Annotated in this window: 106 protein-coding genes, 1 tRNA gene and 1 other RNA gene (2 of these 108 running past the window's edge); 55 read left to right on the forward strand and 53 right to left on the reverse strand. The window is 28.3% G+C overall.

The window, feature by feature from the left end:
* From porK to topA, 3 genes are all read right to left on the reverse strand, one after another.
* Window positions 1-488: the start of a T9SS ring complex lipoprotein PorK/GldK gene (gene porK, locus BM335_RS09555; protein ID WP_090226093.1), read on the reverse strand. Its footprint begins 880 nt before the window's first position; only the first 488 of its 1,368 coding nucleotides appear in the window; it begins with the start codon at window positions 486-488; the stop codon falls past the left edge of the window.
* Window positions 489-605: 117 nt separating this feature from the next.
* A complete protein-coding gene (locus BM335_RS09560; RefSeq protein ID WP_090226095.1) occupies window positions 606-1,766 on the reverse strand; it encodes a formimidoylglutamase in 1,161 nt (386 codons plus the stop codon).
* Between the two features lie 48 nt (window positions 1,767-1,814).
* A complete protein-coding gene (gene topA, locus BM335_RS09565) occupies window positions 1,815-4,298 on the reverse strand; it encodes a type I DNA topoisomerase (RefSeq protein ID WP_090226099.1) in 2,484 nt (827 codons plus the stop codon).
* A 194-nt stretch (window positions 4,299-4,492) separates the two neighbouring features.
* On the opposite strand from topA, the gene miaB reads away from it, so the two are divergent.
* From miaB to groL, 7 genes are all read left to right on the forward strand, one after another.
* Window positions 4,493-5,926 (forward strand): tRNA (N6-isopentenyl adenosine(37)-C2)-methylthiotransferase MiaB, encoded by a 1,434-nt coding sequence (gene miaB, locus BM335_RS09570; RefSeq protein ID WP_090226104.1) that lies wholly within the window; start codon window positions 4,493-4,495, stop codon window positions 5,924-5,926.
* Between the two features lie 4 nt (window positions 5,927-5,930).
* On the forward strand, window positions 5,931-7,166 hold the full coding sequence (locus BM335_RS09575; RefSeq protein WP_090226107.1) for a sigma-54 interaction domain-containing protein: 1,236 nt from the start codon (window positions 5,931-5,933) through the stop codon (window positions 7,164-7,166).
* 45 nt (window positions 7,167-7,211) lie between these two features.
* Window positions 7,212-7,718: an LptE family protein gene (locus BM335_RS09580; protein ID WP_090226111.1), complete on the forward strand. Its 507-nt coding sequence runs from the start codon at window positions 7,212-7,214 to the stop codon at window positions 7,716-7,718.
* Window positions 7,719-7,721: 3 nt separating this feature from the next.
* On the forward strand, window positions 7,722-8,612 hold the full coding sequence (locus BM335_RS09585) for a hypothetical protein (RefSeq protein ID WP_090226115.1): 891 nt from the start codon (window positions 7,722-7,724) through the stop codon (window positions 8,610-8,612).
* Window positions 8,609-8,953, forward strand: a complete 345-nt coding sequence (gene secG, locus BM335_RS09590) for a preprotein translocase subunit SecG (RefSeq protein WP_090226119.1) — start codon at window positions 8,609-8,611, stop codon at window positions 8,951-8,953. The genes BM335_RS09585 and secG overlap by 4 nt, the downstream gene beginning before the upstream one ends.
* A 162-nt stretch (window positions 8,954-9,115) precedes the next feature.
* Window positions 9,116-9,394 (forward strand): co-chaperone GroES, encoded by a 279-nt coding sequence (locus BM335_RS09595; protein ID WP_090226123.1) that lies wholly within the window; start codon window positions 9,116-9,118, stop codon window positions 9,392-9,394.
* Between the two features lie 19 nt (window positions 9,395-9,413).
* The gene (groL, locus tag BM335_RS09600) at window positions 9,414-11,042 is read left to right on the forward strand and encodes a chaperonin GroEL (protein WP_090226127.1); all 1,629 of its coding nucleotides are present in this window, start codon (window positions 9,414-9,416) and stop codon (window positions 11,040-11,042) included.
* A gap of 77 nt (window positions 11,043-11,119) precedes the next feature.
* On the opposite strand, the gene BM335_RS09605 is transcribed toward groL, so the two are convergent.
* From BM335_RS09605 to BM335_RS09615, 3 genes are all read right to left on the reverse strand, one after another.
* Window positions 11,120-13,618: a zinc-dependent metalloprotease gene (locus BM335_RS09605; RefSeq protein WP_090226131.1), complete on the reverse strand. Its 2,499-nt coding sequence runs from the start codon at window positions 13,616-13,618 to the stop codon at window positions 11,120-11,122.
* Between the two features lie 140 nt (window positions 13,619-13,758).
* Entirely contained in the window at window positions 13,759-15,057 is a 1,299-nt protein-coding gene (locus BM335_RS09610) for a carboxypeptidase-like regulatory domain-containing protein (RefSeq protein WP_090226134.1), read from the reverse strand.
* 118 nt (window positions 15,058-15,175) lie between these two features.
* Window positions 15,176-17,335, reverse strand: coding sequence for a M3 family metallopeptidase (locus BM335_RS09615; RefSeq protein WP_090226137.1), 2,160 nt, complete (start codon window positions 17,333-17,335; stop codon window positions 15,176-15,178).
* A gap of 253 nt (window positions 17,336-17,588) precedes the next feature.
* On the opposite strand from BM335_RS09615, the gene BM335_RS09620 reads away from it, so the two are divergent.
* Window positions 17,589-18,893, forward strand: coding sequence for a M18 family aminopeptidase (locus BM335_RS09620; protein WP_090226141.1), 1,305 nt, complete (start codon window positions 17,589-17,591; stop codon window positions 18,891-18,893).
* 93 nt (window positions 18,894-18,986) lie between these two features.
* Here the strand turns inward: BM335_RS09620 and BM335_RS09625 are convergent, their stop codons facing one another.
* The 3 genes from BM335_RS09625 to BM335_RS09635 form a co-directional block, all read right to left on the reverse strand.
* Window positions 18,987-20,366, reverse strand: a complete 1,380-nt coding sequence (locus BM335_RS09625; RefSeq protein WP_090226145.1) for an MFS transporter — start codon at window positions 20,364-20,366, stop codon at window positions 18,987-18,989.
* A gap of 155 nt (window positions 20,367-20,521) precedes the next feature.
* Entirely contained in the window at window positions 20,522-22,222 is a 1,701-nt protein-coding gene (gene lysS / locus BM335_RS09630; protein WP_090226148.1) for a lysine--tRNA ligase, read from the reverse strand.
* A gap of 251 nt (window positions 22,223-22,473) precedes the next feature.
* A complete protein-coding gene (locus BM335_RS09635; protein ID WP_090226151.1) occupies window positions 22,474-22,980 on the reverse strand; it encodes a DUF456 domain-containing protein in 507 nt (168 codons plus the stop codon).
* A 129-nt stretch (window positions 22,981-23,109) separates the two neighbouring features.
* On the opposite strand from BM335_RS09635, the gene BM335_RS09640 reads away from it, so the two are divergent.
* The 4 genes from BM335_RS09640 to BM335_RS09655 are packed head-to-tail and all read left to right on the forward strand — an operon-like array spanning window position 23,110 to window position 27,039.
* A complete protein-coding gene (locus tag BM335_RS09640; protein ID WP_090226158.1) occupies window positions 23,110-23,481 on the forward strand; it encodes a BlaI/MecI/CopY family transcriptional regulator in 372 nt (123 codons plus the stop codon).
* On the forward strand, window positions 23,478-25,256 hold the full coding sequence (locus tag BM335_RS09645; RefSeq protein ID WP_090226161.1) for a M56 family metallopeptidase: 1,779 nt from the start codon (window positions 23,478-23,480) through the stop codon (window positions 25,254-25,256). Before BM335_RS09640 ends, BM335_RS09645 begins: the two co-directional genes overlap by 4 nt.
* A gap of 13 nt (window positions 25,257-25,269) precedes the next feature.
* Window positions 25,270-26,523, forward strand: a complete 1,254-nt coding sequence (locus BM335_RS09650) for a tetratricopeptide repeat protein (protein ID WP_090226167.1) — start codon at window positions 25,270-25,272, stop codon at window positions 26,521-26,523.
* Window positions 26,524-26,562: 39 nt separating this feature from the next.
* On the forward strand, window positions 26,563-27,039 hold the full coding sequence (locus BM335_RS09655; RefSeq protein WP_090226170.1) for a hypothetical protein: 477 nt from the start codon (window positions 26,563-26,565) through the stop codon (window positions 27,037-27,039).
* A gap of 123 nt (window positions 27,040-27,162) precedes the next feature.
* Here the strand turns inward: BM335_RS09655 and BM335_RS09660 are convergent, their stop codons facing one another.
* Window positions 27,163-27,600 (reverse strand): hypothetical protein, encoded by a 438-nt coding sequence (locus tag BM335_RS09660; protein ID WP_090226174.1) that lies wholly within the window; start codon window positions 27,598-27,600, stop codon window positions 27,163-27,165.
* Between the two features lie 423 nt (window positions 27,601-28,023).
* On the opposite strand from BM335_RS09660, the gene BM335_RS09665 reads away from it, so the two are divergent.
* Window positions 28,024-28,689: a dienelactone hydrolase family protein gene (locus tag BM335_RS09665; protein WP_090226177.1), complete on the forward strand. Its 666-nt coding sequence runs from the start codon at window positions 28,024-28,026 to the stop codon at window positions 28,687-28,689.
* Window positions 28,690-29,216: 527 nt separating this feature from the next.
* On the opposite strand, the gene BM335_RS09670 is transcribed toward BM335_RS09665, so the two are convergent.
* The 4 genes from BM335_RS09670 to BM335_RS09685 all read right to left on the reverse strand — a co-directional run bounded on the left by BM335_RS09670 (window position 29,217) and on the right by BM335_RS09685 (window position 32,854).
* Complete coding sequence (locus BM335_RS09670) at window positions 29,217-29,606, reverse strand: hypothetical protein (RefSeq protein WP_090226181.1); 390 nt, start codon at window positions 29,604-29,606, stop codon at window positions 29,217-29,219.
* Window positions 29,607-29,618: 12 nt separating this feature from the next.
* Window positions 29,619-30,461 carry a universal stress protein gene (locus BM335_RS09675; RefSeq protein WP_090226184.1) on the reverse strand — a complete coding sequence of 281 codons (843 nt, stop codon included), beginning with the start codon at window positions 30,459-30,461 and terminating at the stop codon, window positions 29,619-29,621.
* Window positions 30,462-30,554: 93 nt separating this feature from the next.
* Window positions 30,555-31,613, reverse strand: a complete 1,059-nt coding sequence (locus BM335_RS09680; protein WP_090226189.1) for a response regulator — start codon at window positions 31,611-31,613, stop codon at window positions 30,555-30,557.
* A gap of 2 nt (window positions 31,614-31,615) precedes the next feature.
* Window positions 31,616-32,854, reverse strand: a complete 1,239-nt coding sequence (locus BM335_RS09685; protein ID WP_090226192.1) for a PAS domain-containing sensor histidine kinase — start codon at window positions 32,852-32,854, stop codon at window positions 31,616-31,618.
* Between the two features lie 314 nt (window positions 32,855-33,168).
* On the opposite strand from BM335_RS09685, the gene BM335_RS09690 reads away from it, so the two are divergent.
* The 11 genes from BM335_RS09690 to BM335_RS09735 all read left to right on the forward strand — a co-directional run bounded on the left by BM335_RS09690 (window position 33,169) and on the right by BM335_RS09735 (window position 39,979).
* Entirely contained in the window at window positions 33,169-33,372 is a 204-nt protein-coding gene (locus tag BM335_RS09690; RefSeq protein WP_090226196.1) for a hypothetical protein, read from the forward strand.
* 143 nt (window positions 33,373-33,515) lie between these two features.
* Window positions 33,516-34,076, forward strand: coding sequence for a helix-turn-helix domain-containing protein (locus BM335_RS09695; RefSeq protein WP_090226200.1), 561 nt, complete (start codon window positions 33,516-33,518; stop codon window positions 34,074-34,076).
* 306 nt (window positions 34,077-34,382) lie between these two features.
* The gene (locus BM335_RS15580) at window positions 34,383-34,535 is read left to right on the forward strand and encodes a lmo0937 family membrane protein (protein ID WP_143102405.1); all 153 of its coding nucleotides are present in this window, start codon (window positions 34,383-34,385) and stop codon (window positions 34,533-34,535) included.
* Between the two features lie 77 nt (window positions 34,536-34,612).
* Window positions 34,613-35,275 carry a hypothetical protein gene (locus BM335_RS09700; protein WP_090226724.1) on the forward strand — a complete coding sequence of 221 codons (663 nt, stop codon included), beginning with the start codon at window positions 34,613-34,615 and terminating at the stop codon, window positions 35,273-35,275.
* 43 nt (window positions 35,276-35,318) lie between these two features.
* Window positions 35,319-35,798 carry a hypothetical protein gene (locus BM335_RS09705; protein ID WP_090226204.1) on the forward strand — a complete coding sequence of 160 codons (480 nt, stop codon included), beginning with the start codon at window positions 35,319-35,321 and terminating at the stop codon, window positions 35,796-35,798.
* A gap of 167 nt (window positions 35,799-35,965) precedes the next feature.
* On the forward strand, window positions 35,966-36,535 hold the full coding sequence (locus BM335_RS09710) for a porin family protein (RefSeq protein ID WP_090226209.1): 570 nt from the start codon (window positions 35,966-35,968) through the stop codon (window positions 36,533-36,535).
* Between the two features lie 83 nt (window positions 36,536-36,618).
* Window positions 36,619-37,005 (forward strand): DUF302 domain-containing protein, encoded by a 387-nt coding sequence (locus BM335_RS09715; protein WP_090226214.1) that lies wholly within the window; start codon window positions 36,619-36,621, stop codon window positions 37,003-37,005.
* Window positions 37,006-37,195: 190 nt separating this feature from the next.
* Window positions 37,196-38,101, forward strand: coding sequence for a YihY/virulence factor BrkB family protein (locus BM335_RS09720; protein ID WP_090226217.1), 906 nt, complete (start codon window positions 37,196-37,198; stop codon window positions 38,099-38,101).
* Window positions 38,102-38,290: 189 nt separating this feature from the next.
* A complete protein-coding gene (locus BM335_RS09725; RefSeq protein WP_090226221.1) occupies window positions 38,291-38,530 on the forward strand; it encodes a DUF7218 family protein in 240 nt (79 codons plus the stop codon).
* A 21-nt stretch (window positions 38,531-38,551) separates the two neighbouring features.
* On the forward strand, window positions 38,552-39,562 hold the full coding sequence (locus BM335_RS09730) for an AI-2E family transporter (protein ID WP_090226224.1): 1,011 nt from the start codon (window positions 38,552-38,554) through the stop codon (window positions 39,560-39,562).
* Between the two features lie 33 nt (window positions 39,563-39,595).
* On the forward strand, window positions 39,596-39,979 hold the full coding sequence (locus BM335_RS09735) for an arsenate reductase family protein (RefSeq protein ID WP_090226228.1): 384 nt from the start codon (window positions 39,596-39,598) through the stop codon (window positions 39,977-39,979).
* Between the two features lie 64 nt (window positions 39,980-40,043).
* Here the strand turns inward: BM335_RS09735 and BM335_RS09740 are convergent, their stop codons facing one another.
* Together BM335_RS09740 and hpf are read right to left on the reverse strand one after the other, a co-directional pair.
* Complete coding sequence (locus BM335_RS09740; protein WP_090226233.1) at window positions 40,044-40,445, reverse strand: VOC family protein; 402 nt, start codon at window positions 40,443-40,445, stop codon at window positions 40,044-40,046.
* A gap of 19 nt (window positions 40,446-40,464) precedes the next feature.
* The gene (gene hpf / locus BM335_RS09745; RefSeq protein ID WP_090226237.1) at window positions 40,465-40,767 is read right to left on the reverse strand and encodes a ribosome hibernation-promoting factor, HPF/YfiA family; all 303 of its coding nucleotides are present in this window, start codon (window positions 40,765-40,767) and stop codon (window positions 40,465-40,467) included.
* Window positions 40,768-41,095: 328 nt separating this feature from the next.
* Between hpf and BM335_RS09750 the strand changes: the two genes are divergently transcribed.
* From BM335_RS09750 to BM335_RS09800, 12 genes are all read left to right on the forward strand, one after another.
* Entirely contained in the window at window positions 41,096-41,323 is a 228-nt protein-coding gene (locus BM335_RS09750) for a hypothetical protein (RefSeq protein WP_090226241.1), read from the forward strand.
* 55 nt (window positions 41,324-41,378) lie between these two features.
* Window positions 41,379-41,642, forward strand: a complete 264-nt coding sequence (locus BM335_RS09755) for a hypothetical protein (RefSeq protein ID WP_245780655.1) — start codon at window positions 41,379-41,381, stop codon at window positions 41,640-41,642.
* A 199-nt stretch (window positions 41,643-41,841) separates the two neighbouring features.
* On the forward strand, window positions 41,842-42,294 hold the full coding sequence (locus tag BM335_RS09760) for a ferritin-like domain-containing protein (RefSeq protein ID WP_090226727.1): 453 nt from the start codon (window positions 41,842-41,844) through the stop codon (window positions 42,292-42,294).
* 306 nt (window positions 42,295-42,600) lie between these two features.
* Window positions 42,601-42,762: a DUF1328 domain-containing protein gene (locus BM335_RS09765; protein ID WP_090226252.1), complete on the forward strand. Its 162-nt coding sequence runs from the start codon at window positions 42,601-42,603 to the stop codon at window positions 42,760-42,762.
* Between the two features lie 468 nt (window positions 42,763-43,230).
* On the forward strand, window positions 43,231-43,674 hold the full coding sequence (locus BM335_RS09770; protein WP_090226257.1) for a response regulator: 444 nt from the start codon (window positions 43,231-43,233) through the stop codon (window positions 43,672-43,674).
* 5 nt (window positions 43,675-43,679) lie between these two features.
* The gene (locus BM335_RS09775) at window positions 43,680-45,848 is read left to right on the forward strand and encodes an ATP-binding protein (RefSeq protein ID WP_090226261.1); all 2,169 of its coding nucleotides are present in this window, start codon (window positions 43,680-43,682) and stop codon (window positions 45,846-45,848) included.
* Window positions 45,849-46,339: 491 nt separating this feature from the next.
* Entirely contained in the window at window positions 46,340-46,486 is a 147-nt protein-coding gene (locus tag BM335_RS15585) for a lmo0937 family membrane protein (RefSeq protein WP_143102406.1), read from the forward strand.
* 34 nt (window positions 46,487-46,520) lie between these two features.
* Window positions 46,521-47,546 carry an AraC family transcriptional regulator gene (locus BM335_RS09780; RefSeq protein ID WP_090226263.1) on the forward strand — a complete coding sequence of 342 codons (1,026 nt, stop codon included), beginning with the start codon at window positions 46,521-46,523 and terminating at the stop codon, window positions 47,544-47,546.
* A gap of 70 nt (window positions 47,547-47,616) precedes the next feature.
* Complete coding sequence (locus BM335_RS09785) at window positions 47,617-47,787, forward strand: lmo0937 family membrane protein (protein ID WP_143102407.1); 171 nt, start codon at window positions 47,617-47,619, stop codon at window positions 47,785-47,787.
* A 355-nt stretch (window positions 47,788-48,142) separates the two neighbouring features.
* On the forward strand, window positions 48,143-48,745 hold the full coding sequence (locus tag BM335_RS09790; protein ID WP_090226731.1) for a nitroreductase family protein: 603 nt from the start codon (window positions 48,143-48,145) through the stop codon (window positions 48,743-48,745).
* 57 nt (window positions 48,746-48,802) lie between these two features.
* Window positions 48,803-50,623, forward strand: a complete 1,821-nt coding sequence (locus BM335_RS09795) for an SLC13 family permease (RefSeq protein ID WP_090226271.1) — start codon at window positions 48,803-48,805, stop codon at window positions 50,621-50,623.
* 3 nt (window positions 50,624-50,626) lie between these two features.
* Window positions 50,627-51,526: a mechanosensitive ion channel family protein gene (locus BM335_RS09800; protein ID WP_090226275.1), complete on the forward strand. Its 900-nt coding sequence runs from the start codon at window positions 50,627-50,629 to the stop codon at window positions 51,524-51,526.
* 78 nt (window positions 51,527-51,604) lie between these two features.
* Here BM335_RS09800 and BM335_RS09805 read toward each other — a convergent pair whose 3' ends face one another.
* Complete coding sequence (locus BM335_RS09805; protein ID WP_090226278.1) at window positions 51,605-52,090, reverse strand: pyridoxamine 5'-phosphate oxidase family protein; 486 nt, start codon at window positions 52,088-52,090, stop codon at window positions 51,605-51,607.
* A 183-nt stretch (window positions 52,091-52,273) separates the two neighbouring features.
* On the opposite strand from BM335_RS09805, the gene BM335_RS09810 reads away from it, so the two are divergent.
* A complete protein-coding gene (locus BM335_RS09810) occupies window positions 52,274-52,819 on the forward strand; it encodes a ferritin (protein WP_090226282.1) in 546 nt (181 codons plus the stop codon).
* 160 nt (window positions 52,820-52,979) lie between these two features.
* On the opposite strand, the gene BM335_RS09815 is transcribed toward BM335_RS09810, so the two are convergent.
* On the reverse strand, window positions 52,980-53,165 hold the full coding sequence (locus tag BM335_RS09815; RefSeq protein ID WP_090226286.1) for a CsbD family protein: 186 nt from the start codon (window positions 53,163-53,165) through the stop codon (window positions 52,980-52,982).
* A gap of 141 nt (window positions 53,166-53,306) precedes the next feature.
* Complete coding sequence (locus tag BM335_RS09820; RefSeq protein WP_090226290.1) at window positions 53,307-54,866, reverse strand: hypothetical protein; 1,560 nt, start codon at window positions 54,864-54,866, stop codon at window positions 53,307-53,309.
* Between the two features lie 127 nt (window positions 54,867-54,993).
* Here BM335_RS09820 and BM335_RS09825 point away from each other — a divergent pair, with 127 nt between their 5' ends.
* On the forward strand, window positions 54,994-55,530 hold the full coding sequence (locus tag BM335_RS09825; RefSeq protein ID WP_090226294.1) for a hypothetical protein: 537 nt from the start codon (window positions 54,994-54,996) through the stop codon (window positions 55,528-55,530).
* A gap of 6 nt (window positions 55,531-55,536) precedes the next feature.
* Here the strand turns inward: BM335_RS09825 and BM335_RS09830 are convergent, their stop codons facing one another.
* The 16 genes from BM335_RS09830 to BM335_RS09905 form a co-directional block, all read right to left on the reverse strand.
* A complete protein-coding gene (locus tag BM335_RS09830) occupies window positions 55,537-57,069 on the reverse strand; it encodes a GH3 family acyl-acid amido synthetase (RefSeq protein ID WP_090226299.1) in 1,533 nt (510 codons plus the stop codon).
* 70 nt (window positions 57,070-57,139) lie between these two features.
* On the reverse strand, window positions 57,140-57,703 hold the full coding sequence (locus tag BM335_RS09835) for a type 1 glutamine amidotransferase domain-containing protein (protein ID WP_090226304.1): 564 nt from the start codon (window positions 57,701-57,703) through the stop codon (window positions 57,140-57,142).
* A gap of 111 nt (window positions 57,704-57,814) precedes the next feature.
* Window positions 57,815-59,236 (reverse strand): cardiolipin synthase, encoded by a 1,422-nt coding sequence (gene cls, locus BM335_RS09840; protein WP_090226308.1) that lies wholly within the window; start codon window positions 59,234-59,236, stop codon window positions 57,815-57,817.
* Window positions 59,237-59,280: 44 nt separating this feature from the next.
* Entirely contained in the window at window positions 59,281-59,607 is a 327-nt protein-coding gene (locus tag BM335_RS09845; RefSeq protein ID WP_177219187.1) for a hypothetical protein, read from the reverse strand.
* Window positions 59,608-59,727: 120 nt separating this feature from the next.
* Window positions 59,728-60,618, reverse strand: coding sequence for a mechanosensitive ion channel family protein (locus BM335_RS09850; protein ID WP_090226317.1), 891 nt, complete (start codon window positions 60,616-60,618; stop codon window positions 59,728-59,730).
* A 188-nt stretch (window positions 60,619-60,806) separates the two neighbouring features.
* Window positions 60,807-61,010 carry a hypothetical protein gene (locus BM335_RS09855; protein ID WP_090226321.1) on the reverse strand — a complete coding sequence of 68 codons (204 nt, stop codon included), beginning with the start codon at window positions 61,008-61,010 and terminating at the stop codon, window positions 60,807-60,809.
* 12 nt (window positions 61,011-61,022) lie between these two features.
* Entirely contained in the window at window positions 61,023-61,370 is a 348-nt protein-coding gene (locus tag BM335_RS09860) for a hypothetical protein (protein WP_090226324.1), read from the reverse strand.
* Window positions 61,370-61,699: a YtxH domain-containing protein gene (locus tag BM335_RS09865; RefSeq protein WP_090226328.1), complete on the reverse strand. Its 330-nt coding sequence runs from the start codon at window positions 61,697-61,699 to the stop codon at window positions 61,370-61,372. The genes BM335_RS09860 and BM335_RS09865 overlap by 1 nt, the downstream gene beginning before the upstream one ends.
* Before the next feature lie 188 nt (window positions 61,700-61,887).
* Window positions 61,888-62,382 (reverse strand): YciE/YciF ferroxidase family protein, encoded by a 495-nt coding sequence (locus BM335_RS09870; RefSeq protein ID WP_090226332.1) that lies wholly within the window; start codon window positions 62,380-62,382, stop codon window positions 61,888-61,890.
* Between the two features lie 88 nt (window positions 62,383-62,470).
* Complete coding sequence (locus BM335_RS09875) at window positions 62,471-62,962, reverse strand: DUF305 domain-containing protein (protein ID WP_090226734.1); 492 nt, start codon at window positions 62,960-62,962, stop codon at window positions 62,471-62,473.
* A 34-nt stretch (window positions 62,963-62,996) separates the two neighbouring features.
* On the reverse strand, window positions 62,997-63,518 hold the full coding sequence (locus BM335_RS09880) for a hypothetical protein (protein WP_143102408.1): 522 nt from the start codon (window positions 63,516-63,518) through the stop codon (window positions 62,997-62,999).
* Window positions 63,519-63,753: 235 nt separating this feature from the next.
* Window positions 63,754-64,284 (reverse strand): lipid-binding SYLF domain-containing protein, encoded by a 531-nt coding sequence (locus BM335_RS09885; RefSeq protein WP_090226342.1) that lies wholly within the window; start codon window positions 64,282-64,284, stop codon window positions 63,754-63,756.
* Window positions 64,285-64,515: 231 nt separating this feature from the next.
* A complete protein-coding gene (gene tamL / locus BM335_RS09890) occupies window positions 64,516-66,807 on the reverse strand; it encodes a translocation and assembly module lipoprotein TamL (RefSeq protein ID WP_090226737.1) in 2,292 nt (763 codons plus the stop codon).
* Window positions 66,794-71,761, reverse strand: a complete 4,968-nt coding sequence (locus BM335_RS09895) for a translocation/assembly module TamB domain-containing protein (protein WP_090226345.1) — start codon at window positions 71,759-71,761, stop codon at window positions 66,794-66,796. The genes tamL and BM335_RS09895 overlap by 14 nt, the downstream gene beginning before the upstream one ends.
* Window positions 71,762-72,125: 364 nt before the next feature.
* Window positions 72,126-72,200, reverse strand: a tRNA-Pro gene (locus tag BM335_RS09900).
* Window positions 72,201-72,259: 59 nt separating this feature from the next.
* Window positions 72,260-72,598: a thioredoxin family protein gene (locus BM335_RS09905; RefSeq protein WP_090226350.1), complete on the reverse strand. Its 339-nt coding sequence runs from the start codon at window positions 72,596-72,598 to the stop codon at window positions 72,260-72,262.
* Window positions 72,599-72,762: 164 nt separating this feature from the next.
* On the opposite strand from BM335_RS09905, the gene trxB reads away from it, so the two are divergent.
* Together trxB and BM335_RS09915 are read left to right on the forward strand one after the other, a co-directional pair.
* Window positions 72,763-73,710 (forward strand): thioredoxin-disulfide reductase, encoded by a 948-nt coding sequence (trxB, locus tag BM335_RS09910; protein ID WP_090226353.1) that lies wholly within the window; start codon window positions 72,763-72,765, stop codon window positions 73,708-73,710.
* 145 nt (window positions 73,711-73,855) lie between these two features.
* Window positions 73,856-75,439, forward strand: coding sequence for an aspartate:alanine exchanger family transporter (locus BM335_RS09915; protein WP_090226356.1), 1,584 nt, complete (start codon window positions 73,856-73,858; stop codon window positions 75,437-75,439).
* A gap of 8 nt (window positions 75,440-75,447) precedes the next feature.
* On the opposite strand, the gene BM335_RS09920 is transcribed toward BM335_RS09915, so the two are convergent.
* Window positions 75,448-76,299 (reverse strand): GIN domain-containing protein, encoded by an 852-nt coding sequence (locus BM335_RS09920; protein ID WP_090226359.1) that lies wholly within the window; start codon window positions 76,297-76,299, stop codon window positions 75,448-75,450.
* 229 nt (window positions 76,300-76,528) lie between these two features.
* Here BM335_RS09920 and BM335_RS09925 point away from each other — a divergent pair, with 229 nt between their 5' ends.
* The 8 genes from BM335_RS09925 to BM335_RS09960 are packed head-to-tail and all read left to right on the forward strand — an operon-like array spanning window position 76,529 to window position 83,138.
* A complete protein-coding gene (locus BM335_RS09925; RefSeq protein ID WP_090226362.1) occupies window positions 76,529-77,920 on the forward strand; it encodes an anthranilate synthase component I family protein in 1,392 nt (463 codons plus the stop codon).
* Window positions 77,921-77,923: 3 nt separating this feature from the next.
* Complete coding sequence (locus tag BM335_RS09930; protein ID WP_090226365.1) at window positions 77,924-78,499, forward strand: anthranilate synthase component II; 576 nt, start codon at window positions 77,924-77,926, stop codon at window positions 78,497-78,499.
* A 7-nt stretch (window positions 78,500-78,506) separates the two neighbouring features.
* Window positions 78,507-79,493 carry an anthranilate phosphoribosyltransferase gene (trpD, locus tag BM335_RS09935; protein ID WP_090226370.1) on the forward strand — a complete coding sequence of 329 codons (987 nt, stop codon included), beginning with the start codon at window positions 78,507-78,509 and terminating at the stop codon, window positions 79,491-79,493.
* A gap of 3 nt (window positions 79,494-79,496) precedes the next feature.
* Complete coding sequence (gene trpC / locus BM335_RS09940) at window positions 79,497-80,282, forward strand: indole-3-glycerol phosphate synthase TrpC (RefSeq protein WP_090226374.1); 786 nt, start codon at window positions 79,497-79,499, stop codon at window positions 80,280-80,282.
* Window positions 80,283-80,284: 2 nt separating this feature from the next.
* Window positions 80,285-80,926, forward strand: a complete 642-nt coding sequence (locus BM335_RS09945; protein ID WP_090226378.1) for a phosphoribosylanthranilate isomerase — start codon at window positions 80,285-80,287, stop codon at window positions 80,924-80,926.
* Window positions 80,923-82,104, forward strand: a complete 1,182-nt coding sequence (gene trpB, locus BM335_RS09950; protein WP_090226381.1) for a tryptophan synthase subunit beta — start codon at window positions 80,923-80,925, stop codon at window positions 82,102-82,104. Before BM335_RS09945 ends, trpB begins: the two co-directional genes overlap by 4 nt.
* A gap of 4 nt (window positions 82,105-82,108) precedes the next feature.
* Window positions 82,109-82,876 (forward strand): tryptophan synthase subunit alpha, encoded by a 768-nt coding sequence (trpA, locus tag BM335_RS09955; RefSeq protein WP_090226385.1) that lies wholly within the window; start codon window positions 82,109-82,111, stop codon window positions 82,874-82,876.
* 28 nt (window positions 82,877-82,904) lie between these two features.
* Window positions 82,905-83,138 (forward strand): CDGSH iron-sulfur domain-containing protein, encoded by a 234-nt coding sequence (locus BM335_RS09960; RefSeq protein WP_090226389.1) that lies wholly within the window; start codon window positions 82,905-82,907, stop codon window positions 83,136-83,138.
* On the opposite strand, the gene BM335_RS09965 is transcribed toward BM335_RS09960, so the two are convergent.
* Complete coding sequence (locus tag BM335_RS09965; RefSeq protein ID WP_090226397.1) at window positions 83,139-83,795, reverse strand: uracil-DNA glycosylase family protein; 657 nt, start codon at window positions 83,793-83,795, stop codon at window positions 83,139-83,141.
* A 95-nt stretch (window positions 83,796-83,890) separates the two neighbouring features.
* On the opposite strand from BM335_RS09965, the gene BM335_RS09970 reads away from it, so the two are divergent.
* Window positions 83,891-86,125: an FUSC family protein gene (locus tag BM335_RS09970; protein WP_090226401.1), complete on the forward strand. Its 2,235-nt coding sequence runs from the start codon at window positions 83,891-83,893 to the stop codon at window positions 86,123-86,125.
* A gap of 2 nt (window positions 86,126-86,127) precedes the next feature.
* Here the strand turns inward: BM335_RS09970 and BM335_RS09975 are convergent, their stop codons facing one another.
* The 4 genes from BM335_RS09975 to BM335_RS09990 form a co-directional block, all read right to left on the reverse strand.
* Window positions 86,128-87,747 (reverse strand): amidohydrolase, encoded by a 1,620-nt coding sequence (locus tag BM335_RS09975; RefSeq protein ID WP_090226405.1) that lies wholly within the window; start codon window positions 87,745-87,747, stop codon window positions 86,128-86,130.
* Between the two features lie 5 nt (window positions 87,748-87,752).
* Window positions 87,753-89,156, reverse strand: coding sequence for a M28 family peptidase (locus tag BM335_RS09980; protein WP_090226410.1), 1,404 nt, complete (start codon window positions 89,154-89,156; stop codon window positions 87,753-87,755).
* Between the two features lie 67 nt (window positions 89,157-89,223).
* Window positions 89,224-90,951 carry a TonB-dependent receptor gene (locus tag BM335_RS09985; RefSeq protein ID WP_143102409.1) on the reverse strand — a complete coding sequence of 576 codons (1,728 nt, stop codon included), beginning with the start codon at window positions 90,949-90,951 and terminating at the stop codon, window positions 89,224-89,226.
* Between the two features lie 55 nt (window positions 90,952-91,006).
* The gene (locus tag BM335_RS09990; RefSeq protein WP_090226418.1) at window positions 91,007-94,024 is read right to left on the reverse strand and encodes a tetratricopeptide repeat protein; all 3,018 of its coding nucleotides are present in this window, start codon (window positions 94,022-94,024) and stop codon (window positions 91,007-91,009) included.
* 204 nt (window positions 94,025-94,228) lie between these two features.
* Here BM335_RS09990 and BM335_RS09995 point away from each other — a divergent pair, with 204 nt between their 5' ends.
* Both BM335_RS09995 and BM335_RS10000 read left to right on the forward strand, forming a co-directional pair.
* Entirely contained in the window at window positions 94,229-94,912 is a 684-nt protein-coding gene (locus BM335_RS09995; protein WP_090226423.1) for a cell division ATP-binding protein FtsE, read from the forward strand.
* Between the two features lie 9 nt (window positions 94,913-94,921).
* Window positions 94,922-95,824: a glycosyltransferase family 2 protein gene (locus tag BM335_RS10000; RefSeq protein WP_090226426.1), complete on the forward strand. Its 903-nt coding sequence runs from the start codon at window positions 94,922-94,924 to the stop codon at window positions 95,822-95,824.
* Here the strand turns inward: BM335_RS10000 and BM335_RS10005 are convergent.
* The 4 genes from BM335_RS10005 to ssrA form a co-directional block, all read right to left on the reverse strand.
* The gene (locus BM335_RS10005; protein ID WP_177219188.1) at window positions 95,816-96,913 is read right to left on the reverse strand and encodes a glycosyltransferase; all 1,098 of its coding nucleotides are present in this window, start codon (window positions 96,911-96,913) and stop codon (window positions 95,816-95,818) included. The two genes, BM335_RS10000 and BM335_RS10005, sit on opposite strands and share 9 nt — an antisense overlap.
* Window positions 96,914-96,940: 27 nt before the next feature.
* Entirely contained in the window at window positions 96,941-97,174 is a 234-nt protein-coding gene (locus tag BM335_RS10010) for a uroporphyrinogen decarboxylase (protein ID WP_090226433.1), read from the reverse strand.
* 233 nt (window positions 97,175-97,407) lie between these two features.
* Complete coding sequence (locus BM335_RS10015; RefSeq protein ID WP_090226436.1) at window positions 97,408-98,424, reverse strand: dipeptide epimerase; 1,017 nt, start codon at window positions 98,422-98,424, stop codon at window positions 97,408-97,410.
* Between the two features lie 33 nt (window positions 98,425-98,457).
* Window positions 98,458-98,851, reverse strand: a transfer-messenger RNA (tmRNA) gene (gene ssrA / locus BM335_RS10020).
* 119 nt (window positions 98,852-98,970) lie between these two features.
* Here ssrA and BM335_RS10025 point away from each other — a divergent pair.
* Both BM335_RS10025 and BM335_RS10030 read left to right on the forward strand, forming a co-directional pair.
* Window positions 98,971-100,173 carry an NAD(P)-dependent oxidoreductase gene (locus tag BM335_RS10025; RefSeq protein WP_090226440.1) on the forward strand — a complete coding sequence of 401 codons (1,203 nt, stop codon included), beginning with the start codon at window positions 98,971-98,973 and terminating at the stop codon, window positions 100,171-100,173.
* Complete coding sequence (locus BM335_RS10030; protein ID WP_090226445.1) at window positions 100,163-100,381, forward strand: DUF3820 family protein; 219 nt, start codon at window positions 100,163-100,165, stop codon at window positions 100,379-100,381. The genes BM335_RS10025 and BM335_RS10030 overlap by 11 nt, the downstream gene beginning before the upstream one ends.
* A gap of 61 nt (window positions 100,382-100,442) precedes the next feature.
* On the opposite strand, the gene creD is transcribed toward BM335_RS10030, so the two are convergent.
* The 3 genes from creD to BM335_RS10045 are packed head-to-tail and all read right to left on the reverse strand — an operon-like array spanning window position 100,443 to window position 102,776.
* Window positions 100,443-101,804 (reverse strand): cell envelope integrity protein CreD, encoded by a 1,362-nt coding sequence (gene creD, locus BM335_RS10035; protein ID WP_090226449.1) that lies wholly within the window; start codon window positions 101,802-101,804, stop codon window positions 100,443-100,445.
* 51 nt (window positions 101,805-101,855) lie between these two features.
* The gene (locus tag BM335_RS10040) at window positions 101,856-102,152 is read right to left on the reverse strand and encodes a winged helix-turn-helix domain-containing protein (protein WP_090226453.1); all 297 of its coding nucleotides are present in this window, start codon (window positions 102,150-102,152) and stop codon (window positions 101,856-101,858) included.
* A gap of 3 nt (window positions 102,153-102,155) precedes the next feature.
* A complete protein-coding gene (locus tag BM335_RS10045; RefSeq protein ID WP_090226458.1) occupies window positions 102,156-102,776 on the reverse strand; it encodes a hypothetical protein in 621 nt (206 codons plus the stop codon).
* 171 nt (window positions 102,777-102,947) lie between these two features.
* On the opposite strand from BM335_RS10045, the gene BM335_RS10050 reads away from it, so the two are divergent.
* Window positions 102,948-105,497 carry an adenosylcobalamin-dependent ribonucleoside-diphosphate reductase gene (locus BM335_RS10050; RefSeq protein ID WP_218157815.1) on the forward strand — a complete coding sequence of 850 codons (2,550 nt, stop codon included), beginning with the start codon at window positions 102,948-102,950 and terminating at the stop codon, window positions 105,495-105,497.
* Between the two features lie 63 nt (window positions 105,498-105,560).
* Here BM335_RS10050 and BM335_RS10055 read toward each other — a convergent pair whose 3' ends face one another.
* From BM335_RS10055 to BM335_RS10065, 3 genes are all read right to left on the reverse strand, one after another.
* The gene (locus BM335_RS10055; RefSeq protein WP_245780656.1) at window positions 105,561-106,703 is read right to left on the reverse strand and encodes a PepSY-associated TM helix domain-containing protein; all 1,143 of its coding nucleotides are present in this window, start codon (window positions 106,701-106,703) and stop codon (window positions 105,561-105,563) included.
* Between the two features lie 14 nt (window positions 106,704-106,717).
* Entirely contained in the window at window positions 106,718-107,440 is a 723-nt protein-coding gene (locus BM335_RS10060; RefSeq protein WP_090226466.1) for a DUF4198 domain-containing protein, read from the reverse strand.
* Between the two features lie 83 nt (window positions 107,441-107,523).
* Complete coding sequence (locus tag BM335_RS10065; RefSeq protein WP_090226470.1) at window positions 107,524-109,896, reverse strand: TonB-dependent receptor; 2,373 nt, start codon at window positions 109,894-109,896, stop codon at window positions 107,524-107,526.
* Between the two features lie 79 nt (window positions 109,897-109,975).
* Here BM335_RS10065 and BM335_RS10070 point away from each other — a divergent pair, with 79 nt between their 5' ends.
* A complete protein-coding gene (locus tag BM335_RS10070; protein WP_090226475.1) occupies window positions 109,976-110,965 on the forward strand; it encodes a helix-turn-helix transcriptional regulator in 990 nt (329 codons plus the stop codon).
* Here the strand turns inward: BM335_RS10070 and kdsA are convergent.
* On the reverse strand, window positions 110,957-111,775 hold the full coding sequence (gene kdsA / locus BM335_RS10075) for a 3-deoxy-8-phosphooctulonate synthase (protein ID WP_090226480.1): 819 nt from the start codon (window positions 111,773-111,775) through the stop codon (window positions 110,957-110,959). The genes BM335_RS10070 and kdsA overlap by 9 nt on opposite strands.
* 73 nt (window positions 111,776-111,848) lie before the next feature.
* A protein-coding gene (locus tag BM335_RS10080) for an alpha-2-macroglobulin family protein (protein ID WP_090226484.1) crosses the window boundary here: on the reverse strand, window positions 111,849-115,343 show its 3' portion. The gene runs 3,114 nt beyond the window's last position; the window shows 3,495 of its 6,609 coding nt (coding positions 3,115-6,609); its start codon lies off the right edge, out of view — the gene reads right to left on this strand; the stop codon is at window positions 111,849-111,851.

Consider the following 115,343-nt stretch of genomic DNA (forward strand, 5'->3'; position numbering starts at 1 on the left):
GCATCCCAATTTAACATTTTACCTTGGGTGGGTGAGTTTAAATCGCCTAAACTACCGTAAGTATTCATCATGTACTTTTGGTATGGTGTCATTTTGGTTTCATCAATATTTAAAAATTGATAATCTTCTAAACCTGGAACTGGCGTTCCACCTGCTGACATTAACTCTGAATATAATGCAAGTTGAGTTCTAACAATTGAATCTCTTACCCAAAAAACAAATTCTTTATACTCACTGTTTGTAATTTCTGTTTCGTCCATATAAAAAGGGCGAACTGTAACAGTTCTTGTTGGGGTACTTAATGATCCTGCAACATCTTCACTTTGCTTTCCCATTGTAAAAGAACCTCCTGGAATTAATGTCATTCCAAACGGTTTTTCAGAATTCCATTTACTAGCCGAACGTACACCAACTAACTCTCCTTGATCATTTGATCCACAACTCCATATGATTAAAGCTAATAAAATATACAATGATATTTTCTTCATATTTTATACTCTTAATTCTTTTAAGACAAACCTATTACTAATTATTTTAATAAACAATATTTTCTTTATGGTGTTTAAAACTAAAAAAAACAATGTTTATTATATATAAATGATATTTTATATCAATTTTTTTAATGTATTTAACCATCGATCAGGAATTTCCTGATCGGTAGCGCTTATATAATCTTGATATGTACAAGGTATTAACGCATGTCTCTTATATTTATTATTTTCATTTAAACTTATTTCCATCCACCATCTTCCGCTTTTATTGCTTTTAAAGAAATTTAGCACCTCATTTTCTATTGGAACAATAAATTTTTGATAGTTATCTTTTAATCCAAAAGGGTAATCATTTGCTCTGTAATTTACTCCTTCAATAAAATACCAAATCATTTGTGCGATTAACTGGGCAGTTTGGTTTTTGTTGTCATATTTAGAGTTATACTCATAAATGCCAAAAGATGAAACTTTATCACTAATCCCTGCATATCTGGAAATTGCACAAATTTCAGCACCAGTAAATCCATTTGGAGTAGCATTGTTGTTTGCTGGAGCTTCTGAATTTTTTACAGCTGATAAGTCTATACTTACTATATCGGCATCTCTTAAAACTGGCTCAACTATTTGTAAAGAATTTGTTACTTCACCTAATCTATGTGATTCAAAAAATAAACTTTTTAATAAATCAATTTCATTTTGTGAATTAAAATATGTTTGATAGCCAATGTTACAATAATTGAATAAATTGCAAGGTTGGTTCATTACAATTTTACTTAAAAAAGTTTGTGAATTTAAATCATCTTCTATAGAGCCTAAATCAAATTTATTATCAACACAAGCTAAATTTACAGTTTGTTCTAAATCATCATATGCTCGGTAGTTTGCGTATGTTAAATCTTGACTACCTCCAATAATTATAGGAATGATTTTTATTTTTAGTAAACTTGAAATGATGTTTTTTAACGCAAAATAGGTGTCTTCAATTGAATTTCCTTTTTTAATATTTCCTAAATCTACCAAATTTATTGGCCAGTTTCCAGGATATAATGCGTAAAATTCTTTTCTAATGTTATCTAAATTATTTCCAGTGCCATAATTGTCAATTGAACCACGATCTTCTTCAACACCTATAATAGCTATTTTTTTGTTTTCTAAATTTGGAAATTCTCCCTTAGTAGTATAAATTTCAATACATTGACCAATTGGTTTATTGGTTTGTAATTTTGAATGCATTAATAATGCATCATCAATAGGACTTAGGTATTCGAAATTCATTTTCAGGGGTTAAAACTTTCTTTTTCGGTGCCAAGATAAATAAAAAAATTATTTTTTGGTACTTTTACTTCTCGTTGTTTTCTTTTTAGGGGTATTTTTTTCAATTATTTGTTTTACTTCTTCAAGTGTTAAATTAGCGGCATCTACTGTTTTTGCCAATTCAATTTTAGTTTTACCTTTTATGATATTGAATCTTCCCCAACGAGCTTTTTCAACTGTGATTTTTTCATCAGGCCAATTTTGAATAATTTTTTCTATATCTTTTCTTTTTTTATCTTCAATTAACTCTTTAATGTCACTTTTAGATAAATTATCAAAATCGTATTTTTTATTCACATTAATAAATGTGTTGTTCCATTTTATAAAAGGACCAAAGCGACCTACACCTTTTTGTACTGGTAAATTTTCATAAGTAGCAATTGGCGCATCTGCTTCGCGTTTTTCTTCAATTAACTCAATAGCTCTATTAATATCAACTTCCATAGGATTTTCATCTTTTGGAATAGAAACGTACATATCATCAAATTTTACGTATGGTCCAAATCTACCAACGGCAACTTCAACAGGTTTATCTTCATAACCTCCAACTTTTTTAGGAAGTTTAAATAAATCCATAGCTTCTTCAAAAGTTATGGTTGTTAAGTTTTGATCGCCTTGTAGGCTTGCAAATTTTGGTTTTTCTTCATCGGTAGCTTCGCCAATTTGTACCATTGCTCCAAATCTTCCTAAACGTGCATATACATTTTTACCAGATTCAGGATCTATTCCTAATAAGCGTTCTCCTTTTGCTCTATCTGCATTTTCGGCAACATCTTCTACTGTTGGATGGAATTTTTTATAAAAATCTTTAATCATTTTTATCCAATCTTCTTTTCCTTCAGCAATATCATCAAATTCCGATTCAACTTTAGCAGTAAATCCAAAGTCTAAAATATTTGCAAAATTTTCAACTAAAAAATCGTTTACAATATTTCCGATATCTGTTGGTACCAATTTACCTTTATCAGAACCTACTTTTTCAGTTAAAATTTTAGTTGTAATTTCTTTGCCTTTTAATTTTAACTCGGTATAATTTCTGTCTTCACCTTCAATAGTTCCTTTTTGAACGTATTCTCTTTTTTGAATGGTTGAAATTGTTGGTGCGTAGGTTGATGGTCTTCCAATTCCTAATTCTTCTAAACTTTTAACTAAAGATGCTTCGGTAAATCTATAAGGACCTTTAGTGTATCGTTCTGTTGCGGTAATATATTTATTTACCAAGGTTTCGCCAATGGCAAGTTTTGGTAGCATTCCATCTTGTTCTTCATCTTCATTATCATTTCCTTCCAAATAAACGGCTAAGAAACCCTCAAACTTTATCATTTCACCATTTGCAGTAAAAATGCTATCGTTATTATTGTTTTCAATTCTAACATTTGTGCGCTCTACTTGTGCGCTGCTCATTTGAGAAGCAATGGTTCTTTTCCAAATTAAATCGTACAATCTATTTTGATCAAAATCAACATTTATTGTTTGCTGACTCATGCTTGTTGGTCTAATAGCTTCGTGAGCTTCTTGTGCTCCTTTAGATTTTGTGCTGTAGTTTCTTGGTTTGCTATATTGTTTTCCGTACGATGAAATTATTTCTTGTTGTGCATCATTTTTAGCATCTTCAGACAGATTTACACTGTCGGTTCTCATATAGGTAATTAAACCGGCTTCATACAAACGTTGTGCAATCATCATAGTTTTTGCAACAGGAAAACCTAATTTACGTGATGCTTCTTGTTGTAATGTTGAAGTTGTAAAAGGTGCTGCTGGCGATTTTTTTGCAGGTTTTTTCTGTAAATCTTCAACTTTAAATTTAGCACCAATTGATGAGTTTAAAAAAGTTTGAGCTTCTTCTTTGGTTTCAAAGTTTTTAGGAATTGAAGCTTTAAACTTTTTTCCTTCCTCACTTAAAAACTCTGCAACAACTTTATAGGATGCTTGCGGAACAAAATTTATAATATCTCTTTCTCTTTCAACAATTAATCGAACAGCAACTGATTGTACGCGTCCTGCAGATAATCCGCCTTTTACTTTTCTCCATAAAACAGGTGAAAGTTCATAACCTACTAAACGATCTAGAACTCTACGCGCTTGTTGCGCATTTACCAAATTATAGTCAATTTTTCTTGGGTTTTCAACAGCTTTTAATATCGCTTTTTGTGTAATCTCGTGAAATACAATTCGTTTTGTATTATTTTCTTTTAACTTTAATTGCTCATATAAATGCCAAGCAATAGCTTCTCCTTCACGATCCTCATCGGAAGCTAACCAAACTGTTTCAGCATTTTTAGATAAGTCCTTTAATTTTTTTACAAGTGCCTTTTTATCAGAAGGAACTCGGTAATTTGGCATAAAATCTCCATCTACATTTATTCCAATTTCTTTTGAAGGTAAATCGGCAATATGACCAAAGCTGGATTCTACTTGAAAATCTTTTCCTAAAAATTTTTCAATTGTTTTTGCTTTTGCAGGTGACTCTACGATTACTAAATTTTTTGCCATAAATTATTTCTTTTTCTAAAAACACACCATGATATATAATGGCGATTTTGGACTGCAAATGTATACAGATTTTTTTTAATTCAAATTTTTTGTTGCAAAATGCCATTTTTTTAGTCTAAAAATGCTGTTAAAATTCTGCCAAATTGACACGACTTTAGTTTTTTGGTTATATCTTTGCAAACCAAATAAAATATATGAGTGCCGAAAAAGTAATAGAAGAAAAAAAGCAAGGACAAGCGCTTTTAACAGAACAAAAAGAAGGAAATCATAAAAAACTTTTTATTGAAAGTTATGGTTGTCAAATGAATTTGAATGACAGTGAAATTGTTGCTGCAATTCTTTCCGACCAAGGATATAATACCACACATTTATTAGAAGAAGCTGATTTAGTTTTAGTAAATACTTGTTCTATTAGAGAAAAAGCAGAACAAACGGTTAGAAAACGTTTAGAAAAATACAATGCCGTAAAAAAAATAAATCCAACAATGAAAGTTGGAGTTTTAGGTTGTATGGCAGAACGTTTAAAAGCTAAATTTTTAGAAGAAGAAAAAATAGTTGATTTAGTAGTTGGTCCGGATGCTTACCGAGATTTGCCAAACTTATTAGAAGAAGTAAATGCTGGTCGTGATGCAGTAAACGTAATTTTATCAAAAGAAGAAACCTATGGCGATGTATCTCCAGTTCGATTAAATAGTAATGGAGTATCTGCGTTTGTTTCCATAACCAGAGGTTGTGACAATATGTGCACTTTTTGTGTAGTTCCATTTACTAGAGGAAGAGAAAGAAGTCGTGACCCAAAAAGTATTGTTGAAGAAATTAAACAATTGGTTGATAATAATTATAAAGAAATAACATTATTAGGACAAAATGTAGATAGTTACCTTTGGTATGGTGGAGGCTTAAAAAAAGATTTTAAAAATGCTTCAGAAATAGCCCAAGCTACAGCAATGGATTTTTCTCAGTTATTAGATTTGGTAGCTACGGAATTTCCAAAAACACGTTTCCGTTTTTCAACATCAAACCCACAAGATATGAGTTTAGATGTAATTAAAACGATGGCAAATCACCAAAATATTTGTAAATATATTCATTTACCTGTGCAAAGTGGAAGTACCAATGTTTTAAAAAGAATGAATCGCCAGCATACTAGAGAAGAATATATAGAGTTAATAGATAATATTAAAACTTTATTGCCAGATTGTGCTATATCGCAAGATATGATTACTGGTTTTTGTGGCGAAACAGAAGAAGAACACCAAGAAACACTTAGTTTAATGGAATATGTAAAATACGATTTTGGTTTTATGTTTGCCTATTCTGAAAGACCAGGAACTCCTGCAGAAAAGAAAATGGAAGATGATGTTCCAGAAGAAGTTAAGAAAAGACGATTAAATGATATTATTCAATTACAACAGCAACACAGCTTATACAATACACAAAAATTTGTAGGAAAAACGGTTGAAGTTTTAATTGAAGGTTCTTCAAAAAAATCGGACGCACATTGGAAAGGAAGAAACTCGCAAAATGCTGTTGTAGTATTTCCAAAAGGAGATGAACAAATTGGTGATTTTGTAAATATATATGTAGAAGATTGTACTTCTGCAACGCTATTAGGAAAAAGAGTTTAAAATTATGGATTCATTACAAGCAATAAAACAACGTTTTGGCATTATTGGAAACGATATGCATTTAAACCGAGCTTTAGAAAAAGCAGTAAGAGTTGCTCCTACTGATATTTCGGTGTTGGTAACCGGTGAAAGTGGTGTTGGGAAAGAAAATATTCCAAAAATTATTCATGCATTATCACATCGTAAACATGCTAAATATATTGCTGTAAACTGTGGGGCTATTCCAGAAGGAACAATTGATAGCGAATTATTTGGACATGAAAAAGGATCTTTTACAGGTGCAACAGCAACACGTAAAGGTTATTTTGAAGTAGCCGATGGCGGCACTATTTTTTTAGATGAAGTTGGAGAATTACCGTTAACTACACAAGTTAGATTGCTGCGTGTTTTAGAAAATGGTGAATTTATAAAAGTAGGTTCTTCTGAAATTCAAAAAACCAATGTTAGAATTGTTGCTGCAACCAACCTAAACATGCACCAAGCCATTAACAAAGGAAAATTTAGAGAAGATTTATATTACCGTTTAAGTACCATTGAAATTCATTTACCACCATTAAGAGAGCGTTTAAGTGATATTCATTTGTTATTTAGAAAATTTGCATCAGATTTTGCTCAAAAATACAATATGCCTGGGGTTAGATTAACCGATGAAGCTGTAAAAGTTTTAGAAAATTATGGTTTTCCTGGAAACATTCGTCAATTAAAAAATATTGCAGAACAAATTTCTGTTGTAGAAGAAAACAGATTTATTTCTCCGGCTAGCTTACAACAATATTTACCTTCAAAAGGAACTAATTTACCGTCTATTATAGAAAGCAAAAAAAATAATAGCGATTTTAGTTCGGAACGTGAAATTATGTACAAAGTGCTTTTTGATATGCGTAATGACATAAATGATCTTAAAAAACTTACGCTAGAGTTAATGCAAAGCGGTGATGCGCAAAAAGTACAAGAAGAAAATAAAAATTTAATTAAAAAAATATATAACGATGTTCCTTCAGATGAACAAGAAGAAAATCGTGTGGAAGTAGTTCGTTTAAATGAAAAATATACAGAAGCGGCAGATTATGAATTTGCCGAAACTATAGATGCTGATGAAAGTTTGTCTATTCAAGAAAAAGAAATAGAGTTGATTAAAAAATCGTTAGAAAGAAACAACGGAAAAAGAAAATTAGCCGCTAAAGAATTGGGTATTTCTGAAAGAACTTTATATCGAAAAATAAAACAGTACGATTTATAGTTTAAATACCTAAATTTGAAAATATTTTAAAAAGTGACCTTACAAATGAAAAAAATCTATTTAGTAGTTGTATTATTTTTAACAATTGCAGTTGAAAGTTGCGGTATCTATTCTTTTACAGGAACTAATATTCAGCCCGATGTAAAAACCATTCAAATAGATTATTTTCCGAACAATGCCGTTTTGGTAGAACCAAGCTTAAGTCAAACTTTTACTATGGAGTTACAAGATTTGTTTTTAAGGCAAACTAATTTAGATTTAGTAAAATCAGGCGGCGATTTACAGTTTGAAGGAGAAATTACGGGTTATAAAATAAACCCTATGACAGCAACAGCAGAGCAAACTGCTGCACAGCAAAGACTTACTATAACAGTAAATGTTCGCTTTTTTAATAATAAATTTGAAGAGGATAATTTTGAGCAAACATTTTCACATTATTATGATTATGATGCAAATGCCATATTATCTGGAAGTTTAATGGATGATGCTTTTAAAGAAATTATAGAGCGCATTACACAAGATATTTTTAATGCTTCCGTAGCAAAATGGTAAACAATGAATAGTATTGAATTTAATAATTTATTAACTAACCCTGAAAAAGCGAATACTACATCGCCAGAAGTATTAGAGAGTATTATTCATGAATTTCCTTATTTTCAAGCTGTAAAAGCGCTTCAGCTTAAAAATTTTAAAAATAACAATAGTTTTAAATATAATGAAGCTTTAAAAAAAACAGCAGCATATACCATAGATAGAAAAGTACTTTTTGAATATATTACTTCATTAAATTTTGATAAAAAAACAGTAAATGAAATTGAAATATTAGAAGAAATTGAAGTGATAGAACCTGAAACCGTAAAAGTGCTTCATAGTAAAATTACAAGTTTATTTAAGTCAAAAAAACAAAAAGAAGAACCAATTTTACCTGAAGAAAAAGTGGATACAAATCCACCTGCTATTTCAGAGACAAATAATAGAGAAGAAATAGAAATAGTTTTAACTAATTCTGAAGAAACTAAAGAAGCAAATGAAGTGTTAGAATTAGGAAAACCTTTGCAATTTAGTAGTGCAGAACCACATTCTTTTAACGAATGGATGCAATTAATTTCGCAAAAACCTATTGAAAGAGAAGAAAAAGCTTCTAAAACTGACAAAATTTCTTCAAAAATTGAAGATAAATTTAGCCTAATTGATAAATTTATTGAAACCAATCCAAAAATTAAACCAGTAGATAAACAAGCTGTAAATGTTGATATTTCTGCAGAAAGTAATTATCAAAGCGAAAGTTTAATGACAGAAACTTTAGCCAAAGTTTACTTAGAACAAAAAAAATATGATAATGCATTGCAAGCTTACCGCATTTTAAGTTTGAAATATCCAGAAAAAAGTAGTTTCTTTGCAAACCGAATTAAAGCAATAAAAATTTTACAAAAAAATAAGTCATGACATATACATTATTTTTAGTTCTAATTATGATAGTAGCATTTTTGCTAATATTAATTATTATGGTTCAAAATCCTAAAGGTGGAGGGTTGTCTTCTTCATTTGGTGGAGGTGGATCACAATCATTAGGTGGCGTTCAAAACACTACAAACTTTTTAGATAAAAGTACTTGGACACTTTCAATAGTATTATTAGCCCTAATTTTATTATCTAATTTTGCTGCTCCAAAGCCAAATGCTGTTGATACAAGTTCAGAAATAGAAAACACACTTCAAAATAGAGAAGTACAAAGTGCACCAATTGAAACTACAACTCCTGCTACAACGCAAGATACCGTTCAATAGCTGTATAAAAAATATAAGTTAAAAAATGCCAACGTAAATGACACGTTGGCATTTTTTTATTAAAAAAAGTTACTTTAAAAGTACATTTGGCAGATTTACTAACTTGGCATACTTTTAGACTATTTAATTCACAGAATTAATAATTTTTTAAACTAATTAAAAATGAATAAAATTAATATTAAACCATTATCAGATAGAGTTTTAGTAGAACCTCTTCCAGCTGAAAAAACAACAGCATCAGGATTAATTATTCCAGATTCAGCAAAAGAAAAACAGCAAAAAGGAACTGTAATTGCAGTTGGTAACGGATTGAAAGACGAACCAATGACAGTGAAAGTTGGTGATACAGTTTTATATGGTAAATATGCAGGAACCGAACTAGTTGTGGATGGTACCGACTATTTAATCATGAGAGAAAGCGATATTTTAGCAATTGTTTAATTATTAAAAATAAGATAAAATGGCAAAAGATATAATTTTTGATATTGAAGCTCGTGATGGGCTTAAAAGAGGTGTAGATGCTTTGGCAAATGCAGTTAAAGTAACATTAGGACCAAAAGGAAGGAATGTTGTTATTGGTAAATCATTTGGTGGCCCAATAATTACAAAAGATGGTGTTACTGTCGCTAAAGAAATTGAGTTAGAAAATCCTTTAGAAAATATGGGAGCTCAAATGGTTAAAGAAGTTGCATCTAAAACTAATGATTTAGCCGGTGATGGAACAACAACTGCAACTGTATTAGCACAAGCTATTGTAAAAGAAGGATTAAAAAACGTTGCTGCTGGTGCAAATCCATTAGATTTAAAAAGAGGAATTGACAAAGCCGTTGAAGCAATTGTTGCAAATTTAAGAGCACAATCTCAAGAAGTTGGAAACAAATCAGAGAAAATAAAACAAGTAGCATCGATCTCAGCAAATAATGATGAAACTATTGGAGATTTAATTGCACAAGCTTTCGAAAAAGTTGGAAAAGAAGGTGTAATTACTGTAGAAGAAGCAAAAGGAACCGCTACATATGTTGATATTGTTGAAGGTATGCAGTTTGATAGAGGATATTTATCTCCTTACTTTGTAACAAATGCCGATAAAATGTTAACGGATTTAGAAAATCCTTATATTTTGCTGTTCGAAAAGAAAATTACCAATTTAAAAGATTTATTACCAATATTAGAGCCTGTTGCTCAAAGCGGAAAACCATTGTTAATTATTGCTGAAGATGTTGAAGGTGAAGCTTTAGCTACATTAGTAATGAACAAATTACGTGGTGCTTTAAAAATTGCTGCTGTAAAAGCTCCAGGATTTGGAGACAGAAGAAAAGCAATGTTAGAAGATATTGCAATTTTAACTGGTGGTACTGTTATTGCTGAAGAAAGAGGTTTAACTCTTGAAAACACGACAATTGATATGTTGGGTACTGCTGAAAGAATAACTATTGATAAAGATAACACCACAGTTGTAAACGGGTCAGGTAACCCTGAAGATATTAAAGCTAGAGTAAATCAAATTAAGGCTCAAATTGAAACTACAACATCAGACTACGACAAAGAAAAACTACAAGAGCGTTTAGCTAAATTAGCTGGTGGTGTTGCTGTTTTATATGTTGGTGCTGCAAGTGAAGTTGAAATGAAAGAGAAAAAAGACAGAGTTGATGATGCTTTACACGCAACACGTGCTGCTGTTGAAGAAGGAATTGTTGCTGGTGGTGGAGTTGCTTTAGTTAGAACAATTGATGTTTTAAAAACAATTACTACTGATAATTTAGACGAATTAACAGGTGTTAAAATTTTAGCAAGAGCCATTGAAGAACCATTACGTCAAATTGTTGAAAACGCTGGTGGAGAAGGTTCTGTTGTTGTGGCAAAAGTGATGGAAGGAAAAGGTGATTTTGGATACAATGCTAAAACAGATGAGTATACAAAAATGCTAAAAGCTGGTATTATTGATCCAACTAAAGTTACAAGAATTGCTTTAGAAAATGCGGCTTCTGTAGCTGGAATGATTTTAACAACTGCATGTACGCTTGTTGACATTAAAGAAGACACTCCTGCAATGCCTCCAATGGGTGGTGGAATGCCAGGAATGATGTAATAAAAAAATATGTATACATAAAAAAGGCTCTCAAAATTTTGAGAGCCTTTTTTATATTTTATGATTTACTATTTTATTTAACCTTTTGGATTTAAAATAGCATCAATTCTTTCTGAAATATCTTGTAAATGATATTTTTTAACTGTATTTGTTGTTGCTAAAGATGCTCTGTAAGCGTTTTTTTTAATTCTGTTTAATTCTCCTCTAACAATAGGAATAATATCAGATTCTTTAACCGTTACTGCAGTAGTTTTTACATAACTTGATTTACGACTACTTACTTTAACATCTTTAGAATTTAACAATTCCGCAAGTCTTTCAACATGGGCGCGTTGTAAATTTCTTCTATAAGTATCAATGTCTTTACTAGAATTTAATTCAGACCAAATACCATTTCTTAAATCGGTCATCATACTTATTAACGTATATGCTTTGTTTCCGTTTAAAGTTTCGTTTTCAATCATTCGCATCATAGTGCCTAAATCTAGAATATTATTAAGTGTTTTAACTTGAATACTTCTAATTCTTTCTGTAATTCCAGAATATTCTGTTCTACCAATAATTTCTTTATCTATCAACCAATTTGGAGTTGAAAACAACTGATCATTAATAAAATTTAAACAGTTTTTTTGATGCGTTTTATCAACATGTGTATAAACTAAACCTTCTTGATCGTATGTTTTATAGTTTTCGTAAACACCTCCTAAGTTAGAAGAAACGTGCCCCATATATCTGTTAAATTGAGCAATTACATGACCGTACATAGTTTCTAAATCGTCATAATTTTTACCTTTTTCAGCTGTCCATTTAATTAAATTAGGAACAATTCTTTTTAGGTTGGCAATTCCATAAGCACTAGCTTTTATAGCATCATCACCTAAGTCTTCGGTTTGAGAACTTGGATCTACAACACTTCCTGCTTGTTGATGTCCAAATCTGTATAAAGGATCACCAGCGTGTTTTAAAATCCAACTATCTAAAATAGGTTTTTCATCTTCAGCAGTTTTGGCTTCTAAAATTGGGCGATATCCCCAACTCATGGCATATTTATCATACACTCCAATATTTGGCATTAATGCAACATCTTTATCTCCAGGCTGTGCAACATAATTAAATCGGGCATAATCCATTATTGATGGCGCTGTACTATGTTTTTTAGTAAAGGTTGCAGATCTTAGTGAATCTACTGGATATGCAGCACTACTTCCCATATTGTGCGGTAAACCTAAAGTATGACCTACTTCATGTGATGAGACAAATCGGATTAATCTTCCCATTACATCATCTTCAAATGCTACACCTTGCGCATCTGGATTAATAGCTGCAGTTTGTACAAAAAACCAACCTTGTAACAAACTCATAACATTATGATACCAGTTTATATCAGATTCTAAAATTTCACCAGAGCGTGGGTCACTAACATGAGGTCCATTTGCATTTGGAATTGGAGATGCTAAATATCTAACTACAGAATAACGAACATCTTCAGGAGTCCATTCCGGATCTTCTTCTTTTGTTGGAGGATCTTTTGCAATGATGGCATTTTTAAATCCTGCTGCTTCAAAAGCAACTTGCCAATCTTCAATACCAGCTTTAATATATGGTACCCATTTTTTTGGCGTAGCTCTATCAATATAATAGACAATTTGTTTTTTAGGCTCTACTAATTCGCCATTTTTAAATTTTTCAATGTCTTCATCTTTTACTTCTAAACGCCATCTGTCTAAAAATGTAATTTCTTTGCTTTTTTGCACATCTAAACCATAATCAGTTTGACTTGTAGTAAACCAACCAACTCTTTCGTCAAAAATTCTACGTTTCATTGGTACTTTTGGAAGTAAAATCATAGAGTTGCTCATTTCAACAGAAACCGTTCCTGTACTTGAATTAGAAGGTGGCTCACTTGCTACATAGGTTTTTACGTGACGAGATTCAATGTTTAATGGATAACTTTTTATACTTTCTATAAATGATGTTTTAGTTTCAAGACGTGATATTTTATAATCTTTTCTAACATTTTCCGGTAAACCAAGTGGTTTTACATCTGTAGAAAACAGTTCAGTTACATCAATAACTACAGATTTTTTATCATCAGTATATGCTTTAATTGGAAATGAGTATAAAACTGGTTCAAAATTGGAATTTACAACAGCTTCATGAATTGGTAATTCTTCATCGGCAACAATGTTGTGTGAAACAACTCTTAAAATTATATTTTTATCCTTTTTTTGCCAACGTAAAACTTGTGTATTTGTTTTTTGTCCACCAAAACTTGAATTATTTGATGTGTTTTTAGCAATACGAGTCACCATCAACATTTCTCTTTCAAGAAGTGAGTCTGGAATTTCATACAAATATTTATCATCTAAAAAGTGTACTTTAAATAAACCTTCATCAGTTTTTGCATCGCTAGTAATTACTTTAGAATATGGTTCAATTTCACCTTTTTTAGGTTTTGGAGGTGTAGGTGTTTCTTTAACCTCGTCTTTTTTCTTTTTTCTTTGAGCTTCGGCATTATTTGAAACTCCCACAATTAACAACATTGTTAAAAGTGATGTGAAAATTCTTTTTGTCATAAATAAGTTGTTTGTTTGAAAAATTAATAAGCGCTGAAATTATTAAATGAAACATCAAAAAATCTTAAATATTTGTTAAAGAAAAAGCCATTTTAATTTTAAAATGGCTTTTTTGTTAAGAAAGATAAAAATTAGTTTAATTAATTAGACTTTTTCAGTTGTTTTTGAATTTTTTTAATGGCGGATTCTATTGGTTTTTCTGGTTCAATAACATTAAATTCACCCCAAAATTCTGGGTCACTAAAGCCAGAAGCTTCATCACTTAAAATTGCGTTGGATTTAAATCTGTCTTTAAATTTAAGAGATAAATTTTCTTCATTTTTTTCCCAATCTGTAATTGCCATTTCCATAGTTAAATAATAAACGGAATTAAACAATCTTTTGTCATAATCTATTTTAAAGCCTAGTTCAATTCGGCTATAGCCATAAAACCATTCTCCATCTTTTTCTCTATAATCTACATGGTAATTTGCTTGAATTGGTATTACGTCAGCTCTACTTGGTTTTTTAACAATAAATAAACGTGCAGCTTTTTCGGTATCTTCTAAACTTAATTGAAATGTAGCACTTTTTAAAGCTAATGATTTTGCTTCAATATAAAGTTTACCAATATAAAGAGGTTCTTCTATATAAGATTTTGGTGCAAAACTTACTACATAAACGGGTTTATTGTCAATTTTAGTGGCTGTGTCAAAATGAAAATCATAACTATCAGTTCCTTCTTCACTAAAAAATAAATTAGGATTTTTTATGATATCCATATAAAGCGCACTAAAAGGGCCTCCTTGTAATTTTAAGGTTATAGTGTCTAATTTATCATAATCGGTACTTTTTCTGGCTTTATATAGTTTTAAAATATCGTTTTTTGAGTTGGTGTAAGATTGTTTATAAATTTCAACAACGGCTTCTGAAAGCGATACATAACTTCTTCTTTTTTTTATGGTTTCTCTATAAAAACCTGTCATTGTAGTTTGTTCTGTAAAATAATTTTGACCTCGTCTTTTTAGCATTTCTAGTACTAACGATTTGGCATCTTTTACTTCAATTTTTACTTCGGAAAGTTCTTCAATATAGGTTTCAAGTTTTATAATATTATTTTTTTCTTCTAAGTTTTTTAAATCAATAATAAGGCTTGTATAACCTAAATACGATACTGTAATTTTGTTGTTTAAATATATAGTAGGAACTTTTATAGTAAAATCACCTTGTGAGTTTGTTACGGTACTAATATTTGTTCCGTTAACTGTAATAGATGCGTAAACTAATTCTTTTTTTGTTTTACTATCAATTACAACACCTTCAAATTGTTTAAAGCCAATAGTATCTTTTACAATAGTTTTGGCAGAAACATTATTATTAAATACAAACGTAAAAATAATTAGTAATACAGCTGTAATGGTTGTTTTTTTTGAACCGAATATTGTAGAAAGACTTTTCATATTTTTCAAATTTAGATGCGATAACAATTTGACTAAACAATTTACTAATTTATAAAGTAATTACAAAGAAAAAGGGAGTACATTTTTGCACTCCCTTTTTTTATTTTAATTATAAAAATTATTTTTTAGAAATTGGAAAACCTCTATCTCTCATAAGTGCATCAATTTTTGCATCTCTACCTCTAAAGTTTCTATATGCTTCGGCAGGGTCAGTAGAATTTCTTGGAGCAAATAAATATTTTACCATTTTTGCTGCCAATTCTTTATCGTAAAAACCTCCTGGAGCTTCAGCAAAAGCTTCAGCAGCATCTGCAGTTAAAACGTCTGCCCACATATATCCGTAATACGCTGTAGCATATCCTTCGCCAGAAAATACGTGACCAAAATGCGGTGTTCTATGACGCATTACCAATTCTTTTGGCATATTTAATTCGGTTAAGGTTTCTTTTTCAAAAGCATCTACGTCAATGTTTGTTGGATCTGCCATATGAAATTTCATATCCATAATTGCTGAAGCTAAATACTCTGTTGTTGAAAATCCTTGATTAAAAGTGGCTGATTTTTTAATTTTTGCAATTAATGCTGCTGGCATTGGCTCGCCAGTTTTGTAATGTACTAAAAATTGATTAATTACTTTATCTGTTGATAACCAGCGTTCTAAAACTTGACTTTGGAACTCAGTATAATCTCTAACACCACTATTTAAAATTGGGTATTTTACATTTGATGAAAAGAAATGCAATGCATGACCAAATTCATGTAAAAAAGTTGTTGCGTCATCCCAAGAAACCAAAACTGGCTCGCCAGGTGCAGGTTTTACAAAGTTAGAATTGTTAGAGCCTAAAACGGTTTTTTTACCATCAAAAGTTGTGTGACTTCTGTAGGTTGTTGCCCAAGCACCAGATCTTTTTCCTTGACGCGCAAACGGATCTAAATACCATAAACCTATGTGTTCTCCAGTTGTTTTATCTGTAACTTCCCAAACTTTTACATCTTCTTGAAAAATAGCTACAGATCCTGCTGGGACTGGCGTAAATTTATAATTAAACAATTCATCAGCTACAAAAAATAAGGCTTGTGTTAATTTATCTAATTGTAAGTATTGTTTTACTTCGTCAGAATCTAAATCGTATTTTAATTTTCTAACTTTTTCAGCATAATATCTATAATCCCAAGGTTCAATAGTAATTTTATCACCATTTTTATCGGCAACTGCTTGCATATCGGCAACTTCTTCTTTAACTCTTGCAATGGCAGCTGGCCAAACAGCATTCATTAATGCCATAGCGTTTTCTGGAGTTTTAGCCATTCTGTTTTGTAAACGCCAATCGGCATAGTTATCATAACCTAATAAACCAACTCGCTCTTTTCTAAGTTTTAAAATTTTAGCAATGTTTTCATTGTTATCATATTGGTCGCCATTATCACCGCGAGAATAATAATTTTTCCAAACTTTTTCTCTCAAATCTCTTTCTGTTGAGTAAGTTAAAAAAGGATCCATAGAAGAACGTGTGTTAGTAATTGCATACATACCTTCTTTACCTTTCTCTTTTGCTGCATTTGCTGCTGCTTTTACTAAAGATTCTGGTAAACCGCCTAATTGTTCTTTAGTTAAATACACTACATAATTTTCTTCATCGGCTAATACATTGTTAGAAAAATTTGTGTAAAGTGTAGAAAGTTCTTTGTTTATTTCGGCATAACGTGCTTTTTTGGTATCATCTAATTCTGCCCCATTCATTGCAAAACCTTCATATATTAAATTTACAACTCTCTGTTTATCATCTTCTAAAGGTGTTTCTAACGAGTTATCATAAACTGTTTTAATTCTTTTAAATAATTCTAAATTTTGAGATATTTTAGAATTAAATTCAGATAAAATAGGAGCCATTTCACTTTCAATTTCTCTAAATTCTGGCGTTGACATATTGCTGCTCCAAATGCCGTAATATGTAAAAACTCTATCTAATGTTGCGCCAGATTTTTCTAACGGAACAATGGTATTTTCAAATGTTGGCGCTTCTATGTTGCTTGTTATTGCATCAATTTCGCTTAATTTTTCTGCCATACCTTTTTCAAGGGCTGGTTTAATATCCTTAATATTCATTTTATCAAATGCTGGAGTGCCTCCGTAATCTCCTGTCCATTCAGATAATAAAACATTGTTAGTTTCCATAGGTTGTTCATTTTCTTTTTTTTCTTTACAACTGGTAACTGCAATTGTAAAACTTAAAATAGTAATAAATTGAAGTTTTTTAGATTTATAAAATATATTCATAATTAGATTGATTTTAAAACAGTACTACCTAAAATAGCCTGGTTGATTGAATTTCTCAAAATTAAGTATTTATATATAGAACTTAGTTGTGGCAGGATTTTTTTAGTCGCTACTTTTGTTAATGAAATGTTAAAATAGAAGTGATTGTAAACAAATAATGTTAAAAGAAACTTTAAGGAGGTGTTTTTGTGGAAAATAATTAAATGCTGGTTAATAATACTATATTTGTTGATAGTATATTAATTCTAATTTTATGAATGAAAATTTAAAAAATGCTAAAAATCTTATTGATTTTATTTACGATAGTCCAAGTCCATATCATGTGATTGCAAATTCAAAAAAAATGCTTTTAAAAAAGGGTTTTATTGAGTTAAAATTAACAGAAAAATGGCAAATTAAAAAAGAAGGAAAATATTTTGTAAGTCAAAATGATTCTTCACTATTTGCTTTTGTATTAGGAAGTGGAGAAGTAGAAAATGCAGGGTTTAAAATAGTTGCTGCACATTCCGATTCTCCTACGTTTAAAATTAAACCATCTCCAGAAATTACAGTAGATGAAAAATATATAAAATTTAATACCGAAACTTACGGTGGCGCCATTTTAAATACGTGGTTAGACAGGCCTTTATCTATTGCAGGAAGGGTAAGTGTAAAAGGAAAAAATCCTTTAAATCCATCAACCTATTTAGTTAACATTCAGCAACCAATTCTTGTAATTCCAAATTTACCAATTCATTTTAATAGAACTGTAAATGATGGAATTGCTTTAAATAAACAAGTTGATATGCTACCTGTAGCAGCTATTGTTACTGATAAAATTAACAAAGAAAATTTACTAGTAACTAAAATTTCAAAAGAAATAAATGTTCCGATAGAAGATATTTTGGAGGTAGATTTAAATTTATATGATTTTACAAAAGGAAGCATTATTGGATTAAATAATGAGTTTATTTCTTCCGGTAAATTAGATGATTTAGCGATGGTTCATGCTGGTTTATTAGCTTTTGTTGATACGCCAATTACAAAATCTACAAATGTATTGGCAATTTTTGATAATGAAGAAGTTGGAAGTCGATCAAAACAAGGAGCAGGTTCACCAATTTTAAAAGATATTTTACACAGAATTGCCAGTGTACAAGGTAAAAATGATGAAGATGTGCAACGAGCAATTTATAACTCGTTTATGGTAAGTGCAGATATGGCGCACGGATTACATCCAAATCATCCAGATAAGCACGATCCAGTTTCTAAACCAGTGCTAAATGGTGGTCCGGCAATTAAAATTGAAGCAAATCAGAAATATACAACCGATAGTAATTCAAGCGCCGTTTTTGAAATGGTTTGTAAAGAAGCAAAGGTTCCGTATCAAAAATTTGTGAATAGATCAGATATGGTTGGAGGAAGTACATTAGGAAATGTTTCTGCGGGTCAATTAGCAATTAGATCTGTAGATGTTGGAAACCCAATGTGGGCAATGCACTCAATTAGAGAAACTAGTGGCGTTGATGATCATACCTATATGATTAAAGCATTAAATATATTTTATAAACTTAATTAGTTTATTAAAAAAGTTAGATAATAAAAAAACTTTCTGAAAATTATAATTTTCAGAAAGCTTTTTTTTAAAAGAGATGTTTTTTATAATTATTTTTTAAGCATTTTTTGCATCTAATTTTTTAATTACTTTTCCATAAATAATTAATGAAATAGCTGAAACCAACGCAATTGCAGCAAAATAATACCAAATGAAATGCGCATTTACTGATGCAGCCTCCCAAGCTTCACGTGTTTCAAATAATTTTGGTTCTGGACAATATTTAGATAATAAATAACCAGATAAACCAAAACCTAAAACTGAAGAAATAAAAGAGTGTAAATGGCTAAATCCTAAGTACATTCCTTCTTCACCTTTTGGTGCTTGTAAAGAGAAAAATTGTAAAAATCTTGGAGAAATAAAAGATTCTGCCAAACCTTGTAAAACAATACCAGCAATCATCATTAATGCAATTGGGTGCATACTTATAAAACCTAAATCAATTTCAGCGTGACCAAACCAATTACCTGAAGCCATAGCAATTGCCGAAAGTGGCATAATAAACATACCAACTGTCATAGAAAATAAAGGCGTTTTACTTGCCATCATTCTAGTAATAAATGCAACTGTTAAAACTACTGTTAATGGGTTAACGTTTGCGTACCAAGATGGTGATGCATTTTCTCCTGCCATTCTAAGTACATATTTTGGCATAGTTGCATACAATTGATGTTGTACCATCCAAAAGCCAGTAATAATTAAAATTAGTGTAATTAATCTTCCGTTGGTACAAACTTTAATTAAACCTGCCCATATTTCACCAAAAGTTTTTCCTTCACCTGTATGTTTTGCACTTTTATAAAATGCAACAATCATAATTAAACCTAACAAGGTCATTGCAGCAGAGAAATAATTGATATAAACGTAACCTAAATCTCCCATAGAATCTCTTAATGGTTTTACAATTGTTTTTCCAGAAAAAGCACCAATATTTACCATCATATAAAATATAGAAAAACCTTGTGCTCTGTTTGCTTCTGATGTTTCTTTTGCAACGGTTCCTGTAATTACAGATTTAATAAATGAACCACCAATCATAAGAACAAGCATAATTGGCACAATGGCCCATCTTTGAGCAGATTCAACAATCCCAGTAAAAGTAATATCACCAGAATAATCTACAAGACCCATAGATTCTAATATTGATGGTAGAACTCCAAGTCCAAAATAACCTAAAGTAAGTAACGAAAATGCAATTATTAAAGAATATTTAAATCCGATTTTATCTGCTAGTGCACCTGTAAATGTTGGTAATAAATAAAGTCCACCTGAAAATACACCAGAAATTAATCCGGCTTCCATATCACTAAAACCTAATATTCTTGATAAATAAAGTGTTATTACAATAAAAACACCATAATAAGCCGCTCTTTCAAGTAGTTCAACAATATTTGCTGTCCAAAAAGCTCTTGTAAATCCTTTAAATTTTTGAAGCATAAGTTATCTTTTAAATTTTATAGTTGCCGAAGATACACATTTTTAATGATTGATATTTTACTTTATTTAGCAGTTTTTAGTACTAAATAGCTTTTAAATGAAAAAGGAACTACAACTAAGTAATTCCTTTTCAATATTTTTTATGTAAAAATGTTTTAAACTAACTCAACAAATAAACCATCATTTGTATTAGTTACTTTAGCCAAATTGTGTTTAGTTAAGCCTTTTAAGGTTTTATCCCATTTTTTATTACTGAATTCACTTTGTGTTTTCAAATCATTCAATAAAACTTTTTCTACTTTTTTAAGCATTTCAAACAATACTTTTTCATCATCATTTAATTCTACAGAAGGTGCTTTTTTCTCTGGTTTCATTTGAGGAAAAAATAGTACTTCTTGTATAGATGCATTATTTGTCATAAACATTACCAAACGGTCAATTCCAATTCCAATTCCTGATGTTGGAGGCATTCCGTATTCTAGAGCGCGAATAAAATCTTGGTCAATAAACATCGCTTCATCATCACCTTTTTCTGTTAATTTTAATTGATCTTCAAAACGCTCACGTTGATCTATTGGATCATTTAACTCAGAATAGGCGTTTGCTAATTCTTTTCCGTTTACCATCAGCTCAAAACGTTCTGTTAAAGCAGGATTCGTTCTGTGCTCTTTAGTTAGCGGACTCATTTCTTTTGGATAATCCGTTATAAATGTTGGCTGAATATAGTGGTGCTCACATTTTTCACCAAATAATTCATCAATTAGTTTTCCAACACCCATTGTTTCATCTACTTCAATACCTACTTTTTTACAAACCTCTCTTAATTCAACTTCATTCATTCCAGCAACATCATAACCAGTGTGAATTTTAATAGCTTCTAAAATTGGAACTCTTGGATAAGGTGCTTTAAAGCTTACTTTATTTTCACCAATCATAACTTCAGTTGTTCCGTTGGCATCCATAGATACTTTTTCCAACAACTCTTCTGTCATATTCATCATCCAGTTATAATCTTTGTAAGCAACATACAATTCCATTACTGTAAATTCCGGATTATGTGTTCTGTCCATTCCTTCATTTCTGAAATCTTTTGCAAACTCATACACAGCATCAAAACCACCAACAATTAAACGTTTTAAATATAATTCGTTAGCAATACGCAGATATAAAGGCATATCCAATGCGTTATGATGTGTCATAAACGGGCGCGCAGCAGCGCCACCTGGAATTGGTTGTAAAATTGGTGTTTCTACTTCTAAATAACCACGTGTGTTAAAAAATTCACGTATAGAGTTGGTTATTTTTGTACGTTTTATAAATGTTTCTTTTACGTGGTCATTTACTATTAAATCTACATAACGCCTTCTGTATCGTTGTTCATTATCTGCAAATGCATCGTGTACTTTTCCATCAGCATCGGTTTTTACAACTGGCAATGGGCGTAAACTTTTAGAAAGTACTGTTAATTCCTTTACGTTTACAGATTCTTCACCAACTTTGGTTTTAAAAACTTCGCCTTTAATTCCAATAATATCACCCATATCCAATAATTTTTTGAATACAGTATTGTACATAGTTCCTTCATCATCAGAAGAAATTTCATCTCTGTTGATATAGATTTGCATTCTGCCACTAGCATCTTTTAATTCAGCAAATGATGCTTTCCCCATAATTCTACGGCTCATCATTCTTCCAGCTAACACAACTTCCTTACCATCAAAATCATTAAAATTAGCTATAATTTCCTTTATGGTTGCTGTTGTTTTAAATTCTTCAGCAGGATATGGATTGATTCCTAAATCACGTAATTTTTGTAACGATTCTCTTCTAATTATTTCAAGTGGTGATAATTGCATACTACTATTTTTAGTTGTTGTATTTATTTTACAGTGCGCAAAGATACAATCAATTCAGAAATTTAGGTAATTTAGAAAGAAAAAGTGTTTAGAATTTGTAATCAAAAATAATTTTATATATTTGCCTATCGCTTCGAAAGCGATTTAGTTGTGTTGTTTGACGTGTAAAAGCGTCATGGTTTTATAAACCAATGGAAAGCTTCCCGAAAAACCGGGACGCTTTTTTTGTTTTAAAAAAGGTTGTTTTAAGCCTAAAAGTTGAAAAAAGAGGCTTTATATTCCCAAAAAATTGAAAAATACAAGCCAGTAAAAATTATAGCCACTACAAATTTTAATAGTGTTCCGGTTAAAAAACCAATAAAAGAACCATATGATGCTTTTAAAGCTTTCTTCGGATTTTTACTATCATAAATCATTTCTCCAACAAAAGCACCAAGAAAAGGACCTACAATAATTCCAATTGGAGGTAAGAAAAATAAGCCAACCACCAAACCTATAGTTGTACCAATTACACCAAATTTTGTACCTCCAAATTTTTTAGTTCCTATAGATGGGATTATATAATCTAATGCCAAAACTATAATTGAAATTACCAAAGTAATGCTTAATAATGTGTAATTAACGGGTACTATTTTGGTAAAGTACAATAATAATAATCCAAACCATCCTAAAATTGGTCCAGGCAATACAGGTAAAATAGAACCGATAATACCTAAAATAGCTAATAAAAATCCTACAATTAAAAGAAAAATATCCATATGCTAATGTAAGTTTTCAATTTCAATTTTAAAATATTTTTATGTAAATATAATATTTATAACTAAAAAATTAGTTTAAACTAATTTTTTAGTTATATTTGTGTTGTTGAACTAAAAACTTAGTTAAAAATGGATAAGCAATTAACAAAGGCTGAAGAGCAATTTATGCAAGTGTTATGGGAAATAGAAGAGGGAAGTGTGCAAGATATTATTGATAAATTACCCAATCCAAAACCTGCATACAATACAGTTTCAACCATTATTAGAATTTTAGAAACCAAAGATTTTGTGGCGCATAAAAGCAAAGGAAGAGGTTATATTTATTTTCCATTAATTAAAAAAACGGATTATAGTAACCAAAGTTTGCAAAAGTTGGTTGATGGTTATTTTGATGGTTCATTTAAAAGTTTGGTGTCCTTTTTTGTAAAAAAGAACGATGTTGATATCAATGAATTAGAAACTATTTTAGAAAGTATTAACACTAAAAAGACTGAGAAATGATAAATTATATACTTCAAGTTGTGTTGTTTCAGGTGCTGTTTTTAGCTGTTTACGATTTCTTTTTGCAAAAAGAAACCTTTTTTAAATGGAACAGATTTTATTTATTGTCAACACCCATTTTAGCATTTGTAATTCCTTTTTTAAAGTTTGAAAGTTTACAAAAAAGCGTTACTAATATGTATGTTGAGCAATTACCCACAATTTTTTTAAATCCGGAAGCCGTAATTTTACAAACAGTTGAAATTGAGTCATCTATTAATTATTTGCAAATAGGTTTTTATAGTGGGATAGCTCTTTTTTCAATCTTTTTTTTAATTAAATTATTTAAAATTATTCAATTAATTACTACCAATGAAGTTGTAAAAAGTGAAAAATTTATATTGGTTTTGTTGAATAAAACAGCATCTGCTTTTTCGTTTTTCAATTATATATTTATCAAAAGAGATTTTGTAGAACAAAAAGAATTATCCATCATTCAACACGAAATGGTGCATTGCAAACAATTACACACATTAGATTTATTGTTTTTTGAATTGTTAAAAATAGTAATGTGGTTTAATCCGTTAATTTATGTGTATCAAAACAGAATTACGTTGTTACACGAGTATATTTCTGATGCTGAAGTTGTAGCACAAACCGATAAAAAAATTTATTTTAATACCATACTCTCGCAAACTTTTAATGTTGAAAATATTTCATTTATAAACCAATTTTTTAAACATTCATTAATTAAAAAAAGAATAGCTATGATTACCAAAAATAAATCACAAAAAATTAAACAATTAAAATATTTATTATTAATTCCTTTAGTTGGAGGAATGTTGGTTTTAAGTTCATTTGAAGATAAAAAAGAATCTAATATTCAAGAATTTCCTATAATTGATGAAGTTATAAGTTCAAATGAAATAGTTGAAAATGAAATTATTGAGAACCTGAAAGTTGAAGAAAGTAGTAAAGTCCTAAAGAAGAATGATACACTTATTGAAACGTTAGATGTTCCTTTTAGTGAAATAGAAAATGTGCCTGTTTTTCCTGGTTGTACTGGAACTGAAGAAGAATTAAAAAAATGTTTACAATATGGCATTACAAATCATGTAAATAAGAATTTTAACACAACTCTTGCAAATGAATTAAAGCTAAAATCTGGTGTTCAAAGAATTTATGTAATGTTTAAAATTGATAAAAATGGAAATATTTCTGATGTAAAATCTAGAGCTGCACATAAATCATTAGAAGATGAAGCTATTAGAGTGGTAACTTCGTTGCCAAAAATGATTCCAGGTAAACATAAAGGTAATAATGTAAATGTTAAATATTCATTGCCTATTGCTTTTAAAGTTGATGGAAAAATAACTAAAGATGAATTTCCAAAGTATACAAAAAAAAGTATTGATAGTTTAATATCAGAAAATGTGGATGTCGATCTTCCTTTTGCTATTATTGAAAATGTACCAGTTTTTCCGGGTTGTGAAGGATCAGAAGAAGAGTTAAAAGTTTGTATTCAAGAAAACATTACAAATCATGTGGCTAAAAACTTTAATTCAGGATTAGCAAAAACCTTAGGTTTAAAACCTGGAATTAAAAGAGTTTTTGTGATATTTAAAATTAATAAAGAAGGGAATATTACAGATGTTAGAGCAAGAGCACCACATGAAAATTTAGAAGAAGAAGCTGTAAGAGTTGTGAGTAGTTTGCCTAAAATGATACCAGGGAAATATGGTGGACAAGCAGTTGGTGTTAAATATAGTTTGCCAATTGCGTTTAAAGTAGATTAAAAATTTAAATACTATGAAAAAGATTATTATACTGTTGCTAGTAATAGTTGCATTAAAAACCGAAGCGCAATCTTCGGTTTTTAGCGTTGTAGATAGTTTGTTACTGAAAGGAAATTACCAAAAAGCATTAATTTTATTAGAAAACACACAACCACAAACCTTTGCTGTTTTAGAAAAAACAGCAAATATTTATCAAACTGTTGGTAATGAAAATAAGGCTTTAAAGTATTTAAACAAGGCACTGGAAATTGAAAATAGTGAAGCTGCTAAAGTAAAATTAGCACAATTGTATTTGGCTATTGGTTTAACTTCAAAAGCTATAGAAACGTATGAGGTTTTAATTGCACAAGACACTTCTAATTTATTGGTTGCAAATAGTTTAGGTAAATTGTATTTATCACAAAATCAGTCTAAAAGAGCTGAAAAATTATTTAGGTTTTTACAAAATAAAGATCCTGAAAATCCAAATTATCCATATCAAATAGGTGAATGTTTAGATAAACAAAACAAGTTTCATGAAATGGGACAGAGTTACTTAAACGCCTATAAATTAGATACGCTTCATTTAAAAAGTATTTTTGAATTGGCAAAGTTTTTTAAAACTCTGCGTTTTCAAGATTCTACAACCTTGTTTATTAATAAAGGATTGCAAATAGATTCTAATAACATTAATTTCAATCAGTTAAAAGCAAATGATTTATATTTTTCTAAAGATTTTAAAAACACCTTAACGTATTTAAAAAAATTAGACAGTTTAAATTATGTTTCGGTTAGTACTTACGAAATGGCTGGAATGTGTTATTATAATTTACAAGATTTTGATTTAGCTGAAAAATATTTTAAAAAAGCAATTAGGTTAGATCCAAGTGATTATAACATTTATTACCGTTTAGCCTCTTTGTATTATGATAAAAAAGATTATAAATTGGCAAAGTTTTATTTAATACAATCAATTGGAACGGCAAAACCAGATATTGATAGACAGTATTTTTTAATGGGAATTATGTTAAAAGAAGAGCAAAATTTTAAAGAAGCTATAGAAAATTTCGAAAAATCGTATCAAAACAATTATAAAAACTACAAAGCTTTGTTTGAATTAGCTGTTACAAGTGATACTTATTATGAAGACAAAAAAATTGCATTAAAAAGGTTTCAACAATATGTAAGTAGATTTAAAGGAAACGATGAAAAAATGACCATATATGCTGATGGAAGAATTCAAGAAATTAAAAAACAATACTTTCTTGAAGGTGAAATTGTTGACTAACAGAAAATATTGTATTTTCACGTGGTGAAATAAACAACTATGTTAAAACAATTTTTTAGCGTTTTAGTAGCAACCATTTTAGTGGCTTCTTGCTCATATTTTGGTGATAAATCAAAAAGTGAAACACTAATAGCAGTAGATACTATTGTTGACTTTAATACTGTTGATGCTTTTCCACTTTTTCCAAATTGTGAACACATTCCATCAAGAGAAAAACAACAAATTTGTTTTCAGTTACAAATGTCACAACATATTTATGCTTCATTAAAAGAACATCAATTAAATGCAAAAGAAATTGTAAATGACACTGTTTTGGTAAAATTAAAAGTAGATAATTTTGGAAAAATTAGTTTATCAGGCATAAAAATATCAGAAAAAACAAAAACCTTATTACCAAATTTTGATAGTATTGTTAAAGTTAGTTTGCAACAATTACCAACATTACAGCCAGCTATTAAAAGAGATATGCCAGTTACAACAGAGTTTACGCTGCCAATAATTTTAACGCAATTTTAATTTTTATTTTATTGATTTTGAGGTTATTATCGATTTTAGAATTTGATGCTAATTTTTTGAAATGGCTTAAAACTAATTTTTATAATACATTTTGAATTATTTTAAAATGAAATTTTTAATATGTTATTCAATTTTTTTGATATTTTTTTTTCGCATAACTTTTTCAATGACTTCAAAAATTTGTTTTTTTAAATTTTTGTATTTTTTTAAATAGACATCCACTTCTTTTTGCAATTTTTTGTGTTGATCTATATAATTAATATTTGTTATTAAATTATTATGCTCTATTAATTCAGCTAATAATAATTCATGTTTATTAATTTCGGTTATTAAAATTTCTCCAGAAGTATCTTCAATAGTCATTTTTTTTGTAAAAATTTCAATGCGTTTGCCCAACCCTGCATAAAGATAATCTATATATTGTTTACTTAATAAATGGGTTAAAAATCGAATTTCATCTCTTGTGAAAGCTAATTCAGAAATCCAAACTTTAGATTCTTCATGTAATTTTGAAATACTTTTTTGGGTATTTAACCAGTTTTTTTTTATTTCGGTTGTCATAATTTTAGGTTTTAAATTTTTTTAATAAAAAAAGCAGCATTTATTTTCAAGTTCTATTTTGTTAAACTTTAATTCATTAATATACGTACTATATACAAATGCTTTATACGTTATTTTCAGCTGTTATTATTTTACAGTTTTTATAGTACTAATTAATATAATATTTCTTCAATTTGAAATGATTATAATCAATTTGATAATGATAAATATTTTTATAAAACAAATTTAAATTGAGTGTTTTGTATTGTAAAAATCAGTATATCAGCAACTTGTTTAGGTCTTTTTTGTTAAAATTTCAAACTTTTAAAGTAGTGTTAAATGTAAATTGAGCAATATCATTTTATAAAATTTAAACAAACAATAGATTTATATAACTTTAAAAATTCATTAGTCTTTGTTTAGTTGTTGTAAAAAGTAAAAGTCATGAAAATTGCTGATGTATATAAAGAAATTGAAATTTATATTGATAATATAAGTTTAAACGGAAAATTAAGAATTCCTGAAAATATGGAATGCAAGGGTATCATATTATTTTCTCATGGTAGTGGAAGTAGCAGATTGAGTAACAGAAATAATTTTATTGCTAATTTATTGCTTGATGAAGGTTATGCAAGTTTATTGATAGATTTGTTAACTACTGAAGAAGATTTAGTGTATGAAAACAGATTTGATATAGATTTACTAACCGATAGATTGTTAAAAGTAACAAAATGGGTACGTAATTATAAACATACCAAGCATTTGCCAATTGCTTTGTTTGGAGCTAGTTGTGGTGCTGCATCTGCTTTAAATGCCGCAGCATATTTAGGAAATAAAATTAAAGCTGTTGTATTGCGTAGCGGAAGACCAGATTTGGTTACTTATAGTTTAATGTACATTACAGCACCAACATTATTTATTGTAGGAGGTAATGATCAAGTAGTTGTTGAATTAAATAAAAGAGCTAAAGATCAATTAAAATGCCATAGTGAGCTAAAAATAATTGAAGGAGCTTCACATTTATTTACAGAAATAGGAAAGTTAGAAATTGTAACAAAATTATCAAATAGCTGGTTTGACAAGTATTTAAATAATAAAGTTTTATATTAAATGTAACTTTTTATAAAAATAGAAACAGGGAAGTCAAAAACTTCCCTGTTTCCTCTTTGAGGCTTAATTTTATAATTTAACCGTTCTTCTTTTTAATATAGGAATGTTACCTTTTTTACAATTAATTCTCCGTTTTGTTAAACTATATTATTAATCCTCAACGTTGTCTAAACTTTCCGTAAGTTAGACCTAAATTGTTAAGAAACAGGAAGTTTTCACTTCCTGTTTCCTCTTGGGAAGATTATTGTAACTTTATGAGATTAAATAACTTTTCTAAATTCTTATTTCAAAATTTAGAATATAACCAAACTACTCATTTAGTATCTAAACCTTTCCAATTTTATTTACCTAGTATTAACTATAGTAAATTTATTTTTTTATCCAGTGCTTAAAATATTAATACATATTTAAAAAGAACTTGTTAATAATGGTATAAATGTATATTGTAAATTATTGGTTTTAAATGATTTGAATCAAATTACTAAATGATTGTTATCAGTAGTTTAAAAAAGTTTTTGTACTTTTTATTATACAAAAACAAAACCATAAGCCATGCTTAATAAAAATATGCCTATTAAAAATAATAACATATACAGTAATTGAACAAATTTAACATTTACAAAATTTAACCAATTAACTGTGCGTTGTGGAAATATGAATAGAGATAAACCTAGTAATAATGATAACCAACCAATTAGAGTGATAATTACGGTCCAATTATTTTCCCAAATATTATGAAAAAGAATATTTAATAAACCTATAATTATAGCTATAAATGATGTAATTATTACAAACTTTTGATCTTTTAAATCCCGAATTATTTGGACAATTCTTTTCGGATTAAAACTTAATATTAAAAAGAAAATAATTAAATACCATCCCCAAAATTTGGCTAAAAAAGTTGATGTATTTTCCATAATTATAATTTTTTATTCTTCGTGTAAAACTAAAAAGGGAACTTTTGTGTGATAGCTAATTTCTTCAACAGTTGGTTTAAATAAAATACGTTGAAAAAAGTTTAAATTTTTTGCAATCATTATAATTACATCAATATTTCTGCTTTCAACAAAACATGCAACACCATCTTCAATTTTATTGTTTGTAATTTTATGAAAGCTGTGTTTATCTTCTGTAAAATAATTATGTAAATAATGTTTATTTTCTAATTGGTTTCCTGTTAGTGTTTCATCTTTTTTTGCAATATGTAATATTCTTACAGATGTATTATACATTTCGGCAAATTCCGAAATATTGTTTAAAATTACTGGTTGATAAAAGTTATGAAAATCTGTTGGAAAAGCAATTTCTTTAGGTGCAATAAATGCAGCGTTTTCTGGAATTATTAAAACTGGACATTTAATTTTAGTAATTAAATCGCCTGTATTTGTACCAATTACAACTTCACTAAAACCAGTAGCACCTTTAGTTCCCATAATAATAAGGTCTATTTTTTTTTCTTCAATTTGAGTTTTAACAGCATCAATAAAAAAATCGTATTTAGAAATGGTATAAAAATGATGTTCAGGATTTGAATCTAACTTTTTTATTTTTTTTAATAATTTTTCTAATTCTAATTTTGCTTGTTTTAAAACAGTGCTTTCTAACACATTTGTAGTTGGGTATACTGGAATTTCACCACCAACATAGGTTGGCATTAAGGTTACATGTAAAATGTAAAAATTGCACGATAAATTTTTGTAAAATTCAAGACCATATTTTATGGCGTTTAATGAATTTTCTGAAAAATCGGTTGGTAATAAAATGTTTTTCATAATGCCTATTAATTTCAATTATACTCAAATTTAGAAAGCAAATTGTAATGGCAAAATGATATTAATCAAGTATAAAATGAAGTTGTAAGTTTTTTAATTTATTCGTTTCAGTTTTTCAATATTTAAAATTTTAATATTTCTACCATCCACATCAATTAATCCTTCTTTTTTAAAATCAGATAATGTTCTAATAAACGTTTCTGTTGCAATACCCGCAATGCTGGCTAAATCGCTTCGTAATATTTGAACACAAATGTTGGGGTTTGCTTTAATTTTTTCTGAAAATTGTAAAATGGTACTTGCTGTTTTTTTTCTAACAGAACTGTAGGCCATTTCTAATAAATGCTCTTTAATTTCGTATACATTATCACTTAAATAATCAAATAATTCTAATGTTAAATCGTGATTATTATGTAAAATGGTTTTTAAATTGTTGTTTGAAATTTTTAATGTATTTGTGTTTTCAATTGCAGCCGCAAACTCTTGATGAGATGTGTTGTTTGAAAATGATGTAAAGCCAAAAAAATCGCCTTCTTTTAGAAGTTCAGTTATTAGTTCTTTACCTTGCTCATCTATTTTATATGTTTTAACTATTCCGCTATTTATTAAATAAATGAAGTTAGAATTGTCTCCTTGATGGTAAATTACTTCACCTGCATAAAATAGGTGTTCTTCTGCGTTATTTAAAAAGTAATTTTTTAAATGTTCTAAGGTTTTAAGTTCGCTTTCATTAGTAAGGTTTTGTGTATGTTTATTTTCAATAAGTTGATTTTCATTAACAATGGCTACTTTTGCCAACCTACTTTCTATTGCGCTAAATAATTCAGATTCATCAAATGGTTTGGTAATGTAATCATCAGCGCCCATATTCATTCCTTTTCTAACATCTTTATGATCTGTTTTTGCTGAAAGAAATATAAATGGAATTTGTTGTGTTATTTTTTCTTTTGATAAAATTTGAAGTACACCATAACCATTTAGTTCGGGCATCATTATATCGCAAATAATAACATCGGGCAATTTTGTTTTTGCTAAATGAACACCAACTTTACCATTTGCAGCAGTTAAAACTTTGTAATTTGCTAATTCTAATAACTCAGCAGTGTTTTCTCTAACAACAGCATCGTCTTCTATTAATAAAACTGTTTTCATTTTTAAAATTTGTTAGGTAAGCTTATTATAAATGTTGATCCTTCATTAATTTTACTTGAAAAAGTAAGATTTCCGCCCAAGTTATTAATATGATTTTTTACAATATTTAATCCTATACCTGTACCCGGAATATTTAAAGCGTTGTCGGCTCTAAAGTATCTGCTGCATATAAATTTTTGAGCATATTCTGGAATGCCAATTCCGGTATCAATTATTTTAAATTCTATAACAGCATTTTTTTCAGAAACTTCTAAAATTATGGTACTGTTTTCAGGAGAATATTTTATGGCATTATTTAAAATATTTGACAATGCTAATTTTAAATATTTTTCATCTTGAGTAATAATAAATTCATCAATATTATTAGGAAATTGAATATGTTGCCCTTCCTTTAATAACATATTTGCATTGTATACAACTTCATTTATAACTGTGCTTAAATTAAATGAAGTAAGTTTATAATTGATGTTGTTTGATTCTAATTTTTCTATGGAAAGGAAATCGTTTAAAATGGTATCAAGATATTGTGCTTTATTTGTAATAGTTTTTATGTGTTTTTCTCTATTTTGCTGTTGTTCAGTTAATTGATATTTGTTTAATAACATTGATGAAGTTAAAATACCACTTAAAGGTGTTTTAAATTCATGAGAAACCATTGTTAAAAATTTTGATTTTAATTCATTGAGTTCAATTTCTTTTTGTAAAGATTCTTTCAATTTTTTTTCGGCAGCTTTCCTTTTTTTTATTTCTTTTTTAAAATTTAAGTTTAACTCTTTTAACTGCGAAATGGTGTTATGAAGATCTGCTGTTCTTTGTTGTACTTTTTTTTCTAATTCAGTATTAATAAAATCTATTCTTCTTTCATTTTCTTTTCTAACTGAAATATCTATAATTAAAGCTAAGACATATTTTTTATTTTCAATTTTAAAAGGATTTAAACCAATTTCAACAGGAAAATTTTCATTACTTTTTTTTACACCAGTTAAATTTAAACTATGTGTAATTTTTCGAACACCGTTAAAATTCAAAAAATTATTAAAATGAACCTTATGAATCGCATGCACTTTTTTTGGAATTAAACAGTTTAATTGGTTGTTGGTTAATTCACCTTTTTTATAACCAAACATTTTTTCTACAGGATGATTCGCTGCTACTATAATTTGATTTTCATCTACTATAATTACGCCTTCAGGAATTGCTTCAAAAAGAATATTTAATATATGTTTATCTTTATAAAACATAAAATTTATAAAAAAGACTACATTAAATTTCGTAAAAAAAATAGAGGAAACCTATTAATTAATTAAGTTTTAATTGTTGTGGCTTTTTTATGTTTTTTTATGTGCATTAATTTTAGCTTTTTCTAATATTTTAAATAATAGGTATTACTATAACAATTTATAATTTTACCAGGTGTTAACAGAAAATTTTAAAAAATGAATTATATAACATTATTAAAAAATTATATAACATGCTGCTAAACACAATGTTTTACTTTTGAACTAAAGTAGTTTAAACTACTTGCTTTTTAAAATTAATTAAAACAAACTATATTATGAACAAGACAATTAAAATGATTTTATTAATAGTAGGAGTTGGACTTTTAGGATATGGAATTTATATGCTTGTAGCCCCAGAAACCGCACTAAGTATTGGCCCTTTAGATGTGGAAACGCAAGACAATAATAACGCATATATTACAATTGGTTTAGGTTTATTAACATTAATGATTAGCTTTGTTGGTGGGAAAAAATCTTAATAATAATATCACACACCCTTAAAAACTCATTTTGCATAAAAATGAGTTTTTTTATGTTATAAAATATTATCTTTATTAATTATTACGGCATATATTGTAGCCTGAAATATGAATAATAACCAAATTTGAATTAGTATAAAAAGATGAAAGTATTTGTGAAATTTAATTTTAATGCAATTTGCAATAAGGTTTTAGAAGATAAGCTAATTGAGTTGGGTATAAAATATAAAATTGTAGGTTTTGGAGAGATAGAATTTTTAGAAAATTTAACAGATCAGCATAAACAAACCTTACATACTTTATTAAATAATCATGGTATTGAAGTTGTAGAAAATGAAAAAATTATTTTAGTACAAAAAATTAAAGACGCAATTATTGATATAATATTTAATTCTGAAGATGCTTTAAATATAAAAACATCTGTTTATTTAGCAGAAAAATTAGGACATAGCTACGGATATCTATCAAATTTATTTTCTGAAGTTACATATACTTCCATTGAAAATTTTATCATCCTTCAAAAAATAGAATATGCCAAACAGCTTATTTTAACTACAAATTTTAGTTTAACAGAAATAGCTTTTAAACTCAACTATTCAAGTGTTGCACATTTAAGTACACAGTTTAAAAATACTACAGGTATTACTCCTTCTGCATTTCAACGTATTATTAGTAAAAGAAAGGAAATTGCCCAACAAAGCTAAAACTGCTAAAATTATAACAACGCTACTTAATTAGGATTTCAATACACTAAATTTAAATACCCAATGGTTAATTGTATAACCATACTTTCAAACACACTCCAAACAATTATATAAGCTGTTTATTAGCATACTCCGCAGCAATGCTAAGGCTTTACGTATTCTTTTTTAAGGTTTAATTTACATAATTCCGTTTTGTAAAATGGGAATTGTATAAATAATACAAAAAATGCTGTAATGCGATACGATTAAAAGGATTGCATATTTGCATTATAAAATTAGTATTAACCAAAAGCAAAATTGAAAATTATGAGAAGTTTATTATATCTAGTGGCTGTAATACTTGTAATAGGATGGGCGTTAGGATTCTTTGTGTATAGCGCAGGAGGATTAATTCATATCTTATTAGTAATTGCAGTAATTGCAATATTGTTTAGATTAATTGGTGGTAAAAGAGTTTAACAAATCAATTAAGAAATAATAAAGTAACAAAAGAGTAAAATTAAGAAATTTAATTAATAATTATAAAAATGAAAAAAATGAAAAATTTAAATCAAATAATAGTTGGAATTTTAGGATGCACACTTATTTTGGCATCTTGTTCAGATGAAAAAACTAAAGCCGAACAAATGTCGGATAACTTTGTAAAATATGTAGATTCAGTTAGTAGTGTACAAAAAGAAAATGCCATAGAAAACTGGAATGAAATTGAAAGTGAGTATGAAGAGGCAAAACAAAATGCAAATAGAGAGATTAATCAGCTTGATGACAGAATGGAGTTTGAAGAAAAAATCAATACTGCAAATGCTAAATATGAGCAATTTAAGAGCGATGTTTTAGCAGAAAAAGAAAAATTAGATTATGAATCTCAAAAAAATAGAGTTAGAGTAGCTTTATTAGGATCAAATTACGTTGAAGATGATATGAAATTTGAATGGATAAACAAAGATAATATCTTAAGTGTATATGAAAATTTTGTGAATACTGTTGAAGAAAATAAAGACTCATATTCTAGAGAAGACTGGGATGAAATTAAATTAATATACGAAGCAATTGACTCAAGAAAAAACACAGTTGAAAACGAAGGTTTAACTAGTGAAGACAATAGAAAAATTGCAGGTTTAAAATTAAAATTTGCCCCAATGTATACTGTTAATAGAATGGGCGCAAAATCTGAAGAAAACGCAGAAGCAAAACAATAATCTAATCAGACATTTAGTAATAAATAATTATATACATAATAATATGAAAAAAATAATAATAGCGGTATTTGCACTTTTTACTATAAGTGCAGCTACTACTGCCTTACAGGCACAGATAATAGCAAAAAATGCATTAGGAGTTAGGTTAGGTGACAATGATGGTTTTGGAGGAGAAATTTCTTACCAAACATCTTTATCAAATAGCAATAGATTAGAATTTGATTTGGGATGGAGAGACTCTCATAATGTAGAAGCATTTAAGTTAGTAGGTTTATACCAATGGGTAATGCCTATAGAAGATCGTTTTAATTGGTATGTTGGTTTAGGTGCCGGTGTTGGATCTTTTAATGCTGGAAATAACGATGGAGCATTCGCTTTAATAGCTGGTGATTTGGGTATTGAATATAATTTTAAAATTCCATTACTTATATCATTAGATTTTAGACCAGAATTAGGTTTTAATGACAATTATCGGGATGATTTAGGTCTTGATATAGCATTAGGTCTTAGATATCAATTTTAAACATTTAAGATAATAAAGTTTAAAAACTAAATACAATAAAGCTCGTTGTAAATTTTTTGAAATACAATAGTTACTAACTTATCAGATAGTTAGATAATTGAATTTTTTAATTGAAAATTACTGAAAAATTTACAACAAGTATTTAATAACTAAAAAAAGAAAAAATTATGAAGAAAATAGTAATAAGTACAATTATATTAGTAGTAACAGTTACATATGTATTTGCACAAAATACTTCAAATTTTGGTGTAAAAGCAGGATATAATTTAGCTTCAGTAACCGATGATTCAGGAAATGAAACAGATGCAAGAAGTGGATTTCATGTAGGGCTTTATTCAGAAAATTTTATCAGTGAAAATTTTTCAATTCAACCAGAGGTTATGTATTCACAACAAGGATTTAAAATTGAGAATAATAACTCAACCTATACATTAGAAAGAGATTATATTAATATCCCTGTAATGTTTAAAGGATATTTAGCTAAAACTTTTTTTATTGAAGCTGGACCTCAAGTAGGATTTGCTGTAAGTAAAAAAGAAACTTTAGATACTGTAATAGGTGATTTTGAAAACGACTCAGAACCAAATTCTTTTGATTGGGGACTTAATGTTGGTACAGGTATAAAAGTAAATGCCGCAACCATTGGATTAAGATATCATTTTGGTATGGGAGATCTTTATGAAGATACAGATTTTAAAAATAGAGTCTTTCAAATATCTGTTGGATTCGACTTTTAATAAAAAATATATCAAAAAAAGCCTCTTTTAAAAGAGGCTTTTTTTGATTTTTGAAAAGATATTAATGCAAAAAATAAAAAATTATGAACTATTATTTTAACAAAACACTTCAAGGAAATTTTGATGATATTATAGTTAAAGTTACCCAAGGTTTAAAAGATCAAGGCTTTGGAATTTTAACAGAAATTGATGTGCAGGAAACCTTGAAAAATAAATTAGATGTTGATTTTAAAAAGTATAAAATTTTAGGAGCTTGTAATCCTCCATACGCACACAAAGCTTTGTTAGCCGAAGATAAAATTGGAACAATGTTGCCGTGCAATGTTATTGTACAAGAAGTTAAAAATGGGACTATTGAAATAGCAGCTGTAAATCCAATGGCATCTATGCAAGCTGTTGAAAATAAAAAATTAGAAAAATTGGCTGAAGAAATTACAGAAAAGTTAGAAACTTTTATCAAAAAACTTTAATTAAATTTCCTCAACTTGCCTGCTGGTTGGTCAATTTTAATAACAAATAAAACTAACTATTTAGGTGGTAAAGTGATAATTAATTAATCGGAAATACAATGAGCATTTGCGTTAAATAATATTCCGATAAAGCTATTACAATACTTTAATAAAGTTTAAATTGTTTTAATACACTATTAAAAAATTTGAATTGAAAACTACTGAACTACATCCAAAATTTAAGATTGCTCATTTGCCTTCTTTATTAGTGAAAACCTATAAAGCTTGGGATGCAGAAAACCCATATAGGTTAAGTGCAGTTGTAGCTTATTATGCTATTTTATCAATGCCTGGTTTATTGGTTATTATTGTAAACCTAATTGGAGCTATTTGGGGAACAGAAATTGTTCAAGGTGAATTAACTAATGAAATATCAAGTGCATTGGGTCGAGATGTAGCTAATGCAGTTGGAACTATGATATCAGACACTCAAGAGAAAGACAAAAATCTAATTTCAACTATTATTGGTATCGGAACTTTACTTTTTGCAGCTTCAGGTGTGTTTTATCATTTGCAACTTTCTTTAAATCAAATATGGAAAGTTGATTCAATTACCGAACAAAATTTTTGGAGAACATTGATCAATAGAGCTAGAAGTTTTACATTTATTTTAATTATTGGATTTTTATTATTGATCAGTTTTATTATAACGGCGGGTTTGTCTGCACTCACTAATTTTTTGAGTCGTAATTTTCCAGATATTATACTTTATGTAGCCTATATTTTAGATATTTTGTTGTCGCTTAGTATGGTTACCATTCTATTTGCTCTCATGTTTAAATATTTACCCAATGTAAAAATTAGATGGAAATCGGTGTGGGTTGGTGCAATTATTACAGCAGTACTGTTTGTTTTAGGTAAATTTTTATTAGGATTGTATTTTGGACGTGCAGATTTTGACTCTACTTATGGTACAGCAGGTACTATTGTTTTAATTTTACTTTGGGTGTCATATTCTTGTTTAATTTTATTTTTTGGAGCAGAATTTACAAGAGTATATGCAGAAAAATATGGCTTTGGAATTAAGCCAACAAAGTACTCTAAAACAATTAAATAATAGTACTGTAATAAAATAGTTATAGTAAAAGTTAATCTTTGTAATTAGTTAATATAGCTATATTTAGTTTGGATATTATTTACTTGTATAATTTACCTAACTAAATAAAACAGTTAACATATTAACTGAAAAGAGTAACATAAAAAAATACATCAAACTAAATTTAAATAGAATAAAAAATTATATAAAATGCCAAGCAAAAGAATAAAAAACGAAGAACAATATCAGGCTTTAAGAGATAAAGGTTATAGTAAAGAAAAGTCTGCAAGAATTGCCAATACGCCAGATTCTGGAAAAAAAGGAGGCAAAGCAAAACCTTATGAAGAATGGACAAAAGATGAACTGTACCAACAAGCTAAAAACGTAGGAATAAATGGTAGATCAAAAATGAACAAATTGCAATTGATACATTCACTAAGAAATAATTAAACATCTAAATTTTCTACCATAATGAAATATATTAGCCAAAAAATTATTAACCAGCTTTTTTTACTACTTGTAATAATTTGTATTGCAGGACTTCTAGTATTTGAAATAGCACCTTATTTGTCTGGAGTTTTGGGTGCAATAACTATTTATGTATTGTTGCGAAAACCTATGAAGAAACTTGTAAGTAAAGGTTGGAACCCAGTACTTGCTGCCATTGTTTTATTAATATTATCTATAGTTTGCATATTAATACCTATTTCTGGAATTATATTAATGATTGGTAATAAAGTTAGTAATTTGGGGAAAAATTCTCAAGAGATTATTAACATTTTAAAAAATCAACTTGAAAAATTAGAATATTATTTGGGATTTGATCTAAGTTCACGAATAGATACTTCACAGTTATCCACGTTTGTTTCGGACAAATTACAAAGTGTAGCTGGTAGTACTTTTGAAATTGTATTGTCAGTTTTTATAATGTACTTTTTGTTATATTATATGCTTACAAATCGTAGAAAATTGAGAGAAACCCTTTATGAGTATATTCCTTTAGCAGAAGATAATATAAAAATTATTAGTGAAGATGTTGTTAGTATGGTGCGTTCTAATGCAATAGGTATTCCACTTGTAGCAATAGCTCAAGGTGTAATTGCAATTATTGGTTTTTTTATTTTTGGAATTGAAAACCCAGTTTTTTGGTTTGTAATGGTTACTATAGGTTCAATGATTCCTTTTGTAGGAGGAATGCTTGGTATAATTCCGGCTTTTATATTAACTTTAGCAAATGGAGACGCGTTTCAGGCCTGGGGAATTTTATTATATGGTATTATAATTGTGGGTTCTACAGATAATTTAATTCGACTTTTTTTCTTAAAAAGAATTGACAACGTACATCCTTTAATCACATTAATTGGTGTTATTATTGGGGTGCCATTATTTGGATTTATTGGACTAATATTTGGTCCTTTATTATTAAGTCTTTTTCTACTTATAATTAAAATTTATAAGAATGAGTATGGCGAAAAGATATAGATAAATTATTATTAAAATTATTTTAAATAAAAAATGGGAGTGATTTCAAAAAACAATCGACAAATTAAATTGTATTATAATTCCAAAACTTCTTTGGGTAAACAAACTATTGCTTACGTTAATGCATCTGAAAAGAAAATACTTACAATTGATATTTCTAAAACTAAAGTTACAGGTACACAGTGGTTGGAAATTGTAAATAAACTTAATATAGATATTTCTGAATTGGTAAATCAAAAACATCCAGATTTTGTTAAAATTTATGGAGATAAAGAAGTGAATTTATCGGAAGATGATTGGTTAAAACTAATTGAAAAAAAACCTATAGTTGTAACATATCCAATAGTAATAAACGGAAAGCAATTTTTACAAATAAAAACACCATCCGACTTTGTAAAATATTTAGATCAAGAATAATACCTATGTGTATATTTTAGCTTAAATTACCACTTTATAAGTTATAAAATTATTGTATGCTTTTTTATAAATCGGAATTAACCATCCAGTGAACGCCAAATTTATCGGTGCATCTTCCATACAATGCACCCCAATGTTTTTCATTAAAAGGCTCGTTTATTTGTCCGCCAGAAGAAAGTTCAGTAAATATTTTTTCAGCTTCTTTTGCATCATTTACATCCACACTCATGTGAATTTTATTTCCATTATTTAAAGGTGTGTCTGGAGCAGCATCATATGCTAAAAAATGTACTCCTTTACCTTTAACTTCGGCATGTTGCAGTTTACTTCTATAAGATGTTGGAATGTCCATTTTTGCATCTTCATAAGATATTCTTTTAGTTACTTCTGCATTTAAACATTTGGCGTAAAAATTAATTGCTTCCTGGCATTCACCAGAAAAGGCTAAATATGGTAGTACTTTCATTTTCTTATTATTTTATTGATTAATAATTTCTCATTTTTTCTTTTCTTTTTCTCAGTTGTCTTTCTAGATCGTTTATAGATTCTGAAATTGAACTTTCAAAATTTCCGTGTGAAGCTTCGGCAAACATTCTTGGACCCGGCATACTCAATCTAATATAACAAATAAGTCCTGTAGCATCTGAACTGGTATTCTCTTTTTTAAAAAACACATCAGCTCTTAAAATAAAATCATATTTCTCTTTTAGTTTGTTTAATTTTTCTGCGACAAAATTTTCAAGATGCATACTCGGATTCACATCATGGTATTCATATACAATTTGCATAGTTTTAAATTTAAATTAATTACTACAATACTAATATTTTTAATCAGGAAGTATTAACTCATTTACTTTATTCATTAACTTAAAAATTAATAAAACAGCTATTTCTTAACTTTTTTGGGGTTTAATTATATAAGGTGTATGTTATTTTTCTTTTTTAAAATTGAGCAAGGTACCTGTTAAGTAAGTTTTAAAATTAGAATTCAACTGATTACATATCAATAATTTATCATATGGATTAATATTTTATTTAAATGAAATACTATTATTTACAAGGCAAAGCTATTTTAGGACTTAAATAGATAATAATAACTTAAAAAAAAACACAATTATGAAAGATTTAGAAAAATCAAATGTTGGCAATAATAATGGCAACGATAGCGAAATGGAAAAAAAATGGGATTCTATTAAAGACGATTATATTAGTAAATATTCTGAATTAAGAAAAGAAGACTTAAGCTATGAAAAAGGTGGAATTAGTGGAATGTTTGAGAGAATAGGAAGAAAAAGAGGAAGAACTCTTTTACAAATTCAGCACGAAGTTTCTAGCTGGAGATAGTGCTAGTGAAATCTGAAAAAATATTTAAACAGTAATAAAAATAAAAACTAAAAAAATGTATAACAGTAAAATAACCAAAGCAGATAAAGAAATATTAGGTGATAAAGCGGGTAATTTGAGAAATGATGGGGGAGACGATCGGATATTAAAAAACAGAAAAAATGAGGTCGATTTTGCTGGTGAAGATTTAGATGTGCCTGGAAGAAAATTACCAAAAAATAAAACTAAAAAAACACTAAATGATGAAGAGAATCAACTTTATAGTTTAGGAGATGAAGAAAATGAAAATTTAGAACAAGATTATAACAGTACAAAATAAATATAATTCTGAAATTTTAGATGTAATAAAGTTTATTTCAAATAATAATGCTATTTAAAATTTTTATTTTTTGAATTAATAATCAAATCATTTGAATTAATACAAGATATAATATCTATATAATTTTACATCATAAAAGATGTTAATTGTTTTAGCATCTAAAATAAAATATAAACCAATAATTTTAAATATAAAGATTATGAGTACAACATATAGTGAATTAGTAGGTGAAAAATTAAACACATTATTAGAAAAAAGTTATGATGCTGAAAAAGGATATTATAAAGCAGCAGAAAATGCAGACAACATAGGGCTTAAAAGATTTTTTATTAGAAAATCTCAAGAGCGTAAACAATTTGGAAATGCTTTAAAATCTGAAATTAGAGCATACGGACAAGAAGTTGAAACAGGAGGAAGTGCAACTGGAGCCGCACACCGAGCATGGATGGATGTTAAATCTTTCTTTGCTGCAGATAACGATGAGTCAATGTTAGAAGCTGCCATTACTGGAGAAAAGGCAGCGGTAGATGATTACGAAGATGTTTTAAAAGAAATTAACTTGCCACCAAGTACAGCAACATTAATTACAAATCAAGTGAGTCAAATAAAAAGTGATTTAGATACTGTTACACGTTTAGAAGATCTTTCTTAATATGATAAGAAATTTTTAGATTGTTTTAAAAATAAAAGTTGTGAAAAAAAAGAAGGAAAATCCTGCAGGTGTAAAAATTTGCAGGTTTTTTAACGCTTAATTAATTGTAGTATTTCTTATGTAATTACTTGTATAGTTTATAATTTTGAAATGTAATTATTTGATTAATTTTTATGGTGATATAATACTAATGAGTTAATAATTATTGTATTAGTGTTAAGTGTTTAGTAAAATTATAGTCAATTTTGTTGTGTAATGTTAGGACCTATAAACCTCAACTAATTATTAACTTTAAACAAAAATATTATGTTACGTTGGACAATTACATTTATAATTCTGGCAATAATTGCTGGAGTATTAGGTTTTACTGGTATAGCTGCCGGAGCCGCAAGTATTGCAAAAATATTATTCTTTATATTTTTAGTATTATTTGTAATCTCATTGATTACGGGTAGACGAAAAGTTTAAAAAGAAAGGAAATATGCACAAAAAACATTTGTACTACAATTTTTTTGCTAAAACTAATCATTTTAGCGTAGTTAAAATTAAGAGATTTTAAACGAGTATTTTTAATTAAAATACTCGTTTTGTTATTAATTATATACGAATCTAACTATTTTAATCCTTTTTTTTCTTCAATTATAACTAGTATGTTTTCAGCTATATACAAATCAACTTTTTTACATGTCTAATTTTTATTCAAAAAAATCATCTTTAGTAAGCATAATATTGTATTTTTGAAAAAATAGTAGGTTAAATTAAAATAAATTGCAATAACTTATTTAACGTTGATTTAAATTGCTTATAGGCTTAATTACAGCGTGTTGCAAACTTGTTAACATGGTTTTTGAAAGAAGTATTGTATAAGCCATTACTCTTAAAAATATTTATAATACGTAATATAGAATTGATTATAAAATTGTATAATTTATTTTTATGAACATAAACAAATTGAACGTTTTACTCGCTGATGATGATGAAGACGACAGATGGTTGTTTGAGCAAGCTCTTAACGACATAAAAATTAAAACCAATCTTTCTTTATTTAAAAATGGGAAAGAATTGATGGATTATTTATTGCAAATTGATATTAAACCACATCTTATATTTTTAGATTTAAACATGCCTATCAAAAACGGAATGGAATGTTTATTAGAAATGAAACAAGATGCCAATCTTAAAAATATACCTGTGGCTATTTATTCAACATCTTCATCAGAAAAAGATATTGAAAATACATTTATAAGCGGAGCTAATATCTATATTAATAAACCATCTAATTTTGATAAATTAAAAGAAGTAATTGAAAAAGTATTACAACTTAACTGGCAATATCAAACATCAAATTTAAACAAGGATAATTTTTTATTTAGAATTTAAACAAAATGGATTTTAGGAGAATAATATCTTCAACAAAATCAAATAAAATTGTATTGGCAGTTGCCATTGCTTTTCTATTGATGCTTTCTAGTGTGTCATATAAGCAGATAAGCAATATGCAAAAATCTGCAAATCTAGTGGCCGTTTCGCTCAAGATTGATACAGAAATTAATAATTTGTTTTCTAAATTTAGTTTAATTGAAGCTGCTGAATATAAGTCTATAATTTTAAAAAATTCTGCATATAATGAAACCTACAAATATTATATTCAACTAACAGAAAATTCACTTTCAAAACTCTCTCAACTTACTAGCAATATTCCAAAACAACAACATTATTTAGACACTATTAGGCAATGGAGAGATAGTTTAGACATTTCAGTTACTAAACTGAACGCGTACCAAAACAGACTTTTGGAAGATAGAGATTCTTTAATTACAAAAGAAGTAAATAATGTGGCCTCCATTATGCAAAAATTAAAGCAGGCAAGGCTTGATATGACTCAAATAAAAGAGGCATTAATTAAGCAACGGATGGAAGATTACACTACAGAAACTTTTTTTACACCTATAATATCGTTGTTATTAGTGCTTTTTTCATTAGTAGGTTTTGTTTTAGCTTTTATAAAAATTAATAAAGACCATGAAAAATTAATAAAAACACAAGCGTATGTTGATAATATTATTAGCAGTAGTAATAATGCAATTACTTATTTGGAACCAATTCTATCAACAGATAATAAAATAACAGATTTTACAATAAGTTATGTAAGCAATAAAATAGAAGAGAATACAGGTTTAAAAGCGTCAGAAGTTACTGGAAAAACAATTTCTGAAGTATTTCCTTCAATTATGACAAATGGTGTTTTTGATATTTATATTAAATGTATTGAAACAGGTAAAACTCAAACATATGAGCGATGTTATAATTTAATGAACCAAGAAAAATGGTTTAAAAGTATTGCTACAAAATTAGAAACAGGAGTTAATGTTACAACTATTGAGGTTACTAAAGATAAACGTAATAACGAAAATTTAAAAAATTTAAATGAACGTTTATATATTAAAAATACCATTTTAAATAATGCTGAAGTGGTGGCTAAAATTGGAAGTTTTAGTAGGTATCCAGAAACTGGTATTATTGAAATGTCTGATAACTTATACAGAATGCTTGGTTGTAAACCAAACGAGTTTGAAGCAAGTTTAGAAAATTATATGTCATTTATTCATCCAGATGATTTAATGAAATTTAGTAAAGCTGCCGATAGAAATTTAAAATCAGAGAAATTAAAAGAAACATACTATAGAGTAGTTACCAATAAAGATCAAATAAAACACTTTAAGTCTTCTACAGTATTAATAATGGAAGATGGAAAGAAAAAAGAGGTAGGCGTAGTACAAGATATTAGTGAGAGCATAAAAAAAGATAAAAAATTAAAAAATAGAAATAAAGCCTTAAAACGTTCAAATGCTGAATTAGAATCATTTAACCGAGTTGTAAGTCATGATTTACAAGAACCCTTGCGTAAAATTCAAATGTTTATTTCAATGTTATCAAATGAAGCAAAGGAAAAATTATCTGAAAGAAGTATCGCTTATTTTGATAAAATTGATAATTCAGCAGGCAGAATGCAAATGCTAATTAAAAATTTATTGAACTATTCTAGAATAGATAGTTCACACGCTAATTTTGAAATAATTGATTTAAATAAAAAACTTGATAAAGTAGAAAATAATCTTTCCGATAGAATACTAGAAGCAGATGTTGAAATTATAAAAAGCAACTTACCTACCATTAAAGGAATTCCTTTTCAAATGGAACAATTATTTAATAATTTAGTTTCAAATTCCATAAAATATAGAAATTTAAATAAAAAATCTATAATTCATATAGATGCATCTGTAGTATCTAAAGATCAAATTAATGCTGAGTTTATTAAAACACATAAAAATTATTACGAAATTATATTTAGTGATAATGGAATTGGGTTTGAACAAGAAAATGCAAAAAAGATATTCAATATTTTTGAAAGACTGCATCAAAATACAGAATATACAGGAACAGGAATTGGTCTTGCAATTTGTAAAAAAATAGTTGAAAATCATCACGGTTTTATCCAAGCTATAGGAGAACCAAATAAAGGTGCTACTTTTTATATATACTTACCAATATAAAAACATATTTTACTATCAGTAAAAAAGCTTTACATACGTTATGGTTCCTAATTTTTTTGTAAATTATTGATATTCAAATAATTGTTTTATTTTTTATTCATATCTATAATTAATACTTTCCTCTAAAAATTAAAATGATACACTAATTGCTTAAAACAAGTTAATTTTAAGTTGTTTTATGCGCTTTTTCTGCACAAACTAATAATTATATAACAAAAACAAATAATTGTGTAAAGCTATCGGCTGCTTAATATTAGATATTTGTAATGTGAAATTTAAGTAACAATGTATAGTATTTAAAAAACCATTTTAGCCAATATAAAATTTAAGTTTTAAACATTTTGTTAGCATAAAGGTTTTAGAAAATTAACTAAATGGAGTTTTAAAGCTAACATAAAGTAAAACTATTTAGGTTTCAATTAATAAATAAAAGTTTTTAATTAAATGATAAAGTTAAAAAAATTAAAACTAATAAAGCCAAACACTTAAATATGTCTAAATTTTTATATGGCATAGCAATTTTATTTTTAATAGTATGGGCCATTGGCTTTTTTCTATTTGGCTTGGGTTTAATTATACACCTTGCATTATTAGCTGGGGTTATAGCAGTTATTATTAAATTAATTAAGGAGGAGTAAAGAATTTAATGTTTAAAAACTACAGCAAACTATCATGAAAACAATATATATAAGAACAACTAAAATAGATCAAATTTTTAACAAACTTAGCTCAAGTTTTGGAGGAAATTTAGAAGTGCTTTCTAATGAGTTTAAATTAGCGTTAAATGATAATGTAGGAAAAGGTATTATTAATGGTATTACTTTTAAAAATGGTATCTCATATTTAGAATTCGATGTAACTTTAAATGAAACGTTAATATTAAGTCTGTATTCAACAAAAAGATTACCTATATATTTTGCGTATTGTACAAAAGGAAGTTTAGCGCATAGATTTGGAGATAGTGATCAGGAGCATGTGCTAAATAAATTTCAAACAGGGATATTAGCTAGTAAAAGAGCAGAGGAAAGTATATTAACTTTTAAAAAAGATGAACCTACTAGAATATCATTAATAGTTGTAAATACCATGATTTCTGAAAATGTTGAAGGTTTTAGTTTAAACCAAAAATTAAGAAATGCTTTTTTTGAAAATGATACGAAAGAGAGTGCTGTTTATATAGGTTCACACAATTTAAAAATCAGTGAAAAAATTAAAGAGCTAAATGCTATAAAACATACTGGTATTGTTAGAAACTTGATGATGAAGGGAATTGTACATCTAATTTTAGCTATGGAAGTACAACAACGTGCAGATGATTTAAATAGATTAAACAATACCACTGGATCTTTAACAAAAAAAGAATTAGAAACTGTAAAAGAATTTTCAGAGTTTATTGTTAACTATCCTGAAAACAACTTTACACTAAAATTTTTGAGCAGAAAATCAGGGCTTTCAGCCAATAAATTACAAGAAGGTTTTAAAATATTGCACAACAGAACTGTGAGAGATTTTATTATTAATGAAAGAATGAAAAAGTCTGAAGAGCTTATTAGAACTACCGATTTAAATATTTCAGAAATTGTATATAGTATTGGATTTACAAGTAGAAGTTATTTCTCAAAAATATTTAAACAAAAATATAATTGTAGTCCAAAATTTTATAAAGACAGTCAAAATTCGTTAGCTGCAACAGCATAAATATACATCACTTTAACCCATGAGAAACTAGCCTTCTGTGGCTGGTTTTTCTAATTTAAAACCATTTATTATGAGGAGTTTACTTTGGCTTGTAGCCGTTATTTGCATAGTTATTTGGCTTTTAGGCATGTTAAATGTAGTGCCTGGTATTGCTACCAGTAGTTTACTTCATATTCTATTAGTAATAGCTGTAATTGTTGTGTTGTACAACATTATTTCTGGTCGAAGACCATTAGACTAATTTTTTTTTAAAAAAATAAAAAACGTATCTGTCTAGCTTAATTTTTAGAAGATGCGTTTTTATATGTTATAGCATTTATAAAAAAGAAATAGATTTTCCTTAATTAATGCCAATATGCTTAATTTCATTCAACAAAAAATTAGTGTAATAGCTTACATGATTTCAATTAGTATTAAAATTGATTGAGTTAAAAATATTAGATCTTCTTGTTTAAATTGTAGAAAACAATAACAACATTTTTAAACGCAATAAATTTTTAAACCTATAATAGTGTTAAACCTTTATAGGTTTAAAAGTAAAAAATAGTTTTAATTATGGACACACATTATAATAAATAAATTTAAAAAGCATGAATATGGAACTACCAGAAATGAATAAATACGATAAAGTAGCCAAAACAGATTATGAAATTTATCCTTTACTATCTCAAAGATACAGTCCACGAGTTTTTAAAGATAAAAAAATAACAGCAGAAGAATTACATCAACTTTTTGAGGCGGTACGATGGTCAGCGAGCTCAAATAATATACAACCTTGGCGTTTTATATTAACAAAAAAAGGCTCAAAAGCTTTTAATAATGTAGTTGATTGTTTAAGCGAATTCAATCAAAAATGGGTTAAAAATGCACCCGTTTTGGTGCTATGTGGATATAAAAAAACGGTGGACAAGGTTAAAGAAAACTTTCATGCTTTACACGATCTAGGATTGTGTTTAGGGAACATGACTATACAAGCGCAATCTATGGATATTGCACTGCATCATATGGCAGGACTTGACTGGCAAAAGGCTCATGAAGTTTTTAAAGTACCAGATGATTTTCATATTGCAACCGCATTGGCTATAGGATATTATGGAGGAGATATTACAGCCTTACCAGAAGATTTGCAAAAACAAGAATTGGCCAAAAGAGAACGAAAACCTCAATCGGAATTTGTTTTTAAAGATTCTTGGAAATAAGAAACATGCTAATAAATATAGTTTTAATAAAAAATTATCTAACAACTAATAACTTAAATGTCAACAGAAATTATTTTAGTATTTGTTATTTTAGTAACCACTATGGTATTATTTGCTTTCGAGATTTTTACTGTAGATAAAATAGCTTTTTTTATAATAGTTTCATTAGTGTTGTGTAATTTAGTTACGCCTAAAGAAGCTATTAGTGGTTTTTCAAATAGTGCAACCATTGCAGTGCTGGCATTAATGATATTAGCAATTGCTATGGAAGAAAATGGAGTTATAAATTGGTTAACTTCAAGCATGAGTCGCATAAGATTTTTGCCACTTTATTTAATGGCTCCAATTTTTATGATTGTTACTGCGTGTATTTCAGCTTTTATTAGTACAACAGCAGTAGTTATTGTTTTTATCAAAATAATAAATCAACTTTCAGAAAAATATAAAATTTCACAATCTAAGTTATTACTACCAATTTCATTTGCAGGTATTTTGGGTGGTTCTTGTACTTTAATGGGTACTTCTACAAATTTATTAGTGAATGCTGTTGCAACAGATTTAGGAGCAACCAAATTAGGTTTTTTTGAATTTTCTATGTTGGGTTTAATTTTTTTAATAATCTCAGTTATTTACTTAACAATTACAATTAGATGGTTGCCTTGGGATAAGCAAAAGAACTTTAGTGAAGATTATAAAATTGATAATTATATAACCCAAATAACAATAAATAAAGACTCAGATTTAATAGGTAAAACTATTGGAGAAACTTTTTTTTATAATAAAAATGGAATTTCACTTTTAAAATTAACAAGAAATAAAAAAGTACTTAGCTTGCCAGGAAAACATACTGCTTTAAAACAGGATGATAAATTATTGATTACAACAGATTTAGAAAATTTAACAAAACTTAATAATTCGGAGAATTTAACAATTTACCAAGAAAAATTTCACCAAGATAAAGTTGAGTATGAACATAATAAAGGTGAAAAAACGAAAGATAGTAACACTATTTTTGTAGAATTACTTATGTTGCCAGGAGCATCATTATTAGGAAAAAAATTAGGCATTTTATACCGCTACATTACAAATTATGCGGTACCTATTGCCATAAAAAAACATATAACTTATAATAAGTTTAAAAAAAGACTTTTTTATAATAGCAATAAAAATAATGTTGTTTTAGAGGTTGGAGATAGATTATTAGTGAAGGTTGGAAGAGAAAATATACAATCTTTAGAAATTATTGAAAATATAGTTATTTTAAAAGAATTAGAACCTTTGGAGGATTCAAAACCATTTAAAAAATATTTTTCATTATTTGTGTTATTAAGTGTAATTACATTGGCAGCTTCAGGTTTACTTACAATTTTAGTAAGTTCATTAGTAGGTGTAACGGTATTATTACTCACAAATAACTTAGATTTAAATAATGTATATAAAAAAGTAAATTGGCAAATATTCTTTTTGTTGGCAGGTATGATTCCGCTTGGTATTGCAATGCACAATAGCGGAGCTGATATGTGGATTTCAGAAAAATTATTAGGCTTTTTATCAGGTCAATCTGAAGTAATAATTATTGGTACACTTTTTTTAGCAACAATGATTATGAGTGGAGTTATTAGTAACAATGCTACTGCAATTATTATGACACCAATAGCAATTTCGCTGGCGCAAGGTTTAAATATGGATTTTAAAGCTTTTATTTTAGCAATTATGTTTGCTGCTAATTTTAGTTTTTTTACTCCAATAGGTTACCAAACCAATACATTAATTTATGGAATTGGGAATTATAAATTTAAACACTTTTTTCTAATTGGAGGTTTGTTATCTTTAATATTATGGGTTGTAGCTACCTTATTATTAACAAAATTATATTAAAAAATGAAGACAAAATTTTCTATGCAAGAAGCTGTAGTTAACTTATGGGATAAATTAGACGGTTGGTTAAATGCCCTTATACTAAAATTACCAAATATAGTAATGGCTATAATTGTAATTGTATTATTTTATTTTTTAGCCAAGGGAGTTAGAAAAATCTTTAGAAAATATTTATTGAAAAAAATAAGTCAAAAATCAATTCAAGATATTATGGCTAAAGCCATATTTTTAACAGTTATTTTAATTGGTTTTTTTATAGCACTTGGTGTGCTAGAACTCGATAAAGTACTAACAAGTATTTTGGCAGGTGCTGGGGTTGTAGGTTTGGCTGTTGGTTTGGCTTTACAAGGTACATTAAGCAATACTTTTGGAGGTGTTGTGCTTTCATTTTTACCACGAATTCGTATAAACGATTATATTGAAACTAGTAGTACTTCTGGTTTTGTTTCAGAAATTAGTTTAAGAAATATTATTTTAAGAAGACCGGATAATAACTATGTAATTATTCCTAATTCTAAATTTGTTGAAGATTCATTTATCAATTACTCTTTAAGTGAAAGAACCCGAATTGAAGTTAAATGTGGTGTTGGTTATGAAAGTGATTTACAAAAAGTTGAAGATTTGGTGGTAGAACTAATAACGAATAATTTTAAGCAAAATGAGGATGAATATGTAGAGTTTTTCTTTACAGAATTTGGTGATAGTTCCATTAATTTTATGGTTAGATTTTGGATTGACATGGTGAAAAGTAAACAAGAACATGCTGCGCGACATAAAGCCATAAAATTGATAAGAAGTAAATTCGATCAAGAGAATATCAATATTCCATTCCCAATACGAACTTTAGATTTTGCTAAAAATAACTTACAAATAAAATCAAATAAACTTGAAAAAGATGCATAATATAAAACATAAAAGCCGAAGCAATATTGCTTCAGCTTTTATGTTTAACAAACTGTTTTTCTTAAATTATTTCGATGTTTATTGGTCTACCTTATAATCAACGTCACCATAGTTTTGTAAGTTTATAAAACCTGATTCTCCAGAATCTGAATCTTCTGAAATCCAATAATTTGCATGTACAATACTAACGGACAAAATTACTAAATCAGGATCATTCTTACCATCAAACCATCTGTTCATAATTGGTGTCCAAAGTTTATCTAGTAATAAATTGTCAAAAATATGGGTGGCGTGTGCAAATACATTTAAATATTCTTTTTTATCATCATTTGCATAAAGTAACTGAACGCGATTGTCTTTTTCTATTTCATTAAAAGGAGTTGCTTTTTTACTTGTAAAGAAAATAAGATCACCTTTATCAACCAAGTCTAAAGTTGTCATTGGATAAGCAGAAAAAGGTATTTTAACCAAATTAGTAGCCATCATACAAATTGGATTGTCTCGTACAATACCTCTAATTTTATTTATTTTTTCATCTCGGCTTAAAATCTCGTCATTATACATAATTATATTTTTTAAAGTTCACTTTAAAGATGCTAAAAAAGCAACTATAAAATTGATGTTTTTGAACTTAATAGTACCTCAAAAGATAACTCATTCCAAAAGAGTTAAATTATATTTTTTTAAGGATAATTTTTACTAGTAACCAATTGTAAATTTGTTTATATAACAATAAAATATAATAAAATGGAAAATAAAAGAATATCAGATGCAATGGAAAAAATGTTGAATGAGCAAATGACACGTGAGGCTTATCAGGCTCAAGTATATCTTTCGTATGGATGTTGGGCTGAAGAAAATAGTTTTGCAGGTGTTTCTGAGTTTCTATACAAGCATATGCAAGAAGAGCGCAACCACATGTTTAAGTTTGTAAAATATATTTTAGATAGGGGAGGAAGTGTAACTATTGAAGCTATTAAAGCTGCACCAAAAAACCCAAGTGATATTGGCGATTGTTTACAAAAAATTTTAAAACACGAAATTGACAACTCAAAAGAAATTGATAAAATTGTAAATTTAGCGCACAAAGAAAAGGACTGGGCATCGTTTAATTTTGCACAATGGTTTGTAAAAGAACAAATAGAAGAAGAGTCATTAATAAACGAACTTATTGATAAATATACCATAGCCTCTAAAGAAGTGAAAGATAATGCAAACCTTTATGAAATGGATAAAGATTTTGCGAAAGCTTCACATGAAGCTACAGTTCCAAGAGAAGAAAAAATACAATAGTAAATAATTATAAATTTAGCGATTTGAATACTATATATTTTAGGGCTGTCAATTTTGATAGCCCTATTTTTGTAGCTATAAAATCATAAAATGCTAATTTAAGATTAAAAAAAACCTCCAATAGTTTTCTATTGGAGGTTTTTAACTGTTATTTCTGATTTTAGTAGTTATCTATTTCTTCTTTCAACTGTTCTTTTGTTCGTCCAGTTTTTTCTTGAAGTTTACCTAACATTTCATCAAATTTACCTTCAGCATAGGTTAAATCGTCATCTGTTAAATCGGCATATTTTTGTTTTAATTTTCCTTTGGCCTGATTCCACTTGCCTTTTAATTCATCTGAATTCATAATTTTATGTTTTTTTAATTAATATTATTTTAATTATTAATATAAAAATACGACTGATTTGGTTGAAACCTTACTTCAATAAATTTAAGTTTTAACCTTAATAATAATTCTAAAATAACTATAAAAAAAACTTGAATACTTCTACATCTTTTTCTTACCATTACCAGTAAGCGTGCTTTTAATTCCATCCTCAACATTGATCCATAAATAATTAAAAAACGACTTATTTTTATTTCGCTCTACTTTAATTTTACCGTATCTAAAACCATTTTTATCGGCTTTAGAATTATCTTTTATAAATAGATTGCCAATAGCAGTTAAAAATTTATTGACTTCATTTTTATTATTCAAAATTTTAAATTCAAAATTTTCATATTTCATTTTTAAATCTCCTTCAGAATTTAAATTATTACCGCTAAATGTAAAATATATCTGTTCAAATTCACCGGTTGCTTTGGCATTTAAATTTGATTCAAAAAAATCACTCGCTATTTTAGCGTTGAAATTTTTAAACTCGCCAGATCCCAAAAAAGCATCTTGTTTATTAGTTACATCAAAACTAATATCTAAAACCATTGGCGCTTTACCCATAAAATTAGAGTTTGCTGAAAACTCTGTTTTTTCGTTATTTTTATTGATATTAGAAAGGTTGGTGATTGAAGCATTAATAGCATCAAAAAATACTTTTCCAGCTTTATCGGCGTCCTCTAATTGTTCAGAATAACTTACATAACCTTGTTCAATTTTTAATTTAGCAACATCTAATTCAAACGATAAATCTCTTAGCATTTTACTGTATAAATTTTTAATTTCCAAGTCATCTGCAACTCTTTTATCTCGGTAAATCATTAAATTAGGTTTTGTTATTTTACCTGAATCTAGAATTACAAAAAACTTTTTTTGACTACAACCAATATCTAATTTATTGAATTCTGATTGAGGAATATGAAGTTGAATATGGTCGCGTTCAACAGCTATTTTTGTTGATAAAACTTCTTTAGAAAATTTTGGAGCTATATATAGATTTTTTAAAATTAATTTATTGTTTTCAAATGCTAAATCATCAATTTTTAAATCTTCATAATTACTCATATTTAAAAATAAGTGTTGAGATTTTAACTTAAAATCTTTATAGGTGAAAGGTATTTTTTCTTTTAATTTAATGGTACTTGTGCAAAACTCGTTTAATGAGAAATTAATATTATCGATTTTTGCGTAAATACTGTCTTGCTTATTTTGATGGATTTTTAAGAATCCATTTATAACTGAAATTTCATCAACTTTTATTTCTTTTAGAGAATTGTGGCTAGTTTTTTTTTGATTAGAATTATCCTGTTTTATTTTTGCAGTCTTGTCATTAAAATATTGTAATTGTGGGTTTTTTAAACGAATATTTTTAATTGATACTTTGTTATTTATAATAAATGAAGCTAAATTAAAACCTATTACGCTTAAATTTTTTGCATTTAATTTGCTAACAATGTGTTTTTCTGAATTTAATAATTTTACAGAAAAACTATCTATTTTAATATTCCCTAAAACTGCATTTACGTGTATTTGAGAATATTTAATTTGAATATTTTGTGGAACTTCATTTTCAATTGCATTAATTATAGTGCTTTTAAATTTATATTGAAGAAAGAATAAGCTTCCAACAATAATAATAAAAATGATACTTATAATTATTACAGATTTTCTCATGAGTTACATTTAATTAATATGCAAAATCCTTTAAAATTAGGACTATTTATAACTCAATTGCATAAATATTTAACCCGTTTAGTACTTCCATTTTTATTTTTAAATCTATTATTGTAATATTTAAATTATGAATAAAATTATACCTAGTAATATAAAAGAAAATGTAGAAAAAGCGCTTTCCTTTTATCCGGAATTGAGTAATACATCTATTGAATTTAAAATTAAAAGAAACATAAAAAAATCGACCATGCAAGCACAGCCGAAATGGGATTTTTTATGGAAATCTAGAAAGAATAAATCGTATATAATTTTAATAAGTAGCAAATTTAAAATTGAAAATAAGGAATTTAATACCTTAGATATTCCTTCAGAAGTTTTCATTGGTTGGATTGGTCATGAATTAGGTCATATTTTAGATTATGAAAATAAAAGTAAATTTGACTTGATTTTGTTTGGAATAAAATACTTGTTTTCGCAAAAATCTATTAAAGCAGCAGAACGAACTGCAGATACTTTTGCAGTTGCCCACGGTATGGCTCACTATATTTTAGCAACTAAAAATTTTATATTAAATCATGCTACCATTTCTGAAAAATATAAATCTAGAATTATAAAGTATTATATGTCTCCAGAAGAAATTATGGAACTGGTTGAAAAAGAATAATTTTAATTATTCTTTTTCATTTTCTTTAACAAATTTTTCCCAAAGGGCAAATTTTTCTTCACCCATAACACGTTCCATCTTAACTTGCCCACCTTTTTTCTTATTATAATCGTTCCAATCATGAAATACATGTGGTTTTATAAGCGTAACTAAAACTCTTTTTAACGCTTTTGATCGTGCTACTTTGTAATTTTTATTGGCTTTTTTAAGTTTTTCGTCTAGTTTTTCAGCAATTTCCTCACAATTTAATTTGGTATTTTCAGTACCTAAATACCAAACATGATTATATTCTCCATTTATACGTTTGGCAGAAAGTGTAAATTCAGTAATTTTTATTTTAAAATAATTTTCCAGTTCTTTTACAGCATCGGTCATTTTATTAACAGATAATTGTGAGCCAACTACATTTAAAAAGAATTTAGTTCTACCAGTAATTTTAATTTCAGCGCGTTCAACATCGGTAAATTCTATGGTATCGCCAATTAAATAACGCCAAGCTCCAGCAACAGTACTAATAATTAAAACATATTCTTGTTGTAATTCAACTTCTGCCAATGTTTTAACCTCAGCATTTTCAGTTAAAGAGCCATCTTCTTTAATATATTCTGGTTTAAAAGGCACAAATTCAAAATAAATACCGGTATCAGTAATTAGTTGCATTGCGCTAGTTTCTGGTCGTGTTTGAAATGCTAAAAACCCTTCAGAAGCCAAATAAGTATCAATTATTGTTATAGGTTTACCTAATAATGCATTAAAACTTTTTTCGTAAGAATCAAAGGCAACACCGCCAGAAGTGTAAACCTGTAGGTTGGGCCATATTTCATGAATATTTTTTACTTTATGGTAATTGATAACTTCTTGTAACATTAATTCTATCCATGAAGGAATACCGCTTAAAGCACCAATATCCCAGTTTTTTGCATTTTTTGCAATTTTATGCACACGAGTATCCCAATCGTCTATTTCAGCAATTTCTTTTCCAGGTTTATAATAAGGGCGAAACCAAAACGGAATATTACTTGCACTAATACCGCTAATTTCACCTTCTAAATGATTGTTTTTTTCTTTTAATTCTGTTGAACTTCCCAACATCATAATTTCTTTTTCAAAAAAATTTGTAGGCAAATTAAAGTTTGTTAATGCTAATACTTGCTTTATTCCTGTTTGTTGAATAGCTTCGAGCATTGCTTCAGTTACTGGAATTCTTTTACTTTTTTTACCTGTTGTTCCTGAACTTAAAGCAAAATAATTTGGAGTACCTGGCCAAGTAATATCTTCCTTACCTTTATGAAGTTTATACCACCATTCTGAATTCATTTTATTATAATCAAAATAAGGGATGTTTTTAGCAAAATTAGCCATTAAATCTTCAGATTTTAAGATGTTGCTAAAATTATAATATTTACCAAATTCGGTATCTTTTGCTTGTTCTAATAAATTTTTTAGAACCTCATGTTGTGCATTAATAGGGTTGGTTTCTGATTTTAGTTTATCAGTAACTTCAATGATTCCCTTAATTATATTTCCTAAGATTGCCATAGTTTGTTTTATAATAATAAGCAGTTATTTTAATTAAAATAACTGCTTTCGTTTTTTATAAATTTAATTATTAAGCATTTGCAACTTGATTTTTGTGCTTGCCTTCGTTTATTTCTTCACTGAATTTAGCTATAAATGCAGGTAAATCATTAGGATTTCGGCTAGTGACTAATCCATTATCAACAACAACTTCTTTATCAACCCAATTAGCACCAGCATTCATAACGTCTTGTTTAATACTTTCAAATGAAGTAACGGTTCTATTTAAGATTACTTTTGCACTGATTAATAACCAAGGTGCATGACAAATTGCAGCTACTGGTTTTGAACTTTCAAAAAATGAATGAACAAAAGCTAAGGCTTTATCATCTCTACGCAAAATATCTGGATTTATAACTCCGCCTGGTAACAGCAATCCATTGTAATCTACCTCATTGGCATCTTCTAATTTTTTATCTACTGAAATACTTTTTCCCCAATTTCCATCATCCCAACTTTTAATTTCACCATTTTTATTTGAAATAATTTCAACGGTAGCTCCTTTTTCTTTTAATTTATTGTAAGGCTCAAATAGTTCCGATTTTTCGAATCCATCTGTTGCCATAATGGCTATTTTTTTATTTTTTAAACTCATTTTATAGTTTTAAAATTTATAATTTGTTTTTAAAAACAAGATACTGTGGGAAATGGAGATGGTGTTGCTTTATAAATTATTTTATTGACGCAAATAAAAAATAATGAGGATTTATAATAATGGGCTAAAAAGTCTCGCCAAACCTTCTAAAATTTTATTGTAAAAAGGACGAGCATTGTGTTCTTCAATAGTTAAAATACTACCTTTTTCGCAATCTTTTAAGAAACTATTTGAAATTTTAACAGCAATTTTTTCGTCGTAAATTAAGGCGTTAGTTTCAAAATTTTGTTCAAAACTTCTATGATCAAAATTACCTGAACCAACCGATACAATTTCTTTATCTGTAATAATCATTTTACTGTGTAAAAAATTACTACTTCTGTAAATTTCTATTCCAACTTGTAATAATTCTTGAAAATAAGATTGCATGCTGTATTTAGCTAATAATGAATCTGATTTTTCAGGGATTAATAACTTTATTTTTATGCCTCCTAAAGCAGCCATTTTAATACCTTCTAATAATGGTCTGTTTGGCATAAAATAAGGGTTTGCAATATATATGCAAGTATCAGCGATGTTAATTAAACTTAAATATTGATATAAAATAATTGAATAATCAGAATCTGGTTCACTGGCAACAATTTGAACTACAGAGTCTCCTTTTTCTTCAATTTTAGGAAGGTATTTTTCTTGTAATAAACTTTCGTTATTAGCAGCAAAATAATAATCTTTTATAAAAACTTTATGTAAACTTTCTACAGCTGGACCCTCAATACATACATGTTCATCGTCCCAAATACCTAAATCTGATTGAGAGCTAATGTATTTATCACTTATATTTACACCACCTATAAAACCAATTTCTCCATCAATAATTATAATTTTTCGATGGTTTCTAAAATTTATTGCAAAAATTATAGAACCAAATTTAATGGGCATAATAGGATAAACTTTTACTCCGATATCTTTAAATTTTTTGATGGATTTTCGTTTTAACTCAAAGCTTCCTATTGCATCATAAATCATTCTAACTTCAACACTTTCTTCAATTTTATTTTTAAATATTTGGTATAATTCTTCTAAAATTTTACAATCTTCAAGAATATAAAATTCAACATGAATAAATTTTTTAGCGGTTTTAAGTTTTTCAAAAATGGTTTTATAAGCCTGTGTACCACTGTTTAAAACGGTAACTTTATTTCCACCAATTGCCTGAAAGTGTGAACTGTTTTTTAATAAAGATGCTAATTTTCTATTTTTTGGAGATTTAAATAATACTTGATTTTCTGAAACGCTATTTTTTAAGTGTTTCTGATCATACATTCTTCGTTGTAAAGCGCGTTTTAAAGTATAAATTTTAAATTCTCTTCTATTTACGCCAAATAAAATGTAAGTAATTGCACCAGCATAGGGAACAAATATAATAACTAATATCCAACCTAAAGATCGAGATGGGTTTGAGCCATACAAAATGATACTACCAATTGTAATAAATGCAGTAATAATATAAATTATTAAAAGGGTAGTTAGCATAAATTTTAGTTAAACCTTAAGTCGGAATTGAAAGATACAATATTTTATTGATTATCGATATTGACTTTATTTGAACAATTCTCTTTAGGAATCATTGCAAAAAATTCTGCTAAAGATGTAGCATTAGCTGCACCGTAAGGGACTAAGACTGTTCCTCTGGAATTGTTTTTATCTTCAATTACATATAAAATTGACATATCCGATGGATTGCTCATACCTTCAAATCTGTGTTCTGCAACAATAAAAATATCTTCAGGTTTATATTCTTTTTTAGATTTTAAATCAATTAAGTTTTCACCTCTAATTTGATAATCAGTTACATATCCCTTTTGTTGATATTGTTTAATATAATATTTTTCACTTTTGTTCATGATGATGCTATTTAAATTAATAAAATTAAATATTATAAAGGTTATTATTTCTTTAAAACAATATTAACCGTAACGATTCTATTATTGATTCATTAAAATAATAACCCAAATAACTGTTGCTTACTTAACTGTGGAAAGTTCTTTATCGCCATATTTTAAATTTGGAATATTTAATGTTCTGATAGGGAAAGGAATGTTAATGTTATTTGCATCAAAAGCTTTTTTTAATTGTATAATTGCTTCCGTTTTTGATTTAGCAACTTCTAGGCCCGATGTAGAGTTAATCCAATATCTTAATTCAAAATTAATAGCACTATCACCAAATTCTCTATATAAAAATAACACTTCATCTGTTTTTTTTACAGCATCAAAATTGTTAGTAATGGTTTCAATAGCTAGTTTTTTTACAAACTCTAAATCAGATTCATATCCAACGCCACAGTTAAGTATAACCCTCGATTTTTTTGTTTTCGAATAATTTTTGATAGGATTTTCAACCACTTGTTTATTAGGAATATACACTAAGTTATTGTCAACTTGCTTTAATGTAACAGATCTTAAATCAATATTTGTAATTTCTCCTTCATAATCATTACTTTCAATCCAATCTCCTATTTTTACAAATTTTATATAGGATAAAATTATACCCGAATATGTGTTTGCCAAGGCACCTTGTAAAGCTAAACCAACTGCCAAACCGGCTACACCAGCACCTGCTAATAATGTATTTAATGTTTTACTTAAATCTAAAATTCCTAAAATTAAAAACAGTCCTAATAAAATAGTTATTATTGCCATTAATTTTGCAATAACCTCTTTCATAGATTTTTGTAATTTACCTTTATCTAAAATTCTAAGTGTTAATTTATTTACATATTTTGAAATAAAAATTACTGCTATAAAAACGATAATAGCAATTAAAATATTGGGGATATTAATAATTATAGCGTCTAACCACGACATTAATTTGTCTAGCATTTTAGCCCATGCTTCTAAAAATTGATTTTTCATTTTTTTGTTTTTAAATTAGTTAAGTAAATAATAGCAGTAAGTATGTTAAAACAGGTGTTGATTTAATAAAATTATTAATTCAAATAAAAACTACTTACTAATGGTTTTATAAAATAAAAAGGCTGCCTAAATTTTATAAAATTTTAAGCAGCCTAAACTAACTAACCAAACTAGTTTTTTTTTTGAACTTATTTGTTAAATATCTTTTTTAATAATAAGAGTATTCCAAACTTTTTAATGCTACTTAAAATTGTTGGTATCCAATTGTAAGGAGAAAAACTTTCTTGTACTTCATTACTAGAATGTTTAATTTCTTCCCAAGCAATTTTTCGCTCAAGATTAAGTCTTTTAACATCAAAGTCAATTTCTTCAAATGAATTATAAATTCTCATTGTATATATTTTTTAATCGAAAAACGATTTTGAAAACTTGTTAAGTATCGTTTTGTCAATGCGTTTTCTTAAAGCATAAGGTATTAATCCAAATAGTATCAATGTAAGTCCTACAATTAATATTCCTAAAGAAATACTTTCTAAAAGATTTCCTAAAGCAATAGCTGCCGCAATTGCTAAGAATATTAAACCTAAAAATAAAAATACCCCAACTAAGGCTAATTTTATTATTTGGCTGAAGGACAGCGACAATAACTGGAAAATTTTTAATTTATAATACGCATGCGTATATTTAATATAATCTTCTCCAGATTTAACCACATTTGTAGTTGATTCATTTATGGATTCAAAAATATTCATTAGGCTTTTTGATATTTTTTATTTTGTTTTTTTAATTCGGCTAATTTCTTTTCTAATGTAGTAATTACATCTTCTGTTTTGTAACTAACATCAGAAACTATAGACTCAACTTGATCTTCTAATGATACTTTTTTCTCACTAGCAGCTTTCATAACAGTATCTTTAATCTCTGAAGCTTTTTCTACAATAGTATCTTTATAATCTATTGCTCCATCGGCAATTTTTTTTCTTGTATTAACTCCTTTATCAGGTGCATAAAGAATTCCTATTGCTGCCCCAGCGATTGCTCCTGTTAATATTCCTAATAATGTATTTGATGTGTTGCTCATTGTTTTTTGTATTTTAAAGGTTAAAATTTTAATTTTTATAATAAATATGTCTCATTTATTTATAACAAAGTACTTGAAAATTAATTGATTACTTTAATTCAATCAATTAAATAATTGACTTAAACGGTTTTAATTTGATAATCTAATTTGTGGTTTAAAGTTTAAATTTTTAAAGAATTTCATTTATGCTATTTTTTAGTATCTAAAGCTTTTCGATTTATCTTATTTTCTGCAATTTTATTTAGTGTAATATTTAAATTGTATTCTTCATCTAACGTTTCTTGTAATTTTTCTGAAATTTCTTTAAGTCCTAATTCTTTAGCGTATCTAACAGCTGTTCCGTACCTTGAAATTTCATAATGTATAATAGATTGTGCAATAGCTATTAATCCTGCATCTAACACTTCATTAGTTGCCGCTTGTTTAATAAATTTTTCAGCTTCTTTTATAATTCCGTTTATTGCAAGACACTTTTTGCCAGATGGTGATATATTTATTTCTCTGCAAATAACTTCAAGTCTACTTTTTTGTTTTTTAGATTCATCGAAATGGTTCTCAATTATTTTTGTTAATTTTTTATCATTAATAGTTTTAGCCATTTCTTGTAGTGCTATTAATAATTGCGTTTCAGCACTAAATAAATTTTTTATTTGATATTTAAATAAATCTTCTAATGTTTTCATATATGATTTTATAGTTTTTAACTAACCTAAAATATTAGTTTTTTGTGTTGCAACTTAAAATGATTCCTAATAGTATTGCTACTTTAAATTACTGTTTTTCAGATGATTTTAAGCGCTTTATCATTGCTTTCATTTCTTTAATTTCTTTTTGTTGTGTTTCAATAATTCCTTCAGCTAATTTTTTCACTTCAGGATCTTTTATAGCTGCTCGTTTACTTGTAAGTATTGCAATAGAGTGATGTGGAATCATTGCTTCCATCCATAAAACATCTCCAATAATAGGGCTTTGTGATCTCACTAAAACTAAAGAACTTGTAAAAAGCAAGATACTTCCCAACAAAATTGCCAAATTCTTTTTCCTGTTTTTATACATTTTTCTCATAAAAATGAACATAATAAGTGCCATTGCGGCAATACCCATACAAGACATATAAAAACGTGTTAAGCTAAAATAAACGTGGTCTATGGTATACGTATTAAAGTACATTGTTATATACATGGCAATAAATGATGCAATTAGCATTAAAATAAATGTAGTATAATTGTTGTTTTTCTTTTTGTGTGTGTTTGAATTTTCCATTTTCTTTTTGTTTAAAATATTCACATGAGTGTAATTACAAATCGAATACATATGCTAACCGAATTAGTAACTGATCTAATCCATTATCTACTTTATTATCTTTTGTAATTGGAAAATCTTTTAAAAATTGATAGTGTAAACTAATATCAACATACTTAGTTGCAAAGCCAATAGAAGGTGAGAAAAACACGGTATTATTATCGTATTCTTTTGTGGTTGAAAACGCGCCTCCTAATTCTCCCATTACATAAAATTCATTTTTAAAAATGAACGATTTGTATCCAACTTTTACAGGGATATATCCAAAATTAATTCCATTATCTTTTAGATATAAATTACTATAACCAGCTGTTAAACATAAAGCATATGTTTCTGATATTCGATATTGAAGTCTAACATCACTACCAAGGTTAAAGTTGTATGGATCGTTTAATGGTAATCCTGAATTAACACCAACAGCTAATTTAAAGTTTCTATTGTATGTGTCAACGTTTTCTTGTGCTACTATAAAGTTGGCATAAAAGAAAATACATAATACAGTAAAAATTTTTGTCATTTTTTTAAAGATTGTATTATGCGTTTTCATTAGTATTGTTCAATGGTTTTAATTGTATGTTACAATATTACGACAGGTATTAGGTTCGTATATTATAATATATTTTGAATGTTTTATAGAATTTCCATTTATGTTGTTGAATTTTGATTTTAAGAATTCATAGGAATCATAAATAATTAGATAAAAAAAGGTTAGCAATTTGCTAACCTTCTTATAATTTATAAGTGTTTAATATTTAAAAAGCGTGGTATTCAAATTTTTGTCCACCAATTGAAGCATCAACCATTAGTCCAGCTTTCGGTAAAGCAAAAACCATCACACCATCTGTATAATTTGCATTTTCTGATTTTCCTTCTTCCGCGATAACTGCAGAAGCTTCTGCAGCAAGTTCATAATTTCCTTGTTTAAATCTTGCTAACGCTGCATCGGTTTCAAAAAAGATAACTTCAATTACTGCTTGTCCACCTGCTTGCAGTCCAATGTTTAATTTTTTTAAGGAGGTCATACCAACGGGTACTCCATTTTCATAAACAACACCATTACCACTAGCGCCACCAACAATAAGTCCACCTTTTCCAACATTTGGAAATATAGCATAACCTGAAGCATTGCTAAAGAATTTTTCCAATCCTAAATCTTTTGCCATCAAGGTAGTTTTAGCTTTTTGGGCATCTGCCATTATTTCGCTGTCTTTACTGTTTTGAGCAGCCACTCCAACTGTAATTAGCAAAAGAGCAACTACCATCATATTTTTTAAAGTTTTCATAATTTTTGTATTTTTTTAGTATTAATGTATATCAAAAATATAGAAAGTCTTTTTTCAGTGTTACCACTATTAATTGAATTATTAACTCAAATAATAGTGTTATTGAGAATTGATTTAGGATGCTATTAAATTGATGTACTTTTGTTAAAGTACCTAAATCACTTAACTCAATAATATAAAATATAGTATAAGTTTGTACTATTTCCTAGTTTAAAAGAAATTTTTAATGGTTTAGAATGGATATCCAATAGCTAAGTTGAATATTAAATTTTCATTTCTCCAAGTACGATCTCCAAAATTAATAGCATCAATTACCCATCTATTTCCTTTTGGTAAATATGGTTTTCTTAAAGGAAAAGCAACATCTGTTCTTAACACTAAGAAATTAAAATCAAACCTTAGTCCAACTCCAGTTCCTACTGCTAATTCATTTAAAAATTGACCTGAGAATTCAGCTCCAGGTTTTTCAGCACTTTTATTTAACATCCATATATTCCCAGCATCAACAAATACAGCACCTTTTACTAATTTGTAAATTTTTGTTCTTAATTCTGTACTTAACTCTAATTTTAAATCACCTGATTGGTCTGGTAAAAAGGAATTGTTTGTTGTATCGTTACCATTAAAAGTTCCTGGACCAATAGACCGGGCTTTAAAAGCTCTAATACTACTGGTTCCACCAATAAAAAATTGTTTTATATAGGGTAATTCAATAGAATTTCCATAGGGAAGTCCAGCACCTAAAATAATTCTACTGGCTAGTTTTGTATCTCCACTAAATTTATGATAATGACGAAATTCCATTTCTAATTTAGAATATTGACTAAACGGAACTCCAAATAAAGTTTTAGGTTTATTGCTATCATTTGCTCCCAACAATAAACCAATTGAATTTCCAGATAAATCAATACTTCCCCTAAAGTAAATATTGTTCTTTTTATTTTGCAACATTGTATTGGTATACGTATATGAATAATTAGTGCCAAAAATTAGTTGCTTATCAATTACTTTTTGTAAAGATGGATTTTCTGCAATTTGAGATTTATATAAATCAGATACATTATTGGATGATGTATAAGCAATATTTAAAACATTTAGATTGTGCTCTTTTCGCTCGTTTTCTTTCCAAACATATCCAAAAGAACTGTTTAGGGTTTTTAAGGAATACAATTTGGTTCTTAATTGATATTCAAAACTTAGAGCTGCTTTGGTGTTTGGAACAAATGCACTACCTGATGACATTTTAAACGGCGAAATGAATCGTGGCCAAGTTAAGCTGGATTCTCCTCCAAAACGATATACATCAAAACCATTGTTTTGACCAGAAACTTGTACTTCCAATCCTGCAAATGCAGCTATTTTTAGTAGTTCAGCACCTTTAAAGGTGTTACGATTACTCCAATTGATATTTAATTCGGTACCTGAATAATTTGCAGAATTTGTTTTAGCTAATGCTTCTATTTGTATTGATTTTTTTGGTAATGGGGTTAAATAATAATACGTGTCTAATTGATTTTCGAGGGAATTATTTACTTTAAATTCATTCTTCACAAATTTAAAAGTTCCTAAAGTTATCAACCTATTTAAAGATAAATTATGTGTAGTTCTATTATATAAATCACCTTTGTTAAATAATAATGTTTTATTAAACACAAAGGGCTTAAATGTTGTTTTATTATCAATTATGGTAAAATCATCATACGTAATTGTATCCTTAAATTGTGTTGAGAGCGCATCCTTTTTTAAATTAAAATTGGGATATACAAAGATGTTATTAATTTTATATTGATTTTTAGCTTTGATTGGAATATCATTTTTTATTTTCAACAATAAATCTACTTCATGATTGGCAACAGTGCTATCCACTTGCACCAACAAATAATCTTCATTAAAGTAATAAAAACCTCTTTCTTTTAATTTAGTATCTATACGTGAGCGTTCAGTTTTAATAACCTCTAAATTGTATGGTTTTCCTATTTTTAAAAGACTTTCGTTTTTTAGTAAATTAATTTCCTGACTCAATAATATGGAATCTTTTGGAAAAATAACCGATTTAATTTTATATTGATTTCCTAATTTTACTGCGTAATCAACTTCGGCTTTTTTGCCTTTTCTAGTTGAATCTACTTTAGAATTGGCATTAAAAAAACCTTTATTTTCAACATAATTCTGAATCACCTTTTTGTTGTAATCCAAATCAACATCACTCATTAAAACAGGTGCTTCACCTAACCTATATTTTACCCAATGTTTAAAGCCTTTGTCTTTTTCTACTTTGTCAAATAAATTATAAAAAAAAATACCTGGACGCATTCCTAAAATAGATTTGTTTTCTTTTGGACGTATTATATTATCTAATGCAGATTTTATTTGTCTTCTCGTTTTTTTAGACTCGTTTCCTTTTTCAATTTTAATATCACTGCCAACATATAATAAATGTCCATCTGGAATTTTACTTGTTCCACTGCAACCTAAGAATAGTGCTCCAATAAAAAATAGTGATATGTAATTATTGATTTTCATTCTCTTTCTTATTTTTTTTACTTCCTTTATTCTTATTCTGAAACAGTTCTTTAAATTTATCATAATTCATGGTAATTATAAATGCCACACCAGTTTCTATAACTTGGCCTTGTAAGGCTACTTGATAATTATTTTTTCTATACGCTCTTAACTTATAGCGACCATCTTTAGTAATTAAATAATCTGCGGTAATATCACCTGCAATGGTTGTTGCTTGCTCATTTTGTTGAGGTGTGCCTTCTAAACCAAAACTGCTTCCTATGGTAACTTTCAAACGGTCATTTAACAATTGTTTTGATAAACCTACATTTAAATCGGTTCTTTCTTCTTTTTCTCCCGATGTATAATTTTCGGTTGCTTCTAAATCAAAATCCAATTCAAAACCATTTATTAAATCATTAGCAATGTTATTTAATTGTTGTGATAAAATTTTACTAACACTTTGTTTAGCTATGAAAGCACCATTGGTTCCACCAGCTTCGCTTTCAAAAGGATTCTCACCTATAAATCGATTTAATAATAATAGGGCAAAAACTTGTTTATTTAAAGCATCTTCATCGCGTCTTATTTGCTCTAATTTGGCTTGGGTGGTATTTATTATTTCAGAGGAAACTGAATTATTTCCTTCAGGTAAAACAATATCAAAAGAAATTTGGGGTTGTAACAATTCTCCATTCATTTTTAATTCTGTTTCGAAAGGAATTTTTTGCTTGTAGGTGTTACGAGTTTCTGTTGTAATGCCAGATAATTGGTTAATTACTAAATCTAAAGGAGATGCATTTACCTTGTAAAGAGCAGTAATATTAATATTTCCAGAAGTTGGTTCGCCTGTCCAAAGTATATAACTTCCTGGTTTAATGTCAAATTTTCGTTTAATTAAATTAAAATTCATTTCATAAGCACCACCAGTAAATTCGTACTTTCCAGTTAAAGTAGTTTTTCCTGAAGGATCAATACCACCAGTTAATTCCGCATCGCCCTGAAGTTTTAAATAATCGCCACTTGCTTCATCAATAATAATAGATATTTCCGCTTTTTTATCAATAGTAATATTTACAGATACATTAAAACCTTTAACTTCGGTTTGTGTAATTTTTTTTGTTGGATCTTCAATAGTTATTAGTACAGGTTGGTCTTGGTCAATAAATTCAACAATACCTTCTCTGTCAGCTATAGAAGGATCGCTTTGCGGCAAAACAATTGTAAATCTTGTATCGGCATTTATTTTAACTGTTCCGTCAATAATGGGATTATCAAAAGTTCCTTTAATGCCTAAATTATTATCTAAGAATAATTCGCCATAAAACAAATCATTATCACGTGAGTTAGAATTTACCGCTTTAAAATTATCTGCAATAACATTTAAGTCGAATCCCAAATTGGTGTAATTTTGACTGTTTAGAGTTCCATTTATTTTTAGCGGATTGTCATTTTCATCTTGTAACTTAAAATCTTTAAAAATAATTTTATTGGTATTAAAAATAATTTCATCATTAATCATTTTAAATTTTGAATTTAGTGGTACTACAACAAATCCTACTGAATTAAATTTAATATTTCCATTAACATTTGGACTTGTAGTTTTTCCAGTAACGTTTAATTTTCCATTTAAATAGCCATTACTTTCTTTTAAATTATCTAAAGTAAAAGGCTGTAAAGATTTCATTTGAAGTGTTTCAACATCAACTATAAAATTTAAATTTTGATTACTAATATTATAATTTCCATCAATATTTAATTGATTATTTAGCCCTGTTAATTTTATAGTAGCATTATATAGGTTTGCTGTTTTATTATCAATTTTTAGCGATAAATTTCCAACGGTATCTTTTTTTATTTTAAAATTTTCAATATTTAAATCGGCAACAAATAATGGATTTATTGTTACATTTTTTATAGTAGTTTCACCATTTATAATACCGCCAATTTCAAAATTAGATTCGGCAATACTTGTTAAAGATTCCAGTTTAAAGTTTTTAAAATTAGCAGTAATAGGCGCGTTGGCAACATTATTTTCTGATTGCACAGCAAACGATTGTTGGTTGTTTTGAATTTTGAAATTAGAAACTAACAACTCATTTTTATCTAATTTTATAAGATTGTTTTCGTCAATTTTCCAATCCTCATAATTTAAAAGTAATTTTTTTGGATTAATATGAATTACTGATGTTCCTAAATGATCTTTAAAATTCCCAGAAATAAGATACTTATCCTTATTCTTTAAATCTTTAATATTCAATTCGTAATCAATGGTGTTATCTTCTAATTTTCCAACTAACAGTGTTTTTGGAATTTCAAATTGTTGGTTTTTAAGAGTCCCTAGAGACAAATTATAATACAACGCGTAATCTTTAGAATTGACTTTTAATACCCCATTTGAAATTTCATTATTGGCATAATGCAAGTTTGGAATTGAAGCGTTAACTACAATAGAATCGTTCACAGAATTGTATGCTCCATCAATTGTTATTTCAGATAATTCTGTAATTTTTGGAAATATTTTCTGTGTGATGGAATTTTGGTTAATAACGAATTTGAAATCTAAATTTTGAGTATCAGCATTCTGTACATACTCTTTTTTCAATTGATAATATTTAGAAACAGAATTCATCAATTGATTGCTTATGGTTGATAATTTATAATTTCCTACAATCCATCCGTTTGCTAATTGAGATTTTAAAATAATTGAATCTTTATCAACAGTTGAAACCGCTCTAATACTAATTGTATCCAAAGGAAATTGCTCTTGTTCCAAAGCAACTAAAAAATCATTTGCATTGATAGTTCCATTTAAATTATCAGGATTCAAATCTTCAAAATTTGCGGTAATATTTCCTCTCATTTTTAAAGGATTGTCATGAAAGTTTAGTTTATTTAAATCAATAAGATCTATACTGAGTTTTAAATCGAGGCTTGGATTTTTAGATTTAGTAACTCCTTTCGCATCCAACACAAAGGTTAAATTTGGATCATTTGCATTTGCATTTGCAACATATTGACCATTTTTAATGGTCCCATCAATCTTTATATTCTCGTAATTATACGCATTATATTGAACTTTCTCAATTTTTGAAGTCAGCGTTGCATTTGCTATTTCTGGCTTCAAACTCTCACCTTTAATAATAGCATTTGCAGTTACTTTTCCGAATTGATTATTTTTTAGAAATATGCCTAAATCGAAATTTTTAACTGTTGCATTGGCTTCATATTTTTCGTTATTTTTTTGGGCGCTATCAAAAGTAGCTTGGATATTTGCATTTCCCAGAGAACTAATAAGTGCTAAATCGGTTTCAAAAGAAAGCATATTTCCTTTAAAATTTCCTTTTAAATTTATTTTTTTAGGTAATTGAATGTTAGTTGGAATGGTCTTTTTAGGAGCGAATGCATACACATTTTTTGAAGTACTTTCAAAGTTTATGATGTTAATATCATAGATGCTTTTTTTAATACTTGGAAGTCCTGTAACGGTTCCATTTAAATCTACTTTTGTATTTCCTAAACCATTGGCATTAAATTTTTTGATATTTAAATTATCTAGTTTTCCTTTAATTTTGGCATTAAAGTTTACAATTGCGTTGGAATAATGTTTAAAAATATCATTTGAATTCAGTTGAGGAACCAATAATAAAGCATCTTTAAATCCAATTTTACTATCCTTTAAATCGGTATCTAAAATGATGTTTTCAGGATTTTTTGTAATTGATTCTAACGATGGGTAGGTAGCAATCACATAATTTTGCAACGTTGTTTGAGGTGTTTTTAAATATAAATTTTTTAGTGAAGCACCTTTATCTGTATAATTAAAATCTGTAGCAAGTGCCTGTAACTCAAAACCACTTTCTTCCTTAAAAACAAATGAATCAATAGTTCCGCTATAAGCATTTTCATCTAAGGAGATAGAGTTTCCTTTAAATGCTAAATCACTTAAATTTAAATGATTATAATCAATACCTTTTTCAGTTTTGTTAAAATTATTGTTGTTAAAAGCGAAATTAAAATCGTAAACAATTAGGTCATCAACATCAATTTTCCAAGGAAAAATAGCAGTGTTTTTAGTAGTTTCTTTTGAAGTTTTAACTGTTTTGCCTAAAGTAAATTCACCGTTGGTTTTGTTTAATTCTAGTGAATTTAAAACAATAATTTGTTTTTTTAAATCAACTATTTTTACTTTAGTATCTAGCTTTTCAAATTTTATTTTTGTTGCTATTTGTGTAATAGCATCTTTATAATTTATATCAATATCTTCTAACTGAATATTTTTTAAATTCAGTTTTAAAGTTTTGTTATCAGCCTCTTTTTCTATTTTTTTGATAGCTTTATTAGTAGCATCAACTAAATCTTGGTCAAAATTTAATTTTAATCCAACAAGATTAATTTCAGCTATATTGAATGTTAGATTGTTTAAATCAAACTTTTTAATTTCCGTATCAAAGTGATTTATATTTATAGCTAAATTGTTATTAGCAACTGCATCTTTGTAGCGAAACTTTACAGCGTCAAGATTAATATTTTTGATTGAAACTTCTATTGGTTTTGCTTCACTCTGTAGATTATTTGGAGTTTCAAAAGCTTTAATAATGTAATCAAAGTTAAACGCAGAATCTTTATTTACTTCAATATTTGCAGTAACTTTTTCTAGATTAATTGAATTAATTATTACTTTATTATGGAGTAATTGATACAAATTTATATCAATTTTTAAGGTTTCTCCGGCCAATAATGTATCTTTTGATTGGTCTTCAAAATAAAAATCGTGTAGAATAATTTTTTTTGGTAAACCTATTTCAATGGAACCCACTTCAACCTTTGTTTTAATTTTATTTTCTAAGTATGTAACAGCTTTATCTTTCGCGAAATTTTGAACAAAAGGGATTTGTAATGCAAGCACAATTAATAAAAAAAGCGTTACAAATACCAATAGAATTTTTAAAATAACTTTAGCTACTTTTTTCAATTTTACAGCTGATTTTTTGGTTTAAAAAGGTTATTCTTTAGGCAATAATTTAGTTAAAATTAATCTTTTATGAAGGTATTGTTATAATTTAAAATGATTATTACATAATTTTAGAAAATCCTTTTATAATTTTAAATAAAAAGTGATTTTATTCATTTTATATCTAAAATAGGTAGATTTTCAATAGGAATCTTAAAAGAATTTAATTCTATTAAGTAGTAAAGGTTTAGTTAATCTTTATAAGAAGTTGAAAAGAGGTGAGTGGCATTGAAACTTTATATTCAAGTAAATGATTTCCCTAAAATGAAAAACTTGATAATCATACAATTATCAAGTTTTTGTTACTATTTGATTTGTTAAAAAGTCGGGGTGGCAGGATTCGAACCTGCGACCTCCGCGTCCCAAACGCGGCGCGATAACCGGGCTACGCTACACCCCGAAAAGATTATCATCATTTAAGGCTGCAAATATAAAACTTATAATATAGAATACAAGCAATTATTCAAAAATAAGTTTATATGGTCTTTTAATTGCTTCTTCTAATTCGTAAATACCTATAGATCTACTTTTTCTAATGGTTTCTTTTCCATCAAAAAACACTAAAATGGTTGGTTCAACAAAAGCAGAATAGTGAGCAGCAACTTTAGGAGTCATATTTAAATCAATATTAAAAAATTTTATTTTAGGAAATCTATTCAATAATAAGTTTTTTACTTTTGGTTCAAAAGCTTCTCCAACACTGCATGAAATTGTAGAAAAATAAAATAAAACAGCAGGTTCTTTAGTTAAAATATCTGCTGTATCTTCTAAGCTTGTAATTATATTTTTGTTAAACATTTTTTTAAATTTAGGTTCAAATTTAAGTTTAAAAAATAATTTTTATGTAACAATATGTCATTATTGCAAAAGTTTATTCTCACATTATTAAAAATTATAAACAATGATGTTAATTAACAATTAATTGACCTAAATTTGTTCATTATTTAAATAAAAAATTAATCATGTCTAATACAATTGAAAGAATAAAATGCTTAATAATTGGTTCTGGACCTGCTGGATATACTGCTGCAATTTATGCAGCTAGAGCAGATTTAAAACCGGTTATGTATACTGGAATGCAAATGGGAGGTCAGCTAACAACAACTACTGAAGTTGATAATTTTCCAGGTTACCCAAAAGGTACAGACGGTACTGCAATGATGGAGGATTTAAAAAATCAAGCGGAGCGTTTTGGAACAGATGTTCGTTTTGGTTTAATAACTAATGTCGATTTTAGTAAAGAAGTAGGTGGAATTCATAAAGTAACTGTTGATGAATCAAAAATTATTGAAGCAAATTCAGTAATTATTTGTACTGGTGCAACAGCAAAATATTTAGGTATTGAAAGCGAACAACGTTTAATTGGTGGAGGTGTTTCTGCTTGTGCAACTTGTGATGGTTTCTTTTATAGAGGTCAAGATGTAGTGGTAGTAGGTGCAGGTGATACAGCAGCTGAAGAAGCGACGTACTTAGCAAATATTTGTAAAAAAGTAACACTCTTGGTTCGAAAAGATTATATGCGTGCTTCAAAAGCAATGCAGCACAGAGTTGCAAAAACAAAAAATTTAGAAGTAAAATTTAATACCGAAATTGAAGAGGTTTTAGGTGAAAATGTTGTTGAAGGTGTGAGAGTATTTAATAATATTACAGGAGTAAAAGAAGTAATTGATATAACTGGAGTGTTTATTGCAATTGGGCATAAGCCAAATACTGATATATTTAAAGGTGTATTAGATATGGATGAAACAGGTTATTTAATTACTAAAGGTAAATCTACTAAAACTAACTTACCAGGTGTGTTTGCAGCTGGAGATGTACAAGATAAAGAGTACCGACAAGCTGTTACTGCTGCAGGAACTGGCTGTATGGCAGCGTTAGATGCAGAACGTTATTTAGGTGCATTAGATTAAAATAAAATATGCAATTATTAAAGGCCTAAGTTTACTTAGGTCTTTTTTTTGTCTATTTTAGAGCAATCGTTTTCGTAAATTCTTAAAATATTCACAACTTTGAATACGCGAAGTCGTTAATTTTGTACTACTAAATTTTTTTAAAATGGATTTATTTTCAAATAGTTATTTTGTATTATTTTTAATAATAGTAATAGGTTTTATTATTGGAAGAATAAAAATAAAAGGAATATCATTAGATGTCTCGGCGGTTATTTTTGTTGCATTAGTTTTTGGTCATTTTGGAATGGTTGTTCCTAAAGATTTTCAAAATTTAGGATTGGTACTTTTTATTTTCACCATTGGTATACAAGCAGGACCAAGTTTTTTTGAATCTTTTAAAAAAAATGGTAGAGAGTTGGCTATTTTAGCATCAATTTTAATTATAAGTGCTGGTTTTATTACGTTTTTAATATTCTACTTTTTTGATATAGATAAAAGCTTGGTAATTGGTCTGTTAAACGGCGCCTTAACAAGTACGCCAGGTTTAGCTGCAGCAATTGATTCTACAGGTTCTCCATTGGCATCAATTGGTTATGGTATTGGATATCCATTTGGAGTAATTGGTGTGATTCTTTTTGTAAGTTTTTTGCCTAAAATTTTAAGATTGAATATTAAAGATGAAGAAAAAAAATACAAAGATCAAATTACAACAGATTTCCCTGAAATTAGAAGAAAGCATTTTGTAGTTGAAAATGAAAATGTAATTGGAAAAACCTTTGGCGAATTAAATATTCGTTTTATGACAAAAGCAGTTATTTCAAGAATAATGCATGATAATGTTGCGATGGCACCAGAACCTGAAATAATTTTACATAAAGGTGATATTGTAAAAGCTGTTGGTACTTTAGAAGCATTAGAAAGAGTTAAGCTTTTAATAGGTGCAGAAGTTGAAACAGAAATTCCTTTAGATATTAATTATGATGTTAGATCTATTTTAGTAACTAATAAAGAAGTTGTTAAAAAAACATTGGGTCAATTAAATATTTTAGATACTTACCATGCTACAATTACAAGAATTCGTCGTTCGGGTATTAACATTTCTCCAAGTCCATCTTCTAAATTGCAATTTGGTGATAAATTAATAGTGGTTTGCCATAAAGATAATATGAAAGATGTGAGTAGAATTTTTGGTGATGATACTAGCAAATTATCAAGTACTGATTTTTTACCAATTGCAACTGGTATTATTTTAGGAATTTTAGTAGGTAAAATAAGTCTTAATTTCGATAGTTTTTCGTTTAGTTTAGGACTTACTGGTGGTATTTTAATGGTTGCCTTGGTTTTAGGTAGAACAGGTAAAACAGGTCCAATTTTATGGACAATGACTGGCGCAGCAAATCAATTGTTAAGACAATTTGGATTATTATTCTTTTTGGCAGCTGTTGGTACTAGTGCAGGTACAAGCTTGGTTGAAACATTTCAACAATATGGATTAGAATTGTTTTTCTATGGTGTGTTAATTACCCTTATACCAATGATTATAACAACTTTTTTTGCAAGGTATTTTTGGAAATTGAATATATTAACATTATTAGGAACTTTAACAGGAAGTATGACAAGTACTCCAGGTTTAGCTGCTGTTGATAATATGGTTGATGCAGATGCTCCGGCTATTGCATACGCAACAGTATATCCAATAGCAATGGTGTTGCTTATTGTTGTTGTACAAATTTTAAGTTTACTTTAAAATCTTTTTTAAAATAGTTTTTTATCAGCATCTCTTTTATAAAGTGTAGCTCGGTCAAAAAATTCTATTAACTGTATTTTAGGATTTGAATAAATATATACTTCAGATGAATTTCGAGCATACACATCAATGTTTTGTAAAGCATTTATGTGTGTTTTAGAGTTATTAGTGCCTTTAACAATAGCGTTGTTTACTTTAAAATCACTGCCTTTAAAAGTACTGCTACCAAGTGATTCTGTTTCAATATCTTTAGCGCTTCCAGTAATATTAATGTTTGCTTTATCAAGTAAGTGAACATTTAGGTAATTTGTTTGAATTGCACCTTTTAAGTTGCTAGATTCTTCTGAAGTAATGGTAATTTCATTACAAAGAATCTCCATTTTTAAATTGCTGGTTTTTTTACAGTTTAATTGTACTTCTTTAGCACTTAAATTTAAATCAAAATCAGCATTATCAAAAGCGTTAATAGTTAAAGTATCAATAAGCAATAAACTTTTAGATGTTACATTTACATTGTTATAGGCTGAAATTTCTTTAAAGTTAGTATTTAGTTTAATATGAACAATTAATTCTTTTTTACGACCAATTTTAGTATCGGTTTTAATTGTTAAAATGCCATTTTTCACTTCAGTTGTAACAATTTCTTGTAAGTTAGAATCGGTTTCAACTGCAACAGATTGAGATTCTCCAAAAGTTAAATGAACATTGAGATCATCAATAATTTCAATTTTTTCAAAGTTGGAAATATTTCTATTCTCAAAAGTAACATCTTTATTCCCTTTTATTTTTTCTTGCGAAAAAGCGGAAATTGATATAAAAAACGATAGTAAAATTAGTAGGTGGTTGCTTATTTTTTTCATTGTTTTTAATCTTTATTGCTATTAAAGGTAATATTTTTTTATGATTAATTTGCTCATTTCAAAATCTATGTTAAATTTGCTAAATCAAATGATGAACAATAATACAAATAAAAACTGGTGGTGGAACTCTCTTAAACAATAAGCGAGAAGCAACTACTATATTAGTATTTTAATAATATAAATAAAAGGACTTATCTCGCGATAAGTCCTTTTTTATTTCAACAAAAAAATGAAACAATTAAAATTTGAAACCATTACAAAACACCAATTGGCTGATACCGTAACTCCTGTTGGTATGTATTCTAAAATTAGAGATAAATACGCCAATAGTTTGCTGTTAGAAAGTTCAGATTATCACAGCAAAGAAGAAAGTTATACGTTTATTTGTATAGAGCCAATTGTAACTTTAAAAGCTGATGACAATAAATTTTCATATAGTTATAAAAATAATGTAGTTGACGTAAAAGAAATCAATAAAAATTTTTATAATATTTTTGAAAGTTACAGCAAAACTATTGAAGTAAATTGTGATGAATCGGTTAAATCATTTAATGGTTTTTATGGCTATATTTCCTACAATTCTGTTCAGTATTTTGAAACAATTAAATTAAAATCTGCAAAAGCTTCATCTGAAATACCTGACTTACAATTCAGTTTTTTTAGGTTTGTAATTGCAATTAATCATTTTAATAATGAATTAATTTTAATTGAAAATATTGAAAAAGGAGCGAAGTCTAGAATTCAAGAAATTGAAACCTTAATAAATGTACAAACCTATGGTTTATATAAATTTGAATCTTTAGGAAAAGAATCTTCAAATTGTACCGATAACGAATTTAAAAATAATGTTGCAAACGCAAAAAAACATTGTAAACGTGGCGATGTTTTTCAATTAGTTCTATCGCGTCAATTTCAGCAAAAATATACAGGTGATGAATTTAATGTTTACAGAGCTTTACGCTCCATCAATCCATCACCATATTTATTTTATTTCGATTATGGAAGTTTTAAACTCATGGGATCTTCACCAGAAGCACAAATAAAAATTACTGAAGATAAAGCTATAATAAACCCAATTGCAGGAACTTTTAGAAGAACAGGTGATATAACTTCTGATATTGCTTTAGGAGAAAAATTATCAAAAGATAAAAAGGAAAATGCAGAACACGTAATGTTAGTAGATTTGGCAAGAAACGATTTAAGTAAACACGCCAGTAATGTAACCGTTGAGGTTTTTAAAGAAGTACAATATTTTAGTCACGTAATTCATTTAGTATCAACAGTTCAAGGAAAACCAAAAGGCAAAGCTATTGAAATTGTTGGTGATACTTTTCCTGCGGGAACTTTAAGTGGAGCTCCAAAGTATAAAGCAATGGAATTAATAGATACATATGAAAATCAAACAAGAGGTTTTTATGGCGGTGCAGTCGGTTTTATTGGGCTAAATAACACGGTAAATTTAGCCATTGCCATTCGTTCTTTTGTAAGTAAAAATAACACATTATTTTACCAAGCTGGTGCAGGAATTGTAATCAATTCAACTGAAGAAGGAGAATTGCAAGAAGTAAATAATAAACTTGCGGCATTAAAAAATGCATTAACATTAGCTGAAAAAATTTAAATCATGAAAATATTAATATTAGATAATTACGATTCATTTACTTACAATCTTGTTCATATGGTTGAAGATATAACAGGAGCATGTCCAGCAGTTTTTAGAAATGATGAAATTTCATTAGAAGCAATAAATGAATACGATTTAATTATTTTATCTCCAGGTCCAGGAATACCAGATGAAGCTGGAATTTTAAAAGAAACAATTAGAACTTATGCAGGTAAAAAACCAATTTTTGGAGTGTGTTTAGGTTTACAAGCAATTACAGAAGTATTTGGTGGAAGTTTACAAAATTTAGATTCCGTTTTTCATGGTGTGGCAACAAAAATGACTGTTACAAATTTTGATGCGGTAATTTTTAAAAATATTCCAACAGAATTTGAAGCTGGGCGTTATCATTCTTGGATTGCAGCTACACATGATTTTCCAAAAGAATTAGAAATTACATCGGTTGATGAGTTTGGCGATATAATGTCGCTTCAACATAAAGTTCACAATATTAGTGCAGTACAATTTCATCCTGAATCTATTTTAACTCCATTAGGCGAGCAAATGGTGCGTAATTTTATAGAAGCAAATAAATAGAACAACTATGAAAATTATTTTAAATAAATTATTTGAACAAAAACAATTATCAAAAAAAGAAGCAAAAACTGTTTTAATTGATATTGCAAATAATACATATAATACCGCGCATTTAGCATCTTTTTTAACAGTTTTTATGATGCGACCAATTTCAGTAAATGAACTTGCAGGTTTTAGAGAGGCATTGTTAGAATTGGCTGTAAAAGTTGATTTATCAGATTTTAATACCATTGATTTATGTGGAACAGGTGGTGATGGGAAGGATACGTTTAACATATCAACATTAACATCTTTTGTTGTTGCTGGTGCAGGTTATAAAGTTGCAAAACACGGAAACTATAGTGCTTCATCGGTAAGCGGTTCTTCAAATATGTTAGAATATTTAGGTTATAAATTCACCAACAATCAAGATGTTTTAAAATCACAAATAGAAAAAGCAAATATTTGTTTTTTACACGCTCCTTTATTTCATCCTGCAATGAAAGCAGTTGGTCCTGTTAGAAAAGATTTAGGTATCAGAACATTTTTTAATATGTTAGGTCCAATTGTAAACCCAAGTCATCCACAAAATCAATTAGTTGGCGTATTTAATTTAGAAGTTGCCAGAATTTATAATTATTTATTACAAGAAACAAAACAAAACTATGGAATTGTACATAGCTTTGATGGCTATGATGAAATTTCTTTAACAAGTGGTTTCAAATTATTTACTAAAAACAACGAAGAACAAATTACACCAGAAGATTTAGGTTTAAAAAGATTAAAACAGTCAGAAATTTTTGGTGGAAATTCTGTAGAAGAATCTGCAAAAATATTCATCTCAATTATTGAAGGAAAAGGTACTGATGCTCAAAACAATGTAGTTTTAGCAAATGCAGCATTTGCCTTAAAAACGTTTGATGCTAACAAATCTTTTGAAACCTCATTTGAAGAAGCAAAAGCATCATTATTTGGATTAAAAGCAAAAGAAAGTTTAACTAAATTAGTAAGTTAAAAAATGAACGTTTTAGATAAAATTATAGCACATAAAAAGAAAGAAATTACGCAACTGAAAAGAGAAGTTTTGGTTGAAAAATTGGTAAAAAGCCCAGGCTTTAATAGAACACCAATATCATTAAAAAAATCACTAACTGTAAATGGGTCCACAGGAATTATTGCCGAATTCAAACGTCAATCTCCTTCCAAAGGTATAATTAATGATAAAGTTTCAGTTGTTGATGTTACACAAGGTTACTTAGATGCCAATGTTGCAGCACAATCAATTTTAACTGACACACATTTTTTTGGCGGCACTATTTTAGATGTGATTCAAGCTCGTGCAGTAAATGATATAACTCCAATTTTAAGAAAAGATTTTATTGTTGATGGTTTTCAAATTGTTGAAGCTAAGGCAATTGGCGCGGATGTAATTTTGTTAATTGCAGCTTGTTTAACCAAAGAAGAATTGAAAAATTATGGAAAATTAGCTGAAGATTTAGGCTTAGATGTGTTGTATGAAGTACATAGTAAAGAAGAATTAGATAAAATTGATTTAGACCATAAAATTATTGGAATCAACAATCGTAATTTAAAAACTTTTGAAGTTGATTTAGAACATTCAATAGAATTAGCGAGTCAAATTCCAAGTAGCTGTATAAAAGTTTCTGAAAGTGGTATTTCCGATCCAAGAATTATTACAGGTTTAAAAGAATATGGATTTCAAGGGTTTTTAATTGGTGAAAATTTTATGAAAACTGAAGATCCTGGATATGCTTGTCAAGAATTTATTTCTCAAATTAGATAAAAATGAAAATTAAAGTTTGTGGAATGCGAGAATCAGAAAATCTTCAAAGTTTGATAGCTTTGGAACCAGATTTTATTGGTTTTATTTTTTATGATAAATCTAAGCGATTTGTGAATGATTTTCCTCAAGTAGAGATTCCGCTGTACATAAAAAAAGTAGGTGTTTTTGTGAATGAAACTACCGAAAATATTTTAAAAACGGTAAGTGCATATAATTTAGATTATGTGCAATTACACGGTGATGAATCACCTGAGTTTTGTTTGCAATTAGCAAAAAGTCAACAAGTTAATAATGGTTTTATGGAATCATTTCAGTTGGGCGTTATCAAAGCTTTTTCTGTTGATGAAAGTTTCGATTTTTCAAAAACTGTACAATTTGAACAAAGTTGCGATTATTTTATTTTTGATACCAAAGGAAAAGATTATGGTGGAAATGGAGTAAAATTTAATTGGGAAATACTTAAAAATTATAATGGAAAAACGCCTTTTTTATTGAGTGGAGGAATTTCTAAAATTGATAGCGCTGAAATTGTTAAAATAAAACACAAAGCTTTTGCTGGAGTTGATATAAATAGTGGTTTTGAATTAGAACCAGGACTAAAAAACATAGATGATATTAAAGAATTTAAACAAAATTTATTATGAATTATTTTGTAGATGAAAATGGATATTATGGTGATTTTGGTGGAGCTTACATCCCTGAAATGCTATATCCAAATGTTGAAGAATTGCGTCTTAAATATGTAGAAATTATGCAAGAACCTTCTTTTCAAAAAGAGTTTCAAAACTTGCTAAAAGAATATGTTGGAAGACCAACACCATTGTATTTTGCGAAAAGATTATCAGAAAAGTATAACACCAAAATTTATTTAAAACGAGAAGATCTTTGTCATACAGGTGCCCATAAAGTGAATAATACTATTGGACAAATTTTAATGGCAAAGCGTTTAGGTAAAAACAGAATTATTGCGGAAACAGGAGCAGGGCAACATGGTGTTGCAACGGCTACAGTTTGTGCTTTAATGGGTTTAGAATGTATTGTCTATATGGGCGAAATTGATATTGCGCGTCAGGCGCCAAATGTTGCTCGTATGAAAATGTTAGGAGCAACTGTTGTTCCTGCATTATCAGGTAGTAGAACGTTAAAAGACGCTACTAATGAGGCAATTAGAGATTGGATAAACAATCCTGTTGATACGCATTATATTATTGGTTCCGTTGTTGGCCCGCATCCATATCCAGATATGGTGGCGCGTTTTCAATCAGTAATTTCAGAAGAAATTAGAAAACAATTAAAAGAAAAGGAAGGTTCAGAAAATCCAGATTATGTAATTGCTTGTGTAGGTGGAGGAAGTAATGCTGCAGGAGCATTTTATCATTTTTTAGATGAAGAAAATGTAAAATTAATTGCTGTTGAAGCAGCAGGTTTGGGCGTAAATTCTGGTGAGAGTGCCGCAACTAGTGTATTAGGAAATGAAGGAATTATTCATGGAAGTAAAACGTTGTTGATGCAAACTAAAGACGGACAAATTACAGAGCCTTATTCAATTTCTGCCGGATTGGATTATCCTGGAGTTGGACCTTTACACGCACATTTATGCAAATCTAAACGCGCTGAATTTATTGCTATTACAGACGATGAAGCAATGGAAGCTGGGTTAGAATTGTGTAAGTTAGAAGGAATTATTCCAGCCATTGAAAGTTCACACGCATTGGCTGTTTTTAAATCAAAAAAGTTTAAGGAAAATGATATTGTAATTCTAAACTTATCAGGTAGAGGTGACAAAGATTTAGATACATATATTAAATATTTTAAGTTGTAAAAAAATGAACAGAATAAATTTAAAATTACAAGAAAATAAAAAGCTGTTATCTGTTTATTTTACAGCAGGTTATCCAAAATTAACTGACACAGTTTCTATTTTAGAAAAATTAGAAAAAAGTGGCATTGATATGATAGAAATTGGATTGCCTTTTAGTGACCCTTTAGCTGATGGACCAACAATTCAGGCAAGTTCAACTACGGCTTTAAATAACGGAATGACAACATCTGTTTTGTTTCATCAATTAAAAGATATTAGAAATACAGTATCTATTCCGTTAATAATTATGGGATATTTTAACCCAATGATGCAATATGGAATTGAAAAATTCTGTAAAAAATGTGCTGAAATTGGCATTGATGGATTAATTATTCCCGATTTGCCAGTAAAAGAATACAATGATAATTATAAAACCATTTTTGAAAAATATGGTTTAATAAATGTGTTTTTAATTACACCTCAAACTTCAGAGGAACGTATAAAATTTATTGATGAAATATCAAACGGATTTATTTATATGGTAAGTTCTGCAAGTGTTACAGGTTCAAAAAATAGTTTTGGTGCTGTTCAAAATGAATATTTTGAACGTATTTCAGTAATGAATTTAAAAGCGCCGCAAATTATTGGTTTTGGAATTTCAAACGCTGAAACATTTCAACAAGCTACAAAATATGCAAAAGGAGCTATAATTGGTTCGGCATTTGTAAAACACTTGTCTGAAAATGGTACAAATAACATTGATAAGTTTGTGAGTTCTATTTTAGATTCATAACTTTAAAATATATCTAAAAAAATTAAAAATGGAATTACCTAAAAGAGCTGGAGATAATCCTTTGGCAGTAATATTAGAAGAAGGAAAAAAGTATGCTTGGTGTACTTGTGGTTTATCTGAAAGTCAGCCTTTTTGCGATGGACAACACAAGGGAAAAGGAATGGCTCCTCAAGTTTTTATAGCCGAAAAGTCTGAAACAAAACATTTATGTACGTGTAAAGCTACTAAAAATGGACCTTTTTGCGATGGTTCACATAAATAGTTAAAAGAATTTTTTATACTGTAAAACCCTAAAGTCAAATGTGTTGAAGTTAGGGTTTTGTTTTTTTAATAGTTTATATTCGGGATTACTTCCAACGGCTCTGTTTGCAGTTCCAGTTGGAGCAGTTAAAGAAACTACTTCAATAATTCTGTTAGTATCAATTTTAAAATGATGAATTTTTGGCGTATCTAATGAAATTGGTTTTAATGGAATGTTATGCTCTTTTAATAGTTTTCTTAAATGATATTCTGGACCATTTTTACTGTTTCCTCCAGTTAATAATAAAGTTTTGATTGTTTTGTATTGATTTACATAAAAAAGTAAATCTCTCAATTCAATATTTTCCATTCCTAAATCTGATGCATCTAATTTTTTTCTTTCACAAGATTCAACAATGTCACAAATACCAATTTTATATTGTATTAAAAAATTCTTTCGTTGTTCAATGGCAAATTGGGTAGTTTCAAAATGTAAATTCAAAGAAAATATTTCATTTAAAATTTTCCATAATTGTCCATCAATACTTCCATAGCAAAAATCAACATCGCCTGGTTTTAAATTTCCTAATGAAAATCTGGGAGGAGGTAAAGTGCCTACAATTAATTTTGTAGCGTTTTTTGGAATAAATGGTTTGTAAGGATGTTTATGAAAAATCATAATTACTTTTATAGATAGATTGGATAAAACTACTAATAAAAATTTTAATAGTTGTTTCAAAAAAAATACTGCGTAAATTTGCTACTTTATAAAATATGATGATAGAAAAAGTAAATCGATTTTTTAAAAGTTTAGATTTTTTAAAAGGTATTGTAATGGCAATTGCCATTTTAATTCCTGTTTTTATTAGTAAATATATTTTAAATGATATTCATGTTGGTTTAAGCATTGCTTTAGGTGTTTTGTTTTGTGCACCAACGGATGTTCCTGGAAGTACAAAACACGTATTTTTTGGAATTTTAATTGCTTCTTTATTATCTTTTATTTTAACATTTTTATTTGGTTCAATTGCAACTGTATTTTGGCTATTGTTGCCAATTTTAGGTATTTCAGTATTTTCAGTATCGTATATTGCAGTTTTTGGATTTAGAGCATCGCTGATTTCATTTGTTGGCCTTATGGCAATTATATTAAGTTTTACAAGAGATTATTCAAAAGAAAGTTTGTTGCAACACGCAAGTTTAATTGCTTTAGGAGGTTTATGGTATTTGTTGTTAACATTTTTAAAGTTAAAATTGTTTCCAAAAATTCAAACCGATCAATTTTTTATTAAAACTATTGAAAAAACTGCAAATTATTTGAGAGTTAGAGCCGATTTATTAGTTTGTGAAACTGACAGAAATGAGTTATTTCAGAAATTATTTAACCTGCAATTTGAAATTAATGAACATCATGAAACATTAAGAGACATCATTTTAACTGCACAAAGTAAAAGTATGTTGTCTAACAAAGTAAGAAGGCAACAGTTACTTTTTACACAATTGGTAGATATTTTAGAATTAGCTGTCGCCAATCCTGTTGATTATGAAAAATTTGATTTGGTATTTGATAAGCATACAGAAATAATTGCTGATTTTCAAAAATTAATGTACGAAATAGCTAGTCATTTAGATCATATTTCTAGAGTTATAAGAAATGAAGAAACATTAAAAGACAACGTTGTAATTCCAAAAATCATAAAAAATATAGAACGTAATATCGATTTGTACAGAATTTTAATAACTATGCCAAAAGCAAGAGTTGGTACATTAATGTTATTGAATTTAAAAAACTATCAGGAAAAACAAGTGCAAAATGTGATTTCTTTAGAGCGAATTTTAAATAATTACGCTACTAATGATAAAATTTTAAGCCATAAAGAAGCTACGCGTTTTTTAACTCCGCAAGATTACGACTTTAAAAAATTGACAGAGAATTTCACTTTTAGTTCTCCTATTTTTAAACATTCCTTACGTTTAGCCATAATTACAATTATTGGTTTTGTTATTGGTAAACTGTTTTCAATGCAAAATCCGTATTGGATTTTATTAACAATTGCGGTAATAATGCGACCAAGTTTTGGGTTAACAAAAGCCCGATCTATCCATAGAGTTATAGGTACATTAATTGGTGCAACAATTGCCACAATTGTAATATTATTTACGCAAAATCCGTTAGTTTATGGAATAATTGCAACAATATCTTTGCCTTTAGCATTTTCGTTTATACAGTTAAATTATAGAAATGCAGCTGTGTTTATTACATTAAATGTTGTATTTACGTATGCTTTATTTGAACCAAATATTTTGTCGGTTGTTCAATTTAGAATAATTGACACATTAATTGGTGCAACATTGGCTTTTTCAGCAACGTATTTTTTATGGCCTTCGTGGCAGTTTCAAAATATTCATGAATATTTTATAAGTGCAATAAAATCCAATCAATTATTTTTGAATGAAATTGCCACTTTTTATCATGTAAAAGGTGAAGTTTCTACAACATATAAAGTAAAAAGAAAAAAAGCTTTTTTAGATGTTGCAGAAATGAATGCTGCTTTTCAGCGATTAAGTCAAGATCCAAAATCTAAGCAAATAGAACTTTCTACCATTTATGAAATTACAGTATTTAATAATACGTTTTTATCATCATTGGCGGCGCTTGGTGCTTATTTTAGAAATAATAAAACGTCCATTGTTCCTAAAGAATTTGATGTTTATGTAGATAAAATATGTGGTAATATAAAAATTGCAATTGGCATATTAGAAGATACTGAAATATTGCATAAATCCACAGAAATATCTATTGAAGATGCCAAAATTTCTTATGAAAAAGCCTTTAATGAACTTTCTAATAAAAGAGATTATGAAATTGCACAAGGTGAAGAGCATTCCATAAAAACAGGAAGTCAGTTAAAAGAAACACTTTTAGTTTCTGAGCAATTGAAATGGTTGTATAAACTTTCTGAGAACCTTATTGAGTCGGTTAAAAAATATAAAAAAAATAGTTTGTAAGGTTATTTAACTTTTACACCATTAATATAAGTTTCTTCAACTTTAATTGTTGGAATTTTTGATTCTTCAATTTGCATGATATCATTATCAAGTACTATAAAATCAGCAAATTTACCTTTTTCAATACTTCCTTTTTCATTTTCTTCAAAGTTAGCATAAGCAGCCCAAATAGTCATTCCTTTCAGTGTTTCTTCTCTGGTTAACGCATTTTCTTTTTGAAACCCTTTTTCAGGGAAATTATTTAAATCTTTTCTAGCCACAGCTGCATAAAATGTTAATAAAGGACTCACTTTTTCAACAGGGAAATCTGTGCCAAGCGCCACTTTTCCATATTTATCTAATAATACTTTATAAGCATAAGCACCTTTCATTCTTTCTGATCCTATTCTGTCTTTAGCCCAATACATATCACTTGTTGCATGTGTAGGTTGTATTGAAGGAATGATATTATGAAAGTAATGAAAATCAGCTACATCTACAATTTGTGCGTGTTCAATTCTCCATCGTCTGTCTTTTTTGCCTTTTAAAACTTTCTTGTAGGTTTGTAGCATCACATAATTTGCAGAATCGCCAATAGCGTGAGTATTCATTTGATAATCTGATGCTGCAATTTTACTGGCATAACTTCTTAAATCTGCCAATGGAGTTACTAATGCGCCAAAATGATTATGTTGATCACTATATGACTTTTTCATTGCGGCACCACGAGAACCCAAAGCACCGTCAGCATAAACCTTAAATGAGCGTACATTTAGTAAATCTGTTTTAATAATTCCTTTTTTTGTGAAATACTCTATGTTTTTATCACTCACAGAAACCATGGCGTATATTCTTATTTTTAATTCTCCTGCTTGTTGTAAACTGTCAATTAATTCTATAGTTTCTTTAGATAAACCAGCATCATCAACTGTAGTTAAGCCTAAATCAATACAAATATTTTCAGCATCTTTTAATGCTCTAATTTTTTCTGCTTTTGAAGGTTCAGGTATTTTAGCTTCAATTAATTCCATTGGAGCATCAATAAAAATACCTGTAAGTTCCCCATCTTTTTTAATGATTTCTCCACCAGAAAATGGGGTTTTTATTGTTATTCCTGCTAAGTCTATCGCAGCTTGATTTGCTAATAACGCATGACCATCAATTCTAGTTACTGCAATTGGTGTGTCTGGAAATAATTCATCTAATTTTTCTTTTGAAGGAAATTCTTTTACTTCCCAATCATTCTGATCCCAACCTCTACCTGTTATATAAGCAACATTTTTATCTTTTTGAAAATCAACAATGCGTTCAATTACTTCTTCAAAACTTTTGGTTCCTTCTAAATCTACTTTTTGTTGTTGTAAACCTAATCCGTAGAAATGACAATGTGCATCAATAAATCCAGGTACAATGGTTTTTCCTTTTACATCATTAACGTAGGTTGCTGCATACTTTAATTGCATTTCTACTGAAGTACCAACATCAATAATTTTACCATCTTTTATTGCAAAGGCTTCAACTTTAGTAAATTCATCATTTACGGTATAAACGTTCGCACCAATTATGATTGTGTCTACTTGAATTTTTTTTGTACAAGAAATTAATATTAGAGTAAGAAATAAAGAAGATATTAAATGTTTCATTTTATTTAATTTAAGTAGGTGTCTAATAAATAAACTAAAGATGCCATTGATGCAGCGCCAAGCTCTAGTTCTCGTTTGTTAACTTTATCAAAAGTATCTGTTGCTGCATGGTGATAATCAAAATAACGTTGTGAGTCTGGCCTGTAACCAAAAAGTGATATCGTTTCAGATTTTAATGGGCCAATATCTGCGCCTCCGTGACCTTTTTCTATTTCATTTAAACTATAAGGTGCTAATAATGGTTTCCAACTTAAAAATAAATTGGCATTTTCATTGCTAGTATCAAATGTAAAACCTCTAGGTGTAAATCCACCAGAATCTGATTCTAAAGCAGCAATATGGTTTTCTTTTTTTGCTTTTGCTTCGTCTGCATATTTTTTTCCGCCTCTTAATCCATTTTCTTCATTTATAAATAATACACATCTAATTGTGTGTTTTGGTTTTATTCCGTTCAACATAAATAAGCGTAATACTTCCATAGATTGTACAATTCCTGCTCCATCATCGTGTGAACCATCTCCTAAATCCCAAGAATCTAAATGGCCACCAACGGTAATAATTTCATCAGGAAATTCACTTCCAGTTAATTCTCCAATAACATTGTATGACGGTTCATCTGGCAAGGTTGAACAACTTTGTTTGAAATAAAATTTTAAGGTAGGATTTTCTTTTAATTTTTCACTTAATAAATTTGCTGCTTTTGTACTAATTGCTGCTGTTGGTACTTTTTCATTTTCAGCAATATCTCCATAACTCATTGCTCCGGTATGTGGATAATCGTCTATACTATTAGTCATTGAGCGAACAATTGCAGCAATTGCTCCAAATTTACCGCAGGTCATAGCTCCGGCATACCTTTGGTCTACACAACCGCCGTAAGCTTTAAAAGTTTGAATATGTGTATCATCAAAAGGTCTATTAAAAAATACAATTTTACCTCTTAATTTTTCAGCTAAACTTTCTACTTCTTCTAAGCTTTGAACTTCAATAACTTCACCAGTAATACCTTCCGTAGGTGTTGCTATTGATCCACCTAATGCACAAATTGCAACATCATATTTTGTGTTATTAAAAGTAAAGCTAGCTTCTTCTTTTTCACCTCTAGACCAATGTGGTACCATTACATCTTGCAGCCAAACTTTATCAAAATTCAAATCTTTCATTAATTGTTCTCCCCATAAAATTGCTGCTGCGGATTCAGGTGATCCAGATAATCTTCCTCCAATTTCATTTGATAAATAATCTAACCATTGGTACGATTGCCCATTAGTTAATGCTGTGTTGAAAAAATTTTTAACAACAATTGAATCTTGTTTGTTAACTTTATTTTCAATGCTTTTAGAAGTGTTGTTATTGTTGCAAGAAATTAATGCAATTAATAGAACAATTAGGGTGAAAACAGGCTTCATTTTTTGTGTAGTTTATTTTGAATGATAAAACTACACAAAAAACTTTAAAATTAAGCATATTACTATTTTACAAATCAAATTTGTAAGTAATTCCTGCTAATGCCTGAAGAGATTGTACTTGATAATTGTTGAATTGATGGTATTTTTTACCTAAAGCGTTGTTTATTTTAGCAAAAGCAGTTAATCTATCGGTAAAATTGTATCCTCCGCTTAAGTTTAAATCTAGGTAGGAATCATTTGTTACAATAGTACCATTTTCTGCCGATAAATTGTACGGAATTACATAATCTTTAGTTTCGCCACGGTAGAATAATTTAGCACCAACAAACCATTTATTTCTTTGAAAATCTCCTGAAATTGTTGCGGTTAAAGTAGGTAAATTCCAGGCTTCTAACTCATTTTTGGTTGTATAGTTTGCGTAATTAATAGTGGAACTAAAATTAAATTCTTTTGAAGCTTCTATGGTTATTTCTCCAAAAAAGTTTAGTGTTTTTACATCATCATAAATTACACTAAATGAATTCCCAGCCTGATAACTTTCTGAAGTTATATTTACACCATCGGTTTTTATTTGATTTTGAATGAATAATGGTTTATTGTATTCATTACTATGACTAACATTAAAGTTAAAGCCCATATTTGAAGCTAATTTTCCTTTAGCACCAATAAAAGCGTTGTATTGTTTGTCGGTTTGTAAAATATTTAAAGTTGGTGAAACGTAAGGATTTTCATCAGCAAAATTGCTATAAGTATTTTGAATTAAATCGCCATTTACACCTGCAAGCAGAATAAAAATATCATCTACAACTTTAAGTGATGCGGATACATTTGGATAAGCAAAAAACTTATTTATTTTTCGTTCTAAATCATTAGAATAATAAATTTTAGCACCTAAATTAACTGTTAAATTTTCTCGTAAAACTTCAAAATTAGGACTAGCACCCAAGTTTATAAAGCTATGTTTTAATTTGGTTGGCGTATTGTATTCCTGTTGAAATTTGCCAGTGACAATTTCTACAACAAATTCTGAACTAATTAACTCTGTTGAAATTGGAAATTCTATAGTTGGTTTTGCTAATAAATGAATTTCATTACTATCAAAATTATCAGAAAAATTAACAAGCTCGGCTGTTGCGCCTTTAAAAATTCCATTTTCAAAATTTATATTTCCACCGGCATAAACGGTTTTGTAAATCTGTTTTTCATCAATGGTATTTAAAAATATTTGATCAAAAAGAGTAGTTTCTGGAAGACCATAATAATTGTATAATTTTCTTTGTACTCCAGCATTTATTTGCCAATTAAAATCTCTGTCAAACTGTTTGTAAAAAAGGTCTATTCTGGTATTGGCAAAATTATCATCAAGCATACTATCTTCAACGCCACCTTCAGATGATTCGTGTTTTACAAAAAGACCAAAATCATTATAACGTTTATCTCCAAAATGCATAAAAGTTTCAAAAAGCGGACTTTTAAAAGTTCCAAATCCTGCTGTTATGTAGTTTTGATAAATTTGCTCTTTTGGTTCTCTGGCAATATTTTGTGCTTTTCCTTTTGTTGGTGTAAAAGTAGATGCCACTGGAATTGAAAAAATGCTGTAGCTTACTTTTTCTTTAGAAAAGTTGGTAACGTTTTCTAAACTAGGGTTAGATTTAATTTTAAATGCATCAGAAATTGTTGGAGTATATGGTTTTTCAACAACAATTTCATCGGTTTTTAGGGTGTCTTTTTTTACTTGAGCAAAAGAAAATCCTGAAATTAAAATTGATATAAAAGTTATAAAAAGCTTTTGCATTGTGTGATTTTTTAATTTTGAAATTGAATTTTTGTACATTTTACTACTTGTCAATTTAATTTTTAACAGATTCATTTGTTTTGGCTTGTTCTGTTTTAATTTTATTAAGTTCAGTTGTTGCTTCTTCTAAAACATCTTTAAATTCGGCAAAGTTTTTTTGAACACTTTCTAAAATATAAGTTGCCTGGTAAGCATCATTTAATTTGTTAAAATTCTTAGCCATTAAAATTAAACCTTTTGCGCCCCAATATTTGTATGCGGCATAATCTGAAGCAATTTTTTGAACTATTTCATTAGACACTCTGTAACTACCATCTTTGTTTTCAAAATAAGCTTTGTAATATAATGCTTCGGCTTTTAATTCGCCGCCTGCAATTTCTTCCACTTTTTTGTAAGCTGCTCTTGCTTTGGTTTCATTATTGGTTTTAATGGCTGCACGTGCAATAATTATATGTGCATCAGATTTAATTCTGTCTTCAACTTTAGAATTATTTAAAACCGCATCAGCATAACTTTCTGCTTTGCTGTAATTTTCCTGTGCGTAATATCCTTTCATTAAATTAGATTGCGCAAAAGTTCTGTTTTGTGCTTGGTCGGCTTCTTTTTCTAAACGTTCTAAAACAGGAATTGCAGCTGCCCAATTATTTTTTTCTAAATAAATAACAGACAATTTATATAAAGCATTTTCAGTAAATTCATTTTGATTTTGTTCTGCTACAAATATGTAATATTTGATTGCTTCAGAACCTTCATTATTTGCTTGTAAAGATTGTGCTAAATAAAAATTTGCTTGTACTTTGTGTAAACCATTTGGGAAACTTTGTAAATACTTTTTAAAGTTTAAAATAGATTTTTTATGATCGTTTTGTAAGTATTGTTTTTCGGCAGATTCATACATATCATTATCTAATTCTGCATCAGAAATATTTACAAAATCTATATCTTTTACCCAAGTTGCATACTCATCAACTCTACCTAAATCTACATAAATTTGACGAGAATTTTTTATTGCTTGTTTTGCTTCGGCAGAATTTGGAAACTGTTTTACAACTGTTTTATAAGTTGCTAAAGCTTGTTCATTTCTATCGGTATTGTAATATACCAATCCTTTTTTAAGCATTGCTTTTGAAACTAACGGACTTCTTTTAAAATCGGTTATTAGTTTGTCAAAATTTTCTAACGCTAAATTATTTTCATTTTTATTGATGTACGAATTTCCTAAAACATAATACGCATCATCTCTATATCCAGACTTTTTGTGGGTTGCTAAAAATGCATTTAATTCTTTAATTTTAGCATTTTCATTTCCAATTAATCCGTAGCTAATTGCTTTTTGAAACTGCGCATAATCCGTATCAACAGCTTTCATGTCAATTGCTTTGTTGTAAAAAGCAATAGTATTATTGTAATCTCTGGTAATAAAATAGCTATCGCCAATTCTTAAATAACTATCATTCTTTTTAACAGCATCTGTGTTACTTTTACTAACATATTTTTTAAACTGATCAATAGCATTATCAAATTCTTTTTGTTTAAAATATGCGTAACCCAAATTGTAATTTACATCATTAAATTCATTGGTTTTAGTTGAATTACTATTAGAAATAAAATTTTTAAAATCTCTAATAGCTTCATTAAAATTATTTAAACGATAGTTGGTTTCACCTTTCCAATACGTTGCTTGTGCTGTTGTAATTGCATCTTGTGAAACGGTTAAAGAGTTTTCGAAATTTTCTTTGGCAGTGGTGTAATTTTCTTCATTAAATAATTCAACACCTCTGTAAAACGCTACTTTTTGATACAAACCTTGTTCTTTTGTAGTTCGTTTGTTTTTTAAGAAATCAAGTGCGCCTTTATAATCTTTTGAAGTGATGTAAGCACTTATAATTAAATCGTTAATTTCATTTTTAGCTGTTGAATTTGGATATAAATCAATGTATTCTTTTAAAACATCAGGTACACTTCTATATGGATTTCCAATTTCATAACTTAATTTGGCATAATTTAACCAAGCATCTTTTTTAATATCAGCATCAAATTCCATTTGTGAAGCATTTCTAAACGCATTTAAGGCTTCTTGTTTTTTATCGAGTTTTAAATAACATTCAGCCAAATGATAATACGCATTTTGTGCTACGCTATTAGAACCATCAATAATTTTGTTAAAGTTATTGATGGCATTTTCAAAATCATTTTGTTTGTAATAACTATAGCCTAAAAGATAAAAATCGGTATTGTTAAATTTGCCTCTTTTACCTTTGTAATTGTTTAAATGTGGTAGTGCTTCATTATATTTTTGAAGGTTAAAATAACTTTCACCAACTATTTTTGAAATTTCAGAATGTTCAACTCCTTTAGCATTTTTTAATAGCGGTAAACCATTTTCAATGGCTTTGTCAAACTTTCCTAATTTAAAATTCATATCTGCTAAATAGTAAGATACATCTGTTTTAAAGGAAGAATTGTCGGCAACTTCGCCTAAATATTTATCGGCAGTAGTATAATCATCACTGTCATAAGCAATATAACCATAATAATATTTTGCTCTTGCACCATATTCTTGCGAATCTAATAAGTTTAAAAAATAACTTTGAGCTTCTTTAAAATTTTTAGTAGCAAATAAGGAGTAACCGTAGTTAAAGTTAAATTCTTCTTCTTTTTTTATTGATAAGTTAGTGGTTTTAACTTTAGAATACCATTTTGCTGCATACGAATAGTTACCCGTTTTAAAATAATATTCGGCAATATCTAAAAATGCACCATTTCTTTTGGTGCTGGTTGGATATTTATCTACAAAGTTTTGCATTAATTCATCGGCATTTTGCTGCCCAAGTCTAATTGCAGCGTTTGCAATATAGTATTCGCAATTTGCTTTTTGTTCAGATAAATTATCGTAATTATGTTTTATTTCTTCAAATTTTTGCTGTGCTGCAGCATACGATTTATTTTGATACAACGCTACTGCGTGGTTGTATTCGTTAAGATTGTTGGTGTATATTTCTGTTTTTTGTGCTGATATAGAAAATGTTATCAGAAATACTGTAATTACTTGAACAACTTTTTTATAATTCATTTTAATAAACTTTAAAAGCATTTAACTTATACTGTAATAACGTAATATTTTGTTGAAATTGCATGGCAACCTTACATTTTTAATAAAGAACTTTATTAACATTTTAAGATTGTATATAATATAAAAAAACTAAAAAATTATTAAATGATAAATTGTTGAAACTTTACATTTAAATATTTAGTTTTGTTTAAAATAACAATTCCTATGCCAGAAAATATTTTAATGTTACAAAATGCTCAAATTTTTCAAAGAGATAATTTGGTTTTATCTAATGTTAATTTAAAAATTGATGAAGGCGAATTTGTTTATTTAATTGGTAAAACAGGAAGTGGAAAAAGTAGCTTAATGAAAACTTTATACGGAGATTTACCTTTAGAAAAAGGTACAGGAAGTATAGTTGGTTTTAATTTAAATACGTTAAAAGAAAAAGAAATTCCTTTTTTACGCCGTAAGTTAGGGATTGTTTTTCAGGATTTTAAGTTGTTAAATGATAGAAGTGTTTTTGAAAATTTACGGTTTGTTTTAAAAGCAACTGGGTGGAAAGATGATGCTAAAATGAAAACTAAAATTATGGAAGTTTTAGGTAAAGTTGGAATGGAAACCAAAGATTTTAAAATGCCTTTTCAACTTTCTGGTGGAGAACAGCAGCGTATTGCTATTGCCAGAGCATTGTTAAATGATCCCGATTTAATTTTAGCAGATGAACCTACAGGAAATTTAGATCCGGCAACTTCAGTTGGGGTTATGAATGTTTTAAAAGAAATTCACGATAGTGGAAAAACTATTTTAATGGCAACGCATGATTATGCTATTATTTTAAAATTTCCACACAAAACTATTAAATGTGAAGGTGGTGAATTATTTGAAGTGATGCAGCAGCGCAGTTAAAAAAATAATATGATTTCTATTTTAATTCCTGTTTATAATTATAATGTATCAAATCTAGTAAATGAGCTTCATAAACAATTAAATATTGAAAATGTAGATTTTGAAATTATATGTATAGATGATTGCTCATCAGTTATTTATGAAGAAAATTTAGAATTGTCTAAATTAAATAACACAAAGTTTTTTCAATTACCAAAAAATATTGGAAGGAGTAAAATTAGAAACTTATTAGTTTTTAAAGCTAAGTTTGAATGGCTTATATTTTTAGATTCTGATGTTATTCCAGAGAAAGGAAATTTCATTAAAAATTATATGGAGGTTATTAGAAATAGTACTGCTAAAGTTTTTTGTGGTGGATTAGTTTATGAAAGTACAAAGCCAGAATCTATTAAAATATTGAGATGGGTTTATGGTAGGAAAAGGGAACAAATTGATACTAAAATTAGAAAGTCAAAATTATATCAAAATTTTTTCACGGCTAACATTCTTATAAATAAGTCAATATTTAATTCTGTAAAGTTTAATGAATCTATTGTAAAATATGGTTACGAAGATGTTTTGTTTGCACAGGATTTAAAAACTAATAAAATAGATATTTGTCATATTGATAATCGAGTTTTTCATTTGGGGTTAGAAAATAGCTTTGTTTTCTTAAATAAAACAAAAGAAAGTATTGAAAATTTGTTAAATATTAGTTCAAGTAGATTTTTTGAAGGTGACGATTTGAAGTTGTATAGAATTTTTAAAAAATTGAAAAAGTATAAGGTAAGTGGGGGAGTTGGATATCTTTTTTATGTCTTTAAGAAACTTTTAGAAATTAATTTAACTAGTGGAAAGCCGTCCCTATTAGTATTTGACATGTATAAATTAGGTTATTTGTGTTACTTGAATCTTAATTACAAATCAGTTTAAATTTTTAAATATTTCTATTAATTTTTTAGATTCTTTTTCCCAAATTAATTCTTTACTTGCAATTTCTAAATTAGTGTTATAATAGTCTTTTCCGTTTTCAAGAATTTTATTTATTTGGGAAGCAAGCTCTTTTGGAGTTCTGTCGGTAATAACTTCTCCAACTTTATATTTAGAAACAATATTTTTCATTTCAGGTAAATCAGAAACTAAAACCGGAACTTTTGCTTGAATATAGTCAAATAATTTATTAGGTAGTGCGTATCTGTAATTTAATCCTAAATCTTCCTCAAAACTAATTCCAAGGTCTGCTAATGGTGTGATTTTTTTTAGCTCGGCAGGATTTAATTTATTTATAAATTTGACTTTGTTTTCAAGGTTTAAATTTATTACTTTTTGAATTAATTCCTTTTCAATGTCTCCATTACCTATAATTACAAGTATGGTATTATTAAGAAAAAGCATTGTTTTTATAATTAATTCTATCCCTCTTCCTAAATTCAATGCTCCTTGGTATAAAATAATTTTACAGCTATTTATTTCGAATGGAAAATTTGTAGAGTCTTGTTTGGAATCTCTTAGAGGAAAGTTTCTAATAGTATAAAAGTTTGTTTTATATTTTGTGTTGTAATAAGTTGCTATAGAATCACATACGGTGTATTGGTTGTTTAACCTTGGTAAAATACTTGATTCAAAAAATTTCCAAATATTCTGTTTAAAAGGTCTGTTTATTAATTCAGGAACTTCAGTAAACAACTCATGACTATCATAAACCAAATTTTTACTAAATAGTTTACTTATTAAATAATTTGGAAGTAAAGTGTCCAAATCATTGGCTAATAAAATATCTTTTTTAGTAAAAAGTAGTTTTAAAAATAATCGAATATTATATTCTGCATAAAATAAAAATCCTTTATTAAAATATAATTTAATACGTTTAGTTTTGTAGCTTCTAGTTAGTTGTTTACTGTTTTTTAATTTTCTGCCAATTAATAATATATCAAAACCATTGTTAAAAAGAGTTGTGCATGATTTATGAACCCTTTGGTCAGTAACTAAATCATTTGTAACAGAAACAATTATACGTTTCAAAAGAAAAATTTTCTTGCAAATTAAGGATTAATTCTTAATTCTTTTAAAAGTTAAGTAATAAATATTGGCAAGTAAAATAAAGGTGTTTGTTATAATTATAGGCCAAGAAATAGCTAACATAAATCCATAAACTACAAATAAAACGGCACCTATAGAATTTATAATTCTGAGTGTATTTAAGTTTTTCATCATAAAAGAAATAATTAAAGCTAAGGATGCTAAATAGCCTACCCACTCAGTAATTGAAATATTTAAAAACATATATTTTATTTTAAGGGCGACAAATATACTATAAAATAATTTAGGAAAGTCTATAAAAAAAGAAACCTCACCCAAAGTATGAGTGAGGAAAATTGCTATGAAAAAGATTGGTAAGCTATGAAACTTACCATTGCAAATATACAAACTATTTTAATTGGTAAACTGGTTTTTTTGTTAAATTTTTCTAAATTTATTTTTTTATGACAAACGTCACTTTTTTTATTAAATTAAGTTCACTTTTCAATAAGTGATGCGCCTATACCATTTTTATTGCTGAAAGTAATAATGCCGTTAGTAACCTTAACTCCGCTAGCAATGTCGTCTTTTAATAAAAGTGCTCCATCCATATCAACATAGTCTAATAAAGGAGTAAGATGAGCAATAGCTGAAATACCTATGGAAGATTCGGTCATACAGCCTACCATAGTTTTAAGTTTTAAATGCTTAGCTTGTTTAATCATTCTTATTGCTGGCGTTAAACCTCCACATTTCATAAGTTTTATATTTACCCCATGAAAAAAAGTATAACATTTGTCAACATCTGATTCAATTTGGCAACTTTCATCTGCAATAATTGGTAGTTCAGACCTTTGAAATACTTTTTTAGCACCTAGCCAGTCATCTGCAGGTAAGGGTTGTTCAATAAATTCTACACCTAATTTTTTTAGTTCAATTGAGTTTTTTATTGTTTCCTCTGGGGTCCAACCACAATTTGCATCAATTCTAAAAATTGAGTTGGTATGTTTTCGTAGCTCATGAACTATTTCTATATCATTTTTTGTTCCTAATTTAATTTTATAAATAGGTGAGGGAGTTTTTTTCATTTTTGAAATCATATTCTCAATGGAATCAATTCCGATAGTATAATTAGATAAAGGGAGTTTATTTGTGTTTAAATTCCAATATTCGTATAATTTAATATCTAATTTTTTTGTGTATAAATCATTATAAGCTTCGTCTAAAGCGCACAATAAAAACATATTATTTTTAAAATGAGGTAATAAATATTCCCAATATTTTTCTGGTGATTCTAAAAAATGAGTATCAATTATTGATCTCTTTTCATTTAACTCTTCAACAAATTGATTTGTTGAAGTATTATAATATGGATTTGCAGTTGCTTCGCCATAACCAGAAACTCCATTTTCTTGAAGTTCAACAATTAATGAGGGAATTTCGGTCCTTGTACCTCTTGATATTGTAAAGGGGTCTTTTAATTTTAAATTAAAAGTTCTAATAATTAATTTCATATAAAGGTATAATAGAAAAAATGAAATAAAATTTAGTGGAGACGCCGGGAATCGAACCCGGGTCCAAACAAGCAACCAAGATAGTTTCTACATGTTTAGTTTTCTTTTAATTTTAGTCTTAAAGCTAATCGAAAACAATTTACTTTAAGCTTAGTTTCTTAAGTTTCAATTTGCTACCGAAACTATAGCAAATCTATGTTAACTTTTACGATGCCTCTATGCTGACCGCCGCTAACCAAGGCTTTCAAGAGACATTTAGCTTGCACACCTTGTGTGCCGAGGCTTATCCTACTGTAATTCGGATTAAGCAGCTAAAGCGTAGTTATCTTCGCCGTTTATAGGTTTGAAATTGAGATTAACGAGTGCTATTTCATTACTCGACATGCTTCTATGTTAATTGACCTTGCAGTCAAAACCAGTCGTCCCCAAAATATCAAAGAACAAAATCTTTAAGGCTGCAAATCTACTAAAAATATGTTACATAGTTTATTTGTCAGTTCCTTTAATTCCTAATATATTAGTAACAATATTTATACCAAACAAATTATGAAGATTGGAATTATTAAAGAACGAAAAAATCCGCCAGATAGAAGAGTGGTTTTAACACCGAAAGAATGTAAAAGATTGTTGCGGAAATTTCCTGAATTAACAATTAAAGTGGAATCATCAGATAATCGCTTTTTTACTGATGAAGACTATAAAATTGAGGGAATTGATGTAGTTAATGATGTTTCGGACTGTGATGTTTTATTAGGTGTAAAAGAAGTTCCTATTGATTTCTTAATTTCCAATAAAAAGTATTTTTTCTTTTCGCATACCATAAAAAAGCAACAATACAACAGAAAACTATTACAGGCCATTTTGTCAAAAAATATTGAATTGTTTGACCACGAAGTAATTGTAAACGAAAAAAATCAACGATTAGTTGCTTTTGGAAGATATGCTGGTATTGTTGGTGCTTATAATAGTTTTAGAACTTATGGGTTAAAATTTAATTTATTTAAGTTGCCTAAAGCTGAAGATTTACACGATCAATTAATGTTGATTCATGAACTTCAAAAAATTAAATTACCAAATATTAAAATAGTGCTTACTGGTAAAGGTAGAGTTGGGAATGGAGCAAAAGAAATGTTGAAGGGAATGGGAATGAAAAAAGTTACTATAAATGATTTTTTACATAAATCGTTTAATGAACCAGTGTATGTGCAAATTGATGTGTTGGATTATAACAAAAGAAAAGATGGAGATGTAAAAGATGAAAATTATTTTTTCACCAATCCAACGGAGTATGAAAGTGATTTTATGCGTTTTGCCAAAGTTGCAGATTTATATATAGCTGGTCATTTTTATGGAGCAGGCGCACCATTTATATTTACCAAAAATGATGCGAAATCAAAAGACTTTAACATTAAAGTTGTGGCAGATATTAGTTGTGATGTAGATGGACCAGTTGCATCAACCATTCGTTCTTCAACCATAGAAAATCCTATTTACGGTTATAATGCTGCATTAGAAATGGAAGTAGATTATAGAGATGAAAATGCCATTGCTGTAATGGCTGTTGATAATTTACCTTGTGAATTACCAAAAGATGCATCGGAAGGATTTGGTGATAATTTTGCCAAACACGTAATTCCTGCTTTTTTTAATAATGATGAAAATGGAGTTTTAAAAAGAGCTAAAATGACATCAAATGGAAAATTAACGGAACGTTTTAATTATTTGCAAGATTATATAGATGGCAAATAATCAGCAACACGAGTTAGAAAAGTTGGCAAATACAAAAATGCCCTACGGAAAATATAAAGGTAAATTTTTAATTGATTTGCCGGAACATTACATAGTTTGGTATTATAATAAAGGTTTTCCTACAGGTAAATTTGGCGATATGCTTCGTTTAGTATATGAAATTAAATTAAACGGTTTGGAAGATTTAGTTCGGAAATTAAAATATTAACTGTTTATATTATTTAATTATAGGCTGTCTAAAAAAGTATTTAGACAGCCTATATTGTTTTTTAATTCCAGTCAATTTTTCTAGAAGCGTACATTATTATAGATAGAATTATAAATAATCCTAAACTTCCAACAAGTAGTGCATAATTTTCTAATTGAATAATTACAAATATAAATGTGTACAATGCTGAAAGTGATAATCCTATAAATAAAGGGAATTTAAACGTTTTAAGAATAGATTTAGAGTACAGTGTTATTAAAACAATTACCGAACTTCCTGCAATTAAATACGCTTTTAAAAAATTACTATGTTCTGAAATTGATATTAGTAATGTATAAAATAGTGTTAAAGCCAAACCAATCATTAAATATTGAAATGGATGAATATTAATTTTACTGATAGATTGTATTAAAAAGAAGATTAAAAATGTTAATGAAATTACTAAAAATCCATATTTGGCAGAACGTTCACTTTTTTGATATTCATCTACCGGAATCATAAAGTTTACACCAAACGCAAATTCATTTAAGTTGGGTAAGCTGTTAAAATACTCTTGTTGAAAAGGTCTGTTAATATGCAACACTTTCCATTTAGCATTAAATCCGTTTTCTGTTATTTTATCGGTATTTAAAGGTAAAAAGTTACCAATAAAATTAGCGGTTTTCCAGTTAGATGTAATGCTTAAATCGGTTTCTTTTCCAATAGGAATAACTCTAATTTGTTTACTTCCGCTTAAATTAAGTTTTATAGAAAAGTTGTTAGTTGTTAATAGTTGAATTGCTTCTTTTTTGATAGCGGATGTTTCTAAATTATTTAAAGAAATTTTTGTGTTTAACTCTTTGTAGGTTTCTTCATATTTTGGTAAAAAAGGAAACGATTCATTTTTAAAAAAAATTTCAACCTGATTGTTAATTCCTTTTAAATTAGAGGTTTTTATAAGTACAATAGATTTATCCCAGAGCACGTCTTCATCTTTAACATCAATAATACTAAAATCTGGTTTTTCGAAATTACCATTTATAGCTATCTCACTTTTATAAACTGATGTTTTGTAAATACCACGTTTTTTTTCTTCAGGATTTATATTTGCTTTCATATCCAGTTTTTTAGGAAAAAAGTATGCATAGTTTATAGATTCTATTTTTTCTGTTCTGTTTTCTTTGGCGTTGCTGGTTGTAATAATTTTTTCGGTATATGTTTTATACGGAATTTTTAAAATAGGACCGTATAATAACACTTCGTTACCCCATTTTTCATTGATTTCATTTACTACTGATTCTTGCCGTATTGCGCGTTCATTTATTAGAGATTCTATATACGATAGCGGAATAAGCAATACAATAATCAATATTCCAATCATAAGCATTCTTGCTGTTAATGATGTTTTTAACCAATTTCCGAATTTGTTTTGTTGTTTTTCCATATTTTAGTAATTAAAAGTACTTTGTAAAACAAAGTAAATGAATAAAAAATTTTAGTTATTATTTATTAATTTTTCTAAAGCGTTAATGTGTTTTTGAAATTCCAGTTTACCTAATTTGGTAACACTATATGTAGTATTGGGTTTTTTACCAATAAATTGTTTTTCCACCTTAATATAGTTTACCTTTTCTAGCCCTTTTATGTGGCTTGCTAAATTACCATCAGTAACACCTAATATTTCTTTAAGTGTGCTAAAATCCACCGTTTCATTAACCATAAGCGCCGACATAATTCCCAGTCGTACTCTATGATCAAAAACTTTATTAATATGTTTAAGTATATCTTTCAACGGTTATTTTTTATCATATTTATTGTAAAGCACAATTCCATAAACTATATGTAGAATACCAAAACCAAATGCCCAAAAATAAAGTCCATATCCAATAAACTGGGTTGAAACTAATCCGATTACAATATTTAACAAACCTAAATATCTAATATCTCCTAAAGTATATTTACTGGCATTAATACAAGCCAATCCATAAAAAATTAATGTTGATGGCGCAATTAATCCTATTAAACCATATTGATATAAAATAATTGAAAACGCACCTCCTGTAAATAGCGGAATAGAAAAATTGATTAAAAGTCTTTTAGATGTTGCATCCCACAATTTTTCTCCACTTTTTTTTGCTTTTTTTGAAGAAAGAATATAAGCAGAAATTACAGAAAGTAGTAAAACTAAACCTGCAATACCAATCAATATGTATTCTAAAAACGAAATTGGTATTACTGAAACTGGACTATCCGCAATTTGATAATTTGTTAAAATATAATTAGCAGCAATTGCGCCAACCAATGCATAAATCCCAGCCAAAATTCCAGAAAGGCCACTTAATGATATAAATCGAGAAGATTTATTCATTATCGATTTAATTTCTATAATGTCTTTTAAATAATCTTTTTCTTTCATAAAAAGTACTTTGAAAAACAAAGTAATACAAAAAAATTGAATCTAGCAAATATATTTTTCAACTTTTCAACAATAAAATGTTATTAACTAATCGAGTTAAAAGACTAATTAGGTTTAAATATTCAATATTTTTAAGAATTCAAAAACCAAACAAAAAAATATACGAGAAAAATGACAGAAGAATTAGTGTTCCCGAAAATTTACACTTATAATGAGGTGTTACAGAAAGCTTTAGCTTATTTTAATAATGATGAGCTAGCAGCAACTACTTGGATAAATAAATATGCAATGAAAACAAAAAAAGGTGAACTTTTAGAATCTTCACCAGTTGAAATGCATAAAAGAATGGCAAAAGAGTTTGCAAGAATAGAAAAGAATTATGCAGAAAGTGAAACCAATTCAGAAGGATTGTCAGACTATGGGAAAAATCGTAAATTTTTATCAGAAGAAGGTATTTTTGAGTTGTTTGATAAGTTTAAATATGTAATTCCTCAAGGAAGTGTAATGTCTTCTTTAGGGAATACAAATGTTATTGCATCTTTATCAAATTGCGTTGTTGTTCCGCCAGTTTTCGATTCGTATGGAGGTATTTTTTATACCGATCAGCAATTAGCACAATTATTTAAAAGACGCTGTGGCGTTGGAGTTGATTTATCAAATTTAAGACCAAACGGAGCACAAGTATCAAATTCAGCTGGAACTACAACGGGAGCAGTTTCATTCATGAATCGTTTTTCAAACACAACACGTGAAGTTGCTCAAAACGGTAGAAGAGGAGCGTTAATGTTAACAATGGATATTGCACATCCAGATGTTGAAGATTTTATAACCATTAAGCAAGATTTATCAAAAGTTACAGGCGCAAATATTTCATTGCGTTTGTCTGATGAATTTATGATGGCAGTTGTAAATGATGATGATTTTACATTGCGTTGGCCAATTGAAAGTAAAACACCAACCTATAAAAAAGTTGTAAAAGCAAAAGATTTGTGGAATACCATTATAAAATGTGCCCATAATACGGCAGAACCTGGATTAATATTTTGGGATCGTCAACATTATTATTCAACATCATCAATTTACCCAGGATTTAAAAACAGTTCAACAAATCCTTGTTCAGAAATTGCAATGCAAGGTGGTGACAGCTGTCGTTTAATAGCTGTAAACTTATATAGTTTTGTGAAAAACCCATTTTCAGAGAATGCAACATTCGATTTTGATAAGTTTTACAAAGTAGTGTATGAAACGCAACGTTTAATGGATGATTTGGTTGATTTAGAGTTAGAAGCTGTTGATAGAATTTTCAACAAAATTATGCACGATAAAGAACCAAACAATATTAAGCAAGTTGAAATTGATACCTGGAAATTATTATACAAAACTGGTAAAAAAGGAAGAAGAACAGGCTTAGGATTTACGGCACTAGCAGATGCCATGGCAGCATTGGGTAAAAAGTTTGATACAGATGAAGCAATTGCTGTTGTTGATGAAATTATGAAAACTAAATTGCGAGGTGAGTTTGATAGTAGTATAGATATGGCTATTACGCGTGGTAAATTTGAAGTTTTTAGTCCAGAAATTGAGAATTTTTCAGAATTTGTTCAAATGGTACAAAAAGAATTTCCAGATGTATATGAAAGAATGATGAAATATGGAAGAAGAAATATTTCAATAAGTACCGTTGCTCCAACAGGAAGTTTAAGTATGTTAGCACAAACATCATCAGGAATTGAACCAGTTTTCTTATTATCTTACAAACGTAGAAGAAAAGTAAATCAAGACGATGCAAATGCTAAAATTGCGTATGTTGATGATATGGGAGATGCCTTTGAAGAATTTGAAGTATATCATCCAAAATTAAAACAATGGATGGAAGTAACAGGTGAAACTGATATTAAAAAAAGTCCGTATGCTGGAGCAACAGCTCCAGAAATTGATTGGTTAAAACGTATTGAAATGCAAGCGTTGGTGCAAAAATATACAACACATTCAATTAGCTCAACAATTAATTTAGCATCTGATGTACCTGTTGAAAATGTTGGAGATATTTATATTGAATCTTGGAAGAAAGGGTTAAAAGGTATTACAGTATATAGAGATGGATCACGAAGTGGAATTTTAGTATCTAGCGATGATAAAAAAGAAAAGAAAAATAATGAATGTTTTGCTGAAACTATTTTCCCAAAAAGACCAAAGAAAATAGAAGCTAAAGTAGTTCGCTTTCAAAATGATTATGATAAATGGGTAGCTGTTGTTGGTTTAATAAACAACAGACCGTATGAAATATTTACAGGTAAATTAGAGGATGCTTTTTTATTGCCAACATGGCTAGAACAAGGTTGGGTTATTAAAAATAAAGATGATAAAGGTGCTACACGTTATGATTTTCAATTTGAAGATAAACAAGGTTATAAAGTTACTTTAGAAGGCTTATCACGTACATTTGATAAAGAATATTGGAATTATGCTAAATTAATTTCAGGAGTTTTACGCCACGGAATGCCAATTCCTTATGTAGTTGATTTGGTTAATAATTTAAATATGTATGATGAAAATATTAACACTTGGAAAAACGGTATTGCACGTACATTAAAACAATTTGTTGCTGATGGAACACAAGCTGCAGATAAAAAATGCAATGAATGTGGCGATCCAGAAGGATTAATTTATGAAGAAGGTTGTTTAAAATGTAAAAACTGTGGACATACTAAATGTGGCTAAAAAATAATAATTGGTTAAACAATAAAAACTCTGGTAAAAATTTAAATTTTTACCAGAGTTTTTTTATGAGTAATAATTCTTTTTTCTTTTTCGACCAATCCAAATTAAGAATCCAGTTAACGGCAAAGAGGCACATATTAAACTAGCTATAAAAGCAATAATTTTACCTGGCATGCCTAAAATAGCTCCAACATGAATATCATAATTGGCATTAATTATTTTTTCTCCAAAATTTTTATTTTGATGCTTTCTTTCTTTTAATAATTTGCCAGAATATTGATCAAATTGTAATCCATGATTTACATAATACAACCCATCATATTGCTGTATGTAAACATTAATAATGTCTGTACTATCTTTTGCGGGTGTTATTCTAAATCCATTTGAATCTATATATTTTTCTTTAGTAGTTTTTAAAGCAATATCAAAAGCTTTAGGTTTTGAATTTTCTATATACGATGATGTAGCTCTTGAAAAATCTGGAGGAGTGGTAGTTCCTGCGCCAACTACGTAAACAATTGCCTGAAACCAAGAAAATGCCCAAACTAATCCTGTTAGAGCTATAATTATAGCTACTGAACCAATATAAAATCCTAAGATATTATGGAGGTCATAATTTTTTCGTTTCCATCTAGTAGTATTTTTCCATTGAAAAGAAAATCGTTGTTTTCTAGATTTCTTATTTTTTGGCCACCACAAAATAAAACCAGAAATAAGCATTATTACAAAAATAATTGTGCTGTACCCAACTATTGGTTGACCATATTCCGTTTTTAATAATAGGCTCCAATGCAACATTTTTACAATGTTAAAAAAGTCTAACTCTTCATTATAAATATTTAATATTTTTCCAGTGTATGGATTTACATAAATAGATTTATAATATTCTATATTTTCAAAATAGGTTATTGCATTTTCATTGCTTTTGTATGCATAAAAAATATAACTTTTTGTAGGGTTGTTATACACATTTACCCAAGATAATTGAAAGGTTGAGCCAATTTGTTCTTGTGTACTTTCCCATAATTGATTTAATTCAAGTGTTTTTTTTTGCGGTTGAACATACATGTCATTTTTGCGGAATGAATTGGTAAATTCTTCACTAAAAACATAAATACAACCAGTAATAGCTATAATAAATACAATAAGCCCAGATGAAAGTCCGAGCCATAAATGTATTTTACCAATAATTTTTTTAAAGTTCATTTTCCCCATGAAAATTATTTTGTTGGAATTGTATAGGTTACACAATGCCATATAAATTCATAATTTTCACCATTATAGTTTCCTGGAATTTCTTCTTTTTTTGTTGTTTCTAGAATATATTTTGTTTTAAAAGGAAGCTTAAATGTGATGATTCCATTATCGTCTGATTCAAGAGTTTTTGACCATAAATCTTGCACATATATTTTTACTTCATTTTTGGTTAATACTTCATTTTTATATAAAACTTGAAGTTTTACTTCATCAGTAGAAGTAGAAACATCTTTAACAGATATTCCGTTTTCATTTAAGTTGTATGTCTCGTTTTTGGTTTTACCAACTTGAACTTTTGCAACAGAATGATAATGTGTTTTAAAAATTCCAAAATCGTATTGTGTGTAATCAATCACATCAATTTGATTGTTGTTTAAAAGTATTGTGTATGTTCCGTTAGATTTTGGAGTGAAGGTTGCCTTATAAAAAGTGTCTTCAGCTTTTGCTTTAAGTTGTGTTTTGTTTCCTAAAGGATCTACAACCCAAAGAGTAAAATTATTCACTTTTAGGAATGCTTCACCATTTACATTTTCAATAACTCCATAAGTGTATTCACCAAAATAGACTTTAATTTCTTGTTCTTTATTTTTTATTCCGTTTGAATTGGTTTCAATCCATAAATAATGTGCAAAACTTGATGCAGTTATAAGGAAAATACTGCAAATAGATAAAATTATTTTTTTCATTTAAAGGTTTTTTAATTTAGCCTCTGTATAAATAATACAAAGGCTAAAAATTTATAAATAACTCAAATTTTGATTTTTAATATTTAAAATTTGTAGGCTAAACTCGTAGAAATTGTTCTTAATTTTTGTGGAGTTACAGTGGACCATCCTGAATAATATTTTTTGTTAGCTATATTATCTAGTTTTAATATAATTTTGAATTTATCTTTCCCATAAGACAAGGAACCATTTACAATTGTATAACTTGGTAATTGAAAAGAGCCTGTAGTTGTTCTGTTTAATGTATTGTATTCACTAGCATAATTACCACCAAAGCCAATTCCAAAACTCTCTAAGCTCCCACTTTGAAAGGTGAAACTTGTCCAGAAGTTAACTAAATTTGCAGGTCCAGCGTCTTCCGTTCTTAAACCTAAATATCCTGCGCCTTCAGTTTCTTTTAAAACTTCGTTATCATTATGACTATATCCTGCAATTATATTCCAACCAGCTACTGGATTTGCTATAAAACTCAATTCAAAACCTTTACTTTCAACTTCACCACCTTGAATTGAATTATTAATATTAGTAGGGTCAGTCATTAATTTGTTTGAAACATTAATGTTATAATAACTTACTGTTGCTGCTACTTTGTTTTCAAATAGATTTGCTTTTACACCAACTTCAAACTGGTTAGCTTTTTCTGGTTCAAATGTTTTAATTCTTGGGTTCGTTCCATCAGCATCAGAAACTTGTGCTGGTGAAACATTAGAAAATCCATTCATATAGTTTGTGAAAAGCGAAAGTTTATCTTTAATTGGTTGATACACTAAACCTAGTTTTGGAGAAAATGCAGTTTGATCATCATCATCATCATTTTTATCACCTTCAAACTTATCAACTCTTAAACTTGCCATTGCTGATAGGGAAGGAGTTAAGTTCAATACATCAGAAATATATGCGCTATAAATTTCTTGTTCAGCTCTTGTGTTTCCAACTGTAGTTTCTGCAAGCATATTATCAACAGAACCTTGAGATAAAGTAGCAGAATTAGTGCTTTCATTTATTGAAACTGTTCCAATAGCAAGCCATCCTGTACTATTGTCTTTTTGAGTTGTACTAAAGTAATCTAACCCAACAATAACTCTGTTTCTTAATTTTCCAATATGAAAATCACCTATAAAGTTTTGTTGAATGTCTGTAGTTCTGGTTTCATTATTTATTTTTGCCATATTGTGTGCAAAAGTATCTCCATCACCTAAATCCCATAAGTATGAATAATATCCATCTGTTTTTGCTTTTCCATTAGAAAGTACTGTTTGTGAAGTCCATTTGTCTGACAATTTATAAAGTGCTTGTGCTTGTAAATTAAAGGTTGGGTTTTTGATGGATAAATTATCACTTGTAAAAGAGTTGTAATAATTTTGTTCAAACACATCAATTGAGTTATAAGATAAAGGACCATATCTGTTTAAAAACAGCATTGGTGCGTTTACTGATTCTTTTTCCAATATCTCAGTATTGATTATAAAAGTTAGTTTGTCATTTGCAATAAATTTTAAAGATGGAGCAATATAAAATGATTTATTCAACCCAGCATCTTGAAAACTATTTTGAGTATGATAAGCAGCATTTACTCTTAAATAAGTGTCGTTGTTAGTACCTATTGGCGTATTTACATCTGCAGTAATTCTATTCAGTCCGTAAGAACCAGTTGTGTAAGAAATTTCTCCACCAAAGTATTCATAAGGTTGTTTTGTTACTACATTAATTAATCCTCCATAAGAAATTAAGCTACTTCCATATAAAGTTCCAGAAGGACCTTTTATAACTTCAATTCTTTCAATATTGCTTGGGTCTAATCCACCATTATTTAATCCTGGTAAGCCGTTGGTAATTGAGGGTTGCACTGAAAACCCTCGTAATGAATAGTATTCGGCACCATCTCCACCACGACCAGTAGTTTCCCACAAACGAGTTACTCCTGTAGCGTTTTTTAAAGCGTCATTTATATTGGTTACAACTTGCTCTTTTAATAATTCATCTGAAATGGAATTATAAACTTGTGGATTTTCAATATTTTTAAGTGGAAGTTTAGAAACATAAACACCTTCACTTTTTATAAATTTGCTAATGCTGTTAGCTTCAATTTTAATTTCATTTAATTTTTCTTCAGTTTCTTGAAGTATAATTGTTTGTAAAATAAAAACTTTATTATTATTAATTTTGAGTTGAATGTCCTTTGTTTGATAACCTAAAAAAGAAGCTCTAAGTTGGTATGTGCCAGTTTCTAAACCATTAATTTCAAATTCACCTAAACTATTGGTATTTGTGCCTTTTGTTGTATTTAATATAGAAACATTAACGTTTGGTATTGGTATATTTTGTTCGGAAACTATTTTCCCTTTTACTATGTTATTTTGCCCTTGAATAGTGACAATAGAAATAAATACTGTTATTAGTGTAAAAATTTTTTTCATTTTTAATTTGTTATTTTAATTTAGTCTAAATAAATTTACCGCAAAAATAAAAGAGATCCTTAATCATTAAAGACGCATTTTGAATAAAAAAAGACGCGATTATAAAAATTGTGAAATACTGTATGTAGCTCAATCAGATGAAGAAGTTTTTCAAACACTGGCCATTGAAATGGAAAGAAAAAATGATCCCTTTTTTCAATTTAATAAGCAAGTTTTATTGCCTAAGTATGGAAATGGTTGTGTTTTAAGTTTTTGTTTTGATGATGTTATACTTTCTATTTGTAGATTTAAATTGACTAAAGACTTAATAATTCATTATAATAATGATGATGATTATACTCAATTAACTTTTGTGGTAGACGGAGAAAAAATTATTTCATCGACTAAATTTAAAAATGATATTTTATTAGAGAGTCAAGATTCTTATATAGCAAACACCAATAATTTTAAAGGGACAGTTAGAATTAGTGGTTTAAAACCCTTTAAAGAAATAAGAATTAAACTACCAAGTACTTTTTTAAATAAACACGGAATAACTAATGAATTAAACTTTAAGAAAATTGTTGAAACAGATAGAACGCAACCAATTACCAATGATTTATTTTCTATACTAATAAACCTTGAGTCATCAAGGCTAAATGGGATTTCTAAAAAAATATTTATGGAGGCTAAGGTTCTTGAGCTGTTAGCAATCCAAATGGGAAATATTGATACTATATGTTTTAATAAATATAGAACTTGTATGGGGAGTATTAAAAAAGTATATGCTGTTGAGCGCTTTATAAAAGAAAATTTATCAGAAAATTATTCTGTTAAAAACCTTTCAAATGAAGTTGGCTTAAATGAAAAGGTTTTAAAAATAGAGTTTAAAAGAATTTTTGGTGTAACAATGAGTGAGTATGCTAAGAAGGTAAAAATGGAGAAATCTGAAGTGCTATTAATAAATACACAACTAACAATTTATGAAATTTCTGATGCAATTGGATATAAAAATGCCACACATTTTAGTGCGGCATTTAAAAAATATTTTGGAGAAACTCCAATGCAATTTCGAAATAAACTAAAATGAATTTATAGTTTTTCTAATAGCAACTAAGCGCGTCATTAAATTTTCTAAATATTTTAAATCTAGCATATTTGCGCCATCACTTTTGGCATTTGCTGGATCAAAATGAGTTTCAATAAAAATACCATCTGCGCCTGTTGCAATTCCAGCTCTGGCAATTGTTTCAATCATATCTGGTCTTCCGCCAGTTACACCACTTGTTTGGTTTGGCTGTTGTAGAGAATGAGTTACATCTAAAATTACGGGTGCAAATTGTTGCATTTCAGGAATTCCTCTAAAATCAACAATCATATCTTGGTAGCCAAACATTGTTCCTCTATCTGTAATCCAGGCTTTTTCGTTTCCACAATCTTTCACTTTTTGTACGGCGTGTTTCATTGCTCCTGGACTCATAAATTGTCCTTTTTTTAAATTCACTACTTTTCCAGTATTTGCAGCAGCAACCACTAAATCAGTTTGACGAACTAAAAAAGCAGGAATTTGTAATACATCTACATATTCAGCAGCCATTGAAGCATCTTCATTAGTATGAATATCTGTAACCGTTGGTACGTGAAAAGTTTCTGAAACTTTACGCAATATTTTCAACGCATTTTCATCTCCAATTCCTGTAAAACTATCTATTCTACTGCGGTTTGCTTTTTTAAAACTTCCTTTAAATATAAATGGAATCTCCAATTTATCAGTTACTTTTAAAATATGTTCAGCAATACGCATCGCCATTTCTTCACCTTCTATGGCACACGGACCTGCTAATAAAAAGAAATTACCACTTTCGGTATGTTTTATATTCGGAATCAGATTTAAATCCATTTTTTATAATTTTTATGCAAATGTACATTATTGAGTTGAAAAGTTATAAAGTTTCAAATTTAAAAAGCAATAACTAATTTTCTATTTTTATTCTAACACCTTTGCTATGAATGCTAAATTCTGGTGCATACATACTTTGTATGGTTGTAATTCCGTTACTAAAATTACCCGCATTATTTACGCGTAAATCGTATTCAAAAACATAGACACCTTTTGGTAAATAGTCAAAAAAGAAGTTGGTTGCAGCATCTTTGGTGCTTTCATAATATCCTAAATTATCTTGGTATTTATAGCTAGATAACACATTTATAGGTTCTAATCCGCTGGCTCGCATATCTTTCATATGCACAAATTCCATTGGTCTATCTACTTTTAACTCAATTCTAACACTAATTAAATCGCCCACTTTTAAAGTTGAGGTTTCTTTAATTTCTGTTAGTTTTTTACCAGTATCAGAATTTGTTTTCAAGAATAATTTTTTACTCAATTTTAAAGGAGTTTCAGCCGATGTAATTTTATCTAAATCTTCAAAATATTGCCAATATAAACTTCCCCAGGCAATACCTTTATCTTTTTTAGCTATAGTTACATTAGCCATTTCATTGGTTATTTCACTGCCATTCCAAGCTGTTTTATAGTAGCCTGTTCCGGCTTCAATTTTTACATTTTCTAATTTAGAAGGTTCTATTTTTTTGTTTCCAACAGTTACATCAATCGTTTCATTTACAGCTAACCAATCGCTTCCTTGTAATAATAAAGCGTAGACGGCTTCTGTAGTTTGTTTGGTAGTTTTCCAACTATTAGTTTGTTTGTTTTTTAATAACCATATTTTTAATTCATCAACTGTAGTAATGTCATTTTCAATTTCAGAAAATACTTCAATTAATAATGCCTGAGTTTCAATAGGCGCCTGGTACCAATACCAACTTGGGGTATTTTCTTTCCAATACATTCCTAATTCTTCACTAACAATACTATTTTCTTTTAATGATTTTAAAATGGCGGCTGTTAAAACTTTATTTCCATTTCTATGTTGAATTAGAGCAATTAATCCTTTAGAATATAAATTGAAATCTTTCCAATACGTAGCTGATTGGTTGGTGTAATAATCAATGGCTGTTTGTAGATTTTTATCAATTTTTATAGTTGTATAAAAGCTACGCATATATAAATATTGTAGTTGAATATGACCTAAATGATTGCTATTTAAATACGCCTCTTCATCTTTTAAACCTTGTTGTTTGTTATTTGCTTTTTCTCTAATTTTTTTAGCTTCAACAAGTAATTTTTTGTAATCATCTTCAATGTCATCATCTAAAAACCGCACTGCTTTTTTAATGATGTTTTGAATTTTTTCTGAATCAGCATTTAAATCAACATTTAGTTGTTGTAAATGCCCAAAACCAGTTGCAATGTGTTGTGTAATATATCTGTTTGGATAGTTACTTCCTTTAAACCAAGGAAATCCACCGTTGCCAAATTGCATTTCTTCTAATTTTTTTATGGCTATTTCCTGCTCGTTATTCAATTTATTTAAGTCGAATAATAACGCAATTCGTTTTTTCTGTTCTGTTTCACTTTGTGCATCTCGCAACCAAGGAGTTTCCTGAATAATGATAGATTTTAACTCCTCATTTTTTTCTAAGTTAGAAACTAAGGCATCACTGGTTTGCCATTGATTAAATACTTCCTGAATACGTGGATTCGATTTTAAAATATGACTAGCCAACGTATTAGAATAATATCTAGAAAAAGTTTGCTCGGCACATTCATACGGATATTCCATTAAATATGGTAAACTTTGCACAGCGTACCAAGCCGGATTTGACGTAATTTCTAACGTTAATTTATGATTGCTGAGTGTAGTGGAGGTGTTATTTTTTAACTTATTTAAGTTAAAAGTTTTTGTTTGATTGCTTCTAACCCACATTGGTAACGTTTCGGTAACTAACATTCTGTTAGATAAAACAGGTAAAGCATTTTGTTCGCCATCACTAAAATCGCCTGCTTTTGCTACAATTTTATATTGAATTGCCTGTATTCCTTCAGGAGTAATAAGTTTCCAACTAACGTTGGTATTTCCTTTTTCATCAACAGTAAAATTTTGTGTTGTTGAACTGTTTTTAATTAAATGGTTGATCTCTTTTCCAGAAATAGCATCGGTTAAAATTAATTGCGCAAATCCGTTTAGTTTCTTATCAGACAGATTCGCAATTTTGCTTGAAAACACAATTTCATCACCTTCACGTAAAAATCGTGGAGGATTTGGAATTACCATCAACTCTTTTTGTGTAACAGTTGTTAGCGTTTTTATAGCCGAAGTTGCATCTTTAGTATGTGCTAACAATTGCAATTTCCATCGTGTTAATGCTTCTGGAATGGTAAAATTAAAACTGATAGCTCCATCTTTATCGGTTGTTAAATGTGGATAGAAAAACGCAGTTTCTTTAAAATCTTTTCTGGTTTGAACTTTTAATAATTCATTTTCAGTTTTTGATGAACCACTTTTTGTAGTAATAATGATAACGCCATTTGCAGCTTTGGCTCCGTATAAAGCAGTTGCAGCAGCATCTTTCAACACATTTACAGAAGCGATTTCATCTGGATTTAAATTTGGATTTTCTTCATAAACTACACCATCAACAATATAAATTGGTTGTGCTTTTGAATCTAATGACGCATTACCTCTGAGTACTATTTCGGAATCGGCAACTGTTTCAACTTGAAGACCTTCATTTACTTCATAATTTAAAACTTTATTATTTCTTTTAATTCCTAAAGCAGTAACCACTACCTCATCCAAACTTTCACTACTTTCAGAAAGAAATACAGAAATTATGTTGTTTTTATCAATAGTAACTTCAGAAGTATTCATACCAATAAAACTAAAAGTAAGTTTATCTCCTTTGGTTGCTTTTATGGTGTATTTTCCATCAAAATCACTAGTAACACCCACTGTAGTTCCTTTTACTATAATTGAAACTCCAGGTAATGGTAAACCATCAGAATCATAAACGGTTCCATAAATATAACCTGCAGGTTTTGTAGCATCAAAAGTATTTTTTACAATAACTTCTCTAATACTATTTAAATATTGTTGTTTTACCCAGTAATTATTGTTAAAACTAAATCCAAACCAGTTTAAAGCATCGTAATTTTGAGTTGGAAAATTTAAGTTTTTAAAAGTTTGATTTTTTACCACAAATTGAAGCGTTTTAAAGCTATTATTTGCGTTGCTATTTGAATACGAGTAATACGTTGGGTAATTTATTGGGTTAAATTGCCAATTATGCGTTTTAAATGCATCTAAAGAAGCATCGTACATAGATGCTAAAACTTCTGAAGTTAGTTTTTCAGCGGTATTTCCTGAAATTTTAAAACTCCAAGTTTGCGTACTTCCAGGTTGTAATTTATCTCTAAAAGTAAGTGTTTCTATTTGTAATTCTTTTTGTGGATGTGGTACTGAAATTAATAATGTTCCATTTTGAAAACTATTATAATTCACAAAATAATATTTAATGGCAAAACCACCTAAATCAGTTTCAGAAACTGGAATTTTTATTGTTTT

The organism is Lutibacter maritimus, from assembly GCF_900116115.1.
Classification (GTDB): Bacteria; Bacteroidota; Bacteroidia; order Flavobacteriales; family Flavobacteriaceae; genus Lutibacter; species Lutibacter maritimus.

Bases quoted from the DNA above. Each gene is read 5' to 3' on its own strand.
- BM335_RS09845 (WP_177219187.1), bottom strand. From the start codon at position 59,607: ATGAACAAAAGTGAAAAATATTATATTAAACAATATCAACAAAAGGGA.
- BM335_RS09795 (WP_090226271.1), top strand. From the start codon at position 48,803: ATGTCAACAGAAATTATTTTAGTATTTGTTATTTTAGTAACCACTATG.
- kdsA (WP_090226480.1), bottom strand. From the start codon at position 111,775: ATGGATTTAAATCTGATTCCGAATATAAAACATACCGAAAGTGGTAAT.
- BM335_RS09680 (WP_090226189.1), bottom strand. From the start codon at position 31,613: ATGAAAACAGTTTTATTAATAGAAGACGATGCTGTTGTTAGAGAAAAC.
- trxB (WP_090226353.1), top strand. From the start codon at position 72,763: ATGTCTAATACAATTGAAAGAATAAAATGCTTAATAATTGGTTCTGGA.
- miaB (WP_090226104.1), top strand. From the start codon at position 4,493: ATGAGTGCCGAAAAAGTAATAGAAGAAAAAAAGCAAGGACAAGCGCTT.
- BM335_RS09750 (WP_090226241.1), top strand. From the start codon at position 41,096: ATGAAAGATTTAGAAAAATCAAATGTTGGCAATAATAATGGCAACGAT.
- BM335_RS09785 (WP_143102407.1), top strand. From the start codon at position 47,617: ATGAGGAGTTTACTTTGGCTTGTAGCCGTTATTTGCATAGTTATTTGG.
- topA (WP_090226099.1), bottom strand. From the start codon at position 4,298: ATGGCAAAAAATTTAGTAATCGTAGAGTCACCTGCAAAAGCAAAAACA.
- BM335_RS09560 (WP_090226095.1), bottom strand. From the start codon at position 1,766: ATGAATTTCGAATACCTAAGTCCTATTGATGATGCATTATTAATGCAT.
- BM335_RS09865 (WP_090226328.1), bottom strand. From the start codon at position 61,699: ATGAGCAACACATCAAATACATTATTAGGAATATTAACAGGAGCAATC.
- BM335_RS10030 (WP_090226445.1), top strand. From the start codon at position 100,163: ATGGCAAATAATCAGCAACACGAGTTAGAAAAGTTGGCAAATACAAAA.
- BM335_RS09905 (WP_090226350.1), bottom strand. From the start codon at position 72,598: ATGTTTAACAAAAATATAATTACAAGCTTAGAAGATACAGCAGATATT.
- BM335_RS09760 (WP_090226727.1), top strand. From the start codon at position 41,842: ATGAGTACAACATATAGTGAATTAGTAGGTGAAAAATTAAACACATTA.
- BM335_RS09595 (WP_090226123.1), top strand. From the start codon at position 9,116: ATGAATAAAATTAATATTAAACCATTATCAGATAGAGTTTTAGTAGAA.
- BM335_RS09730 (WP_090226224.1), top strand. From the start codon at position 38,552: ATGAAATATATTAGCCAAAAAATTATTAACCAGCTTTTTTTACTACTT.
- creD (WP_090226449.1), bottom strand. From the start codon at position 101,804: ATGGAAAAACAACAAAACAAATTCGGAAATTGGTTAAAAACATCATTA.
- groL (WP_090226127.1), top strand. From the start codon at position 9,414: ATGGCAAAAGATATAATTTTTGATATTGAAGCTCGTGATGGGCTTAAA.
- BM335_RS09960 (WP_090226389.1), top strand. From the start codon at position 82,905: ATGGAATTACCTAAAAGAGCTGGAGATAATCCTTTGGCAGTAATATTA.
- BM335_RS10060 (WP_090226466.1), bottom strand. From the start codon at position 107,440: ATGAAAAAAATAATTTTATCTATTTGCAGTATTTTCCTTATAACTGCA.
- BM335_RS09685 (WP_090226192.1), bottom strand. From the start codon at position 32,854: ATGTTTTATAAAGATAAACATATATTAAATATTCTTTTTGAAGCAATT.
- BM335_RS09980 (WP_090226410.1), bottom strand. From the start codon at position 89,156: ATGAAGCCTGTTTTCACCCTAATTGTTCTATTAATTGCATTAATTTCT.
- BM335_RS09835 (WP_090226304.1), bottom strand. From the start codon at position 57,703: ATGAGTTTAAAAAATAAAAAAATAGCCATTATGGCAACAGATGGATTC.
- BM335_RS09605 (WP_090226131.1), bottom strand. From the start codon at position 13,618: ATGACAAAAAGAATTTTCACATCACTTTTAACAATGTTGTTAATTGTG.
- BM335_RS09830 (WP_090226299.1), bottom strand. From the start codon at position 57,069: ATGGCAATCTTAGGAAATATAATTAAGGGAATCATTGAAGTTACTGAT.
- BM335_RS09870 (WP_090226332.1), bottom strand. From the start codon at position 62,382: ATGAAAACATTAGAAGATTTATTTAAATATCAAATAAAAAATTTATTT.
- BM335_RS09690 (WP_090226196.1), top strand. From the start codon at position 33,169: ATGAACAAGACAATTAAAATGATTTTATTAATAGTAGGAGTTGGACTT.
- BM335_RS09770 (WP_090226257.1), top strand. From the start codon at position 43,231: ATGAACATAAACAAATTGAACGTTTTACTCGCTGATGATGATGAAGAC.
- BM335_RS09640 (WP_090226158.1), top strand. From the start codon at position 23,110: ATGGATAAGCAATTAACAAAGGCTGAAGAGCAATTTATGCAAGTGTTA.
- BM335_RS09665 (WP_090226177.1), top strand. From the start codon at position 28,024: ATGAAAATTGCTGATGTATATAAAGAAATTGAAATTTATATTGATAAT.
- BM335_RS09725 (WP_090226221.1), top strand. From the start codon at position 38,291: ATGCCAAGCAAAAGAATAAAAAACGAAGAACAATATCAGGCTTTAAGA.
- BM335_RS10015 (WP_090226436.1), bottom strand. From the start codon at position 98,424: ATGAAATTAATTATTAGAACTTTTAATTTAAAATTAAAAGACCCCTTT.
- BM335_RS10055 (WP_245780656.1), bottom strand. From the start codon at position 106,703: ATGAACTTTAAAAAAATTATTGGTAAAATACATTTATGGCTCGGACTT.
- BM335_RS09995 (WP_090226423.1), top strand. From the start codon at position 94,229: ATGCCAGAAAATATTTTAATGTTACAAAATGCTCAAATTTTTCAAAGA.
- BM335_RS10025 (WP_090226440.1), top strand. From the start codon at position 98,971: ATGAAGATTGGAATTATTAAAGAACGAAAAAATCCGCCAGATAGAAGA.
- BM335_RS09755 (WP_245780655.1), top strand. From the start codon at position 41,379: ATGTATAACAGTAAAATAACCAAAGCAGATAAAGAAATATTAGGTGAT.
- BM335_RS09645 (WP_090226161.1), top strand. From the start codon at position 23,478: ATGATAAATTATATACTTCAAGTTGTGTTGTTTCAGGTGCTGTTTTTA.
- BM335_RS09580 (WP_090226111.1), top strand. From the start codon at position 7,212: ATGAAAAAAATCTATTTAGTAGTTGTATTATTTTTAACAATTGCAGTT.
- BM335_RS09855 (WP_090226321.1), bottom strand. From the start codon at position 61,010: ATGAGAATTTATAATTCATTTGAAGAAATTGACTTTGATGTTAAAAGA.
- BM335_RS09670 (WP_090226181.1), bottom strand. From the start codon at position 29,606: ATGGAAAATACATCAACTTTTTTAGCCAAATTTTGGGGATGGTATTTA.
- BM335_RS10010 (WP_090226433.1), bottom strand. From the start codon at position 97,174: ATGTTTTTAAATATTTCAATTACTGAGTGGGTAGGCTATTTAGCATCC.
- BM335_RS09765 (WP_090226252.1), top strand. From the start codon at position 42,601: ATGTTACGTTGGACAATTACATTTATAATTCTGGCAATAATTGCTGGA.
- BM335_RS09930 (WP_090226365.1), top strand. From the start codon at position 77,924: ATGAAAATATTAATATTAGATAATTACGATTCATTTACTTACAATCTT.
- BM335_RS10045 (WP_090226458.1), bottom strand. From the start codon at position 102,776: ATGAAAGAAAAAGATTATTTAAAAGACATTATAGAAATTAAATCGATA.
- BM335_RS09780 (WP_090226263.1), top strand. From the start codon at position 46,521: ATGAAAACAATATATATAAGAACAACTAAAATAGATCAAATTTTTAAC.
- BM335_RS09925 (WP_090226362.1), top strand. From the start codon at position 76,529: ATGAAACAATTAAAATTTGAAACCATTACAAAACACCAATTGGCTGAT.
- BM335_RS09800 (WP_090226275.1), top strand. From the start codon at position 50,627: ATGAAGACAAAATTTTCTATGCAAGAAGCTGTAGTTAACTTATGGGAT.
- secG (WP_090226119.1), top strand. From the start codon at position 8,609: ATGACATATACATTATTTTTAGTTCTAATTATGATAGTAGCATTTTTG.
- BM335_RS09715 (WP_090226214.1), top strand. From the start codon at position 36,619: ATGAACTATTATTTTAACAAAACACTTCAAGGAAATTTTGATGATATT.
- BM335_RS09970 (WP_090226401.1), top strand. From the start codon at position 83,891: ATGATGATAGAAAAAGTAAATCGATTTTTTAAAAGTTTAGATTTTTTA.
- BM335_RS10065 (WP_090226470.1), bottom strand. From the start codon at position 109,896: ATGAAAAAAATTTTTACACTAATAACAGTATTTATTTCTATTGTCACT.
- BM335_RS09875 (WP_090226734.1), bottom strand. From the start codon at position 62,962: ATGGAAAATTCAAACACACACAAAAAGAAAAACAACAATTATACTACA.
- BM335_RS09620 (WP_090226141.1), top strand. From the start codon at position 17,589: ATGAATGAAAATTTAAAAAATGCTAAAAATCTTATTGATTTTATTTAC.
- trpD (WP_090226370.1), top strand. From the start codon at position 78,507: ATGAAAATTATTTTAAATAAATTATTTGAACAAAAACAATTATCAAAA.
- BM335_RS09610 (WP_090226134.1), bottom strand. From the start codon at position 15,057: ATGAAAAGTCTTTCTACAATATTCGGTTCAAAAAAAACAACCATTACA.
- BM335_RS09775 (WP_090226261.1), top strand. From the start codon at position 43,680: ATGGATTTTAGGAGAATAATATCTTCAACAAAATCAAATAAAATTGTA.
- BM335_RS09585 (WP_090226115.1), top strand. From the start codon at position 7,722: ATGAATAGTATTGAATTTAATAATTTATTAACTAACCCTGAAAAAGCG.
- BM335_RS09650 (WP_090226167.1), top strand. From the start codon at position 25,270: ATGAAAAAGATTATTATACTGTTGCTAGTAATAGTTGCATTAAAAACC.
- BM335_RS09880 (WP_143102408.1), bottom strand. From the start codon at position 63,518: ATGACAAAAATTTTTACTGTATTATGTATTTTCTTTTATGCCAACTTT.
- cls (WP_090226308.1), bottom strand. From the start codon at position 59,236: ATGCTAACTACCCTTTTAATAATTTATATTATTACTGCATTTATTACA.
- BM335_RS09710 (WP_090226209.1), top strand. From the start codon at position 35,966: ATGAAGAAAATAGTAATAAGTACAATTATATTAGTAGTAACAGTTACA.
- tamL (WP_090226737.1), bottom strand. From the start codon at position 66,807: ATGAAAATCAATAATTACATATCACTATTTTTTATTGGAGCACTATTC.
- BM335_RS09860 (WP_090226324.1), bottom strand. From the start codon at position 61,370: ATGAATATTTTTGAATCCATAAATGAATCAACTACAAATGTGGTTAAA.
- BM335_RS09820 (WP_090226290.1), bottom strand. From the start codon at position 54,866: ATGAGAAAATCTGTAATAATTATAAGTATCATTTTTATTATTATTGTT.
- hpf (WP_090226237.1), bottom strand. From the start codon at position 40,767: ATGCAAATTGTATATGAATACCATGATGTGAATCCGAGTATGCATCTT.
- BM335_RS15585 (WP_143102406.1), top strand. From the start codon at position 46,340: ATGTCTAAATTTTTATATGGCATAGCAATTTTATTTTTAATAGTATGG.
- BM335_RS09945 (WP_090226378.1), top strand. From the start codon at position 80,285: ATGAAAATTAAAGTTTGTGGAATGCGAGAATCAGAAAATCTTCAAAGT.
- BM335_RS10050 (WP_218157815.1), top strand. From the start codon at position 102,948: ATGACAGAAGAATTAGTGTTCCCGAAAATTTACACTTATAATGAGGTG.
- BM335_RS10000 (WP_090226426.1), top strand. From the start codon at position 94,922: ATGATTTCTATTTTAATTCCTGTTTATAATTATAATGTATCAAATCTA.
- BM335_RS09625 (WP_090226145.1), bottom strand. From the start codon at position 20,366: ATGCTTCAAAAATTTAAAGGATTTACAAGAGCTTTTTGGACAGCAAAT.
- BM335_RS09810 (WP_090226282.1), top strand. From the start codon at position 52,274: ATGGAAAATAAAAGAATATCAGATGCAATGGAAAAAATGTTGAATGAG.
- BM335_RS09735 (WP_090226228.1), top strand. From the start codon at position 39,596: ATGGGAGTGATTTCAAAAAACAATCGACAAATTAAATTGTATTATAAT.
- trpA (WP_090226385.1), top strand. From the start codon at position 82,109: ATGAACAGAATAAATTTAAAATTACAAGAAAATAAAAAGCTGTTATCT.
- BM335_RS09575 (WP_090226107.1), top strand. From the start codon at position 5,931: ATGGATTCATTACAAGCAATAAAACAACGTTTTGGCATTATTGGAAAC.
- BM335_RS09705 (WP_090226204.1), top strand. From the start codon at position 35,319: ATGAAAAAAATAATAATAGCGGTATTTGCACTTTTTACTATAAGTGCA.
- BM335_RS09965 (WP_090226397.1), bottom strand. From the start codon at position 83,795: ATGATTTTTCATAAACATCCTTACAAACCATTTATTCCAAAAAACGCT.
- BM335_RS09805 (WP_090226278.1), bottom strand. From the start codon at position 52,090: ATGTATAATGACGAGATTTTAAGCCGAGATGAAAAAATAAATAAAATT.
- BM335_RS09740 (WP_090226233.1), bottom strand. From the start codon at position 40,445: ATGAAAGTACTACCATATTTAGCCTTTTCTGGTGAATGCCAGGAAGCA.
- BM335_RS09615 (WP_090226137.1), bottom strand. From the start codon at position 17,335: ATGAATATATTTTATAAATCTAAAAAACTTCAATTTATTACTATTTTA.
- BM335_RS09660 (WP_090226174.1), bottom strand. From the start codon at position 27,600: ATGACAACCGAAATAAAAAAAAACTGGTTAAATACCCAAAAAAGTATT.
- BM335_RS09695 (WP_090226200.1), top strand. From the start codon at position 33,516: ATGAAAGTATTTGTGAAATTTAATTTTAATGCAATTTGCAATAAGGTT.
- BM335_RS09990 (WP_090226418.1), bottom strand. From the start codon at position 94,024: ATGAATTATAAAAAAGTTGTTCAAGTAATTACAGTATTTCTGATAACA.
- BM335_RS09790 (WP_090226731.1), top strand. From the start codon at position 48,143: ATGGAACTACCAGAAATGAATAAATACGATAAAGTAGCCAAAACAGAT.
- BM335_RS09635 (WP_090226151.1), bottom strand. From the start codon at position 22,980: ATGGATATTTTTCTTTTAATTGTAGGATTTTTATTAGCTATTTTAGGT.
- BM335_RS09885 (WP_090226342.1), bottom strand. From the start codon at position 64,284: ATGAAAACTTTAAAAAATATGATGGTAGTTGCTCTTTTGCTAATTACA.
- BM335_RS15580 (WP_143102405.1), top strand. From the start codon at position 34,383: ATGAGAAGTTTATTATATCTAGTGGCTGTAATACTTGTAATAGGATGG.
- BM335_RS09975 (WP_090226405.1), bottom strand. From the start codon at position 87,747: ATGAAACATTTAATATCTTCTTTATTTCTTACTCTAATATTAATTTCT.
- BM335_RS09825 (WP_090226294.1), top strand. From the start codon at position 54,994: ATGAATAAAATTATACCTAGTAATATAAAAGAAAATGTAGAAAAAGCG.
- trpC (WP_090226374.1), top strand. From the start codon at position 79,497: ATGAACGTTTTAGATAAAATTATAGCACATAAAAAGAAAGAAATTACG.
- BM335_RS09915 (WP_090226356.1), top strand. From the start codon at position 73,856: ATGGATTTATTTTCAAATAGTTATTTTGTATTATTTTTAATAATAGTA.
- BM335_RS09815 (WP_090226286.1), bottom strand. From the start codon at position 53,165: ATGAATTCAGATGAATTAAAAGGCAAGTGGAATCAGGCCAAAGGAAAA.
- BM335_RS09655 (WP_090226170.1), top strand. From the start codon at position 26,563: ATGTTAAAACAATTTTTTAGCGTTTTAGTAGCAACCATTTTAGTGGCT.
- BM335_RS09985 (WP_143102409.1), bottom strand. From the start codon at position 90,951: ATGCAAAAGCTTTTTATAACTTTTATATCAATTTTAATTTCAGGATTT.
- BM335_RS09675 (WP_090226184.1), bottom strand. From the start codon at position 30,461: ATGAAAAACATTTTATTACCAACCGATTTTTCAGAAAATTCATTAAAC.
- trpB (WP_090226381.1), top strand. From the start codon at position 80,923: ATGAATTATTTTGTAGATGAAAATGGATATTATGGTGATTTTGGTGGA.
- BM335_RS09700 (WP_090226724.1), top strand. From the start codon at position 34,613: ATGAAAAATTTAAATCAAATAATAGTTGGAATTTTAGGATGCACACTT.
- BM335_RS09850 (WP_090226317.1), bottom strand. From the start codon at position 60,618: ATGAAAAATCAATTTTTAGAAGCATGGGCTAAAATGCTAGACAAATTA.
- lysS (WP_090226148.1), bottom strand. From the start codon at position 22,222: ATGCAATTATCACCACTTGAAATAATTAGAAGAGAATCGTTACAAAAA.
- BM335_RS09920 (WP_090226359.1), bottom strand. From the start codon at position 76,299: ATGAAAAAAATAAGCAACCACCTACTAATTTTACTATCGTTTTTTATA.